General features: G+C 56.1%; 112 protein-coding genes, 1 other RNA gene and 1 pseudogene (2 of these 114 running past the window's edge). 36 read left to right on the top strand and 78 right to left on the bottom strand.

Features of this window, described 5'->3' with window-relative positions:
• The 3 genes in view from VH413_05465 to VH413_05455 are tightly spaced (at most 25 nt apart) and all read left to right on the top strand, a layout consistent with a single transcriptional unit that may run on beyond the window.
• A protein-coding gene (locus tag VH413_05465) for an allantoinase (GenBank protein ID HEX3798131.1) crosses the window boundary here: on the top strand, positions 1 to 697 show its 3' portion. Its footprint begins 653 nt before the window's first position; the window shows 697 of its 1350 coding nt (coding positions 654-1350); its start codon lies beyond the left edge, outside the window; it ends in the stop codon at positions 695 to 697.
• Positions 698 to 722: 25 nt separating this feature from the next.
• Positions 723 to 1460, top strand: a complete 738-nt coding sequence (gene allE / locus VH413_05460; GenBank protein HEX3798130.1) for a (S)-ureidoglycine aminohydrolase — start codon at positions 723 to 725, stop codon at positions 1458 to 1460.
• A gap of 6 nt (positions 1461 to 1466) precedes the next feature.
• Complete coding sequence (locus VH413_05455; protein ID HEX3798129.1) at positions 1467 to 2714, top strand: M20 family metallo-hydrolase; 1248 nt, start codon at positions 1467 to 1469, stop codon at positions 2712 to 2714.
• A gap of 7 nt (positions 2715 to 2721) precedes the next feature.
• Here the strand turns inward: VH413_05455 and VH413_05450 are convergent, their stop codons facing one another.
• Entirely contained in the window at positions 2722 to 3789 is a 1068-nt protein-coding gene (locus tag VH413_05450; protein HEX3798128.1) for a hypothetical protein, read from the bottom strand.
• 408 nt (positions 3790 to 4197) lie between these two features.
• On the opposite strand from VH413_05450, the gene rpoD reads away from it, so the two are divergent.
• Positions 4198 to 6045: an RNA polymerase sigma factor RpoD gene (gene rpoD, locus VH413_05445; GenBank protein HEX3798127.1), complete on the top strand. Its 1848-nt coding sequence runs from the start codon at positions 4198 to 4200 to the stop codon at positions 6043 to 6045.
• Positions 6046 to 6136: 91 nt separating this feature from the next.
• Here the strand turns inward: rpoD and speY are convergent, their stop codons facing one another.
• Positions 6137 to 7306, bottom strand: a complete 1170-nt coding sequence (gene speY, locus VH413_05440; protein ID HEX3798126.1) for a deoxyhypusine synthase — start codon at positions 7304 to 7306, stop codon at positions 6137 to 6139.
• A 146-nt stretch (positions 7307 to 7452) separates the two neighbouring features.
• Here speY and VH413_05435 point away from each other — a divergent pair, with 146 nt between their 5' ends.
• Together VH413_05435 and VH413_05430 are read left to right on the top strand one after the other, a co-directional pair.
• Complete coding sequence (locus tag VH413_05435; GenBank protein HEX3798125.1) at positions 7453 to 7869, top strand: hypothetical protein; 417 nt, start codon at positions 7453 to 7455, stop codon at positions 7867 to 7869.
• A gap of 44 nt (positions 7870 to 7913) precedes the next feature.
• Positions 7914 to 8477, top strand: a complete 564-nt coding sequence (locus VH413_05430) for a zeta toxin family protein (GenBank protein HEX3798124.1) — start codon at positions 7914 to 7916, stop codon at positions 8475 to 8477.
• Positions 8478 to 8649: 172 nt separating this feature from the next.
• Here VH413_05430 and VH413_05425 read toward each other — a convergent pair whose 3' ends face one another.
• From VH413_05425 to VH413_05410, 4 genes are read right to left on the bottom strand one after another with little or no spacing between them, the layout of a single operon-like run.
• Complete coding sequence (locus VH413_05425) at positions 8650 to 9348, bottom strand: hypothetical protein (protein ID HEX3798123.1); 699 nt, start codon at positions 9346 to 9348, stop codon at positions 8650 to 8652.
• 60 nt (positions 9349 to 9408) lie between these two features.
• On the bottom strand, positions 9409 to 12942 hold the full coding sequence (locus VH413_05420) for a FecR domain-containing protein (GenBank protein HEX3798122.1): 3534 nt from the start codon (positions 12940 to 12942) through the stop codon (positions 9409 to 9411).
• A gap of 50 nt (positions 12943 to 12992) precedes the next feature.
• The gene (locus VH413_05415) at positions 12993 to 13328 is read right to left on the bottom strand and encodes a Rieske 2Fe-2S domain-containing protein (GenBank protein ID HEX3798121.1); all 336 of its coding nucleotides are present in this window, start codon (positions 13326 to 13328) and stop codon (positions 12993 to 12995) included.
• 3 nt (positions 13329 to 13331) lie between these two features.
• Positions 13332 to 13817, bottom strand: a complete 486-nt coding sequence (locus VH413_05410) for a YajQ family cyclic di-GMP-binding protein (protein ID HEX3798120.1) — start codon at positions 13815 to 13817, stop codon at positions 13332 to 13334.
• A gap of 103 nt (positions 13818 to 13920) precedes the next feature.
• Between VH413_05410 and VH413_05405 the strand changes: the two genes are divergently transcribed.
• Positions 13921 to 14709: a PHB depolymerase family esterase gene (locus VH413_05405; GenBank protein ID HEX3798119.1), complete on the top strand. Its 789-nt coding sequence runs from the start codon at positions 13921 to 13923 to the stop codon at positions 14707 to 14709.
• A 657-nt stretch (positions 14710 to 15366) separates the two neighbouring features.
• On the opposite strand, the gene trpS is transcribed toward VH413_05405, so the two are convergent.
• From trpS to argH, 6 genes are all read right to left on the bottom strand, one after another.
• Entirely contained in the window at positions 15367 to 16347 is a 981-nt protein-coding gene (gene trpS / locus VH413_05400; protein ID HEX3798118.1) for a tryptophan--tRNA ligase, read from the bottom strand.
• 87 nt (positions 16348 to 16434) lie between these two features.
• Positions 16435 to 16734: a hypothetical protein gene (locus VH413_05395; GenBank protein ID HEX3798117.1), complete on the bottom strand. Its 300-nt coding sequence runs from the start codon at positions 16732 to 16734 to the stop codon at positions 16435 to 16437.
• 183 nt (positions 16735 to 16917) lie between these two features.
• Positions 16918 to 18216 (bottom strand): diaminopimelate decarboxylase, encoded by a 1299-nt coding sequence (lysA, locus tag VH413_05390; protein ID HEX3798116.1) that lies wholly within the window; start codon positions 18214 to 18216, stop codon positions 16918 to 16920.
• A 113-nt stretch (positions 18217 to 18329) separates the two neighbouring features.
• On the bottom strand, positions 18330 to 19340 hold the full coding sequence (locus tag VH413_05385; protein HEX3798115.1) for a hypothetical protein: 1011 nt from the start codon (positions 19338 to 19340) through the stop codon (positions 18330 to 18332).
• A 62-nt stretch (positions 19341 to 19402) separates the two neighbouring features.
• The gene (locus tag VH413_05380) at positions 19403 to 20416 is read right to left on the bottom strand and encodes a phytoene/squalene synthase family protein (GenBank protein ID HEX3798114.1); all 1014 of its coding nucleotides are present in this window, start codon (positions 20414 to 20416) and stop codon (positions 19403 to 19405) included.
• 11 nt (positions 20417 to 20427) lie between these two features.
• Positions 20428 to 21828: an argininosuccinate lyase gene (argH, locus tag VH413_05375; GenBank protein ID HEX3798113.1), complete on the bottom strand. Its 1401-nt coding sequence runs from the start codon at positions 21826 to 21828 to the stop codon at positions 20428 to 20430.
• A 234-nt stretch (positions 21829 to 22062) separates the two neighbouring features.
• Here argH and VH413_05370 point away from each other — a divergent pair, with 234 nt between their 5' ends.
• The 7 genes from VH413_05370 (at position 22063) to VH413_05340 (ending at position 30167) form a co-directional block, all read left to right on the top strand.
• The gene (locus VH413_05370) at positions 22063 to 23694 is read left to right on the top strand and encodes a PQQ-dependent sugar dehydrogenase (protein HEX3798112.1); all 1632 of its coding nucleotides are present in this window, start codon (positions 22063 to 22065) and stop codon (positions 23692 to 23694) included.
• Between the two features lie 243 nt (positions 23695 to 23937).
• Complete coding sequence (locus VH413_05365) at positions 23938 to 25389, top strand: FAD-linked oxidase C-terminal domain-containing protein (protein ID HEX3798111.1); 1452 nt, start codon at positions 23938 to 23940, stop codon at positions 25387 to 25389.
• A 6-nt stretch (positions 25390 to 25395) separates the two neighbouring features.
• On the top strand, positions 25396 to 26325 hold the full coding sequence (locus VH413_05360) for an FAD-binding oxidoreductase (protein ID HEX3798110.1): 930 nt from the start codon (positions 25396 to 25398) through the stop codon (positions 26323 to 26325).
• Positions 26322 to 27572: a heterodisulfide reductase-related iron-sulfur binding cluster gene (locus VH413_05355; GenBank protein ID HEX3798109.1), complete on the top strand. Its 1251-nt coding sequence runs from the start codon at positions 26322 to 26324 to the stop codon at positions 27570 to 27572. Before VH413_05360 ends, VH413_05355 begins: the two co-directional genes overlap by 4 nt.
• A gap of 83 nt (positions 27573 to 27655) precedes the next feature.
• Positions 27656 to 28147 carry a response regulator gene (locus VH413_05350; protein HEX3798108.1) on the top strand — a complete coding sequence of 164 codons (492 nt, stop codon included), beginning with the start codon at positions 27656 to 27658 and terminating at the stop codon, positions 28145 to 28147.
• 129 nt (positions 28148 to 28276) lie between these two features.
• Complete coding sequence (locus VH413_05345; GenBank protein ID HEX3798107.1) at positions 28277 to 28957, top strand: response regulator transcription factor; 681 nt, start codon at positions 28277 to 28279, stop codon at positions 28955 to 28957.
• Between the two features lie 31 nt (positions 28958 to 28988).
• Entirely contained in the window at positions 28989 to 30167 is a 1179-nt protein-coding gene (locus VH413_05340) for an ATP-binding protein (protein HEX3798106.1), read from the top strand.
• 4 nt (positions 30168 to 30171) lie between these two features.
• On the opposite strand, the gene VH413_05335 is transcribed toward VH413_05340, so the two are convergent.
• The 8 genes from VH413_05335 to VH413_05300 all read right to left on the bottom strand — a co-directional run bounded on the left by VH413_05335 (position 30172) and on the right by VH413_05300 (position 38333).
• Positions 30172 to 31017: a PEP-CTERM sorting domain-containing protein gene (locus tag VH413_05335; GenBank protein ID HEX3798105.1), complete on the bottom strand. Its 846-nt coding sequence runs from the start codon at positions 31015 to 31017 to the stop codon at positions 30172 to 30174.
• Positions 31018 to 31195: 178 nt separating this feature from the next.
• Positions 31196 to 32620 carry a proteasome accessory factor PafA2 family protein gene (locus VH413_05330; protein HEX3798104.1) on the bottom strand — a complete coding sequence of 475 codons (1425 nt, stop codon included), beginning with the start codon at positions 32618 to 32620 and terminating at the stop codon, positions 31196 to 31198.
• A 53-nt stretch (positions 32621 to 32673) separates the two neighbouring features.
• Positions 32674 to 33414: a 20S proteasome subunit A/B gene (locus tag VH413_05325; protein HEX3798103.1), complete on the bottom strand. Its 741-nt coding sequence runs from the start codon at positions 33412 to 33414 to the stop codon at positions 32674 to 32676.
• A 39-nt stretch (positions 33415 to 33453) separates the two neighbouring features.
• Positions 33454 to 34236 carry a proteasome subunit alpha gene (locus tag VH413_05320; protein HEX3798102.1) on the bottom strand — a complete coding sequence of 261 codons (783 nt, stop codon included), beginning with the start codon at positions 34234 to 34236 and terminating at the stop codon, positions 33454 to 33456.
• Entirely contained in the window at positions 34233 to 34406 is a 174-nt protein-coding gene (locus tag VH413_05315) for a ubiquitin-like protein UBact (GenBank protein HEX3798101.1), read from the bottom strand. Before VH413_05315 ends, VH413_05320 begins: the two co-directional genes overlap by 4 nt.
• A gap of 28 nt (positions 34407 to 34434) precedes the next feature.
• Positions 34435 to 35949 (bottom strand): proteasome accessory factor PafA2 family protein, encoded by a 1515-nt coding sequence (locus VH413_05310; GenBank protein ID HEX3798100.1) that lies wholly within the window; start codon positions 35947 to 35949, stop codon positions 34435 to 34437.
• Positions 35950 to 36480: 531 nt separating this feature from the next.
• Positions 36481 to 37038, bottom strand: a complete 558-nt coding sequence (locus tag VH413_05305) for a DUF3341 domain-containing protein (protein HEX3798099.1) — start codon at positions 37036 to 37038, stop codon at positions 36481 to 36483.
• A gap of 26 nt (positions 37039 to 37064) precedes the next feature.
• On the bottom strand, positions 37065 to 38333 hold the full coding sequence (locus tag VH413_05300; protein ID HEX3798098.1) for a PRC-barrel domain-containing protein: 1269 nt from the start codon (positions 38331 to 38333) through the stop codon (positions 37065 to 37067).
• 409 nt (positions 38334 to 38742) lie between these two features.
• Between VH413_05300 and VH413_05295 the strand changes: the two genes are divergently transcribed.
• The 6 genes from VH413_05295 to VH413_05270 all read left to right on the top strand — a co-directional run bounded on the left by VH413_05295 (position 38743) and on the right by VH413_05270 (position 42194).
• Positions 38743 to 38868, top strand: a complete 126-nt coding sequence (locus VH413_05295; GenBank protein HEX3798097.1) for a hypothetical protein — start codon at positions 38743 to 38745, stop codon at positions 38866 to 38868.
• Positions 38869 to 38887: 19 nt separating this feature from the next.
• Positions 38888 to 39088 (top strand): DUF3185 family protein, encoded by a 201-nt coding sequence (locus VH413_05290; GenBank protein HEX3798096.1) that lies wholly within the window; start codon positions 38888 to 38890, stop codon positions 39086 to 39088.
• 17 nt (positions 39089 to 39105) lie between these two features.
• Positions 39106 to 39252, top strand: coding sequence for a lmo0937 family membrane protein (locus VH413_05285; protein HEX3798095.1), 147 nt, complete (start codon positions 39106 to 39108; stop codon positions 39250 to 39252).
• Positions 39253 to 39295: 43 nt separating this feature from the next.
• On the top strand, positions 39296 to 39577 hold the full coding sequence (locus VH413_05280) for a DUF883 domain-containing protein (protein ID HEX3798094.1): 282 nt from the start codon (positions 39296 to 39298) through the stop codon (positions 39575 to 39577).
• Positions 39578 to 39658: 81 nt separating this feature from the next.
• Positions 39659 to 40240, top strand: a complete 582-nt coding sequence (locus VH413_05275) for a hypothetical protein (GenBank protein HEX3798093.1) — start codon at positions 39659 to 39661, stop codon at positions 40238 to 40240.
• A gap of 199 nt (positions 40241 to 40439) precedes the next feature.
• On the top strand, positions 40440 to 42194 hold the full coding sequence (locus VH413_05270) for an HDOD domain-containing protein (protein ID HEX3798092.1): 1755 nt from the start codon (positions 40440 to 40442) through the stop codon (positions 42192 to 42194).
• Between the two features lie 56 nt (positions 42195 to 42250).
• Here the strand turns inward: VH413_05270 and VH413_05265 are convergent, their stop codons facing one another.
• The 3 genes from VH413_05265 to VH413_05255 form a co-directional block, all read right to left on the bottom strand.
• Positions 42251 to 43486, bottom strand: coding sequence for a multidrug effflux MFS transporter (locus VH413_05265; protein ID HEX3798091.1), 1236 nt, complete (start codon positions 43484 to 43486; stop codon positions 42251 to 42253).
• Positions 43487 to 43776: 290 nt separating this feature from the next.
• Positions 43777 to 44736, bottom strand: coding sequence for an SDR family NAD(P)-dependent oxidoreductase (locus tag VH413_05260; GenBank protein HEX3798090.1), 960 nt, complete (start codon positions 44734 to 44736; stop codon positions 43777 to 43779).
• A gap of 123 nt (positions 44737 to 44859) precedes the next feature.
• Complete coding sequence (locus VH413_05255) at positions 44860 to 44985, bottom strand: hypothetical protein (GenBank protein HEX3798089.1); 126 nt, start codon at positions 44983 to 44985, stop codon at positions 44860 to 44862.
• Positions 44986 to 45005: 20 nt separating this feature from the next.
• On the opposite strand from VH413_05255, the gene VH413_05250 reads away from it, so the two are divergent.
• Complete coding sequence (locus VH413_05250) at positions 45006 to 45695, top strand: hypothetical protein (protein ID HEX3798088.1); 690 nt, start codon at positions 45006 to 45008, stop codon at positions 45693 to 45695.
• Positions 45696 to 45925: 230 nt separating this feature from the next.
• Positions 45926 to 46813, top strand: a complete 888-nt coding sequence (locus tag VH413_05245) for a phosphoribosylaminoimidazolesuccinocarboxamide synthase (GenBank protein ID HEX3798087.1) — start codon at positions 45926 to 45928, stop codon at positions 46811 to 46813.
• A gap of 109 nt (positions 46814 to 46922) precedes the next feature.
• Here the strand turns inward: VH413_05245 and tnpA are convergent, their stop codons facing one another.
• The 10 genes from tnpA to VH413_05195 form a co-directional block, all read right to left on the bottom strand.
• Positions 46923 to 47366, bottom strand: coding sequence for an IS200/IS605 family transposase (gene tnpA, locus VH413_05240; GenBank protein ID HEX3798086.1), 444 nt, complete (start codon positions 47364 to 47366; stop codon positions 46923 to 46925).
• A gap of 303 nt (positions 47367 to 47669) precedes the next feature.
• Positions 47670 to 48611, bottom strand: coding sequence for a flagellar hook-associated protein FlgL (flgL, locus tag VH413_05235; protein HEX3798085.1), 942 nt, complete (start codon positions 48609 to 48611; stop codon positions 47670 to 47672).
• A gap of 20 nt (positions 48612 to 48631) precedes the next feature.
• Positions 48632 to 50038, bottom strand: a complete 1407-nt coding sequence (flgK, locus tag VH413_05230) for a flagellar hook-associated protein FlgK (protein HEX3798084.1) — start codon at positions 50036 to 50038, stop codon at positions 48632 to 48634.
• A 7-nt stretch (positions 50039 to 50045) separates the two neighbouring features.
• Positions 50046 to 50543, bottom strand: a complete 498-nt coding sequence (gene flgN, locus VH413_05225; GenBank protein HEX3798083.1) for a flagellar export chaperone FlgN — start codon at positions 50541 to 50543, stop codon at positions 50046 to 50048.
• Between the two features lie 3 nt (positions 50544 to 50546).
• Positions 50547 to 50918 (bottom strand): rod-binding protein, encoded by a 372-nt coding sequence (locus VH413_05220; protein HEX3798082.1) that lies wholly within the window; start codon positions 50916 to 50918, stop codon positions 50547 to 50549.
• A 3-nt stretch (positions 50919 to 50921) separates the two neighbouring features.
• Positions 50922 to 52046: a flagellar basal body P-ring protein FlgI gene (locus VH413_05215; GenBank protein HEX3798081.1), complete on the bottom strand. Its 1125-nt coding sequence runs from the start codon at positions 52044 to 52046 to the stop codon at positions 50922 to 50924.
• Positions 52046 to 52666 carry a flagellar basal body L-ring protein FlgH gene (locus tag VH413_05210; GenBank protein HEX3798080.1) on the bottom strand — a complete coding sequence of 207 codons (621 nt, stop codon included), beginning with the start codon at positions 52664 to 52666 and terminating at the stop codon, positions 52046 to 52048. The genes VH413_05215 and VH413_05210 overlap by 1 nt, the downstream gene beginning before the upstream one ends.
• Before the next feature lie 4 nt (positions 52667 to 52670).
• Positions 52671 to 53627, bottom strand: a complete 957-nt coding sequence (flgA, locus tag VH413_05205; GenBank protein ID HEX3798079.1) for a flagellar basal body P-ring formation chaperone FlgA — start codon at positions 53625 to 53627, stop codon at positions 52671 to 52673.
• Entirely contained in the window at positions 53627 to 54409 is a 783-nt protein-coding gene (gene flgG / locus VH413_05200) for a flagellar basal-body rod protein FlgG (protein HEX3798078.1), read from the bottom strand. The genes flgA and flgG overlap by 1 nt, the downstream gene beginning before the upstream one ends.
• 3 nt (positions 54410 to 54412) lie before the next feature.
• Positions 54413 to 55144: a flagellar hook basal-body protein gene (locus VH413_05195; protein ID HEX3798077.1), complete on the bottom strand. Its 732-nt coding sequence runs from the start codon at positions 55142 to 55144 to the stop codon at positions 54413 to 54415.
• A 237-nt stretch (positions 55145 to 55381) separates the two neighbouring features.
• Between VH413_05195 and VH413_05190 the strand changes: the two genes are divergently transcribed.
• Positions 55382 to 57091, top strand: a complete 1710-nt coding sequence (locus tag VH413_05190; GenBank protein ID HEX3798076.1) for a sigma-70 family RNA polymerase sigma factor — start codon at positions 55382 to 55384, stop codon at positions 57089 to 57091.
• Between the two features lie 154 nt (positions 57092 to 57245).
• Complete coding sequence (locus VH413_05185; protein ID HEX3798075.1) at positions 57246 to 57878, top strand: SMI1/KNR4 family protein; 633 nt, start codon at positions 57246 to 57248, stop codon at positions 57876 to 57878.
• Between the two features lie 95 nt (positions 57879 to 57973).
• Here VH413_05185 and VH413_05180 read toward each other — a convergent pair whose 3' ends face one another.
• The 27 genes from VH413_05180 to flgB all read right to left on the bottom strand — a co-directional run bounded on the left by VH413_05180 (position 57974) and on the right by flgB (position 79838).
• A complete protein-coding gene (locus VH413_05180; protein HEX3798074.1) occupies positions 57974 to 58225 on the bottom strand; it encodes a hypothetical protein in 252 nt (83 codons plus the stop codon).
• A 13-nt stretch (positions 58226 to 58238) separates the two neighbouring features.
• Positions 58239 to 58967: a flagellar motor protein MotB gene (locus VH413_05175; GenBank protein HEX3798073.1), complete on the bottom strand. Its 729-nt coding sequence runs from the start codon at positions 58965 to 58967 to the stop codon at positions 58239 to 58241.
• Between the two features lie 28 nt (positions 58968 to 58995).
• Positions 58996 to 59865 (bottom strand): flagellar motor stator protein MotA, encoded by an 870-nt coding sequence (gene motA / locus VH413_05170; protein HEX3798072.1) that lies wholly within the window; start codon positions 59863 to 59865, stop codon positions 58996 to 58998.
• A gap of 3 nt (positions 59866 to 59868) precedes the next feature.
• Positions 59869 to 60693, bottom strand: coding sequence for a FliA/WhiG family RNA polymerase sigma factor (locus tag VH413_05165; protein HEX3798071.1), 825 nt, complete (start codon positions 60691 to 60693; stop codon positions 59869 to 59871).
• Positions 60690 to 60935, bottom strand: a complete 246-nt coding sequence (locus VH413_05160) for a hypothetical protein (GenBank protein ID HEX3798070.1) — start codon at positions 60933 to 60935, stop codon at positions 60690 to 60692. Before VH413_05160 ends, VH413_05165 begins: the two co-directional genes overlap by 4 nt.
• Positions 60936 to 61015: 80 nt before the next feature.
• On the bottom strand, positions 61016 to 62206 hold the full coding sequence (locus VH413_05155; protein ID HEX3798069.1) for a hypothetical protein: 1191 nt from the start codon (positions 62204 to 62206) through the stop codon (positions 61016 to 61018).
• A gap of 8 nt (positions 62207 to 62214) precedes the next feature.
• Entirely contained in the window at positions 62215 to 64323 is a 2109-nt protein-coding gene (gene flhA / locus VH413_05150; GenBank protein HEX3798068.1) for a flagellar biosynthesis protein FlhA, read from the bottom strand.
• A gap of 17 nt (positions 64324 to 64340) precedes the next feature.
• The gene (locus VH413_05145; GenBank protein ID HEX3798067.1) at positions 64341 to 65423 is read right to left on the bottom strand and encodes an EscU/YscU/HrcU family type III secretion system export apparatus switch protein; all 1083 of its coding nucleotides are present in this window, start codon (positions 65421 to 65423) and stop codon (positions 64341 to 64343) included.
• 15 nt (positions 65424 to 65438) lie between these two features.
• Positions 65439 to 66200, bottom strand: a complete 762-nt coding sequence (fliR, locus tag VH413_05140) for a flagellar biosynthetic protein FliR (GenBank protein ID HEX3798066.1) — start codon at positions 66198 to 66200, stop codon at positions 65439 to 65441.
• 121 nt (positions 66201 to 66321) lie between these two features.
• Positions 66322 to 66591: a flagellar biosynthetic protein FliQ gene (locus VH413_05135; GenBank protein ID HEX3798065.1), complete on the bottom strand. Its 270-nt coding sequence runs from the start codon at positions 66589 to 66591 to the stop codon at positions 66322 to 66324.
• A gap of 26 nt (positions 66592 to 66617) precedes the next feature.
• Positions 66618 to 67613, bottom strand: a complete 996-nt coding sequence (gene fliP / locus VH413_05130) for a flagellar type III secretion system pore protein FliP (protein ID HEX3798064.1) — start codon at positions 67611 to 67613, stop codon at positions 66618 to 66620.
• Positions 67614 to 67617: 4 nt separating this feature from the next.
• Positions 67618 to 68097: a flagellar biosynthetic protein FliO gene (locus tag VH413_05125; GenBank protein ID HEX3798063.1), complete on the bottom strand. Its 480-nt coding sequence runs from the start codon at positions 68095 to 68097 to the stop codon at positions 67618 to 67620.
• A gap of 17 nt (positions 68098 to 68114) precedes the next feature.
• Positions 68115 to 68375, bottom strand: a complete 261-nt coding sequence (gene fliN, locus VH413_05120; GenBank protein ID HEX3798062.1) for a flagellar motor switch protein FliN — start codon at positions 68373 to 68375, stop codon at positions 68115 to 68117.
• 6 nt (positions 68376 to 68381) lie between these two features.
• Positions 68382 to 69395, bottom strand: coding sequence for a flagellar motor switch protein FliM (locus tag VH413_05115; GenBank protein HEX3798061.1), 1014 nt, complete (start codon positions 69393 to 69395; stop codon positions 68382 to 68384).
• 4 nt (positions 69396 to 69399) lie between these two features.
• Positions 69400 to 69972 (bottom strand): flagellar basal body-associated FliL family protein, encoded by a 573-nt coding sequence (locus tag VH413_05110; protein ID HEX3798060.1) that lies wholly within the window; start codon positions 69970 to 69972, stop codon positions 69400 to 69402.
• Positions 69973 to 69990: 18 nt separating this feature from the next.
• Positions 69991 to 70839 carry a flagellar hook-basal body complex protein gene (locus VH413_05105; GenBank protein HEX3798059.1) on the bottom strand — a complete coding sequence of 283 codons (849 nt, stop codon included), beginning with the start codon at positions 70837 to 70839 and terminating at the stop codon, positions 69991 to 69993.
• A 32-nt stretch (positions 70840 to 70871) separates the two neighbouring features.
• Complete coding sequence (locus tag VH413_05100; GenBank protein HEX3798058.1) at positions 70872 to 71267, bottom strand: flagellar hook capping FlgD N-terminal domain-containing protein; 396 nt, start codon at positions 71265 to 71267, stop codon at positions 70872 to 70874.
• A gap of 2 nt (positions 71268 to 71269) precedes the next feature.
• Entirely contained in the window at positions 71270 to 72847 is a 1578-nt protein-coding gene (locus tag VH413_05095; protein HEX3798057.1) for a hypothetical protein, read from the bottom strand.
• Positions 72848 to 73444 carry a hypothetical protein gene (locus tag VH413_05090; GenBank protein ID HEX3798056.1) on the bottom strand — a complete coding sequence of 199 codons (597 nt, stop codon included), beginning with the start codon at positions 73442 to 73444 and terminating at the stop codon, positions 72848 to 72850. It lies immediately after the preceding gene.
• Positions 73441 to 73911, bottom strand: a complete 471-nt coding sequence (gene fliJ, locus VH413_05085; GenBank protein HEX3798055.1) for a flagellar export protein FliJ — start codon at positions 73909 to 73911, stop codon at positions 73441 to 73443. The genes VH413_05090 and fliJ overlap by 4 nt, the downstream gene beginning before the upstream one ends.
• A 6-nt stretch (positions 73912 to 73917) precedes the next feature.
• Positions 73918 to 75291, bottom strand: a complete 1374-nt coding sequence (gene fliI, locus VH413_05080; GenBank protein HEX3798054.1) for a flagellar protein export ATPase FliI — start codon at positions 75289 to 75291, stop codon at positions 73918 to 73920.
• Entirely contained in the window at positions 75288 to 75875 is a 588-nt protein-coding gene (locus VH413_05075; protein HEX3798053.1) for a FliH/SctL family protein, read from the bottom strand. Before VH413_05075 ends, fliI begins: the two co-directional genes overlap by 4 nt.
• Positions 75859 to 76899, bottom strand: a complete 1041-nt coding sequence (gene fliG / locus VH413_05070; GenBank protein HEX3798052.1) for a flagellar motor switch protein FliG — start codon at positions 76897 to 76899, stop codon at positions 75859 to 75861. The genes VH413_05075 and fliG overlap by 17 nt, the downstream gene beginning before the upstream one ends.
• A gap of 26 nt (positions 76900 to 76925) precedes the next feature.
• Positions 76926 to 78545 carry a flagellar basal-body MS-ring/collar protein FliF gene (gene fliF / locus VH413_05065; protein ID HEX3798051.1) on the bottom strand — a complete coding sequence of 540 codons (1620 nt, stop codon included), beginning with the start codon at positions 78543 to 78545 and terminating at the stop codon, positions 76926 to 76928.
• Positions 78546 to 78562: 17 nt separating this feature from the next.
• Positions 78563 to 79006: a flagellar hook-basal body complex protein FliE gene (gene fliE / locus VH413_05060; GenBank protein ID HEX3798050.1), complete on the bottom strand. Its 444-nt coding sequence runs from the start codon at positions 79004 to 79006 to the stop codon at positions 78563 to 78565.
• A 12-nt stretch (positions 79007 to 79018) separates the two neighbouring features.
• Positions 79019 to 79450 carry a flagellar basal body rod protein FlgC gene (gene flgC, locus VH413_05055; GenBank protein HEX3798049.1) on the bottom strand — a complete coding sequence of 144 codons (432 nt, stop codon included), beginning with the start codon at positions 79448 to 79450 and terminating at the stop codon, positions 79019 to 79021.
• 7 nt (positions 79451 to 79457) lie between these two features.
• Positions 79458 to 79838, bottom strand: coding sequence for a flagellar basal body rod protein FlgB (gene flgB, locus VH413_05050; GenBank protein ID HEX3798048.1), 381 nt, complete (start codon positions 79836 to 79838; stop codon positions 79458 to 79460).
• 724 nt (positions 79839 to 80562) lie between these two features.
• Here flgB and VH413_05045 point away from each other — a divergent pair.
• A pseudogene (locus tag VH413_05045) lies at positions 80563 to 80652 on the top strand (site-specific DNA-methyltransferase).
• Positions 80653 to 81518: 866 nt separating this feature from the next.
• Here the strand turns inward: VH413_05045 and VH413_05040 are convergent.
• The 4 genes from VH413_05040 to VH413_05025 all read right to left on the bottom strand — a co-directional run bounded on the left by VH413_05040 (position 81519) and on the right by VH413_05025 (position 85537).
• Entirely contained in the window at positions 81519 to 82484 is a 966-nt protein-coding gene (locus VH413_05040; protein ID HEX3798047.1) for a ParB N-terminal domain-containing protein, read from the bottom strand.
• Between the two features lie 5 nt (positions 82485 to 82489).
• Entirely contained in the window at positions 82490 to 83281 is a 792-nt protein-coding gene (locus VH413_05035) for a Dam family site-specific DNA-(adenine-N6)-methyltransferase (protein HEX3798046.1), read from the bottom strand.
• 308 nt (positions 83282 to 83589) lie between these two features.
• Positions 83590 to 84888 carry an ATP-dependent Clp protease ATP-binding subunit ClpX gene (gene clpX, locus VH413_05030; protein HEX3798045.1) on the bottom strand — a complete coding sequence of 433 codons (1299 nt, stop codon included), beginning with the start codon at positions 84886 to 84888 and terminating at the stop codon, positions 83590 to 83592.
• 1 nt (position 84889) lies between these two features.
• Complete coding sequence (locus VH413_05025; GenBank protein HEX3798044.1) at positions 84890 to 85537, bottom strand: ATP-dependent Clp protease proteolytic subunit; 648 nt, start codon at positions 85535 to 85537, stop codon at positions 84890 to 84892.
• 170 nt (positions 85538 to 85707) lie between these two features.
• On the opposite strand from VH413_05025, the gene VH413_05020 reads away from it, so the two are divergent.
• From VH413_05020 to VH413_05005, 4 genes are all read left to right on the top strand, one after another.
• Positions 85708 to 86172: an NUDIX domain-containing protein gene (locus tag VH413_05020; GenBank protein ID HEX3798043.1), complete on the top strand. Its 465-nt coding sequence runs from the start codon at positions 85708 to 85710 to the stop codon at positions 86170 to 86172.
• Positions 86173 to 86211: 39 nt separating this feature from the next.
• Complete coding sequence (locus tag VH413_05015; protein ID HEX3798042.1) at positions 86212 to 87471, top strand: MFS transporter; 1260 nt, start codon at positions 86212 to 86214, stop codon at positions 87469 to 87471.
• 1370 nt (positions 87472 to 88841) lie between these two features.
• Positions 88842 to 89906: a hypothetical protein gene (locus tag VH413_05010; GenBank protein HEX3798041.1), complete on the top strand. Its 1065-nt coding sequence runs from the start codon at positions 88842 to 88844 to the stop codon at positions 89904 to 89906.
• A gap of 228 nt (positions 89907 to 90134) precedes the next feature.
• The gene (locus VH413_05005) at positions 90135 to 90410 is read left to right on the top strand and encodes a hypothetical protein (protein ID HEX3798040.1); all 276 of its coding nucleotides are present in this window, start codon (positions 90135 to 90137) and stop codon (positions 90408 to 90410) included.
• A 112-nt stretch (positions 90411 to 90522) separates the two neighbouring features.
• Here the strand turns inward: VH413_05005 and VH413_05000 are convergent, their stop codons facing one another.
• The 6 genes from VH413_05000 to VH413_04975 form a co-directional block, all read right to left on the bottom strand.
• Entirely contained in the window at positions 90523 to 91059 is a 537-nt protein-coding gene (locus tag VH413_05000; GenBank protein HEX3798039.1) for a hypothetical protein, read from the bottom strand.
• Positions 91049 to 91855 (bottom strand): hypothetical protein, encoded by an 807-nt coding sequence (locus tag VH413_04995; GenBank protein ID HEX3798038.1) that lies wholly within the window; start codon positions 91853 to 91855, stop codon positions 91049 to 91051. The genes VH413_05000 and VH413_04995 overlap by 11 nt, the downstream gene beginning before the upstream one ends.
• A gap of 205 nt (positions 91856 to 92060) precedes the next feature.
• Positions 92061 to 92309 carry a hypothetical protein gene (locus VH413_04990; protein HEX3798037.1) on the bottom strand — a complete coding sequence of 83 codons (249 nt, stop codon included), beginning with the start codon at positions 92307 to 92309 and terminating at the stop codon, positions 92061 to 92063.
• Positions 92310 to 92389: 80 nt separating this feature from the next.
• Positions 92390 to 93304 (bottom strand): SCO family protein, encoded by a 915-nt coding sequence (locus tag VH413_04985; GenBank protein ID HEX3798036.1) that lies wholly within the window; start codon positions 93302 to 93304, stop codon positions 92390 to 92392.
• 216 nt (positions 93305 to 93520) lie between these two features.
• Positions 93521 to 94012 carry a DUF1844 domain-containing protein gene (locus tag VH413_04980; GenBank protein HEX3798035.1) on the bottom strand — a complete coding sequence of 164 codons (492 nt, stop codon included), beginning with the start codon at positions 94010 to 94012 and terminating at the stop codon, positions 93521 to 93523.
• The gene (locus VH413_04975; protein ID HEX3798034.1) at positions 94009 to 94680 is read right to left on the bottom strand and encodes an LON peptidase substrate-binding domain-containing protein; all 672 of its coding nucleotides are present in this window, start codon (positions 94678 to 94680) and stop codon (positions 94009 to 94011) included. The genes VH413_04980 and VH413_04975 overlap by 4 nt, the downstream gene beginning before the upstream one ends.
• Before the next feature lie 288 nt (positions 94681 to 94968).
• Between VH413_04975 and VH413_04970 the strand changes: the two genes are divergently transcribed.
• Genes VH413_04970 through VH413_04960 form a run of 3 tightly spaced genes read left to right on the top strand, consistent with a single transcriptional unit; the run spans position 94969 to position 97223 of the window.
• Positions 94969 to 95763: a hypothetical protein gene (locus tag VH413_04970; protein ID HEX3798033.1), complete on the top strand. Its 795-nt coding sequence runs from the start codon at positions 94969 to 94971 to the stop codon at positions 95761 to 95763.
• Positions 95763 to 96821: a GTP 3',8-cyclase MoaA gene (moaA, locus tag VH413_04965; GenBank protein ID HEX3798032.1), complete on the top strand. Its 1059-nt coding sequence runs from the start codon at positions 95763 to 95765 to the stop codon at positions 96819 to 96821. The genes VH413_04970 and moaA overlap by 1 nt, the downstream gene beginning before the upstream one ends.
• Positions 96822 to 96872: 51 nt before the next feature.
• On the top strand, positions 96873 to 97223 hold the full coding sequence (locus tag VH413_04960; protein HEX3798031.1) for an FmdB family zinc ribbon protein: 351 nt from the start codon (positions 96873 to 96875) through the stop codon (positions 97221 to 97223).
• Between the two features lie 61 nt (positions 97224 to 97284).
• Here the strand turns inward: VH413_04960 and VH413_04955 are convergent, their stop codons facing one another.
• Positions 97285 to 98418, bottom strand: coding sequence for a glycosyltransferase (locus VH413_04955; protein HEX3798030.1), 1134 nt, complete (start codon positions 98416 to 98418; stop codon positions 97285 to 97287).
• 221 nt (positions 98419 to 98639) lie between these two features.
• Between VH413_04955 and VH413_04950 the strand changes: the two genes are divergently transcribed.
• The 3 genes from VH413_04950 (at position 98640) to VH413_04940 (ending at position 102386) form a co-directional block, all read left to right on the top strand.
• Entirely contained in the window at positions 98640 to 99695 is a 1056-nt protein-coding gene (locus tag VH413_04950) for a Gfo/Idh/MocA family oxidoreductase (GenBank protein HEX3798029.1), read from the top strand.
• A 319-nt stretch (positions 99696 to 100014) separates the two neighbouring features.
• Positions 100015 to 100367: a transfer-messenger RNA gene (gene ssrA, locus VH413_04945) on the top strand.
• Between the two features lie 219 nt (positions 100368 to 100586).
• Positions 100587 to 102386, top strand: a complete 1800-nt coding sequence (locus VH413_04940; GenBank protein ID HEX3798028.1) for a thiamine pyrophosphate-requiring protein — start codon at positions 100587 to 100589, stop codon at positions 102384 to 102386.
• 56 nt (positions 102387 to 102442) lie between these two features.
• Here VH413_04940 and VH413_04935 read toward each other — a convergent pair whose 3' ends face one another.
• On the bottom strand, positions 102443 to 102664 hold the full coding sequence (locus tag VH413_04935) for a hypothetical protein (protein ID HEX3798027.1): 222 nt from the start codon (positions 102662 to 102664) through the stop codon (positions 102443 to 102445).
• 335 nt (positions 102665 to 102999) lie between these two features.
• On the opposite strand from VH413_04935, the gene VH413_04930 reads away from it, so the two are divergent.
• Positions 103000 to 103647, top strand: a complete 648-nt coding sequence (locus tag VH413_04930) for a DUF6655 family protein (GenBank protein HEX3798026.1) — start codon at positions 103000 to 103002, stop codon at positions 103645 to 103647.
• Here VH413_04930 and treY read toward each other — a convergent pair.
• From treY to VH413_04900, 6 genes are all read right to left on the bottom strand, one after another.
• The gene (gene treY, locus VH413_04925; GenBank protein ID HEX3798025.1) at positions 103640 to 106246 is read right to left on the bottom strand and encodes a malto-oligosyltrehalose synthase; all 2607 of its coding nucleotides are present in this window, start codon (positions 106244 to 106246) and stop codon (positions 103640 to 103642) included. The two genes, VH413_04930 and treY, sit on opposite strands and share 8 nt — an antisense overlap.
• A complete protein-coding gene (treZ, locus tag VH413_04920) occupies positions 106243 to 108096 on the bottom strand; it encodes a malto-oligosyltrehalose trehalohydrolase (protein HEX3798024.1) in 1854 nt (617 codons plus the stop codon). Before treZ ends, treY begins: the two co-directional genes overlap by 4 nt.
• The gene (gene glgX / locus VH413_04915; GenBank protein ID HEX3798023.1) at positions 108077 to 110311 is read right to left on the bottom strand and encodes a glycogen debranching protein GlgX; all 2235 of its coding nucleotides are present in this window, start codon (positions 110309 to 110311) and stop codon (positions 108077 to 108079) included. The genes treZ and glgX overlap by 20 nt, the downstream gene beginning before the upstream one ends.
• On the bottom strand, positions 110289 to 111572 hold the full coding sequence (locus tag VH413_04910) for a trehalase family glycosidase (GenBank protein HEX3798022.1): 1284 nt from the start codon (positions 111570 to 111572) through the stop codon (positions 110289 to 110291). Before VH413_04910 ends, glgX begins: the two co-directional genes overlap by 23 nt.
• Before the next feature lie 252 nt (positions 111573 to 111824).
• A complete protein-coding gene (locus tag VH413_04905) occupies positions 111825 to 112940 on the bottom strand; it encodes a Gfo/Idh/MocA family oxidoreductase (protein HEX3798021.1) in 1116 nt (371 codons plus the stop codon).
• A 166-nt stretch (positions 112941 to 113106) separates the two neighbouring features.
• Positions 113107 to 114183 carry the 3' end of a choice-of-anchor tandem repeat GloVer-containing protein gene (locus VH413_04900; protein HEX3798020.1) on the bottom strand. The gene runs 2184 nt beyond the window's last position, so the window shows 1077 of its 3261 coding nt (coding positions 2185-3261); the start codon falls outside the window, past its right edge — the gene reads right to left on this strand; it ends in the stop codon at positions 113107 to 113109.

Raw genomic sequence — 114183 nt, 5'->3', positions numbered from 1 at the left:
GCTTGAAGCGATCCGCCGCGCGATTGCGATTGCGGGTGAAACCGGTTGCGCGCTGCACATCGTCCATGTAAGCAGCGGCAAAGGCGTCGCGCTGGTGGCCAAGGCGCGCGCGATGGGCGCGGACGTGACGTGTGAAACCTGCCCGCATTATCTGGTGCTCACGGAAGATGACGTGCTCAAGCTCGGCGCGGTGGCGAAATGCGCGCCGCCGTTGCGGATGGCCACCGTTCAACGCACCCTGTGGCATCACGTCGCCACCGAACACGTCACGACCATCGGCTCCGATCATTCGCCCGCGCCGCCGGACATGAAACGCGACGCGAACTTTTTCAAAGTGTGGGGCGGAATTTCCGGCGCGCAGCACACGCTGCCGCTGTTGATCACGGAAGGCCACGTGCAGCGGGAGATCGCGTTGCCGCTGCTGGCGAGGATGCTTTCGTTCAATGTCGCGCAACGCTTCAATCTGCCGGAACGCAAAGGCGCGATTAAAATCGGCGGCGATGCCGACCTCGCGCTCGTGGATTTGGCGGCGGAATTTACCGTGGAACAAAAAGATTTATTTTATCGCCATAAGCAGAGTCCTTACGTGGGCCGCAAGCTGCGCGGCAAGGTGGCGCAGACGTTCGTGCGCGGTCGCACGGTATTTAAAGATGGAAAAATCACGGCAAAGGCTTTAGGAGAATTGGTCAGACCGTGAAATCGCAACCCAATGGAGAACGCAAATGACTGAATTGTTTGGTGCAACGCGCAATGTGGTGAAAGACCGTTATGCCCTGCTCACACCGAGCGGCTTCGTGCCGAGCATGCTGCCGGGCTGGGAAAATGTGACCTGCAACGTGCTTATCTCGCCGGCGATGGGCGCGCGCTTTTGCCAGTTTCTCATTACCCTGGGCAAAGAGGGTCAGGGCCGGGGCAACACGGGCGACACCGAATATTTTGTCTATGTCATCGAAGGCAACGCGAGCGTGACGTTTAACTCCAAACGCAATCGCCTCGAAGCGGGCAGTTTCGTTTACGTGCCGCCCGGCAAGGATATTCACTTTCACGGCTCTGACGCAAAGCTGCTGATCTTTCAAAAAATTTATGTGCCGCTCGCGGGCTCAGCCGTGCCGGACACGATCATCGGCCACCAGCGCGAAGTAAAAGGCCAGCCATTTCTCGGCAATGAAGACGCGCGCCTTCAGGTGTTGCTTTACGACGATCCCAGGTTCGATATGGCCGTGAATATTTTTACGTATCAACCGGGAGCGACGCTGCCATTCGTCGAGACGCACGTGATGGAGCACGGCCTCCTGATGCTTTCCGGCCAGGGCGTTTATCGCCTTGGCTGCGATTATCATCCGGTGCAAACGAACGACGTGATCTGGATGGCGCCCTACTGTCCGCAATGGTTTGTCGCAATGGGTAAAACTCCCGCGAGCTATATTTATTACAAAGACGTGAATCGCGATCCGATGTGAGTTGCGATGAGTTCCTCTTTGAAAATTGACGGCGCGCGGTTGCAGAAACAGATTGATGATCTGGCGGCGATTTCCGCCGCGCCCGCGCCGGTCGTGACGCGCGTGCTTTTTTCCGAAGCCGATTTGCGCGCGCGCGAATTCGTCAAAAATTTGTGCCGCGAAGCGCAACTCGCCATTCGCGAAGATGCGGTCGGAAATATTTTTGCGCGCTGGAATGGCGCTGACCCTTCACTCGCGCCGGTCGCCACCGGTTCGCACATTGACGCCATCCCAAACGCCGGACGCTATGATGGAGTCGTCGGCGTGCTCGGCGCAATCGAAGCGATTCGCGCGCTGCAAGCCGCGGGCATCCAACCGAAACGCGGCATCGAATTAATCGTGTTCACCGCGGAAGAGCCGACACGATTTGGCATCGGTTGTCTCGGCAGCCGCATGCTCGCGGGCGCGATGTCGCTGGAAAAAGCCGCATCGTTGCGCGATCCGGATGGAAAAACTTTGGAGGAATTGCGCGGCGCGGCGGGATTTGGCGGCAAGGATTTGCGCACCGTGCGACTCGCGCCAAAAACGTACGCGGGCTTTGTCGAGTTGCACATCGAGCAGGGGCCTTTGCTCGAGCAGGAAAATTTGCCCATCGGCGTCGTGGAAAAAATCGCCGCGCCGAGCACGCTTCGCGCGCAACTGACCGGAGTCGGCGGGCACGCGGGCGCGATGCTCATGCCGATCCGCCACGACGCCTTGCTCGCCGCCGCCGAGATCGCGCTGGACGTGGAACAGGCGGCGTTGACGAGCGGCAGCCCGGACACGGTCGGCACAACGGGAGTGTTGCGCATCGAACCCGGCGCAGTGAATAGCGTGCCGTGCCGCGCGTGGATGGAAATAGATTTTCGCGATACCCAACTCGCCACGCGCGACGCCGCCCTGGCGCGCATCGAAAAAAATGCGGCGCAGATTTGTGCGCGACGCGGCGTCACTCTTGCGCTGGAACGATTGAACGTGGACGCCCCTGCCATTTGCGATGCGCAACTGGTCGCAACCGTCGCCGCCGCTGGCGCGCAACTTGGCTTGCCCGTCAAAAAAATGATCAGCCGCGCGTATCACGATTCGCTATTCATGGCGCAGATTTGCCCGACCACGATGATCTTCATCCCCTGCCGCGGCGGTGTGAGCCATCGTCCGGACGAATATTCCTCGCCGGAACAAATTGAGCGCGGAGTGCAGGTGCTGGCCTTGACCCTCGCTGAATTGGTGAAATAACGCGGCCTTACGGATAGATCAATCGCACGCGATAAAAGATTTGGCCAGTGTTTGTGCTGAAGTTATCCAGATATTGATAATCGCCGCTCGTCATCGTGAAATAGAAAAGCGGCGTCCAGGTCGCGAGGTCGCTAGAAATATCAATCGCGTAATTCCCATTCGTCTGCCCGGCCAAATCCAACACCACCCCGCCGCTCGTCATACTAATACTCTTGAACTGGGGCGGCGTGGGCAGCACTGGATTTGAAAACTGTGCCGTCGCAATTCCCAAATCCATATTTGTCGTGCGAGTCTGGCAGCTATAGAAACTCACGCCGTGATAACCACCCGCGCTGGCCGGATTTTTGTCGCCCTTGAGACTGGCCACGAAATCCGTGATGTCCGCCGCCACTTCAGTGCCCAGAAGCGAAGCCGATTGCCCGATGGGAATGATCGGTTTGATCGCCTGCCGATTGGTGCCGGTCAATCCATTTTGCCAGGTGGTCCACACGGTATCCATGTCCGCCACCATTTGCGGTGGCGTATCGCCGTAATACTGCCAATAATCCTGGGGCATCGCGGCATCGCAATAACGTCCGAACACCGTTGCGGGAAAATTCGGATGCTGCGCAACATTCACCACGTCATAGATCGGCGCGAAAGCGAGGAACGTATTGGGATAGCGCGCGCGAATACCGGCGCAATATTGCTGCGCGGCGGTGGATTGGCCGGACGCGTCATATTCGCTTTCGGCATCCATGATAAAACCGTCCGCGCCTTGGTCGAGACTCGAAAGCGCGGCATTGATTTCGCCCGGCACATTTGTCCCGCCATAAATGTAAGCCCAGCCGAAAATTTTCAAACCCGCCGCATGGGCTTGCGCGATTAGGGTGGCGTTGAATTGCGACCAGCTATTAGTGTCAGCGCCGTCGGCGCATTTGACCGTGATCCATTGCATGCCCAGGCCGGCTTCATAATTGACAAGCTCCTGCGTCGAGGAAATACCCAATCGTGCCTCTGCTCGGCCCAGTTGGTAGATCCAATCGCCCTTGCCAAGGTTCATGGGATTGACGCCATGATCCAGTGTCTGCGCCAAAACCTTAAAACCGGTGAAAGCAACCGCAATTAACAGGGCGGCCCGCAGAAAACGCGGTTCAAAAGCGTTGAAAAAATGGCGCCCCGATAGATTCATGCTGGGCGGTGACTGTGGCGAAGGTTTGGGGCAATTTCAAAAGGGTATTCGCCAAATGCAAGCCGCTTGCGCAACTTTTGAATAATTAACGGGTTCCGATTGTCTTATACTCATTCGGGAATTGGAAGGGTGCGCCCGTGGTGTCTCTTGCCGAAATGCGCTTGTGCGCTTGGCGCAAAGACTTACGTTTCGCTTGGGAAAAGCCACCGCGCCCGTTAATTTTTAATACCTTGTGTTTGACTACTTGGCCTTCACCTGAGACAATGGGGGGCTGTTGTTGTCTCTCATTGAGAAATCACACGACACACAATTATGGTTAAATCGAAAGCAAAGAAAGTCGCACACAAACCCGCTCCGGCCCGCCATCTTATAAAAGGCAAGCGCACCGCCGCCCGTAACTCCCATTCTTCTCCTGCCGATTCAAAAGCTGATCGCAGCAAAGCCAGCGCGAATGGCGCGGCCCACCAAAATGGCGCTGCCGCCGCTCCCGCCGGTGAAGCTCCCGCGCTCGATGCCGGCTCGATCAAGACCAAGTCCGGCGTTGATCTTACGGAAAAAGTCCGCGAGTTGCTGATGCTCGCCAAGGAACAAGGCCATCTCACTTACGACGATATCAACGATGCCTTGCCCGAAAGCATCGTCACGCCCGAAGACCTTGACCAGATTTACACCAAGCTCGCCAATCTCGAAGTCGAAATCGTTGACCAGGCCGAAGTGGACCGCGTCAAGGCGCCCGAAGCCGAAGAGGAAGAGGAAAAAGGCCGTCTCGATATTCTCGACGACCCCGTCCGCATGTATCTCCGCCAGATGGGCAAGGTTCCCTTGCTCACCCGCGAGCAGGAAGTCGCCATTTGCAAACGCATCGAGGAAGCCGAGAACGAGCAGAAGCGCATTATTTACAGCTTCGGTTTTGCGGCGAAGGAACACATCGCGCTCGCCGAAAAATTGATTTCCGAACCGCCCAAGGAGCGTTTTGACCGCGTGATCGTGGACAAAAAAGTTGAGAGCCGCGACCGCCATCTCAAGGCTTTGCGCCAACTCGTCAAGAAAGTCCGCGACCTCGACCAAAATGTGGACGAGAAATACGCCCACTGGCAGGAACCCGCCAAGGTCGCGACGAAGGACAAGCTGTTCAGCGAATTCAAGAAGCTCGACAAAAAATTGCAGGACAGTTTCCCGAAATTTTTCTACAAACAAAAAGTCATCGAGGAAATGATCCTCGTGACCCAGAATATCCACGACAAGATTCAGGCGAGCCTGCGCACGATTGCCGACATGGAAAAGGCGCGCAAATCCGACCAGCAGCAGGCGATCATCAAGTCCGAGAAGCAGAAGATCAAGGCGCTCGAGGAATTTGCCCGCATGCCTTACGCGGAATATCTCAAGGCTTACGAGCAGCTTAACCTTTACGCCGCCAAGGCGCATCAGGCGAAGACCGAAATGGCCGAGGCCAACCTGCGCCTCGTCATTTCCATCGGCAAAAAATACACCAACCGCGGCCTCGCGTTCCTCGACATCATCCAGGAAGGCAACATGGGCCTGATGAAAGGCGTCGAGAAATTCGAGTATCGCCGAGGCTATAAATTTTCCACCTACGCGACGTGGTGGATTCGCCAGGCCATCACCCGCGCCATCGCCGATCAGGCCCGCACGATTCGTATTCCGGTGCACATGATCGAAATCATCGGCAAGCTCATGCGCGCGCAGAAGCAGTTGCTCCAGGAATTCGGCCGCGAAGCCACGCCGGAAGAAATCGCCGACGAAATGCAGCTCTCCGTCGAGCGCGTCAAAGCCATTCTCAAGATGGCGCAGCAGCCCATCTCCATGCAGGCCACCGTCGGTGACAGTGACGACGCCTGCTTCGGCGATTTCATCGAAGACAAAGCCGCGGAAAATCCTTCCGAGATGACCAGTTACAGTTTGTTGAAAGACAAATTGAGCGATGTCCTCGGCACTTTGACCGAACGCGAACGCCGCATCGTCGAACTCCGCTTCGGCCTCGTGGACGGTTACGCGCGCACGCTTGAAGAAGTGGGCAAGCAATACAAAGTGACCCGCGAACGCATCCGCCAGATCGAAGCGAAGGCCTTGCGCAAGCTGCGCCACCCGACGCGCGTCCGCCATCTCAAAGGCTTCCTCGAAGTCGCCGAAGCCGCGTAAGCGATCCAAACCTCTTCAAACCCGCCGCGAAAGCCGGCGGGTTTTTTATTTTGCGAACTGCCGTGCCACCGGCGTCCGCATCACACCTTCCCTAAGCCTTCTTCAATCCCACGCTGCTGCTCCGTTTTGCCACTTTGCGGCTCGTGTGGATTTTCGTCACCGTCCCGATCTTCAAATACAAACTCTTCACGCGGTCATAAGTTTTCTCGCGCGTGTCGAAGAGGCGCTTGAGCTTGCGCGGTTTCACGCGGCTCAGGCAATACGCCGTCAGCAGCGGCAGCGAAATCGTCGAGTCCACGTACGCCACCACGCAGTCCGGCAGACTGTCCGGATCCACCTTGCCCCAACTCACCGCCTCGGCAGGCGTCGCGCCGCTTAAGCCGCCGGTGTCCGGCCGCGCGTCGGTGCATTGCAGAAAATAATCGTGCCCCTTTTCCTGGATGCCCATGACCTCCTGGATTTGCGGCTCGGTCTGCAACATGAAATTCTTCGGCGATCCGCCGCCCAAAATAAATACCGACGACTTGTGCCCGCTGGATTTCGCCTCGTACACAATCGCCGCGGTCTGGTTCACGTCGCGATTCACATCGAGCAACAACTTGGAATCGCGCATCGCCATCGCCGCGATGTTCATGCCGATGGAACTGTCCCCCGGGCTGCTCGTGAAAATCGGGATGCCGCATTCATACGCCGTCGCGAGCACGGAGCTGTCCTTCAAGCCCAATTTCTTCGCGCGCTCATAAACATATTTGCCGAGCAGATGGTGAAACTCGTCCGTGCCCATCGTGCGTTGAAATTCCGCGCCGCGAATCACTTCGCGCACGAAAGCGTCCGTGTCGAGCAGCACATTGTAATCGAACAAAATATCGTAGATGCGAATCACGCCGTCGCGATGCAAATCCACGTCATTCAAAAACGGCGAGCCCGCGTAAAGCCTCATGTCGAGCCCGTAATGCAGATCGTGATACAGGTTCGCGCCCGTCGAGACGATCCAATCCACGAACCCCGCCTTCATCAGCGGAATCAGGCACGATTTTCCGAGCCCCGCCGGCGTGAGCGCGCCCGTCAGGCTCATGCCGATATAACCGTCATTCGGCAGCATTTTGTCCACGAGCAACCGCGCCGCTTCGCGGAGCCGCCCGCCGTTGTAAGCGAGAAACGCTTGGTCCATCAGGTCGGCGGCGGAGATGTCCTTGCCCACGCCGAACGGGTTGAGACGCGGATACGCGGCGAACTTGCGAGAAATGGTCTTTTTACTCATGCGCGCAGTGTTACGAAAAATTCCAGAAAGGCAAATCGTTTTCGCACGCCACGAGAGCCCCAATTAATTTTTCAAATAGGATGTTCAACTGCGCCCTCATTAACCATCCCATTGACAACGAGGTAGCATTTTGCTACCTTTTAGTCATGAGTCAACCGGTCAAGGTATCTGACAATCTTGTTCTCGACGCCCGCCTGACTGCGGAGGTCGAGGAACGCTCCATTGCCGGTCAAATCGAATTCTGGGCGAAGCTCGGCCAGGCCATCGAGCCGTTGCTGCGGGGCGACGAAGTGCTGGCCTTGCGCAAAGCCGGCTCCGCCAAGCCCCTGTCCGCCTGCCTCAAATCTGTGGACTCCGCCGAAGGACGCCAGCGCGTGGCGGACTATCTCAAGTCTCGTCCCTATCCACACTACGAAGCCGCGCCCGGCTCACCCGGCCTGCTGATACGCACGGGCGCTGACGGCAAACGAACCACCGGCCGGTTCGTTAATCGTGAATTTCAAACCGTCAAATCCCCTGGTAAAAGTCCCGCCAAACCCCGGCCCGCCTCGGTCGTCAAGTGAAACATCCGCCAGCCCCACTCCCCGGGCCGTTCGATTTCCTGGAAATGGACGCCCGCCCAGTGATTGTGGCCCTGGCAGGTCCGAACGGCGCCGGCAAAACGACCTTTTACGAATCCCATTTGCGGCCGAGCGGCTTGCGTTTTTTGAATGCCGATGTTTTCGCCCATGAGATTGAAATGGATCCTTATCGCGCGGCGCAGTTGGTGGCCAATCTGCGGAATGAATTGGCGGCGCAAAAACAAAGTTTCATTTTCGAAACCGTTTTTTCCGATCCCATCGGAGATAAGCTCACCTTCCTGAAAGAGGCGAGCCAGGCGGGCTTCACTGTGGCGCTATGTTTCATTGGCATCTCCAGCCCTGGACGATCGGATGAACGAGTTGCCATGCGGGTTTCCCAAGGCGGACATGACGTCCCCAATGAAAAACTGCTCCCGCGTTTTTTCCGATCGCTGGCGAATCTCAAGCGCGCCATCCGAGAACTTCCGCATGTCCTTATTTTCGACAACGATGATTTGCAGATGCCCTTCCGCCTGGTGGCGATCTTTCGGAACGGCCGGCAGGTAACGCTGAACCAACCGGTTCCCGCGTGGCTGAAAGAAATCATCTGAATTTTTTTATCGTGCGCATCCTCTCACCACCGCGCGGTTTGGTTGAATCGGTGATGGATTGAAAACATCCGAAAAATTTCGCTTAAATTTTCCCGGCGCACCTTCAAAATTCAAAGTGCCTGATCTCTCTATGTGGCCTCTGCTTTCGGGAAGCCCGTGTAGCGCGCGAAAATTATTTTGCGAACACATTCACCGCGTCTGGTTCGCCAAACGCCCCCTTCTCACCGAACGCCACGAAGCGCACTTTCAACCCGTGCAATCCATCCATGCGCATCGTTCCGCCGTTCTGCCCGCTGAGTTGCGACACGCGCGCGATGTTTTCGTCCAGCTTCGCCTTGGGATGAATCGTCCCGACCAGCCGCCCGCCGTCCATGTGGCGCAACCCGTTTGGCACGCGAAAAAGCACCCAGTTCCATTGATGATTCATGATCGAAAGCGGGAGCGTCCCTGCGTCCACCGCGATCGGCTCCGGCAACGTGCCGGTCAAAAAATTGAAATAACGCGGCTGCCCCTTCGCGTCCACGAACGCCTCATCGCCGTAAACCTGCATCAACACGTCAATGTAATGCTGGCTCGCCCAAAGTGGGTATTCCGAATCCGCATTGTTAAATTTCACGCCTTTGACTTCCACGCCCGTGTGCCCGCCAATCGTCACCGGCTCCGTCACCTGGTCGCCGCCGCTCAAGGTCTTAAGGCACGGCAGCCAGTTTGTATTCGGCGCGGTGAACGCCCCGTCCAGGCTGACAAAATGCACCCGCTTCGCCGCGTTGATCGCCGGTGGCAAGACTTCCGGATTCAACGACTGTGCCACGAGCGAAAATCCAGAAATCAAACTCAATGCCAACAGGACAGAGAAAATAAATTTTTTCATAACGGTAAAAATATATGGGGCTCGCGAGTACGCTCGCCCTCCCAAAATATGGCATTGCAATCAAAACACAAAATTCAATCGCGCCTCGAAGACGCGTTTGCGCGGCAATTCCTGGTAAACTGTTAGCGGGCTCAGATGATAATTCTGCCCGGTCACATTGAGCAGCGCGAGCGTCAGTTCCACCCGGCGATCCAGGAAGCGATAACCCGCGTAAAAATTTTGCTGGAAGAATTCGTCGCCCGGTTCAACCGGGGTGAAACCAAAATTTTCCTGCTCATACCATTGCGTCTCCGACTTCGCAAAAAATCCCGAGCGGCTGTTGTAAAGGAGATACCCGGTGAGGTTGTGGAGATGCGATTTGGTTGTCTGGTCGTTGGCCAGGACAGCGGCGGGAACATTCCCCAGGAAATCGCGCTCGTCCGCCTGGGTCAGTTTGTAACTCAAGCCCACTACGAAATTATCACTGATCAACTGGTTCAGATTCAATCCGAGCGAATATTCCTTGTAGTCAAAATATTGCGGCGTGTTCAGCGGAACCACCGGCGGGGCGCCGTCGGCCAGCGCGAAAAGTCCCTGCTGGCCTTGAATCGTCGTGCCCAATCGCTGCGCCTGGATGCCCGCGTAGGTGCGCGTGCCCAATTTCAAATCCAGCGCCGTCCCGATCACCTCATAAGTCGGCGCGGTCACCGACCCGACCAGCGATTCCGAAATCAAACTGCGAAACGCCTGCGGAAATCCCGCGAGTTGCGTCGGCTCAAGCCGGTAACTTTCGTCGAGGCTCACGCCGCCGAGCGAGCGCGAATAAATCCCGCGGAACGTCGCCTCGTCGCACGGGCTCCAGACCAGCGCCGCTTTTGGCCCCAGTTGCTGGCGGAACGCTTCGCCATTTGCCACCGGCGGCGAACGATAATTATTCGGATACGACACCTGATCGTACGCCGCGCCGCCCGTCAGCCAAAGATGTTCAATCGGCTCAACTGTCAGATACGCGTAACCCGTGTAGCGATTGAAGCTGTTGTTCTCCGCGTCCTGTGAGGCCGTGCCATTGGGATTGAACAACGGCGCGAGTCCCGGCGACGCATTTCCCAAAAGATCGCTGCTGTGAAAATTTCCCGTCTGATAACGGCCGCCCGCTGAAATCGAAACTCGGTCCCACTCCATGATCTGATTCAACTCCGCGGAATAAATCTCGAAGTTATTTTGATAATCCACATTCAGCGGCACGGTCGTAAACGGCACGCTGGGGTCAAAGACGCCACCCGTCTGGAATCCCAACAGTTGCGGCGTCGCCGAATCGGTAAAGTGCTGTTGGTCCACCAGCCGCCCAACCAATCCCAGCGTGTGAATTCCCGGCGCCCATTCATGATGCCACGCGCCCACGACTATCGGCTCCTGTTGCTCGTCGAAACGGAAATTCGGCCGCGCGTCGTTCTGGTCGTAATACTGAAAATTATCGCCCGAATGATAATTCTGGTATTGCACCAGCAGCAGCGCGGTATCGGCGTCCGTCACTTGCTGTTTGACGGTCGCGTTGATCTCCACGTCGTCGAGTTTGTTGTTGATGCGAAAACCGCTGTTGTGATGGTAATCCAAATCCAGCGAGTAAGCGGTTTTGTCTTCCACGCCGTAGAGCGAGGCAAGCTGATGATACATTCCATCCGTGCGATAGTCCGAGGTGTTCGCGAAGTGCGGACCGTCGGCTTCAAATAATTTCGAATATTCCTGTTGCGAAACACCCTGCGAAAGCCGCCCGCCGCCCAGCGGCGCGAGAATGTTCGCCAGCAGCAATTCGTTAAAATAAACCGTCTCGTAGCGCAGGTTGAATTGCGTCGGATCGCGCAAGTCGTTGTAGGCGTCGGAGAGAAACAGATGCGCGGAATCGTTCGCGTAATCGCTGGTCACCGCCTTCGAGGCTTCGCGCACGCTGACATCCGTCATGCCGAGGTCGCGATACATCGTCGCGAGATTCGCGCTGCCGACCGCGCGATCCTGGTCGAGCAACAGGCGCGACCGAAACAGGCTGCGATTGTCATTGAGCTTCTGCGAAGTCTGAAGATCGCTGACGGCTTCGTTCACGCGATTTTCCTGCTGATGCAACAGCGCGAGGTAAAGCCACGAGGTCGGGTCGCGCGGGTCGAGATTGCGCGCCAGTTTCAATTCATTTTGCGCGCGCGAATCGTTGCCGACATCCGTGAATGCCTTGCCGAGATAACTGCGCAACAAACTGCGCGTCGGCTCGCTCGAAGCCGCCACCACCAAATCCCGCAAGCCCGCCTGCTCGTGCCCTTCGTGAATCAAACACAGCCCGCGCCCCAGCCACGCATTGCCCAGGCCGCCGTCCGCGGCAATCGCGCGGTCGAACCACGTCAACGCCTCGCGAATATCATTGTTCGCGCTCAATAAAAATCCGCGCAACGCCAGCGCCTGCGCATTGCGCGGCGAAAGTTGCAACGCTTTATTCAATGCGGCGTGCGCGTCGGCGATGTGCCCGAAACTGAATTCCAATTCCGCCACGCGTTCCCAGGCGAAACCAAAATTCGGCGCATTCGTGGTCGCCATGCGCGCCGCGATAAGCGCCGGTTTCAAATCATTGCGCGATTGCCGCACGTACGATTCCGCCACCCACTCCGAGGCCGTCGTCGGCGTACCCACGGTTTTTCCGGTCGCAAATTTCGTCACCGCAATCATCTGTTGCAACGCCGTCAGTTGCGGTGAAGGCTGCGCGTCGCGCAATAGTGCTTCCGTTTTTTCAACTTGCCCCACGCTCAACAAAAGCGCCGCGCGATAAATGCGAACCGCCTGTGAACCCGGTTCGCCTTCCCACGGACACACCGCCAGCGCCTGCACCAAATCACCCGCGCGATACGCCGCCAGCGATTCGCCGAGCGATTGCTTCTCGCCGTCGGTGAACGGCAACTCATCCGCATCCACCACGCCGGGATAATAGAGACACCATTGAATGATGTTCGCGGCTTCAAGCATCGCGGTTTTCACCGGCGGTTTGCCGGGATCCACGATGCCTTGCTCGCCCGAATTCATTTCGACCTGGCCGAGCGTGTTGCTCAAGCTCACCTGTCCATCAATCAACGTCACCACCGTGCGGCCATCTTCCGCGACGGCCAGATTGAATTCCGTGCCGCGAATGGCTCCCGAAGTCAGCGGCGTGCGAAATTCCTGTTCCGGCGGTTTTTCGCGGCTGAGGAAATAAGCGGAGCCGGAATGAAGATCGAGCAGCGATTGTTTGCCGGGCTCCAGCGGCGGACGGATTTGCAGCGTAGTCAATTCGTTCACGCGCAGCACTGTGAGATCGGACAGGCGAACCGTCGCGCGGCTGCGGGCGCCGGTGCGCACGCGATCACCGACGTGCAAGGTGGAATTGGTATGCGCCGCCTGCCATCCACCGCTTCCGCCGACCACCATCACTTGCACCGTGCCCTCGGCGGTGAGCAATTCGGATTCGCCTTTTCCCGGCGCGGCGGGGGATTGGGCAAAAAGCATCCCGCCGAAAATAAACGGCACGAACGCAAAGAAAATTTTTCGGCTAATATTCAAACCGGGCGTGAGGGACGTGTTACTCTGCGTTTTGTCTAACAAAACGATGCTTCAGTTACAAGCCAATCGTTCCCGCCGCTGCCATTTAAAAATCACGGCACGAACCAAATTTCGCCCGCGATTTCTTCGATCTTCAGCGTCTTGAGACTTTGGCCTTCGCAGGGGCCGCGAATGCATAGGCCCGTCAGCGGCTCATACATCGCATTGTGCGTCTGGCACATGAAATAATCGCCTTCACGGTTAAAGATACGTCCCGTATCGAAATCCAGATGCAAGGGCAGATGCCGGCATAGATTCTCGTAGGCCACGAGCTTGCCTTGATACCGCGCGACAAATCCTTCCGTCGGCCGTCCGGCGCGGGTGAACGGAAATTTCACCGTCTGGCCTTCGCCGATTTCGGCGGCGCGCGCGATTTTTATTTTTGCCACGGGTTAATCGCGAAAATTTTGGAACTGCAACGCCACCGGAAATTCGTGCGCGCGCACGGCGGCGATCACCGATTGCAAATCATCGCGGCTTTTGCCGGTGACACGAACCTCGCTGCCTTGGATCTGCGTGGTCACTTTGAGTTTGCTGTCGCGAATGAAACCGGTGATCTCCTTGGCGACGGTGGTTTCGATGCCGTTCTTGATCTTGATCACTTGCCGCGCATGGCCGAGCGGAGAAATATCCGGGTCGCATTTCTCCACGTTCTTGAGGCTGATGTTGCGCTTGGCGAGCTTGCCGATGACCATCTCGACGAGGGTGCGCACGCGAAATTCATTGTCCGCGCTGAGTTTGATCTCATTTTTTTCCAGCAGGATTTCGGCTTTCACATTTTTGAAATCGAAACGGTTCGCCAATTCCTTGTTCGCCTGGTTGACGGCGTTTTCCAATTCCATGGAATTGACTTCGGACACAATATCGAATGATGGCATCCCGGAATTAAACCCGCGCCGGAATTTGGGACAAGGCAAAAACGCTGGGCCACGCCGTGAAACTTGAGCGTGCAATCTCCCCAGCTCGCGCTATAAACAAAACATGAACCGATTTTTTCATTTTCTGCTTGCCGCCAGCGCGGGCGCTCTTACATCGTGCCTCTCTATGAACGCCGCCGAACCTTCCGCGCCGCCCATCGAAAATATTACGCCGCACATTTTCACCGCCAACTTGCGCGCCGATTATTTGCTGTTCCTGCCGAAAGGCTACGACGCCAATGCCCGCAAACGCTGGCCGCTGATCCTGTTTCTCCACGGTTCCGGCGAACGCGGCACGAATCTCTGGCGCACGACCGTTCACGGCCCCACCAAATACATCGAGAAACATCCCGACTTTCCGTTCATCCTCGTGACGCCCCAGGCTTCCGAAGGCACCAAGTGGTCGGACGATACGCTCCTCGCCATCCTCGATAACGTCACCGCCAACAATGCGGTGGACACCAATCGCATTTACCTCACCGGCTTGAGCACTGGCGGCTACGGCGCGTGGAGTTTGGCGACGACCTATCCCGAACGCTTCGCCGCCGTCGCGCCCATTTGCGGTGGCGAGGGCAATATCGGCATCGTGTTATCCTTGATGGACAAAACCAAGGGACCGGCCTTGCGGCATTTGCCGGTGTGGGCATTTCATGGCGGCAAAGATAACGTGGTGGATCCCGCCGAATCCCAGCGCATGGTGAATCTTTTCAAAAAATTCGGCAACGATGTGAAGCTGACCATCTATCCCGAAGCAATGCACAATTCGTGGACCGTCACCTACGACAATCCCGAACTCTACGAATGGTTTCTCCAGCATCAACGCGGCATGTCCGTGCCGGAACATAAGCCTTAATGGAAATTTCCTGAACGCACCTCGACACCGTTCCAGCCGGCAGGGTTGATATTTGTTCCCCGGGGGGCATACTCCCTCGCATGTCCGCTCCCCGAAACAAAGACGGACAGTCGCTTCCGTTTGGACGATTGGCCGCATGTTAAGAGTTGTGTCGAGATGCGCACAAATTTCCGAAACGCGTGGCCAATTCTCCGCCCGAGTTGCTTTATTGAAATAGATATCGGGAGATGACTCGATTATAGATTCATTGACTCACAATGGAGGATACCCGGGGTTGCCTCGTTGAAAAAGTCGTTGAAAAAGGATGGCGGGGAATGACTCGAATAAAGGTTCGTTGACTCACGATTGAGCTTACCCGGGGTCGTAAAAAAATGAACTTACCCAAGGCAGCAAAGAAAGTTGAGGTTACCCAGGAGTAAAGAAAATTAAGATTTCCCAGGCAGTAAAGAAAATTTCCCTCGACAACTAAATATTCCATTATTATAAACCGCCTAGGCATGTGTGCGGCTTCACATGCCTAGGCGTGTTTTTTTTATCTACACTGAGCAAAGAAGGATTTTAATTTTGAGCAGTTCAACTATCGGGCGTATTGGCCAAATGACTTTGACCAAAAGCCATCGTGAAGTGTCTCTTTGAAATAATTCTTCAGACCGTTGATCAATCCAATCCGCACGCCAATTTAGCACGGCGCAAAACTGTCTGCGCCAGCGCACGAGCGCGCGTGGCTCCTTCCGTAAGCACACTATTCACGTAATCAAGGTTCGCGGCGTATTCCGCGCGTTTGGCGCGCGCGGCGGCGAAATAGTTCCAATAATTTTCAAACAACGCCTTCTTCAAGTCGCCGTAACCGAGGCCACCCGCGCGCAAACGATCTTCAAAATCCTGCGCCGTGGCGGCGGGTGCGACGAGTTTCAACAACTGAATCGCCAGGTTTTTATCCGCATCCGGTTTTGGTTCGGCGGGTGTGCGGCTGTCCATCACCAGGCCCATGATTTTTTTGCGGATGACTTTTTCATCGCCGAAAATCTCGATCGTGTTCCCGTAACTCTTGCTCATTTTCTGGCCATCCGTGCCAAGCACAACAGCGACCTCTTCCCGGATTTGCGCTTCGGGCATGACAAACGTCTGGCCGTAGGTTTCGTTGAATTTCGTCGCCATGTCGCGGGTCATTTCCACGTGCTGCTTCTGGTCGCGGCCGACCGGAACGATATTGGACTCATAAATCAGGATGTCCGCGGCCATCAACACGGGATAGGCAAAGATGCCGTGCTTGACGAGATCCATGTCGTCCTGCGCGAGCCGCGCCTTCTTTTCCTTATAACTATGCGCGCGCTGGAGCAGTCCCATCGGCGTGAGCGTGGTAAGCATCCACGCCAGTTCCGTGACTTCCGGTACATCCGATTGCTTGAAGAACACGCATTTTTTTGGATCCAGTCCGCACGCGAGAAAATCCAGCGCCACGTCCAGCGAATTTTTACGGCGTTGCTCGGCATCAACCAGCGAAGTCATGGAATGATAATTGGCGATGAAATAATACGCCTCGCCCTTATCCTGCAACTCGACCGCGGGCCGCATCATGCCGAAATAATTTCCCAGATGCAGCGTGCCCGACGGTTGTATGCCTGATAAAATTCGCATTTGGCGCAAGGTAACAGGCGCACGCACGACATTCAACCATTACGATTCGGCAAGGGGTTCAGGAAGTCTTATCCCCTCCTTGAAAACTTACTTCGGGAAGCTCCTGCGGATTTTGCGCTTGAAATGAAAATGAAGGCTAATCGGCGCTAATGCGATCATCAATAACCAGAATCCAAATGGCAATTTAACGAAATTCAAACCAACGATCAAAAGCAGCAAGCCAACTACAAACCAATCCAACTTTTCACGCCTGAATTTAAAAACCCGATCCCATACCTGCCTGCCTTCGAGACGTTTTTGCTTGAGTAATAGACGAACCAGCGGAGCAGCGATTATTATAACCAAAGGAATAGCCACAACGAAAATCGTTTTATAATAATCAACCATAAATTGATTCAATATATTAATCCTGGAATATAGCAAACTTATCCTTTCGTCGAAAAGCCTCGCGGAGGCGAGGAAGCCGAAGGGCTTCAGTTTCAGCTACACGACACGCGAGAGCACAAATAAACTTTCTTAGTCACGGCTCGCGTGGACGCTCCCTCCTTAGAGGGCGTTGGCTAAGCGATTTTACTTCTGCCACGGCGCGAGCTTTTCACGCGCCCAGATTTCCTCGACGGGCTGGCGTTCGCGCACCACCGCGGATTTGGTTCCGTTCACCAGCACCTCGGTCGCAAGCGAGCGGGTATTGTAGTTCGAAGCCATCACGAAGCCGTAAGCGCCCGCGCTGAGGAGCGCGAGATAATCGCCTTCGCCCATTTTCGGCAGCGGACGATTTTGCGCGAAGAAATCGCCGGACTCGCAGATCGGGCCCACGACGTCCGAATTGATCAGTTTCCCACCACGGCGCGTCAACGGCACGATCTCGTGATACGCCTCGTAAAACGCTGGGCGGATAAGATCATTCATCGCGGCGTCCACAATGAGAAAATTTTTCTCGCCAGTCTGTTTCACGTACTCAACCCGCGTGACGAGGATGCCCGCATTGCCGGAAATGAACCGGCCCGGCTCGAGCAGGATGCGCAGTCCAAGCGGCTTGAGCAGCGGCAGCAAACGCTCGGCGTAAATTTCCGGCGTAAGAATATTTTTTGCCTGCGAGGATTTCCACCATTCCGGCGTGCCGCTCTCCAGCGCGGGATTATAAACAATGCCCAATCCGCCGCCGATGCTGAGAAATTCCAGGCCGTAACGATCGCGCAAACGCGTGACCAGCGGCAACACTTTGCGCACGGCTTCCTCAAACGGCTGCACCGAGGTCAGTTGCGAGCCGATGTGCATTTGCAGGCCGCGCAGGCGCAGGTTTTTCAACTTCGAAGCGCGCGCATAGACCGCCTCAATTTTCTCGAAAGCGATGCCGAATTTATTTTCATAAGTGCCTGTGGTGATCTTGGCGTGGGTATGGGCATCCACGTTCGGGTTCACGCGCACGGACACCGGCGCGACTTTCTTGAGGCGCGCGGCGATGCGATTGATGCGCGCAAGTTCAGGCTCGCTCTCGGCGTTGAAAGAATAAACTCCCTGGCGCAAGGCGAATTCAATTTCAGCTTCGGTCTTGCCCACGCCTGCGAAAACGCATTTTTTGGGGTCGCCGCCCGCGGCCATCGCCCGGCGCAATTCGCCTTCGCTCACGATATCAAATCCGCCGCCCAGGTCCGCCAGCGTGCGCAGGACGGCCTGGTTGGAATTCGATTTCATGGCGAAGCAAATGAGATGGTCAATCGGCGCGAGGGCGCGGTCGAGCTTTTGGAAATGCTCGGCCAGCGTGCGCTGCGAATAGACGAAGAGCGGCGTGCCGTATTTGCGCACCAGCGATTCGACGGCCACGCCTTCACAACACAGTTTGTTTCCCGAATATCGAAAATAATGCATCTGATGATCTAAAATTTAGGGTTCAACTCATTCAACAAAATGTCCTCGGGCAAAGCCGGGACACATAAAAAAACCGCCGGGTCAAACAACCCGGCGGTGGAAAACGTCCGGGATCAGGGCTCGGCAATGATCTTCGCCCGTTGTTCGTGATACTCGGTGGGCGTGATCTGGTCCGACTTGTAAAGTCTCAGCAATTCCGCGAGCCGTTGCTCTTTGGAACCGGCGGTAGGAATGACCGGCGGCGTCGAGGGAGCGGGAACCGGCATATAACCGGGCGGCACAGATGCGACCGGTTGAGTTGCGCTGCTGGCCACGCCGGCTTCGCGTTTTTCTTCAGCGGCTTGCCTGGCGGCTTTGGTTTCCTGGATTTGTTGCGCTGCGGCAGCTTCAGCGGCCACATGCTGGGCATTGATTTCCTCGCGCAACTTCATGCGGGCTTCGCGGTCGGTAGCTGGCTTGCTTTGCGCAGAATTATCGGTCGTAACTGCGGCAGGAGCAGGAGACATGGGAGCGTTGGTGGAAGTTTCTCCTAAGATCGTTGAACGGGCGCCCGTGGGGGCGCTGACGGGCGGAACAGTTCCCTTATACCATTGATAATTTAACGAATTTGTGCCGCCGGTTTGCGCGTTGCCTCCGGTAGCGGTGGCTTGTTCCAAGGCGGCACGCACCCGGGCCTGGTCTTCAGGAGACAAACCATGATGGCGCATCGGTGTCGGCGAAGGCATGGGCGAGGCAGCCGCGGGAGCCATTTCAGCGGGCGGCGGCACGACTGCTGGCGCAGGAGCGGGCGCGACTGGAGCGGGAGAACTTGGCGACGCAATAGTGCTGCCGGTGGTGGTGGCTTGTTCCAAGGCGGCGCGCACGCGGGCTTCCTGCTCGGCGCTCAATCCCTGATTCGATATCGGCGCGGGAGAAGCGGCGGGTGGCATTGCCGCCGGTGCGGGAGCGGGCATGGCTGCCGCGGGTGCCGAAGCACTCGTATCCGTATTCATTTCGGCCATTTTTTGGCGCAAAGCTTCGCGCGCCTTGGCCTGAATGTCCGAATCACTACTCTGAGCTTTCAGCGAACCGGCGCCTACAACGCCTGCCACACAAATCGCCCCCAACAACTTCTGGATGTGCATGAGTTGGTTTTTACTCCAAATTTTTTTGAGACGCAACTGCTTTCGTCGGTTCCACGTTACGTTTATCGGCCAACATGAGGCCTGGGAAATAATCCCCGCCACGCGAACGGCAGCGGATACAGCACGACCGACCAGAACATGACGCCGTACACCGCCGAACGCGGAACTTTGAGACGCTGGGTGGCATCCAGGGGATTCGCCGTGCGCAAGGTCGCCAATGTTTTGACCCCGATCAAGATCAACCACGCGCAGCCCAGCCGCACGCGCATGCCCGAAAACGGCAACGCATTCGTGTATTCCCAACCGGAGGCAAGGTTCGCCTCGGCCATATCAAGATAGCGATTGTAGAGCGGACGCAATTTGCCTTCGCTCGCCGGAAGCAGCAAGTCGGCCGGCGTGAGACCACAGTCTGCCAACTCGTTCACGGGCAAATAACATCGGCCCTGGCGCAAGTCCGCCGGCATGTCGCGCAATATATTTACCAGTTGCAAACCCTTGCCGAAACGAACCGCGTCCGACAGCAATTTGGCCTCGTCCATTTTCGCGCCCGGAAAAAGATGCGTGCGGCAGATGTGCGTCCAGAACTCACCCACGCATCCCGCCACGCGATAGGTGTAGTCATCCAGTTCCTGCGCATTTTGCAGGGCAGTGATGGCGCTCGCGGATGCGCCCGCGAATCGCCGCAGGTCCAGCGCCTGGCCGCTGGTGATAACCTCAAGCACAGTGCGAATGCGTTTTTGATCCTCAATGGTGAAGCTAGCCAAAACCGTCAAGGCTTCTTCGCAACGCTCTAATAAAATACGTTCCGCCGGCAAATTTTGACATTGCGCAAGTTCGCCGAAGTCCAGCGGCCTTTTGTGTTCGCCAAGAATTCGCCCACGTAACAATTCCAATGCCGCCAGCCGTTGCTCGGGCGAAACGATCTCCGTGTCGGCAATGGTATCGGTCGCGCGCGCCAGCAAATAGGCCAAACCGATCTGCGCGCGCACCGGCTTCGGCAGGATGCTCAGCGTGAGATAAACGGAGCGCGACGTCGCTTTGAGCAAGTCGGTCAAAAGCTCCGGCTGCGGATTCATGCAATCGAAAACTACGCCAGCGCCTTGCGCCAGCGCACCAGTTGTTTCGCAACTTCTTTGGTGCCGGGCGCGCCAGTCAGGTTGCGTTGCGCCATTGCTTTCTTGAGATCGAAGACATCAAGCGCCTTGGCGGTGAAAGCGGCATCCACAGTTTGCAATTCAGCCAGGGTCAGTTGATTCAACGGTTTGCCCGCGCGCTCCGCCAGCGCCACGACCGCGCCGACGACATGATGCGCCTGCCGGAACGCCATGCCTTCGCGCACGAGATGATCGGCAAGGTCGGTCGCGAGCAACGCCGGATCGCCCGCCGCGGCTGCGCAACTTTTGGCATCCACGGTCGTGTGCCGCAGCATCGCCGCCATGAGCCGCACTGAGGCGCGCACGGTATCCACGCTATCAAACAAACGCTCCTTGTCTTCCTGCAAGTCGCGATTGTAGGTCATCGGCAAGCCTTTCAAGAGCGTGAGCAGCGACATCAAATTTCCCACCACCCGGGCCGACTTGCCGCGCGTGAGTTCGGCGATGTCGGGATTTTTTTTCTGCGGCATCAATGACGAACCGGTAGTGTAGGCATCGGCGATTTTAACAAAATGAAACTCGCTCGTGGCCCAGAGGATCACGTCCTCGGCGAGCCGCGAGAGATGCACCGCGACGAGCGCCGCGACCGCGCAAAATTCCACCGCAAAATCCCGGTCGCTCACGGCATCCATCGAGTTTTGTGTGACGACCGCGCGGCCCTTGGCATCCACGAAGCCCAGCAGTTTCGCGACCATTTCGCGATCCAGCGGCAAGGTGGAACCGGCTATCGCGCCGCTGCCGAGCGGGCAAACATTGACGCGCTGAAAACAATCGGTGAGCCGCCCGTGGTCGCGCTCGATCATCTCGACGTAGGCGAGCAAATGATGGGCAAACGAAACGGGTTGGGCGCGCTGAAGATGGGTGTAGCCCGGAATGATGACGCTGGCATTTTTCTCGGCGAGTTCAGCCAGCGCGCGTTGTAATTCGCGCAGTTCTTCGCCGAACCCAACGATCTCATGCCGCAGCCACAGGCGGATGTCGAGGGCGATCTGATCATTGCGCGAACGGCCGGTGTGCAGTTTCGCCCCGGCGGGCACACGGCGGGTCAACTCGGCCTCGATGTTCATGTGAACGTCTTCGAGTTCGGGTTTCCAGGTGAATTTTCCGTCGGCGATTTCCTGGCCGATGGTTTCAAGGCCGGTGACGATGGCCTGGCGCTCGGCTTTGGTAAGCACGCCGATTTTTTGGAGCATCGTCGCGTGCGCGATGGAGCCAAGCAGGTCGTGTTGCCACAACCGCCAATCAAACGACACCGACTCAGTGAAGCGCGCCACGTCTTCGCCGGGGCCGCTGGCGAACCGCCCGCTTCGGGAAACAGGAGAAGTTTTTTTCATTTTTACCGTCCGCATGTTGCGATGGCTTGCCGTCAAAGTCACGCTTGAAACCTATCACAGTTCTCATCCCCGCGATTTTCCCGGGAGTGCGCGCATGCCGGCATGATTTACCCTTCACTGTGCCCGAATCCGGCATCCTCATAATTGGGGACACGGGTTTTTCGCTTTGCCATTGCTCCGCGTTTGGATTTGGGCAAACTCTCGCCGAGACGACGCACCCACTTTGATTTAACCATGAGACGCCTATTGATTGTCGCCGCCCTGTTGCTGGGAGAATTGACCGCCTCACGCGCGATGGCCGATTCCACCGCGCCGGTTTCGCCCGAGCAACTCAAACGCGGCAGCGCGCTTTACGCTCGTTATTGCGCGATGTGTCATCAGGCCGCTGGCCAGGGTGCGCCGCCGACTTTTCCGCCGCTCGCCGGGTCCGACTTTCTCGCCGCCGACAAGGATCGCAGCGCGCGCATCCTCATCACCGGCCTCACCGGCGCGATCAAGGTCAGCAACCAGATATATAATGGCGCGATGCCGCCCGCCCCTTACAACGATGACCAGCTCGCCGACGTGCTGACGTTCGTCCACAATAGTTTCGGCAATACCAACGGCCCCATCCTCGCTGCGCGCATCAAGGAAATCCGCGCCCAGGTCTCAACCACGAATGTCATCGCCGACCCGAATCCATTTCCCGCGCTGCCGCCCGCGCCCGCCGGTTTCACTTTGCGCGAAGTCGTGAAGCTGCCGAATTACCCGACGCGCATGGCCAGTGATGGCACCGGAAAATGTCTCTATATTCTCTGCCAGAATGCCGATGTCTGGCGCGTGGATTTGCCGGGCGGCGCGATTCGCCGCGTGCTCAATGGCGAGGATTTTGCCGAGCCCGATGCCGGCGACTTGATGACCGACGGCATGATGTTGGATTCGCAGAACCGGCTTTACATCGTGGCGAATTCGCGCCGCGTAACGACGCCTTACATCACGAACGTCGTCACAATTTATCGCACCACGACCGTTCGCGATGGCGATCCCGCCGAACCGCGCGCGTGGTTCAGGACGGCCTATCCCTTCGGCATCAGTTCGTTCAATCACGGTGTCGGGAACATGGGCATCGGCCCCGATGGCAAGTTGTATGTCAGCAGCGGCTCGCGCACGGACGGCAACGAAGCGGGCAGCGAAACGAATTATTACAGCGGCGGCGAAGTGCCGTTGACGGCGTGTTTTTGGCGGCTCGATCCCAAGGCTGAGAAACCTGAGATCGAAATTTTCGCGCGCGGCGTCCGCAATCCCTATGGCTTCACCTGGAATGAGAAAGGCGAAATGTTCGCGACGGACAACGGCCCCGATGCCAACGCGCCCGAGGAACTCAATCTCATCGAGCGCGGCAAGCACTATGGTTTTCCCTATCAATTTTCGAATTGGGCGCATCCGCCATACGCGTATTCGCCGAAGACACCTCCGGGGTTGGAGTTGACCATCCCCATCGCCAATCGCGGACCAGACGCTGGCGGCTCCGAAGGCAAACCCTTATATTCCTTCGACGCGCATTCCTCGCCGGGCGGCATCGTGTGTCTCGGCAACGATTTTCCGGCGGAATATCGCGGCACTTTTTTAATCACGCGCTACGGCAACTTGCTCGAACGTCCGAAAGACGTGGGCTTTGATCTGTTGAACGTGCGCCTCGAAAAAAATGCGAGCGGCATTTACGAATCGCACACGAAAGAATTCCTGACCCCACTTGCCCGCCCCGTGGACATCCATCAATGCGGCCCCGGCAAAATCTACATCTGCGAATACACCCGCGTCCTCAACAACTCCAGCCAAACCGCCATGCTCCCCGGACGGTTGTTGGAGTTGTCCGTGAACCACTGATTTTCTTTTTTTGACGCAGAGGCGCAGAGAAAAACAAAGATTAAAAGCCAGGGATGAACCACGGTTCAAACACTGATTAGAAAAAGTTCCCTTTCTGTGTTCCATCCGGCCAAATTCCTTTCCCCGCTCTGCGCCTCTGCGCCTCTGCATCAAAACGAAACATAGTAAAACCCATCGCCCACCCACCAATCAGTCGCGCTCATTTTTCTCGCAGAAAGTTTCCTCTGTCTCTAAAATTTTTTCATGGAAAGCCAGCCTGCGATTTTAACCGTGCCGGTGATTGATGCGCTGCGCGCGATTGTTGGCCGCGAAAATATCGTCCACGGCGAACAGGAATTGCTCGTGTACGAGTGCGATGCCTACACGCTGGAAAAACAGTTGCCCAACGTCGTCGTCCTGCCGCGCACGACCGCTGAAGTCGCCGCTGTCGTCAAACTGTGCGCTGAACATCATTTGCCGATCATCCCGCGCGGTGCGGGCACGAGCTTGAGCGGAACCGTGCTGGCCGTGACCGGCGGCGTGATGATTGCCCTCACGCGGATGAATCGCGTGCTCGACGTGGATTATCGCAACCGCCGCGCGCTGGTGGAAGCGGGCTGCGTCAATGCGTGGGTCACCAACGCGGTCAAAGGCGGCGGATTATATTATGCGCCGGATCCTTCGAGCCAATCGGCCTGCACCATCGGCGGCAATGTCGCGACCAATTCCGGCGGCCCGCACACGCTCAAGTATGGCGTGACGACCAATCACGTTCTCGGTTTTGAAATGGTGATGCCCGACGGCGAAATTCTCTGGCTCGGCGCGCGGCCCGATGGTGGCGAAGACGTGGCCGGATACGATTTGCGCGGCGTGGTGGTCGGCTGCGAAGGCATGTTCGGCATCGTCACGCGCGTGCTGCTGCAACTCATTCGCGCGCCGCAAATGTTCAAGACCTTGCTCGGCGTTTTTGAAAATGTGGATGATGCCAGCCGCACCGTGACCGGCATCATCGCCGCCGGCATGGTTCCCGGCGCGATGGAAATGATGGACCAACTCATCACGCAAGCCGTGGAGGCGGCGTATAAATTTGGTTTTCCACTGGATGCGGGCGCGGTGTTGATCATCGAGTTGGACGGGCTTGCGGCGGGTTTGGACCAGCAGGCGGACCGCGTGATCGAAATCTGCAAACGCAATCGCGCACGCGAAGTTCGCCTGGCGAAGACCGAGCAGGAACGCCTCGATCTTTGGAAATGCCGCAAGCGCGCGTTCGGCGCCATTGGCCGGCTCAGCCCGAATTTTCTCACGCAGGACGGCGTGGTTCCGCGCTCCAAACTTCCCGAGATGATGCGCTTCATCCGCGCGTGCAGCGAGAAACACGGCTTGCGCATCCCGAATGTTTTTCACGCGGGCGACGGCAATATCCATCCGCTGATTCTTTACGATGAACGCGAGCCCGCGCAGGTGCAAAGCGCACTGGCGGCGGGGCACGACATTTTGGAAAAGTGCATTGAGTTCGGCGGCAGCGCGACGGGTGAACATGGCATCGGCGTCGAGAAAATTGATTTCATGGCGAAACAGTTCACGGTCGCCGATCTCGATGCCATGCGCATGCTGCGCCGCGTTTTCGATCCCGAGATACGTTGCAATCCCCACAAAATGTTTCCCGGCAGCAAGCGTTGTGCGGACTTCGCGCCGCGCAAACAAATCGCCGCCTGATTTCCGATGATGCTCCAACCCGCCACTCTTGCCGAATTGACGCAACGGCTTGCCGCCGCCGCGCCGCCGGAAAAAATCGAGCGCGTGGATCTCGCCTCGCTGAATCGCGTGGTGGAATACACGCCGGAAGATATGGTCGTCACCGCCGAGGCGGGCATCACACTCGCGGCGTTGCAAGCTGAACTCGCGCGCCACGGCCAATGGCTGCCGCTCGATGTGCCGCATCCTGAACGCGCCACGCTCGCCGAAATCATTGATGCCAATCTCAGCGGCCCGCATCGGTTTGGTTTCGGCACGATTCGCGACCACATCATTGGCATGGCTTGTGTGCTGGCCGATGGCACGGTCATTCATTCCGGCGGCAAGGTTGTGAAAAATGTCGCGGGCTACGATCTGATGAAACTCTTTATCGGCGCGCAGGGAAGTTTGGGCGTGGTGGTGGAAGCGACTTTCCGTTTGAGGCCATTGCCGGAAGTGGAAAAATTCGTGTCGGCAACGTGCGCCTCCCTTGAGCAAGCTGATAAATTAATTGAAGCGGTGATCAGTTCGCCGGTGACGCCAGTGGTTTTGGATTTGCACGGGTCTTCAACGAATGCGCTGACAATAACCGTTGGCTTCGCTGGCACGCGCGAAGAAGTGGAATGGCAAGTGGCGCGCGCGACTGAACTTGGCTTCAACCAATCCGGTTCGCTCGAATATGAGGCGGCATTTTGGAACGGCACTTCAACCGCGCAAAAAATTTCGGTGCTGCCGTCGAAGATGATCGAAGCCGTGCGCAAATTAAATGGCGCGCCATTTGTCGCGCGCGCGGGCAACGGCGTGACTTATCATCGCGGCCCGGCCACGCCTTCAGTAGAACAGTTGCCGCTCGATTTGATGCGGCGCTTGAAAGATGCCTACGACCCGCGCCATATTCTTCCCGCTTTGCCGCTATGAATACCGACGCTCCCGAACGCTTTCTCGACTACAACAAATCGCTGGCGTGTATCCATTGCGGACTGTGCCTGTCGTCGTGCCCGACGTATCTCGAAACCGGCAACGAAAATGATTCGCCGCGCGGGCGCATTTATCTGATGCGCGCCATCCAGGACGGGCGCCTTCCGCTCGGCGATACCGCCGTCCGCCATCTCGACCTGTGTCTCGGTTGCCGCGCCTGTGAAGCCGTTTGCCCCAGCGGCGTCCAATACGGCGACTTGCTTGAACACACGCGCGATCATATCGAGAAACATCACCGCCGTTCGCCGTGGCAAACCTTTCTCCGACGCATCGCGATTGAAAAAGTTTTTCCATTTCCCTCCCGCATGAAACTGGCGCTGCTGCCGGTGAAAATCATTCGCGCGCTAGGACTCGAAAAACTTTTGCCGAAATTCGCGCGTGAAACGATGGCGTTGGTCCCGGAGCATCCGAGCGCGACGCCGCTGCCGGAAGTTTCTCCCGCGACCGCGCCGCCAAAGGGCCGCACCGGTTTCATCAGCGGTTGCGTCATGAGCGTTTTGTTTGGCGATACCAACGCCGCAAGTGTGCGCCTGCTCAATCGTGCGGGCTACGAGGTCGTGACCCCGCGTGGGCAGGGCTGTTGCGGCGCGTTGTATGCGCACAGCGGGCAGTTGGAAATGGCCCGTGATTGCGCACGGCATAACATCGAAGTGTTTGAACGCGCAAATTTGGAGACCATCGTCATCAACGCCGCCGGTTGCGGCTCCACGCTCAAGGAATACGGCCAGCTTCTGCGTGACGATCCGAAATGGGCCGAACGCGCAAAACAATTCAGCGCGCGCGTCCGCGACCTGACTGAAGTGCTCGCCGCCGCGCAGGTAAACAGCCCGCCGTCGAGTGAATCATCGGCAGCTAAAGTGACTTATCACGACGCCTGTCATCTGGCGCATCCGCAGCACATCATCAAGCCGCCGCGGGAATTAATCCGCGCCCTCGTCGGCAAAAACTTTGTCGAGTTGCCCGAGTCCGATGTCTGTTGCGGCAGTGCGGGCAGTTATAATTTGACTGAACCGGAAATGGCCGCACGCCTGCAACGGCGCAAGATCGAAAACATCCTCAAGACCGGCGCGCAAATCGTGGTGACGACCAATCCCGGTTGCCTGCTGCAAATTCGCGCCGGGCTGCGCGCGGCGGGTGCGCCGGTTGAGGCGCTGCACATCGCCGATTTTCTCGACCGCAACCGTTGACGTAACCTTTCATCGCTTTGCGCCGTCTTACACGCTTGTAGGGAAACGACTGGCAACGGGCCGCTTGCGGTTGACAAGCTTCAATGCGAGTATTGCCAGTCTTGGATCGCAATCACATGGATCATCTGCCGATACTTTTAGCCGAGGATAACGAGGACGATGCCTTTCTTTTGGAGCGGGCGCTTCGCAAGGCGGGGATGCCGAATCCATTGCGGGTCGTGCCCGATGGCGAACAGGCCATCGCTTATCTCAAGGGCGAAGGCCGCTATGCCGATCGCGCCGCGCATCCATTTCCCGCGCTGGTATTGCTCGATATCAAAATGCCGCGCATGAACGGCCTCGAAACTTTATCGGTCATCCGCAATGACCCTGTCCTCCGCCGGCTCGTCGTGATTTTCCTCACGTCTTCCAATCAGGAGCAGGACATCAACGATGCCTTTGACCTGCGGGCCAATTCCTACCTAGTCAAACCGCGTAGCGCGGAAGGCATGGTGTCCGTGCTGGCCAAATTCAAGGCCTACTGGCTCGGATTGAATCAGTTTCCCAGTTTCGCTGCCGACATGGCAACTGCTTGAGGTCACGCAGATGTGGCTGATTGACAGCCTCTTCCTGTTTTTAAATACCCGCGTCACCGAACCGTAACTTCGTTGTCACCTGACCGACCTTGTAGTATCCTGTGGCACGTGATACTCAGAGCGAGAGTGATGCCTAAAATCTTAGTAGTGGATGACGAGCCGGATGCGATTGAACTGATCAAGTTCAACTTGAAATCGGCGGGTTACGATGTCGCCACCGCCGCCGACGGCGATGAAGCCCTTAAAAAAGCCCGCGCCCTCCTGCCCGACCTCATCGTTCTCGATGTCATGCTCCCCGAAGTGGACGGGCTCGAAGTCTGCAAAATTTTGCGGCGTGACGCACGCGTCTCCGCCATTCCCATCATCATGCTCACCGCCAAGGCGGCGGAGATTGACCGCGTGCTGGGGTTGGAATTGGGTGCGGATGATTACGTCACCAAGCCATTCAGCCCGCGCGAACTCGTCCTGCGCGTGAAACGCCTGTTGCGCACCGGCCCGGCCGCGGGCGGCAAAGAGGACGAAATTGTTTTGAAGGAATTGGCCCTCGACATTCCCCGCCATCAAGCCAGTGTGAAAGGCCGCGCGGTGGACCTCACGGCGACTGAATTTAAACTGCTTACCATCCTCGCCCAGCGTCGCGGCCGCGTGCAATCCCGCGAGCAGCTCCTTCAGGACGTTTGGGAATACGATAATCTGATTGATACGCGCACTGTGGACACGCACATGCGCCGACTCCGCGAAAAACTTGGGCCCGCCGCGAAGTATCTGGATACCGTGCGCGGCGTGGGCTATCGCTTTATCGAAGAGTGACGCGCTAACCCGCCGGCGCTCCATCCTCGCCATGGCCTACTTGCTGATCGTCATTTTAGTCGTGGGCATGGTCGCCTTGCATCGCTGGTGGCAGGGGCGCTACGACCGTTTGCAGGCAGACCAGGCGCGCGAAAAAAAATCCCTCGAAAATCTTCAGCAACGCCATTTCGAGGAAGCCGCGCAAACCGAAGCCGAGCAGCAGGCGTTGTTCAACAGCATGGCCGAGGGCGTGCTCATTCTCGACAAGGACGGCCGGGTGCAACTCGTCAATCGTTCGCTTCAGGATTTTTTCGGGCTCAAGTCCGAGGTGCGCGGGCAAACCATCATGGAAACTTTCCGCTTGCAGGAATTGGCGGAAATCACCCGCCGACTGGCGCAGGAACCCATCGTGCAGGGACAGGAACTGCAACTGCCCGGCGTCAACGGGCGCTGGCTGGAAGTGAACGCCGCCGCCGTGTTTGACCGGGGAAATGTGCAGCACGGTTCCATTTTGGTGTTTCACGATTTGACGCGCATCAAGCAACTCGAAAGCACGCGCCAGGAATTCGTGGCCAACGTCAGCCATGAATTGCGCACGCCGCTTTCGCTCATCAAGGGCTTCGTGGAGACGTTGCTCGATGGCGCGAAAGATGATCCCGATCTGGCCACGCGTTTTCTCCGCACGATTGAAAAACACACCGACCGCCTCACCTATTTGATCGAGGATTTGCTCACCATTTCACGGCTCGAAAGCGGCCAGATCGTGATGAACCTGCATCAGGTGGATTTGCGGGAAGAGGTGGACCACGTCATCGAGGATTTGCAGGCACGCGCGGCGAGCAAAAAAGTAACACTCATAAATAAGCTGCCCGCCGAACTTCCCGCGCGCGCGGATACTGACCGTCTGCAACAGGTGTTGTTCAACCTCGTCGAAAACGCCATCAAATATGGCCGCTCGGATGGCAACGTGACCGTCGGCGGACAAGTTAACGGCTCAAATATCGTTGAACTTTGGGTTACGGACGACGGCCCGGGCATTCCCACTGAGTCGCGTGAGAGGATCTTTGAACGATTCTATCGCGTGGATCGCGCCCGCTCGCGGGACACGGGCGGCACCGGTCTTGGGTTGGCCATTGTGAAACACATCGTGCAGGCGCACGGCGGTGAAGTGTGGGTCAAAAGCGAACTCGGGCAGGGTGCCACATTTTTTTTCACCCTGCCCGTCGCGTAATTTTTTACTTCTGCGCGAACTTGCGGCGGAAGCCGAAGAGGCCGGCCAAACCCAAACCCGTCAAAGCAAGTATCGTCGGTTCCGGCGTGGAGAAAGCCACGTTGTCATAACGCCAGTTGCCGGAAGAATTGTTATAGGCGGTGCCGGAACCGTTCAAATCATCCGCGCCGGTCGAGGCATTCACGATGCGCACTCCGAAACTCGCGTCATTATTCGCCGCGGTGATTCCACCGAAGTCCACCGTGATGCCGTCCACAAACCCATTCGCGTTCATGGTAATATAACTTCCCATGACGGTGTTCGCGCTTGAGGTGTTGTTCTTGATCGTCGCGCCGCTGTCCAGGGAAATGATGGTGGCATTGTTCCAGGTCATGCCATCCGTCGTGTAAAGCACCGTGAGGTTCGCTTCGGCGGCGGAAGTGGTTTCGAGATCGAACGTCAATTGGATATTGCTGAAACCGACGGTGCTGACATCGAATTCTGCGCCTTGCGTGCCGATGGGCGCCAGCGAGGACCAGCCGTTGGCCTTGCCGGTAGCGACTGGGCCGCCGCGCACGCGCCATTCATTTCCGGCGCCGGTCGAACTGCCGGTCGAGGCGATCACGTCAGGAATAGCCATGCTGGAAGTCGGCGTGCCGTAGGTATTATCCATGCCGAGCGAAACCGCCGCCGGCGTGCCCGCCGAGTTATTGACCGCCGCAGCCGGATTGAGCACCATCGTAGTCCCCGCCGTGATATTTTCAAAGGTCCAATCGGCGATGGTGGTTTGGGCGTAGGTGGACGCCGTGGCGAGCAATGTGCCGCAAGCTACCGTTGGCAGCAGGGCCTTCTTGATAATGTTTTTATTCATAGTTTCTTCCTGAGATGCGCCGAAATGCTGCGGCGCGATTGTTACAGTTGTGTGTGGGTTAAGTTACGAAATGGTGAATTTCGTGTGGCCGCTCAAATGGGAACTTCGCGGACGGAAGGGTTTTTCCGGAAATTTATTCCCAGAACCAACTCAAAAACTCGAGGCTTTCGGAGGCGCTTTACTTCTTCTTCCCCGCGCCGCCCGCTTTCATCGCGGCGTGAAATTCTGCCTGCCATGATTTTAATTCCGGTGGCGATGGATCAAACGGGTTCAGCAGATTTAGCGAATTGATTCCTTCCACGCCGACGATTTCCCAATCAATCGAATACGGCGGCGCGAATTCCTTGAGCAGTTGCATCACGCGCGAGCGGGCCAGCGCGCGGGTGTTCGCGGGCGGTTCCATTACGGAGGTCTCGATGGTTTTGGCGGAGAGTTCCCACGCGGGCGGCGGCTGGCACATCGCCAGGCCCAGGCTTCGCGCCGGGTCAATATGATGGAATTCCAGGTCCTGCGCCTTGAGCCACGGGTCGTCCCACTCAAGCTTTTCCTGTTCCATGAATTTGCGCAGCAGCCACAGTTTCGTGATCCAATCCACCTTGCCGATCAACGCCTGCGGCTCGGTCTTCAGCGCCTTCAACGTCGAACCCCACACGTCGAGCAGGATGTCCGTCTCAGTATCGCGGCCATGAAATTCCGAAAATGCCGCGCTGAAAAATTTCTCGAGCAGGTCCACCGCATCCACGCTGCGCCCGTCCGCCAGCCGCACTTCCCACGGGCCTTCGGTCTGGTGCGACAACGCGCGAAAAGTTTTCACCGCGTCGGCCAAAACCAGCTTCGGCAGATGATTGATCTCCAGCAGATCGAGCATCAGCGAGGTCGTGCCGACTTTCAGCAGCAGCGTCGCGGGCAAAACATTAGTGTCGCCATGAAGCAAATGCAGGCGGCGATATTTGCGCGGGTCACCCAGGGGTTCGTCGCGCGTGTTGATGATCGAGCGATTGAACTGCACCCATTCGTAAAGGTCGTTGTTGATGTAATCCGCGCGCTGGCTCATCTGGAAACCGCCATCGGTTCCCGGACGGCTGACTTCGCCGCGCCACTCGGCCGCGAGCGTGGTCCCGACACGGCCCGCGCCGGTGAAGAGCAGCCGCAAGGTTAAAAACGTCAACAGCGACAGGACGTTGGTTTCGGTGAGCGGCGCGGACCGGCGCACGAGATAATTTTCGTGGCAGCCAAATGTCGCGCCGGTGTAGTGATCAATATTATTGCGGATGAAACTGACCTCGCCCGCGAGACCGAGCGCCTTCACCGCGCGCATGGCCAGCGCGTCACCGGCGCGATCGTATTTTAAAATGTCGAGCAGCGAAACGCATTCGGGCGTGCAGTATTCGAGATGGCCCATGTCAATATAGACGCGCCCGCCATTGAAGAGAAATCCGCCATTGCCGGGCGGCTCGTCCCAATCGCGATGATGCACATCAATGAGCCCGTATTCCTCCCGTCCAAAAATCCAATCGCGCACGCGTTCGACCGCGATGAACGAACCCGCCGGCGTATTCGTCAGGCAGCCGTATTCGGTTTCCAATCCAACAATGCGATTCATAAAAACTCTTCACTTCCCACCGCACCGCCGGAACCGAACGCGCGTTGTCGCGCTTACAATCCCAACTGTGCCAGCGTCAAACTTTCATACTGCGCGCGCTGCGATGTGTGCCGCGCAAGCCAGCCAATTTCCACCACGCGCTCGCGCGTCGCGTCGCGCCAGCCGGCTTGCCGCTCGGCTTCCTTCGGGATGGCGTCGCCAAAATTTTTATTTTCCTTGAGGCACCACCACGCTTGCAGCAACAAATCCGCCGCCGCCTTGCGATCGGTTTTTTCGCCGATCATTTTCGCGAGCCACGCCTTCGCTTCCGCTTCCGGCTCGGCTTGGCTGGCTGCGACGATGACTCCACCGTTTTGAAATTGAAACGCCCCGTCAAAATGCAGGCGCAACAACAAATCCTTCGCCGGTTCCGAACCCACTTCCGCGAGCAACAGTTCGACCAAAAATGGCGCGGTAAAAATCTGTTCGAAATTCGTCTTTAACTGCGGGCTCAAACCAAAACTCACGAGCCGCCGCAAGCTCACGTCTTCAGGCGCGCGCGTAAAGGCCTCCGTGTGTGCCGCGTCAATCGCCGCCTGCCGGATTTTTTCGATGTCCGCCGGATGCCCGAGCCCCGCGAGCGCATGGCGATCGAATAATTCAAACACCTTCGATTGCCCGCCGCCCACGCCCAGCAATAAAATTCCATCCGCCAGGCTGGCCGCCAGCGCGGGCGAGCCGCCTTTCAACTGCTCGCGCACATACTCGCGGCGATTGCCCACTGCTTCCAGCCAACGATAGGGTTCTTCAGTCATGCGCTGCTTCTGCTTTCCATTTTACGTTCGCTGCCATGTTCATGGACGCTTTAAAATTTCTGCCTGCTGCGCGTCAGTCACAGCTTCCACGCCGGTGCTGCGCAGAACGCGAATGGTCGCGTAGGTTTGCGTCGCCGGGTTCACGCCGCCGGTGGCTGAATCGAACTCCGACGCCGTCATCAGCAACCGCAACGCGAATTTCACCGCCTCGGCCAATTTCATTTGCGAAGGTTTCGGTGAACCGTATTGCTCCTGAAAACTCATGATGCTGCGGATCGTTCCCGAGCCCGAACCGGAGGCGACATGGTCCGCCGCCTGGAATTGCGCGCCCAGCGGATCGTAAAAATAAATCTGCGGCTTGGCCGGCGAAACCGATTGATCAAGGCTCGCGAACAACGGCACGACCACCCCCACGCCTTGCATGGTCATCGGCAAATTTTCACGCAACAAACGCGCGAGAGCGCGCACCTTTGCCGGCAGGCTCAACGATTGTAATTGGCTGCGGCGATAATATTCAAACGAAGTCTGCAACACGCGCGCCATCTCGAACGCCGTCGCCGGCACCCCCGCAATCGCCAGCAATGAATTCGCGTCAATCTCGATGACCTTATCCACGCGGTCGGTGACGATAATGTTCCCAGCCGTCGCGCGGCGGTCGCCCGCCATCAAAACTCCTTCGGCAAAATGAAAAGCGAAAACCGTCGTCGCCTGCGTCTGCACGGGCGCGCCATTATGGGCGGCGGTTTCTCCGCGCCATGGCGCGAGCTTTTGGGCGGCGAGCAGGGACAAAAAATCCCCGGCCATCGGCGTCTCGCTGCTCATTGGCCCGTGCGTTGGCGATAGCGCTTGGCCTGGTCAGGATCCACTTTGCGCATCCGCTTGAGCAACTCGTCCGTGTTGGGTTTATCCACTTTCGGCGCGCTGGGGCCATCGCCACCACCGCTGGGGCCACCCGGGCCTACGGGCCGTGTTTTTTGTGCTTGGTCTGGCATAAATTTAATTTTCAGATGAATATCGCATTCATTTCAGCATTCGCAAATCCTCCGGCGAATGCGCCTCGTCAATGGCTTTACCATAACGCAAAATTTCTTCGGGCGCGAACAAATCCAGCAAAGAAATTTTTACCCGCTCGCCGTCCGCTTGCAACGTAATATGGTCCCACTGCGCCGACGCCACCGCCGCCGGAAATTTTTGGATGCACTTGCCGCGAACCAGCGCGCGCGTTGTCATCGGTGGTTCACGCATCGCCCGCCGCACCGCCACCTCATCGGGCACGCCCAGCATCGCGCCACTTTGCTCGAGGCCAAAATACAAACCTTCCGCCAAATCCAGCCGGTGATATTCCAAATCCAAACTTTGCAACCACGGATCGTCTTCGGCGATGTTCTGCGATTCCTGAAACTCCCGCACCAGCGCCATTTTCGCCACCCAATCGAGGCGATTGCGGCAAAGCATCACGTCGCGCGCCAAATCGTTGAGCACCGCTTCCCATTCCGCGACGAGCGCAAGCTTGCACGGCGTGGACAAATCGCAAACCGATTTCACCACCGCCAGATATTCGCGCTGGATTTCGAGCGCCGTCGTTTTGCGCCCGCCTAACGATTTCACCTCCCAGCGAAATTTTGGATCGCGGGAAATGGCGCGCAACGCCACCAACGGCTCCGCTAATTTCGGCCACGAACGCTGCGGATCGCGCGCCAGCGCTTCCAGCACCAACGCCGTCGTGCCGACTTTCAAGCGCGTCGAAAACGGCGACATATTGGCATCGCCGATGATGACGTGGAACCGGCGATAGAGCCGCGGGTTCGCGTGCGGTTCGTCGCGCGTGTTGACGATGGGCCGCCGCTGCATCGTGTCCACGCTTTGCAATTCGCTGAAAAAATCACTGCGCTGCGAGATCTGAAATTGCGGCGAAACAAAACGATCTTCCTCCTCAATCGCAAATTTCCCCGCGCCCGCAAAAATCTGCCGCGTGACTAAAAACGCCTGGATGCCTTGCGCCAACTGTCCCCAAGGCAGCGAACGCGGCAGCAAATAATTTTCGTGGCAACCGTAGCTGTGCCCGCGAAAGTCCGTGTTGTTTTTATAGAGCCGGACGGCGCTGCCAAGTCGCGCGGTGAGCTGTTGCGCGCACGCCATGAGAATCCGCTCACCGGCGCGGTCCTGCGCGAGCAATTCATCGAGCGTGCTGCACTCCGGCGTGCAGTATTCGGGATGCGCATGGTCGTTATAGAAACGCGCGCCGTTGCCGAGGACAAAATCGCTTTTGATTTCGACGTAGGAAAGTTCGCGCTGCGAATCTTCGGCGTAATAATTTGCCTCGTCCGTGTCCTGCCGCAATTCCTGGACGTGAAACCCGCGCATGTCGGCGTGCGGATCTTCGCTGCCATAGTCCCACCGCATCAACACGCCCGGCTCGGCCATGCTGCGCACCAGCGCAATGGATTCGGCCACCACATCGAGATCGTCGTTGCCATCGCGGGCGATTCCAATTTCCGTTTCGATGCCGAATTGAATGAGGGGTGGCGGCAGCATGGATTCAACTTTCGGCAAGACCCGCATGTGACACACTGCGAAACATACGCGAGCAACCTGCTACACCTTCCCCGCAAACGCAACGAAGAAATCGTAAGCCAAGTTTGAACCGCGGAGACGCGGAGGCGCGGAGGACGGAAATGAGAATATAAGCCACGGATGGAACACGGATCTAAACACTGATTTGCTTTGTAGAAAACATGGAGTTCTCAATTCGCCCAAGGATGAAACTGAAGTGGGTTTTGGGGAGCGCACGCGTCCCGCGTGCAGTGTTTGGCGTCTCGCCGAACACATTTCCCATCTCCATTTTGATGTCATCATGATTTCTACAAAGCAACACTGATTCGGAACAAAGAAGTAATTGCAAAAAAAGCCGATTGCTTTTGTAAAACAAATTCACTTTGGTCTTTCTCCCAGTGGCCGTCCGCAAGGACCTCCGCGCCTCCGCGCCTCCGCGGTTTAACTTGGTTTCCCAAAAACAAAAAACTCCCGCGCTGTTTCCAGTCGCGGGAGTTTTGCTGATAAGAATTCTTACGCGCCGACCACGTGATCCGTCTTCGCCGCTTTTTTCGGCGGGGTGGATTCGCCGGTCGTGCAAATGTCCTGGGCTCCGGCGTTCTGGAAGATTTTTTCCGCCGCCTTGATCTCGTCCGAATTCTCCGTATGGACCGAGAGCAGAATATTGCCGGCTTTCACTTTGCCTTCATAACGCTTGGCTTCGAGTTCGGGAATGCCCAAACCGATCAAGCCGCCGGCAATGCCGCCGACCGTCGCGCCGACTGCCGCGCCGCTCAAAGCCGCCATGATGGGACCCGCCGCGATGAACGGCCCGACGCCCGGGATCGCCAGCATGCCGATGCCCGCGAGCCAGCCCAGCGCGCCGCCGACCACGCCGCCCGTGCCCGCGCCAGTCGCGATGCCTTCAGGAGCCTTGGTATTCTTTTCGTGCGCGAAATCGCGGGTGGTTTCCTTGTCGGGAAACAGGACGGAGATATCGTTGTTGGAGAAGCCCGAGCTTTGCAGGCGGTTGACGATGAGGTCAGCCTGGCTGCGGGTCGTTGCGATGCAGAATACAGATTTCGTTGACATATAACTTTCCTTTTTTTGGTTGTGGTTTATTTGACTGAACTTGTGGGAGAGGGATTGGAGACTTCCAATTGGTTGTCCACGTTCGCGGGCGAAGCCGCCTTCGCTGCGATGTCGCCGATTTGATGTTTCTCATCCTCGCTGTTGACGGGGCCTCTCAAAGTCACGTGTCCATCGCGCGTGATCACTTTTACGTTGCGCGCATCGGCGGAAAGGCCGTGCGTGCCGATGATCCGTTTGCGGATGTCTCGCGTAAGCTTCACATCCGCTGGCGAAGTGCCTTGGCTTAATGGCGTCAACGCCCCGGCGTCGCGGTCGCGGACATTCTGCGCGGTATTGTCAGCCGCGGTTTCAAAATACGGCTCGACATGATAGGCGTGATAAACTGCCTCGACCTGTTGCGGATCGCTGACCTGCCATTGATCCGGTTTGAAATGCGGCGCGGTGGAAAATATTTGCCGCGTCGTGTCGAGGGTCAAAGTATCGGGATAAATGCCGGGATGAAACGATTGCGGCGGGACGGCGCTCAATGAATCGCCGAGACCTAAAAATCCACCGGAAGCCACGATGACTTCCAAGACGCGTCCCGCCGGCAAATCCACCACCAGGTTTTCGAGCTTGCCGAGTTTTTCGTTTTGCGGGTTGCGCGTAGTCGCATCCAGCAATTTGCTCGCGCGCTGGACATCGCCCATTCGGGCGGGCATGGCATAAATCGCAGGTGGCGCAGCGACGACTTGATCGGAATCGGTCGCCCCGGTCGCGTGTTCGGTTTTGTCCACATGATTGGCTGGAGTAATATATGAGCCATTGGCTTCAGCATTGAAGTAAGGCCGCTCACTATAATAGCGATAAACTTCCGCGACATTCGCCTCGTGAACATTCGATTCCCACTCGGACATCTTGAATCGCGGAGCGGCGGCGAATTGGGCGTGATCGAGATTGAGTTGGAAGCCTTTTCCGGCTGGATTTCGGGAAAACTCCTGCGGCGGCACGGCGATTAATTGCTCATCAATTCCCAGCACGCCGCCCGTGGCGACAATTACCTCCACAATGCGCCCGTTTTGCAGATCAATCGCCAAGTCTTTAATCTTGCCGAGTTTTTGGTTATTCGCATCCCGGACTTCGGTGCCGATGACCTTGTTTACTTTTTCGAGAGTGCCAAGATGATAATGAAGATTTTGCGCTGACAGATTCTCGCGAGGTGTTTCATCGGTGGCAATTGGCTGGGCGGTGACAGAAAAAGTTCCCCCGGCAATCGCGATTACGAAACCAACCACACTGATTTTTTTTATCATCATATTCAAATTGGATTCCCGCATGCGGACAATCGTTCACTTGTATTAGCTGTTGGAGTGCCAGTGTGCCGCTTAGCAGTAGCAATCTGACTTGCAACATCTTGCGAACACCTGATTGATCAGCGTCCATTGCAATTTGTCCCAACCGCAAATCATTAAGGCGCAATTCGCGAGCGTTTTGATGAATTTTACTCCCCTTTTAGCTTTGAATTTGAGGATTCACTTTGTCGCAAAATGCGAATCCCGTTTCTACCACTCCGCAAATTGCGCCTCTTTCAAAAATTATCCAAACCCTAAACTATTGACAATCAAGGCTCTTTTACTTTTTTCGACCCGGCACATCTAAAGCTTATGGGTAATCAGCAAACAAAATAATGAGCCTTAAACAATTAACTAACCTACTAATATGATCATGCCATTTTTAGCTATCGCTCCGATGTTCGCCGCTATCGGTTATTCGCTCGTTTATCTCCTTGCCGGCGGTGGACTCGGCGGAGCCATCCTTATTTTCATCGTTGCCAAAATGTTTGGCAAATAACCATCAACCCCCAGCTATTATGACTAGACCCATCGGCATCGCGCTGCTTGTGCTCGGAATTATTTTGCTCGCCTTTGGCATTAATGCCTCGAATTCGGTCGGCTCGGATTTCTCGCGCTTCTTCACCGGTTCACCCACGGATAAATCCATTTGGATGCTTCTCGGTGGCGTGGCTAGCTTGATAGTCGGAGGAGCTTTGTCACTTAAACCGGCCCGTTGAGCCAACCCATAGGGACTATGTTAGAAACCATAGCCATTATCCTGATCATCCTTTGGCTGCTCGGCCTGGTATCGTCTTATACGATGGGTGGCTTTATTCATATCCTCCTGGTAGTTGCCATCGTGATTATTTTAGTCCGCCTGATACAAGGACGGAGACCTTAAGCCATATTCTAAAACTGCTTTAACCTCAAAAAACAAAAATACTATGAACGAAATAAATCGCATTGGAGATAACCTCACTGACGACACTCGCGCGCTTATTGACGCGGCCGCCCAGGCAGCCGAAGAAAAAGTCGAGCAAACCCACGACCAAGTAGTGTCGGTCCTTGAGTCCGCCCGGAAAACTTATGACACGATGCAAAAACAGGCGATTCAAAGCGCCAAAGCCGCCGACAAATTAGTTCGGGAAAACCCCTATCGCGCCGCCGGCATCGCCTTTGGCGTAGGCGCACTGGTTGGTTTCTTGCTCAGCCGCCGGGGAGAATAATTTGAACATCATGGCGTGGCGTCCGGGCGATTGTTTACTCAAATTCTATCCGTCCGCCGCGCCAGTTGTTTATTTAGCTTCGTGAAATTTTCCCTTTTGATTCTCGTCCTCGCGCCGCTCGCCGGCGGTTTCCTCACCGGCTGCCAGTCAACCCCGGACCGTCCACCGCTTCAAACCAACGCTTCCGACTTCACTCGCAATAACGCTTACAGTCTGCTGCACCAGTTATTCGGCGACGAAAAAGACATCAGCAAACTCCGCTTCATCAAAGCCGAAAATAAAGATTTGAAAAACCTGCTCAACCGCGTCGCCGCCGCAGCCCGCGCGGGCGAAAAACAACTGGACGAGTTTGCCCGCGAAGATCCCAGTCTGCGGCTCAAGGATTATCTGCTGCCTCCCGGCGAAGTCAAAACCCGTGACGCCATCAGCAAAGATAAGGAACACGAGCTGTTGCATCAATCGCACGATCGCCTGGAGTTCACTCTGTTGTTGACCCAGGTGGAAGCGCTTAACTATGCGTCTCACCTCGCAAAAGTTGCCGCTGAAAACGATTCCAATAGCGAGCGCTCCCACTATCTCATGACCCTCAGCAATGAGATGACTGGCTTGCACGAAGAAGTCGTAACCCGTTTAAGTTTGAACTTCTCCGCGATAATTCATTGATCTTCGCCTGCGCGGGAGAGGGGTGCATTTCTGGAGAATAACCGCGACCAAACATAGCTGCACATTTTCCTCAAGTTCAAGCCGCCCGTGCCGATAGCACCCTTGGAATGTGCCGCGTTTGTGGCCGGGTGTCCCGGGTTTTTGGGAGAATTACCGGGCCGGTTGTGTCTCGCGGGTGGACGGTCGTGGTTTGCCGGTTATGCACAAAAAACGGATTCTGTTGGCGGATGCCGATTCGCAGGCGCCGGGTCAATTCCAGGCCGCGCTGGGTGAGGCATGGGAAGTCATTTCTGTCGCCAACGGCAATGAGGCGCTCTCCGAAATGGAGAAGCACTCGTGTGATGTCGTCGTCGCCGATCTCGACCTGGGTGAGATGGACGGCGCGGAGTTGTTGAATCGCATCCAGTCCGCTTATCCCAAGACGATCCGTTTTATCCTCGCGCTCGAAGCCGACCGCGAACGCATGGTCAAGCAAGTCCTCGGCACGCATCAATTTATCGGCAAACCGCTCGAAAGCACCATCGTCAGAAATTCCATCGAGGGCGCGCTCGCGCTGGAAGAATGGGTTCCCAAGACGAGCATCCGCGAATTGGTCGGGCGCATCCGCACGCTGCCGACCATTCCCTCGCTGTATCTCGAAGTGCAGGCAGTGTTGCGCTCGCCGGACGCCAGCACCGAACAGGTCGGCGCGCTCATCGCCAAAGACATGGCGATGACCACCAAACTTCTGCAAGTGCTCAACTCGGCGTGTTTCGGATTGTCCCGCAAGATCACGAGCCCGACCGAGGCGGTCGGCATTCTCGGTTTTGAAACGGTCAGTTCGATGGTGATGGCGATCAAGCTGCTGAGCCAATATGACAAGGTGAAGCCCGTCTATTTCTCGATTGACCGTTTGTGGCGTCACAGCACGGAAGTCGCGCGCACCGCGAAGCAAATCGCTTTGTGGTCCACGGACAATCCCGCCCTTGCGGAAATGGCTTTCACCGCCGGCCTGATGCATGACATCGGCAAGGTTGTGCTGGCCGCGAATTTCGACGAGCAATATCGCGGCGCGCAATCGCTGGCGCGCAAGCAGGAACTCGCGTTGCCGGAAGTCGAAAAAGAAATTTTCGGCGCGTCGCACGGAGAAATCGGCGCGTATCTGCTGGGCCTTTGGGGCATGCCGCTGGACTTGCTCGAAGTCGCCGCGCTGCACCACAACCCCAGCCGCAGCGCGAATAAAAATTTCACCGCTCTCACTGCCGTTCACGTGGCCAATGCCCTTGAGCGCGAACTCACGCCGGACGCCGAAGGTTTTGTCGTTTCCAAACTGAACGAGGAATATTTGGCGGAAGTCGGCGTGCTGGATTTCATCCCGGATTGGCGCGCGGCCGTGGCGAAGCGCGATTTCAGCCGCCCCGACGCCGCCTCGCGTCCCAAGCCCATCGCCGCAAAAGCCACAACCAGGCTGCCAGTGGTCGAAAAGAATGGTTCGCCCGCCGGAGAACAGTCCGTCGAAAGCGCCAAAGGATTTTTCGCCAATGAATGGGTTTATGGCGCTGCCGGTGCCATCGCGGTGCTGGCCGTCCTTGGATGGCTCTCGTTTAAATTATTCACCAGTCCGTCCGAAATCGTTTCCGCCCGGTCCACTCCTGCCCCGGTTGTCCCGAGCACGGCGGCATCGCCGGTTGCAGTTCCAAAACCAGCCTCTACACCTGCGCCACTCATCGTAAAAGGGCCGGAAGCTCCGGCTCCCGCGCCTGCGCTCGCACCGGTTGTTGCCAAGGCTCCGGCCGATCCGCTGGACGTAAAGTTGCAGGGGATTTTTTATTCGGTGAACCATCCTTCTGCGATCATCAACGGCCAGCGCGTCGAACCGAATCAACGCCTCGGCCAGCTCCTAATCCTGGACATCACTTCTTCGACGGTGACGATCAAATATCAAAACCGCGTTCGCACTCTTGTCTTGGAGTAATCCGGTTTTCCCTCTCCGCATCTCCGCATCTCCGCGGTTAAATAAAGGTTGCCCCGTCAGTGCGCAATCGGCGTAGCGCCTTCTTCTTCCATGAAGCGCAAACGCGGGATGCTGCGGTTGCCGATCACCAGGATCGCAAAGCCGATCCATGAGGTTGCCGCAAGAATGATCGTCACCGGCAGCATGTCGTGGGAATCAAAAATGCCGATGCTCGCCGAAGCCAGCCCGGACACGCCGATTTGCAGGAAGCCAAGCATGGCTGAAGCGCTGCCGATGTTGCGCGTGAACGGCGCGAGGGCGAGGGCGGCGGCATTGGGATACGCAAGTCCGAGGCAGGAGAGCGCGATGAACAGCAACACCAGCGTGGACGGCAAACCGAACCAGCCGAAATGTGTCCCGACCAAAAAGAGCAGCGCCGCCGGGCATTCCACGAGCAACGCTCCTCGAAAGATTTGCACGCTGGTGAATTTGCGCAGCAGCAGCACATTCACTTGATTGCTGCCGATGAATCCAACACTTAAGCCGGCGAAAATGCCGCCGAACATTCCCGGACTCACCTTGAAAACTTCCATGAAAATAATGGGCGAGCCGGCGACATAAACCAGCAGGCCGGAAAATGCGAACGCGCCTGAAAGCGCATAAGTGGTGAACTGCGGTTCGCGCAGGACGTCGAGAAAGTTGCGGATGATCGGCACAAATTTGAGCGAAACGCTCGTGTCCGGTTTATGGCCGTCAGGCAGCAGCCAGAAAACAGCGGCCATGTTCAGGCATACCACGACGCTGAGAATGATAAACACCCATTGCCAGCCAAGATGCGTGGAAAGAAATCCGCCGACCGTAGGCGCAAGCAGCGGTGAAACACCAATGATCAGGATGAGCAGCGAAATAATTTTGGCGGTTTCGCGCACGGGAAAAAAGTCGCGCACCATCGCCATCGAGGCGACTTGTGCCGCGCATCCGCCCAGCGCCTGCACAAAACGCATCGTCACGAGCCACGCAACCGACCGCGAGAAAATGCAGAGGATCGAGGCGACGATGAACAGCACGAGACCCGCATACAAGGGAGGCTTGCGTCCAAAGCGATCCAGCAATGGACCGTAGAAAAATTGCCCGACGGCCAGCCCGGCGAAATAACTCGCGATGGAAAGCGAAATCCGCGCCGTGTTTGTGTCCAGCGCCGCCGCGATTTGCGGAAACGCGGGCAGATACATATCTATGGCGAACGGGCTGATGGTGGACAGCGCGCCCAGGATAAGGATGATTAAGGTCCGGTTGTGTGTGGGATGCGACATTCGGCGAAAGGTTAAGGCGAAGGGCAACTAGGCGCGCGCTGAAGAAAAAGTTTCTCCCGGGCGCGGCACGGTCAATCTATTCGCGTTTAACATGCGGACAATGTGTATTGCCTTTGCGCGGGGTCAAGTGGCAAATGTGATTTTACTTTACGTTGGTGCGCTTGGACTGTTCTAAAAGCAGAATAGCTGAAATCGGCTGAAGGTTTAAGGGAAGCGAGGCGCAGTTTTCCCGGGAAGCACGCACGTCCCTCACGTGTGTTGATCGGAGTCCCCACCAATCCATAGGGCGACTATGCTCCCCGCGCATTTTTGCGGAACCACTCGACGAACAACGGAATGCCCTCTTCAATTTTCACGCGCGGTGCGTAGCCCAATTTTGTGCGTGATTTCGAGATGTCCGCGTAGGTAATCGGCACGTCGCCCGCCTGCGCGGGCAAACGCTCGATGATCGCTTTTTTGCCGATGGCGGACTCGAGTAATTCGATCAACCGCTGCAATGTCACCGTTTGGGATTCGCCCAGGTTAAAGATTTCATAGCCGAATTTACGTTCGGTGCAGGCGATGACGCCGTCCACGATGTCCGTTACATAAGTATAATCGCGCGCGGTTGAGCCATCGCCGAAAACGGGAATGGGTTTGCCGTCGGAGATGAGCTTTGCGAATTTGTGGATGGCGAGGTCGGGACGCTGGCGCGGGCCGTACACGGTGAAAAAGCGAAGCATCGCGACGTCCATGCCGTAGATGTGATGATACACATGGCCGAGCGATTCGCAGGCGAGCTTGGTGGCGGCGTAGGGCGAGATGGCGGAAAACACAGGATCATTTTCCGCGAACGGAACCTTGGCGTTCACGCCATACACGGACGATGAGGACGCCAAAACCACTTTCTTCACGCCATTGCGCCGCGCGGCTTCCAATAGATGAATCGTGCCGCCCACGTTGACTTGTTGGAACAGTTCCGGTTCCTCAAGGCTCGGACGCACACCGGCGCGCGCGGCGAGATGGATGACCTGGTCGAATCGCACTTGCGCGAATAAATTTCGCAATGCTGGGGCATCGCACAAATCCGCCTTGATGAAAGTGAACGGTTTGCCCAGCGCTTTCAATTCCGCGAGATTTTGTTCCTTGATGGCCGGGTGGTAAAAAGTATTGAGATCGTCAATCGTCCAAACCGCGTGGCCCGCGAGCAAAAGGCGCTCGCACACGTGCGACCCGATAAACCCCGCGCCGCCGGTAACCAAAAAGTTCATGCCGCTATCATTCCCTGCAACGGTCAAAGTTCAAGAGACAAAGTTGGTCCTTGCGGACGGCCACTGGGAGAAAGAAATTTTAGCCACAGATGGAACACTGATTAAGGGGGAAAAATTCTGCGTTCAATCCGTGTTCCATCTGTGGCTAAGAATTATTTCTTCCTCCGCGGTTAAAAATGGGCCTTTACCAAGTTCATTTTTTTCTTCATCTTCACGTTCAAATGTCCATTCCAGACGGCGTTTTTTCATTTGCGCAGTATTGGAAAAAGGTGCTCAAGAGTTCCACTGAAGCACGCGAAATCCTGACGTGGCTTATCGCGCTGCTGGCGGGCGTTGTCGGGTGGGTCGAGCAGTGGGCGCATGCGCCGGCGTTTTTGCCGTGGCTGTCTTATCTTATTTCCGCAGTGTTGATTCTATGGGGGATTTTCTGGCCGCCATTCAAGGTTCACGAGGAGCAGCGCCGCGCTTATGAAGCCGCCCGCACCAAGCTGATGGCGGAACACGCGTGCGAAACCATCGGCTTCTACCGCGAGTTGGAGGAAGTTGCCTCATCGGTCAAAACGAAGCGCAAGGAAGTCAAAAATCTGCTCGCCGATTATCTTTTGCAGATCGAGGCGCGCATCAAGGAAATCAACGCCCTGGCGAGCGTCGCTTACATCGAGTCGCTCGAAGACCCGGAGTATCATGCGATTTGCGCGCCGGATGAATTGGCGCGGCGCGTGCGGACGATGCTGGATAAAAAATCGCTGGAACTGATCGCGCGGATTGCCGAATGCCTGGCGGAAAATATCGGCGAAGATCAGGCGAAACTTTTCAAAAGCATCTCGGGCATTGCGCTGACGCCGCCGGACCATACGGGTGAATTGAGGGCGGTGTATGCGAATCGCCAGCGGCTTTACGTGGATTATTTAAACCACTGGGCGAAAAACCTGATCGAGGTCATCAAGGGGTTGGAATAATTTTTTGATGATAGTCGGTGTGAGGGGCGTTTATGGTGGCCGTCTAAGCGGTGATAACTGTTCATGAAGCGGAACCACCTCTCCCCGGCCCTCTCCCCCGCGAGCGGCGGAGAGGGAGAAGAATTAAAATTTGTGAGCGTTGGTTTGTTTTCGTGCAGCCGTCATTCGATTGTCTCCCATCCGCACTTTGAACTTTAAACCTCGCGAGGGCCGCGCCATATTCTCCGCGCTTGAACGAAACATTGCTTCAACTCGATTTGCCGGGCGTCAAAAAATTGAAGAGCGGCAAGGTCCGCGAAGTTTTTGATCTGGGCGACCGCCTGCTGTTTGTCGCGAGTGATCGCATCTCGGCGTTCGATTGCATCATGCCCAACGGCATCCCGCGCAAGGGTGAGGTGCTCACGCAAATTTCCTATTTCTGGTTCGCGCAAACCGCCACGTTTCAACCGAATCATTTACTTTCGGCGGCTGATGATCCATTGCCCGCCGCATTGCGACCTTACGCGGCGCAACTCGCGCGGCGCTGCATGATCGTGAAGAAAGCGCAACCGCTCGCCATCGAGTGTGTCGTGCGCGGCTATCTCGCGGGCTCAGGTTGGAAGGAATATCGCGAGCGGCAAACGGTGTGCGGCATCAGGCTCCCCGCGGGCTTGCAGGAATGCAGTGAATTGCCGGAGCCGATTTTCACGCCCGCGACCAAGGCGGAAACCGGCCACGACGAAAATATTTCGTTCGATGAAGCAGTGAAAATCGTGGGCGGGGACGTCGCCGAACGCGTGCGCGCGGCGAGCTTAAAACTTTATAAACACGCCCGCGCCTACGCGCGCGAACGCGGCATCATCATCGCGGACACCAAATTTGAATTCGGCATTTACGACGGTGAATTGCTTTTGATTGATGAAGTGTTGACGCCGGATTCCTCGCGCTTCTGGCCGGCGGACCGATATCAACCGGGCCGCAACCAGCCGAGTTTTGATAAACAATTCGTGCGGGATTATTTGGAGACGCTGGATTGGAATAAAACCCCGCCCGCGCCCGCGCTGCCGCCGGACGTGGTTGCCAAGACGCAGGCGAAATATTTCGACGCGTACGCGCGATTGACGGGGAAGAATTTGTAAGCGGAGGCGGCGCGGCCCAAGCCCCGCAGGGACGGCAGATATTAGCCCAGCCATTTATGGCTGGGTTTCTTATGTGGCCTTAATCAAGTCCCGCAAGGGACGAAAGAAACTACCCCTTCTCAATAACGGGCTCGTGTTTCGCAAGGAAAAGCTCCACCTCTTCTTGAAATGTTTTCGTCCGGTGATGCTCTTGCTGGGTTTGAATGTAACGCACCGTATCGTCAATGCCAGAAACGCCAATACTAAAAGCACCAAAGCCTTCCTGCCATGCGAAATCCTGTGAACGAAGTTCCGGGAAGACTTCGCGAAGCCATTTTGAGGAATTACCCTTCAATAATTGGACCGCCTTGGAAATCGAAACCGCAGGAGGAATGTTTATGAGCAAATGAACGTGATCCGGCATTCCGCCGATGGCAAAAGTGTTCATATCGTTTTCTCGTGCGATACCACTCAGGTAAGGCCAGAGGCGATGGCGAATAGCGGGCGTAAGATAGGGTCGCCGGAAATTGGTCGAGAAGACAACGTGCATCAGGCACGAGGTAAATGAGTGCATTAGGTTCGGTGATTTGTATTGGTCGGATTAATTTTTAATTGAGAGATGGTTTGGAAGCGAGGGGATTTGTGATGGGTATTCGACGGCGGTTGCCCTCGGTAACATTTCTTTCGTCCCTAACGGGACTTGATTAAGGCCACATAAAACCCAGCCATAAATGGCTGGGCTAATATCTGTCGTCCCTACGGGACTGTGACGGAGCGACAGTTCCACACTGCAAAAGTTAGAAGTACTCGGATGTGCGTTTTGTGCCGGAATTTTTTGCGCGGAGAGAAATTAGTTATGCGAAAGAATTTTCCAGCGTCAATGCAAGTAATCCAGCAGCGAGAGGCTCAATATCTTTGAACCGCTTTCCAGGGCGGCTTGATACGCGGTCTGGGTTTGGTCCAGTTGCGTGATCACGGTGGCGAGGTCGGCGGTGGTGGCGTTGGAGACTTCGGTGGTGATGTTCAGGCTTTGCGCGGAGGCGATATTCGTGGCGTTGGAGAGCGTGGATTGCAGGACGCCGTTGGCACTGATCTGGCTGACGATATTGTCGTTGTCCTTGGTAAGAGCGGGAGCATCGTTGGCGGTGATGGCGGCGGTGTTGCCGGACGCGAGGTCCTGCTGCAACGAAATCATGTGCGCAAAAATATCCACGCCGGAAGCGCTGTCCTGAAACAATCCGGGTGTGCCGCTGCCGGTCGTGTTCGAACCGGGAACCTCGGCGGAAATCGTGACACCGGGCGCGATCTCGGCCTTCGCCACTGAACTGTTTCCATTCGCGGTGACGGAGGTGACGACGTTGCTTGAATTTTGCGTCACCGTATAAGGCGGCTGGGTCGAGGCAGTGCCACCGAAAAGATAATTGCCGTTGGCATCCTGCGAATTGCCAAGCTGCGCCGCTTCCTGAACAAGATTATTCACTTCCTGCGCGTAGGCATTCAACTGGTCCGGCGACGCCGTGCCGCTGGTCGCGAGCGTGGCGATCTCATCCACGCGATCGCTGATCGTCTTCAAATTGCTCATCGCGGTGTAGGAAAGATTCGCGGTGGTCTGCAACTTGGAAACATTCGCTTGATATTGCGTGCTCGCGCTTGACTGCGTCTGAAGATTCAAGACGTTCGTCATCACTTCGGGATTATCTTCCGGCTGCGTGACGGACAGGCCGGTAGAGGCCTCCTGTTGCAAGGTATTTTGACGCTGCTGCAACTGGTTGATCTCGCTGAGAAAGTTGGTCGAAAAGGATGTGCTCGAGATGCGCATAAAATCAGGGGGTCAAATCGCTATACCGTCTTCATGGAGATCACGGTTTCCAGCATTTCGTTAAGCGTCGTGATCAACTCGGCCGAAGCCTGGTAGGCTTTCTGGAACTGCACGAGGTTGGTCATTTCCTCGTCGGTGGAAACGCCGCTGACCGAGGCCCGCTGGTTCTGCAACATGGAAGTCACGGCGGCATTGTTCGTGACTTGATCATTGACCGAGGAAATGGCGTTGCCGAGCGCGCCGACGGTTTCTGTATAGTTGTCGCTGAACGTCTGGCCGTTCAAGCCGCTGATATTCTGGTTGGCCAACTGCGCGAGCGAAAGCGCGATGGTGTTGTCACCCGCCGTGCCATCGCCGCTGTATTGCAAGGTTGCAGGATTGGCGACGAGCGAGCTATTGACTGAAATCGTCGCCGCTGTGGTTCCGCTGAAGAAACTTTGTCCGGTCGCGCCTTTGCTGCTGAAACCCGGTTCGTAAACCGCATTGACCGAGGTGGATAATTGGCCCGCGAGATTGTCCAGCGAACTTTGCAATGAGGCTAAAGCGCCATCGCGCGCGGTGATATTGCCGCCGATGCTGCCGCCGGTGACGGGGATGGTTCCGCTGCCACCGGATGAGCCCAAGAGCAGTTGACCGTTTCCCGGATCCACGGTGGTGAGTTGGTTCGTGACGTTGCCGCCCTCGACAAGACCCACGCTGCGGATGCTGATATTCAACGCGCCGTTCGACTGCATGGAGGTGTCCACGTTCACCTTGCTCGCGAGGTCTTCCAGTTTTTGCTGGCGCAGATCCACGAGATCATTCGCCGTGGTGCCTGAAGCGGTGGCGACGATGATTTGCTGATTTAAAGTCGCGATGTCCGACAAGTCCTGATTGGCGCCCGCGACGTCGGAGGTGATGGAGGAATTGATATTCGAATCCACCGAGGAAAGGCCGGAAGAAATGGAATTGAACTGCTGCGTGACCGCTTGCGCGGCGGCGACCAGGGTGTCCTGCGCGGCGGCATCGCCGGGTGAAGTGGCGACTCCTTGAAAGGCGCTGAACAAATTCGAGATCGCGGCGGTCAGGCCGTTGTCGCTCGAAGGAAGGTTGCTGGTGGACGACGCGCTGAGTTGTTCGTTGAGATACGTCTCGGCATCCTGCAACGCGGTTTGCTGCGAGGTAAGCGAACTGGAAACGCTGCCTTCGGATTGGATCTGGTTGTCGAGCAGGGCATCGCGCGCTTCGGTGATAGAAATGGCTTCGACGCCCGTGCCCTCGTTGCCGACCGGCGTTTGCAAGTCGGGCGAAGTCTGGACGTTCAACTGCTGGCGGGCGTACGCGGGATTATTGACGTTGGCCAGATTCTGGCCCGCCACCGCGGTTGCCTCCTGCTGCACCGAGAGCGAGCGTGAAGCAAGATTTAATGACCCAAATAATCCAAGCATAAAAACTTCAACCCACGGCTTCCAAAAGCGGACGCGCGCTCATGCCGCGCACATTCATGCTGCCCTGGTCGTTGTAAACCCGCATTTCCTGAGCGGGAAAAAGTGTGTTGATCAAATTCTGCATCAGTTCCATCGAACGGCTGAGCAGCAGATGATTCTGGCGGGCGCGCTGGCGCACGCGGACGAGCAGGGAATTATTTTCCTCCACCAGCGCGGTCACGAGCGGCTGATAATCGGAAGGCATCAACGGAATGACATCGGCAAAAGCGGAATCGTTTGACGCCTCGAAGCTCTGCGCGACGTGGACAAGGCATTGCTCGCGGCGGGCGCGGGCGTGCTGGATGGCGAGGCCCTGGGCCTTGATGAGGCCGATGGATTGGAACACTTCATCGGCGGCGCGCGCAATGACCTGTTGCTGCTGGCGGTCGAGGAGGGCGAGCATTTCGCCGTATTCGCCCAATTCTTCGCGAAGGGCGTGGATCAAAGTTACGATACGTTCAATCATGGACTAATTCTGGGTTGTGGGCGTTGCCGCCGGGGTGGGCGCAGCCGCGCCGGACGCCGTTTTAGGCAATACCTGATGGACTAATTGTGCTTGCAAACTTTTCGCGAGGCCGAAGGCGCCGGACTGGCTGATGCTGTCGGCCATTTGATTATTGATCATGTCGTTGTAGATGCCGGCGCTGTTGGAATTATCGCTGCCGGAGGACTGGATGACCGTCTTGCGGGCTTCGCCCAAAATCTGCCGGAGCAATACCGCTTCAAATTGGCGGCAGGCTTCCTTCACTTTTTCCTGCTGCGGAATATGCGTGTTCGCCGCCATCTGCTCGAACGGCAGCACGGAGGCCTTGACCTGGTTTTGGATGGAAGGAATATCCATAAATTACCGGATGACCAATTCCGCCTGTAATGCGCCAGCTTCTTTCATGGCTTCAAACAAAGCCATCATGTCGCGGGGCGTGACGCCCAATGAATTCAAAGCGGAGGCCACCCGATCCACGGTGGGCATGTCGGGGAACACGGTCATCGTGCCTTTTTCTTCTTTAACTTTGGTATCGGTCGAAGGCGTGACAGTGGACGGGCCGGGATTGACGCCGCCAGTGGGGGTGACGTTCAAGGTCGAGGCGACGCTGATGGTCAGATTGCCGTGGGAGATGGCACAACTGGCGATGCGGATGCGCGAGGTGGCGACGATGGTTCCAGTGCGTTCGTTGATGACGACGCGGGCGGGAATATCGGGAGTGACTTCAACGGATTCGACGAGCGAGATAAAACTGATCGGCGAGGTTTCAAATTCTTCGGGCATGTGAACGCGCACGGTGGTCGAGTCGAGCGCGAGGGCGGTGTTCGTCCATTTTTCATTCAAGGCTACCGCGAGCCGCGCGGCTGAGGTAAAATCGGGCTCGCGGAGAATCAATTCGATATTGTGATCGTTCACAATGGTCGCGGGGATTTCACGTTCCACCAAAGCGCCATCCGCGATCTGGCCGACGGTGGGATGATTCTTTTGCACGGAAGCGCCGCCGCCGCCGCCTTCACCGGCTGCGATGCCGCCAATCGAAAGCGCGCCCTGGGCGACCGCGTAAACTTTGCCATCCGCGCCGACGAGCGGGGTTTGCAAAAGCACGCCGCCCTGCAAACTTTTCGCGTCACCCATCGAGGCGACGTTCACATCAAGGCGCGTGCCGGCTTTTTTGAAGGCGGGGATGTCAGCGGTGACCATGACGATGGCGACGTTCTTTGAGGAGAGTGTGCTGGCGGGAACGGTGAGGCCGAAGCGTTGCAAGACATTCGCGACCGTCTGGAGCGTCTGAACGGGATTTTTATCACCGTCGCCGGCGAGGCCGACGACCAAGCCGTAACCGGTCAACTGGTTGTCACGCACGCCGGAAATCATCGCGATATCCTTCACGCGCGCACCCTCCGCGAAAACGGCTGGCACGCTGGCAAGAGCAAGGGCGACAACGAGGCAGTTGAAAAGAAAGCGGCGAATCATGTGAACAGTCATCACAGCGGATTGATTTTCTCCCAGACGCGGGTGAACCAGCCTTTGCGCTGCGAATCGGTGATGGTCCCCTTGGAGATGAATTGGATCGAGGCATCGGCGATGTTATAGCTCAAGAGCGTGTTGTTGGAGGTCACGTCGTCGGGGCGGACCGTGCCGCGCAGGACGGCGTCTTGTTTCTCGCCGGAGAAGGCGGTGTGCAGGTTGCCTTCGATGATCATGTTGCCGTTGGGCAGGACGTCCACGACGCGCACGGCCATCTGCGCGGTGATGGTTTCGTTATTGTTGATCGAACCGCCGCCGTTAAATTCTGAATCCGAGGTGTAAGCCATCGTCGGCAGTGTGCCTTTCTTCGTGAGCAGGCCGCTGACCGAAGGCGCGTAGAACAAACTCGCGAGCGCGGCGTTGACCGAAGTCTTCTTCGCGGTCGTGGTGTTGTTCTGGCGGGTGGCGCCGTTATTTTCCTGGATGATGATCGTGATGATGTCGCCGATGGAGTGGGCTTTTTTATCGCCGACCATCGAGTAGTCCGCCTTGAAACCGGCGTGCGCGCCGTCTTTCCAAAGGGAATCCGCCGAGGCATTGCCGAGGGGCATGGCGGCCAGGCCGAGAGCCAAAGCCAAAGAATTAGAGGTTAATAAGAACCGTTTGTTCATTCTGCACCTTTCCATAGAGTTCACGTTTAGTGATGGGATTACGCACCCGCACGGTTTGTCCCAATGCGCCGTCTTCGAGCGTCTCCACCTTGAGCGAAATGCTCAGGCTGCCTTCCTGAAAAAGAGCTTCCACGATGTGGCCGCGCTGGATCAGCGGGCGGACGCGCACGCAGCGGTTGAAAACCGGAGTGCCGGCGGGGACGTTTTCAGAAATCTCGAGCGTGTCGTCTGTGGTGGGATAATGTTGAAAAATATCGCGCTGCAACAGGACGTCGCGGCGTTCCATGGAGATGTCGGCGTCCTTGACGAGTTGGCCGCGGGTGAGGGTGGAACGGGCCAGCGGAATATCGTGCCAGACGGAGGCTTGCACGGCGATCTGCCAGGAGCCGACGGAATGGCGGCCATCCCACAATTCGCAGGTGAGGACGAAGTTGGGGCAAACTCCGCCGGCCGGGAGTTCGGACACCTTGAGGGTCAGCGGGCCGTCGGGGACTTGCACCGGCGTCCAGGGACGCGTGAGGTGCAGCTCCAAGTCGCCGCGGGTTTTGACGAACTCCTTCTGCAACGTGGCAGTCAGGAGATCAATCAGGTCGGAATCTACGAATTGGTGGGTTCGGCGGGAGACGCGGACCTGCGCGGCGCCGGACCAGTTAGTCGTAAGTAACTCAGAAGTAGTTTGCTTCTGCACCAACTCTATAATCTGGTTGCGGGAAAGAGAAACCGTCTGGCCAGAGTTAGGCGACTCGGCCAGACGGAGATGTGGGAGGACCACAGATGAGGTGGGGTTAACAACAATCTGATCTAGGAAAATTCCAGAACCATCCACCTGTGCGGCACCTGCCAGCTGCCATGTGTTCGTTTGTTCCGCGCGCGCGGTTTGCGCGAGGGCGAGCACGAGGCAATAAAAAATTGTTTTAAGCGTTTTCATCAACGGCGCAAGTTATTGCTCTGTTGCATCATTTCGTCGGCGGCCTGCACCGCTTTCGAATTCACTTCGTAAGCGCGCTGCGCCACGATCATGTTCACCATTTCCTCGACGACCTTGACGTTGGACATTTCCACGTAGCCCTGCTGGAGGCTGCCGAAACCGTTTTCGTTCGGGTTGCCGGTTTCCGCGGCGCCGGAGGCGGGCGTCTCGAGGTAAAGATTGCGGCCGATGCTTTCGAGGCCCGCCGGATTGGCGAAGCGCACCAGCGTGACTTGAAAATTCTGCGTGCCGTTCGCGCCGGTCGTGGTGACCTGGCCGTTGGTGGAAATATTCACCGTGGTCGTGCCGGTCGGGATCGGCTGAAAACCATTTTGCACCGGCAAACCATCGCTGTTGGTGATACGGCCGTCGGACGCGGTCTTGAGCGAGCCGTCGCGGGTGTAGGCGAGTGTGCCGTCAGGCATCGTCACCTGGAAAAAGCCATCGCCCTGGATCGCCACGTCGAGACGTTCGCCGGTCTGGGTCAATTCGCCTTCGGTGAAGACGCGAGAAGTCGCGACCGCGCGAGCGCCGTGACCGACCGAGAGGCCGGTGGGTAATTGCGCGCCATTGCCCTGCTCCGCGCCGGCGGTGCGGACGTTGTCGTAAAGCAAATCCTGGAATTCGATCTTGCTCTTCTTGAAGCCGGTCGTATTCACGTTGGCCAGGTTGTTGGAGATCACGTCCAGGTTGAGCTGTTGCGATTCCATGCCGGTGGCTGCTGAATAGAGAGCGCGTATCATGGCTTAGGTCGGGTTGCCGAGTTCGCTGATGACTTTGCCGAGGCGGTCATCCTGGATTTGAATGACGTGCTGGTTCGCTTCAAAGGTGCGCATGGCCGTCATCATGTTCGCCATTTCATGGACGACGGAAGTATTGGAGGTTTCCAAATAACCCTGGCGCATCGTGCCGGTGCCGGTCGTGCCATGGACCTTGGGATCATCAGCAACGAAATACGCGCCGCTGACTTGCTTGAGCAATTCAGGATGATCGAAATCGGTGAGCTTCAATTTGCCGTGCGGATCAACGCCCTGGCTTAGATTGCCGCCTTCAGAAATGGAAAGCGGCTCGTGATTCTTCGGGTCGAGTTGGATCGGGCCGCCTTCGCCGAGGACGGTGTAACCTTCCTTGGTGACGAGCTGGCCTTTGGAACTGACTTGAAATTCGCCGTCGCGCGTGAGCGCTTTCGTGCCGTTGGGCAATTGCACTTCGAAGAAGCTTTTGCCTTCGATGCCGACATCGTTTTTGTTGCCGGTGTATTGCATGACGCCGGGCTCGAAACTCGTGGTCGTGCTGGCCTTGGGGAGCGAGAAATATTGGGGTGAGCCGGAGGTGGGCATCAAACCAGCCTGAACGGCTTCAAGCGAAAGCCCTTGCTTCCGGTAACCCGGCACCGAACTCGATGCGAGGTTCTCCGAGATCACGTCCTGCCAACGGCTGTTGGCGTTCAGTGCGGCTGCGGCTTGGTATAAACTCACGTTCATTGCAAATGCTGTTGAGCAATGCGTGTGCCAGTGGGGTAAATGCGCTGATTCTAAAGGGTTTCGGAGTTTTTCACGGGTTGTAAGAGGCAAAAACTACCTCGTTTGCCGGGCGAAAACTGCCGGTTCTTGTGGACGGCCACCAGGGAAAGAAACTACGGACTGAAATTTCGGTTCAAAGTATCAGCAGCCTTTTCTTGTCGGATTTTTAGTCCGGCGGCTAATATAGAATGAGTGAATCATCAGACCGACGGACAATTATTGCGAATTTATGCGGAACACAACAGCGAATCGGCTTTCGCTGAATTGGTGCAGCGCCAGTTAGATTTCGTTTATTCCGCGGCGTTGCGCATGGTTTGTGACCCGCATCTGGCCGAGGATGTAACTCAAAGCGTATTTGTCGCGTTGGCGAACAATGCGGCAGGTCTGACTGAACGCACAAACCTTTGTGGCTGGCTGCATCAAACTGCGCAGAACATCGCCGCCCAAACCGTGCGCACGATTGAGCGTCGGCGTGCTCGTGAACAGAAGGCCGCTACCATGAATCCATTGCTTTCGTCCGAATCCGACATTTCATGGGAACAAATCGCTCCGCACCTTGACGCCGCCATCGGCGATTTAGGCAAGCCAGATCGGGACGTTTTGTTTCTCCGCTATTTCAAGAACTACGACCTGCGCACTTTAGGCACGGCTTTTGGCATCAGCGATGATGCCGCCCAAAAGCGTGTGAGCCGGGCCGTCGAGCGGTTGCGCGAGCGCCTCGCCAAACGCGGCGTCGCTGCCGGGGCCGGTGGACTCGTTATCTTTATTTCTGCCAATGCGGTACAGGCCGCACCTGCAGGCCTGGCCACTACCGTTACTGCCGCCGCCATCGCTGGAACTGCCATTTCCACTTCCACCATCATTGCCGCAACCAAAGCCATAGCCATGACCACCATTCAAAAAACTCTAATCACCACTGCGTTCGTTGCCACCGTCGGCGCGGGAATTTTTGAGGCGCATCAAATTTCCCAATTACGCGAACAAAACCAGACGCTCCAGCAACAGCAGCAGCCGATGGCCGAGCAATTAACAAATCTACAGTCCGAGAATGAACGGCTTTCAAATCTCGTCGCCGAGGCCAAAGACCAGAAATCGCTCTCGCAGGCGCAATTCAACGAACTTTTGAAACTTCGAGGTAAAATCGGGCAGGCACAAACTGCCGTGCAAGAGACGGCCAAATTAAGAACCGCTCTCCAGGAAAGCACTGCATCGTCAAAATTTACGAGCGACGCACTGGCACAAGGAACAGCCATGATTGAACAGATCAAGAAGAAGAACGAACTCGCCAAACTCGCGCGCATGAAAGACAAACTTAACCTGACTGACAGCCAGCAGCAGGCCATCAGCGACCTCATAACGAAAAACAGCGAAGCCAGAGCCCGGCAGTCGTTGATTGATATGTCGGGCAAACGGACGCCGGAACAACTTAAAGCGGCAATGATCGCTTCACTACAAACTTTTGGCAATGAAGAGGCTGAAGTCAAGGCGTTGCTCACTCCCGAGCAACTAGCAGCCTATCCAGACTACCAACAGTCCGAAACCATGGTTGCCGCGAACAACAGAGCCAATTTAGAGGCGACGATGATGACATCTGATCTGAATCTTTCCCCAGAACAGCAGGACAAAGTCAATAAGGCGCTGTATCAATTCGGTCTGGACCACACGGCGAATCAGTTGGCGAGTTCCCTGGTGGCGCAGAAACCTGGCAATGTTGCAGACGCCATGAATTCACTGGTGGAAGTGCAGCAGCAGGAGCTGGCCGACAAATTGAAAGTGCTTGGCAGGATTCTCACGCCGGATCAATTGCAAAGCTACCGGCAAAGCCAGCTCGAGAAAATTGATTCCATGGCCAGCGCGGCAAAAGTTTTTCTTCCACAAATGACTAATGGGGCTGCGCAATAATTCTGCTTACGACCAAAAGCAAACCACAAACAATATGAAAATCCCCACCACCTTGCCGCGTGAAACACGGATTAACACAGAAGCGGGATTTCTAATCTGGAAAATCACCCGCTAGTTATGGATCGTTGGCCGTCGTTGACATATTCTACATTTTATGACCTCGCAAGCCCTCGAAGAGTTTACCAAGTCGCCTTCACCCGGATTTCGGTGTTTCGCCGCCGGCGATAAGGCTGGCCCGAGATTTCTTGCCAGCATACGCCACATTCTTAACGCCTCGGCGTCACCCGCAGCCATCGCCCAGATACGCAAGATGCTAGGCAGCCACGCGGATCAGGTGGCGACATTCTATCAGTGCCACGACGGTTTTGTGCTTTACCGCGATACGAAGTCAGAGGCTGCTGGCATTGAGCTTTTGCCAGTCGCACAGTGGGAGGAAGCGACGGAAGAAATGCGAGATGGGTTTAACTATTTAGTCAACGACCCGGAGAACGACCCCGACCATATTGTGACGGGCATCTCCATCGCCACGGTGCCTCGCTCCGGCAATTATTTCGTCATGCCGGTGCACGGTCCAAATGCGGGCAAGATTTTCTACGCTGACCACGACGGATGGTATGAGTCCGCATTTGCGGATAACTTCGATAGCTTTCTTGCCCGAGTCACGCGTGAGCCCGTCAAGTTGCTGGCGAAGGACGTGGGGTGTTACACGCGCTACTCGGATGGGATGACCAAGGCGCAATGGATTCCCGAAGAATATTTTTTTGATATTTCCAAAGCTCAGTTATGACCGCCTCGGAGCCGGCGGCGCGGCAGGCGTACGCAAAAAATCTCGAAGCGGTTGTCCGCTTCGAGACTAATAACAATAGTGCGACCGACCTAAATCTAATAAACGCAGTTCAAGTCCACGACCTGGCCGCAGCCGCATTGGACGCGGATGCCGGAGACGATGTCGCCGGTGCGTTGCAGGGTGACGGTGGGTTTGCCGCAGGCATTCGCGGCGGAGGTTGGCGCGGGGATTTCGATTTTTGCCGGCGCACTCGGCGCGGCGGATGCGGGCTTCATATTCAACGAAGTAAATCCCGAGGGGCGTTGCGAACCGACGGCGGACACGAGGGGCACAAAAGTATCAGGCATAGTGGAGCGGTGATTAAAGTTTGGCTGACTTGAGATTCAACATGACGGAAACGCGGCGGTTGATTTCGGCGCCGGATTCAGTATTCGGCATCGGCTGGGTGGCGCCAAAACCCGCGACCTTGCGGATCTGCTCGCCTTGCACCCCATGGTCAATGAGACTGCGGCGCACGGCGTTCGCGCGGTCGGTGGAAATTTCCCAATCGCCGTAATCTTCACGGATGGGCGCGTTGCCGGATTCAGTGTGGCCTTCCAGTTCGATTCCGAAATTATGATAGCGCGCGATCTCCCAAGCCAGCGTGGAGAAAATCCATTCGCCGTAGGGTGTGAACTTGGTGGATTGCGGCTCGAAGATGGGTTTGTGCGAGCGGTCGAAAACATTGATCAACAGGCCGTCCGGGGTCATGTCGAGTTTGACGGCGCTTTCGTCTTTTTCATCCACCTGGCTTTGCAGGGACTTGATCAAATCCTGGTTGATGCGGCGGAGCATGGTGAGTTCGACGGCGGAGGCGGAATCGAAATTTCCCGAACTGCTGCGGACGGCTTGCGTCTCTTTGCTGGGGATGATGCCGACGGAATCCTTGGTCACGGACGAGAACGGATTGCGGAAGGCGCGCTCGACGGCTTCCTTGATACGCTGGTCCTGCGACGTCAGCCACAGCACCATGAAGAGCGCCATCATCGCGGTAACGAAATCCGCGTAGGCCACTTTCCATGCGCCACCGTGATGACCTTTTTTGCTCATTTAAAATTGGTTGCCGAACGCTGCGAAATTATTTCGCGGGCGCTTGCGTGAGAGTCTTCAGCATTGCTTCGAGACCGTCCGCCGTGGGTTTCACTTCACTGCTCAAACCGCGGCGCGCCACTTCGACCGCCATGATGGGCGACATGCCGTTGGCGAAGCCGATCACGGATGCCGCGATGCAGCGGATGTAAGTGATCTCGGCGACCCCGACGAATTCCATGTTCACCGCGAGCGGGTTCATGAAGCCGTAGGAGATGAAAATTCCCAGGAAGGTTCCGACGAGCGCGGCGGCGACTTTTTCACCGATCTGCTCGATGGGACCGGCGATGGAGGCCATCGTGATCACGATGCCCAGCACGGCGGCGACGATGCCGAATCCGGGCATGGCGTCCGCGGCCTTGGTCAACACGCCGATGGGTTTTTCGTGTTCCTCTTCCATCGCGTGCATCTCGATTTCCAAAAGCATCTTGAGCTGGTCGGGCTTGATCTTGCCGTCAATGATGGGGCGAAGGCCGTTGCAAAGAAAATCCATGGCGTGATGGTTTTTTTGGAAGGCGGGATACTTGCTGAAAATGCTGCTGGCTTCGGGATTCATCACGTGTTCTTCGAGCGCGACCATGCCGCTGCGGCGACCGAGCATGAACAACTCATAGAGCGCCTTGAACATGTCTTCGTAGGCGGACTTGTTGTAAGGCGAACCCTTGAGCGCGCCGAGCAACTGCTTGAAAAGATTGATGAGCACGGCCTTGGGGGACATCAACACCAGCGCGCCGAGCGCGGCGCCGCCGATGACCACGAACTCGGACAAGTGCAGCAGCGCGAGGGGATGGCCGCCGGCCATGATGAAGCCGCCGATGACCGAGCCCAATACGATTAATGCGCCAACGATTACGATCATGGATCAGCAGTGGTTAAAGGTCTCGGGGTCCTGTTTCTTCAACAGGGCCTTGATGGCGAGGATGGCCTGCGAATGGATCTGGCAGATGCGCGATTCCGTCACGCCGAATGCCTCGGCGATTTCGCGCAAACGCAAATCTTCAAAATAATAAAGCGCGAGCACTTTGCGCTGCATCTCGGGCAACTGTTTCAAGCGTTCCTCGATGAGGCTGGACATTTCGCGGCGGGCGGTTCCTTCCCAGGGTTCGGTCTGGGAATCGTCCGCGATGAAATCATAACTGCCGCTGCCGTTTTCGCTGTCGCCATTAGTGGCGGAATCGAGGCAGACGTAGGACGCGGGGCGGATTTCCTCGACCAGTTCCTCGTATTCGTCGAGCGAGAGATTAAGGGCTTTGGCCATTTCCATGTCAGTGGGGACATTGCCGTTGCGCTGGGAAAGTTCCTGCATGACGGACTCGACCTTCTTGGCCTTTTCGTGCACCGAGCGCGGAACCCAATCGAGGCGGCGCAATTCATCAAACACGGCGCCACGGATGCGGACGCGCGCGTAATGCTCGAAGGAAGAACCGCTCTTGAGATCGAAACGGCGGACGGCGTTGAGCAAGCCAACGAGGCCGGCGCTGTAAAGGTCATCGCTATTCACGTGCGAGGGGAGCGTCATGGCAAGGCGGCCGACGACGGCTTTGACCAGCGGGAGGTATTGCTCGACGATTTTGTTTTCGATGGCGCTGCCGTGGCCGGACTTCGAGTAGCGGCGCCAAAGCTCGCGTTGATTGGAGCGGGTTTCGTCGGAAACGGGCGCGTTTAATTCAAGGGTAGTGGAACTCATGATTTACCAGGTTTGGAAATTAAAGGGGCGGTGGGAGCTTCGGGGCGGTTTTGCGCTTCGTGCATGGCGTCTTCGAGGTTTTTGCGCCAGGCACTGCCCCACCAACGCATCAGAAGGCTGGTCAGGTAGGCGGCCAGGGAACCGTGCCACAAACAGGCGGGCCAGGAGCATTCCGAGGCCCAGCTTAAAAGCAGGCCGGCGCAGAATCCCAACAGACCGCCGATTAACAACAATGACTTCATAATTCGTTCAAATCTGAACCCCTGCTAAGCAGGAGCGTTGCCAGCCTTCCGATTGGCCCGTAGGCATTTCGGGAAAACCCCTATTTGCGGGGAAATTGGCGTGAAAATATCATTTCCGGCGAAGCTTCGCAGAAGTCTCCCGGAATATTTTGCCCAGTACTGAAACAGCGCACGGAGTAATTTGTGCCCAATACCAGGTTCCAAAGCTTGCCCCAGCGGGTCTCCTCGTCCAAGTGGGTGACTATCAAGTCCTCAATGGGCATGTGCGCGAATGCGCGCGTTTGCGCGAGTAAAATGGAGAGATCGTAGGCGCCGTTGAGGACGAGGTGAATTTTCGGCGAGCCGAATTGCTTGAGGTAGCCGGCGAGTTCTTTCACGGCGATGGGCTTGCGCCAGTCCACGCCGGGCACGTCAATGAAGCCGAGGTCTTCGGTGAAATCGCGGCTGCCGGTTTCCCAGAGACGTTCGCTGGGTGCGCCGAGGATATCGCAATAGACACTTAAGGATTCGGCAGTGTTGGCGACCGCGCTGTCGAGACGCCATACGCGGGCGGTGCGGCTTTCCATCAGCACGGTTTGGGTGAGCCATTTGCAAAGCAAGGTGGTCTTGCCCGAACCGGCGGGGCCGATCAAAACGTGCAGGGACTTGTCCTTGATGGGCGCGGCGGGACGCCAAAATTTTGCGAGCACGGCTTGGGCAAGGGAAATTTCTTCGGCGAGCGTGCGCGGCGGATTTTCGCCGTGGCGGGCGTGCAGTTGATCGAGCACGCGCTGGGTGTGGAGGGGTGACAGGCCGCTTTTTTGAAGCATCGCGCCGACACGCCATTTGCCGGTGGGCAAGGCTTCTTCGGCTTCGTCTGCTTGAGCTTCTTCGGAGGCGGAACGGCGACTCCGCCCTACGAGACTCTGCCCTACGATATTGTAATCGGGTGCGGAAGCTTCCGGGGTTGGGGACAGTAAATCGGCGGCGGATTGGATGGGGGTTTCGAGGTCGAGTTTGCCGGGGCGGTTGACGACTTGTTGTTTGATTTCGTCGAGTTGCTGGCGGAAAGCGGCGAGGGTTTCAGAAACCGGATCCATCTCGGCGGCGGTGGCAGCGGACGACTGCGGAAGATGCGCGAGCACTTCGATCATCGGCTTTTGCCACAGGCGCGCGAGGCCGTTGGCGGGCAGGCGGCGGACGTTGAGCACGACGGCTTCGGGGCCGAGTTTTTCGCGGATTTGCCCGACGGCTTCTTCAGCGGAGGCGGCGATGAAAGGAATCGGTTGCATGGATCAAATTATTCGAGTGAGTTGATGATGCCGGCGTTTTGGATCTGCACGCGCGAGGGAACTTCGGCATACGAAAGCACGGTGAGGTCGGCAAAGGTGGTCTCGAAAAACCGGCGGAACGCGAGGCGGATTTGCGGCGCACACATGATGATGGGCGGCTGGCCAGCGGTGAGAAGCTGCTGGATGCGTTGCGAAAGCGTGTCCACGACATGACGGGCAAGTTTGGGCTCCATCATGAGACTGATTTCCGTGGGAGTCTGGCGGACGCCTTGTGCGATCTGTTGTTCGAGGCGCGGGTCGAGCGTGATGGCTTGCAGGCTGCCGGTATCGGTCTGGTACGGCTTTACGATCTGCGATCCCAACGCGCGGCGGGCGTGCTCGGAAAGCTCGTCCGGGTTTTTCGTGACGCTGGCGTAATCACTGACTTTTTCCAGGATGCCCGCGAGGTTGCGGATGGAAATGCCCTCGGCCAAAAGATTCTGAAGGATGCGCTGGACCTGGCCGACATTGAGTTGCGCGGGGATCAATTCGGTCACGACGGTCGGGTGCGTGAGCTTCAAATTATCCAACAACACTTGCACGTCCTGGCGGCTGAGGATTTCGTGGCAATTGCGCTTCACGGTTTCGGAGAGATGCGTGACGAGCACAGACGAAGCATCCACGACGGTGTAACCGCTGATCTCGGCGTTCTTCCGTTCGACATCGGTGATCCACGTCGCGGGCAATTTGAAAACGGGTTCGACGGTCGGCACGCCTTTGAGCACGGTCTTGCTGTTGGAGGCATTCATCGCGAGCCAATGGCCGGGCATCAATTCGCCCTGGGCAATCGGGTTGCCCTTGAGCAGGAAACGATATTGGTTCGCTTCCAGTTGGAGATTATCGCGCAAACGAATCGGCGGAACAATGACACCCATTTCCTGGGCGAAGGTTTTGCGCACGCCTGTCACGCGTTCAAGCATGTCGCCTCCTTTGCGGGCATCGGCCAAGCCGACGAGACTGTAGCCGAGTTCGATCTGGAGCGCGTCCATACTGAGGAGCGTTTCCAGTTTGTCGCCGGTGGCGCCGGCCGCGGTTTTGGCCGCAGCCGGCGTTTCCCCGTTGTTCTCCTGGGCGGTGCCATTCTTAGTGGCTAAAGGCTGATCGTGTTCGCTGCCCTTCAAGTTGTAGGCCAAAAATCCGGTGATGGACGCGAGCGTGAAAAACGGAATCATCGGCAATCCCGGAATCAAGCCGAATGCCACGAGCATGATGGTGAGAATTCCCAATACGCGCGGATAAGCCAGCAACTGCTTGGTCAATTCCTTGCCGAGATCTTCCTTCGCGGCGGCGCGCGTCACGAGAATACCCGCGGCGGTGGAAGTGATGAGCGCGGGGATTTGCGAAACGAGACCGTCGCCGATGCTCAGCAGGGTGTAGCGTTGCAAGGCTTCGGTCACGGGCATGCCGCGTTGCAGGATGCCGATGGCGAAACCGCCGAGGACGTTGATCAAAGTGATGAGGATGGCGGCAATGGCATCGCCCCGGACGAATTTACTCGCACCGTCCATCGCGCCGTAGAAATCCGCCTCCTGCTCGACCTTGCGGCGGCGCGTGCGAGCCTCGGTTTCATTGATGATTCCGGCGTTCAACTCAGCATCAATGGCCATCTGTTTGCCGGGCATGGCGTCCAAGGTGAAGCGCGCCGCGACTTCCGCGATACGGCCCGCGCCCTTGGTGATGACGATGAAATTGATGAGGACGAGGATCAGGAAGATGACGAGGCCGACGACGTAATTGCCGCGCACGACGAAATTACCGAAGGCTTCAATGATATGCCCGGCGTAACCATCAAGCAAAATCAAACGCGTGGTGGCGATGTTCAGCGAGAGACGAAAGAGCGTGATGAACAGCAGCAACGTCGGGAAACCGGTGAATTCAGCGGGTTCCTTGACGTAAAGGATTGAAAGCAGAATGAGCAATGCGAGCGCGATGCTGACAGCCAAAAAACCATCGAGGAAAAATGGCGGAATCGGCATGATCATCAGGACGACGGTCATGAAGAGTCCCACAACGAGCAGGACGTCACCGTTCTTGAAGATCTGAACGAGAGTTGACTTTTTTGCTTTTGCCTGTGCCATTTGCTTCGCTTAATCAGTTAAGAATTTTGTTCACGGTAGTAACGATAGGCGTTGACGCGATACACCCACGCCAGCACTTCGGCCACCGCGGAATAGAGCTGAGCAGGAATCTCGCCACCCACCCGGCCATACTTAAACATCAGCCGCGCAAGGGGAATATTCTGGACGACCGGCACTTGATGGGCTTCGGCAATCTCGCGGATTTTCTGGGCATTCATGCGGATGCCCTTGGCGACAATCGTCGGCGCTTTCATGGTTTTGCGGTCGTAACGGAGGGCCACGGCGATATGCGTCGGATTCACCAGAACAACATCTGCTTTAGGCACTTCCGCGAGCATCTTGCGCTTGGACATGGCGCGGCGCTTGCGTTTTTGGGCCATTTTGACCTGAGGATTGCCGTCGGAATTTTTCATCTCTTCCTTGACCTCTTCCTTGGTCATCATCAGGTCTTTACCGGCTTGCCAATACTGGTAGCCATAATCGGCGGAAGCCAAAACCACGAGCGCCATGCCGACGCGGGTAACGATTTTGAAGGCAGAATCTGCCATGAACGCGGCAATTTTTACCAAGTCAACCGAAGAGTGGAAAATCGGGTCGCCGACGACGTCCTTGATCACGCCGTAAGTCAGTCCGCCGATGATAGATAACTTCATAATGCTGATGCCCGTCGGCACCACCGCTTTCATGGAGAAAGTGCGTTTAAAGCCCTCGACCGGATTGAGTCGCGCCCAGTTGATGTCCAAGGCCTCCGGCGACGTGCGGAAACGCGTCTGAATACCGCCCGCAAGCAGTCCGGCGAGCACCGTGGCCGAGAGGACCGGCCAGACGCAATGGAGGAGTACCATCGCGGCGTTGGCAGAGTAGCCTTGCATGGCATTGAGCGTGAGTGGAGTGTCGTGGAGATGGCTGAAGACGGAGACTTGCGTTTGCGCCATCAAACGCCAGGTTTCGGGGCCGCAAAACTTCAGGGCGGTCATCGCTGCGAGCAGGACGAACACCGTTTGGATTTCTGCGCTCTTGGCAAACTGGCCGCGGTTGTAAGCCTGCTCCAGTTTTTTTGGTGTTGCATGTTCTGTTTTATCGCCCGTGTCTTCGGCCATCGCGTCCTCCTTCCTTTAACCTGAGCTAAGCATCTGGGCCACGCTGAGGATGTCCTCGGGGAGCCGATGCAGGTAGTTGATGATGTGCTGCGACATGAGTTGCAGCGTGAGACCGAAGACGCTCAGACCCGCCAACGTGCGGATGCTGATGCTTTCCTGGAAAACATTCATTTGCGGCACGGCGCGGCCCAGCACGGAGAAAACCAGCGACACCACGAACGAAACCGCCATGACCGGCGCGGCCAGTTGCAGGGCAATGACGAAAGTCTGGCTGGTGCGGCTAATAAAATCCGTAGCCAAAAGCTGGCTGATATGCGCGCCGCCGATGGGCAGGTAATTGTAGCTTTTTTCCAGCGCCACGAGCATCCAGTGGTGCAGGTCGAGGCTCAGGAAAATCATGGCCGCGAGGTAATACAAAACATTTCCGGGCGCGGTGACCTGGGCGCTGGTCATGGGATCCAGGCTGGGGGGAAGCTGCAAACCGATTTCCTGGCTGATCATCGCGCCGGCCATGTCGAGCGCGAAAAAAATCATCCGGCTCGAAAACCCGAAAAGCAAACCGATGCCGACTTCGGTGGCCATCAAGCCGATTACGCCGAGAAAATCCTGTGTGTTTATGACCGCCGGGGCGATCACGGGCGTAACCAGCGCGGCCAGCAACGCGCCGAGTGCGAGGCGCAGTTGTACCGGGAAATTGTTGGCGGAGAAAATGGGAAACACCGCGAGCATGGCGCTGACGCGGAGAAACACCATTAACCAGTTGACGAGTTCGAGCATGTTATTAATCGCCGGACTTCAAGGCACAATTCTTCGGCAGCGGCGGTCTATAACTGCCGTGCAAGTAGGCAAAAACGGCGGTTTTAGGCCGCCGCGATAGCTACGAAGGGGTGAGAAGCGATTAGTGTGCCATCTGCGGCATCTTTTGGATGACTGCGGTGGTGAACTCGATCAACTGGCGGAGCATCCAGGGCATCAGCACGACGAGCAGGCTGACGATGCCGAGGGCTTTGGGGACGAAGGTGAGGGTTTGTTCCTGAATGGAAGTGACGGATTGGAACAGGCTGATCGCGAGGCCGATGGTGAGCGCGGTCATCAGGATCGGCGAGGCGAGCGTGACGGCTTGCATCATCAGGTTCTTCAACATTTCAGCGGCGAATTCAGGATTCATATTATTTCAAAATCAAGCAGGTTTAATCAGGTGCCAAAACTTTGCACGATGGAGCTGACAATCAGATGCCAGCCGTCCACCAGGACGAACAAAAGTATTTTTAACGGCAGGGAAATCGTCATGGGCGGCATCATCATCATGCCCATGCTCATCAGCACCGTCGCAACAACGAGGTCAATGAGAATGAACGGAATAAAGACAAGGAAACCCATTTGAAAAGCGGTGCGCAGTTCGCTGATGATGAAGCTCGGGATCACGATCTTCAGCGGCAGTTCGTTTGCGGGCGTCGGGCCGATCTTTGCCAGCGCGACAAATAATTCCACGTCCTTGGGACGCGTCTGCTTGAGCATGAAATTGCGGATGGGAACCGTGGCGCGTTCCATGGCGACTTCACTGGAGATTTCCTTGGCGCGATACGGCGTGAGAGCGTCGCGGTCAATCTTTTCCCACACGGGCGACATGATGAAGAACGTGAGGAACAGCGAGAGGCCGATGATGATCTGGTTCGACGGCGTGCCTTGCAGGGAAAGCGCGGAACGCACGAACGAAAGCACGATCACGATCCGCGTGAAGCAGGTCATCAGCAAAATGATCGAGGGCGCGAGCGTGAGCAGCGTCATGATCGCGAGGACTTTGATCGCGCCGTCCACGTCGTTGGTCGCGCCGACTCCGCCGAGGCCGATATTCAAATTAATGCCGCTGGGCGCGGCGGCCTGCGCGTGCGCGTGAGTGGTTCCGAAAGCGACGAAAATAATCAGCGCGAGCAGCCAGCTAAAAATGCGCGTGCGATTTTTCTTCGCAGGAGTTGGGGTGGTGGCAGTGGAAGAACTATCGGACGCCGCTTCGGTTTCGCCGACCGTTTGATTGCGGGAAAGAAATGGGGTGAGGTTGCGCTCACTGTGGATGACCCAGGATTGATCCACGACGAGGCTGCCTTTGACCGCGACTTCACGGACGCGAAGCGGCGGGAGTTGCGTGGGCTTCAATCGCGAAGACTCGGAATGGTTGAATGACGGCTTCATTTACTTACTTGCGATTGAGGACTTGTTGAAAGGCTTCGGCGAAATTTATTTTGGGCGCGGGCGCGGCGGCTTCGGCTTCATCCGCCTCGGGCAAATGGCTTACGAGCGTCACACCAGCGGGCGAGGACGCGAGCAACATGCGCTGTTGCTGGTAACCGACGACGTAAAGCGACTGGCGCTGGCCGAGCGATTTCACTTCGAGCAAATTCAATTTTGCGCCGCCGTTCCTTTGGGTGGAGAGACGCTGCCAGTTGCGGAACATCCAGACGCCGCCGAGGAAAACCGCGATGACCAGCAACAACGCACCCGCCACGCGCACGAGCGAAGCGCCGGCATCCGGCAAATTCGCGCCGGTGGTGGTGGTCGTGGCGGCAGCGGTGGCGATGGCATTCGTCGCGCCGATGATGGAATTGGTGCTCACGAAATCAGCGGCGTGGGAAACCACGGCGGTGAAACCGAGCGCCGCGACGGCGGCACATTTCAATTTGGAAAACGACTTGATCACTGGCCGGCTCCGAAGATTTCGAGGATTTTGATGCCGTAGGAATCGTCCACCACCACGACTTCACCGCGGGCGATGCGTTTCTGGTTGGCGAAAATATCCACGGGGGCCTGGGCCGATTTGTCGAGCTTGACGACTGAGCCGATGTTAAGCTGGAGCACGTCGCGCATTGGCACCTGGCAGGAGCCGAGTTCGACGGTGAGTTTGACCTTCACGTCGAGCAGCATTTCAAAATTCACAGGAGATTTGGTGGCGTCCATAAAAAATTATTTGATGACTTCAGTCAGTTCGACCGCCCATTGATTGGCAATGGTTCCGGGACGGCCGAGAAAACGGGCGATGGATTCGAGGCGCACGATGACTTGTTGCGCGCACTCGGCGGTGATGGGCAGCACGTCGCCGACTTTGAGCGAGATGATTTCACCGGCGGTCATTTCCAATCCCTGCCATTCGGCGGTGACGGGAATGCTGACATCGTTGAAGAGCACATTCCATTTCGGCGCCGCCGCGGCGGGAGTTTGCGGCGCGGGCGTGACGGCGGTTTCAGTGCTCTGACTGACGTGGCGGATCAGCGGCTCGACCGTCGAGTAGGGAAATCCAAGTTGAATCAAGCCGGTGCATTCGCCGAGCTTGGCTTCCAACGAGAGCACGAGCATGTTCGTGTCCGGCGAAGCGGTCTGGATGAATGCGCCGTTGTTTTCATAACCAAGAACGACGGGCTTGAGCGCCTTGAACGAAGTCCAATGCGAGCACCATTCGTCAATGATCAACTGGACATTCTGTTCGAGCAGCGCGCGTTCGATCTCGCTCATGTCGCCGACGATTTCCTGGGGCGCACCGGAGCCGCCCATGAGGCGGTCCACCATGCTCGCGGCGAGTTGCGGCTGGATCTCGATGATCGCCACGCCGCGCAAGGGTTCCATCTTGAACATCGTGAGATGCGAGGGATTCGCCCAGCTAGCCACCAGTTGGGGATAAGCGATGGTTTTCAGCGCGAGCATCTTCAGCGAAAATTCGAGGCGCAAATGCATCGAAAGGCGTGAGGCGAGACTGGCGAGAAAATCTTCCTGATGCGAACGCAGCTTGCGCGTTTCGCGCGGTGTCAGCAGCATCGGATTGCGGAAGTCATAAGGCTGGATGGAGTCTTGAATGGCGGCGGCAGCTTGTTCCGCGGCGAGCCGGGCGGCGTGCTCGGCTTCATCGCGGGCGACCTTGGCCAGCAACTGATCCATGTCAGTGGGAAGCTGGGCGGGGTTGGAATTTTCGCTGCCGGGATTCATGAACTTATTGGATCGCCATTTCGGTGATGTAAATTTCCTGGATCACCGGACCGCCGAGGGCGTTGTTCAAAACGGTCATCAGTTCGGAACGGATGACGTTGCGCTCGCCGGGTTTTTCGAGGTCGGAGATGGTCTTGCTGCTGAGCGTACCGGTGGCGAGGTCCATGAGCTGGTCCTTGTTGTCGTCAATTTTGTTTTTGAAGTCCGGGGTGTTGCCGACCAGCGTGACGCTGGTCATCAGGTAACGGGTGCCGAGCGTGCCGGAAACATTCACGAGCATCTTGCTCAGGGCGACGTTGACCTTGCCCTTGCTGTTGCCGGATTTTTCACCGCCTTCTTTGCTTCCGCCTTCCGAGGAGGAGCTTTCCTTTTCAGGAGCGGCGGCAGTGGCTTCGGCTTTGGGCGCGCCGCCGGCGGCGTTCTGAAGCTTGGGCAGGAGCACAAACTTCGTGGTGGTGAACGCGAGCGCCGGCATGGCCACGACCGCGACAATGAGCGGGAGCCAGGCCTTGATTCCGCCGGCTGCGGCAGGTGCGGCGGCGGCGCCTTCTTCTTTGTTTGCTTCCGGGTTGGCCATAAATCGCGGCGGTTAGGATTAGCTCTGTTTGAGGTTGACGACGGTCTGCAACACTTCGTTGCTGGTCGTGATGATCTTGGAGTTGGCTTCAAAGGCGCGTTGGGCGCTGATGAGATTGGCCATCTCACCGGAGAGATCCACGTTGGAAAGTTCGATCGCGCTGCCCTGGACGTTGCCGAGGCCGGCGGTACCCGGTGCGCCGAGGGCGCTGGGACCGGCTTCAGCGATGTTGGTGTAAAGATTGTTGCCGACATTCACGAGCTTCTGCGGATCGGCGTAATTTTGGAGCAACACCTGGCCGCGCACGAAGGTCGTGCCGTCCTGCTGGACAACCGTGACCTTGCCGGTGGAATCTATCGAGTACGAAACCATGGGCGAGGTGCTGGGCGAACCGGTGATGTCAATCTTGATATTGCCGACCGTGGACAAAGTGCCGTCGGTATAACCCTGCACGTTCTCGCCGTTTTCGGTGACGAGGTTGCCGTTGAGGTCGGTGGTGAACGTACCGTCGCGGGTGGCGTAAGTGTTGCCGGTGGTCTGGTCTTTCACGGTGAAGAAACCGTTGCCGCCGTTGCCGGTGATGGCCAAATTGCTGGCGATGCCCGTGCTGCTGGTCGCGCCCGCGGCCCAGTTATTGGTGATGCCGGAGATGCCCACGCCGGTGCCAACCTGGATGGCGTTGCTTCCGCTGCTGGTGGAGGTGCCGCCGCTCGGAGCCATGAGCTGGTTGCTGAAAGCGTCTTCGAAATCAACCGTCGAGGCCTTGTAGCCGGTGGTGTTGAGGTTCGCGATGTTGTTGCCGATGACGTCCATCTGGGTCTGGAAACTATCGAGACCACTGACGCCGGAGGTTAAGGAACTAAGCATATTTTATTGGGTGTTGAGGTTAAAAATTTAAATTACGGAGTGGTGGTCGTGGTCGCGGGTAAAATGGAACTGAGTTGCGTGAGGTCGTAACCCTGGCCGTTGACGAGGATCTGCGGATCGCCGGAGTTGTATTGAACGCCGGTGACGACCCCCGTGGAACTTTGCGAATTGTTCGTGGAACTGACCACGCTGACGGTGCGGCCGATGAGCGAGTTGGCTTGCAACCCCTGGACGTCGGTGGACATCGTTTGCGTTTGTTGCAGCGCGCTAAACTGCGCGAGCTGCGCGGCGAAAGCGGTATCGCTCTGCGGATTGAGCGGGTCCTGCGACGTCATCTGCGTGACGAGCAATTTCAAAAAGTCGGCCTGGTTCAAGGTCTGGCTGCCGGTCGCCGGGGTGCTGCTGTTGGAGGAGATGGAGGTTGACATAATCAGGCCCAGGATTCCCAGCCTTGCCGGGAAATGGTTTTGGTTTTAGTGGTTTTTGTGGAAATGGTTTTCACCGGCGCGGCGGTCGTGAAGTCTTGAGCGACTTCGCGGGCCTGGCGCTGGGAGTTTTGCGACGGCTGCTGGAACGAGGAGTTCCCAGCGGTCTCGGGCAAGGGACTAAAAGTATTGCGCACGACGGCTTTGTTTTCGAGCGGAAGCAACTGGACGTTTTGTTTGGCCAGCGATTCCTGCAAGTCGTTCCAATGTTGATCAAGACCCGCGCCGCTGCCGCGTTCGACGCGCAACGAGGCTTGAATCTGGCCGTCGTGATGAGTGAGTTGAAGAAAAAGTTCGGTGTGGGCATCCACCTTGAGGGAAACCGCAAGGTTGTTCGCGCCGGACTGACGGATCATTACCACTTCCTGATTGACGAGGCGTGAGACGCGTTCGACTTGGGCGGCGGTATCGGTGGCAGTGGTGGTGGAGACATTCCCCTGCTCCATCGAGAAAACGGCGGGTTTACCAGCCCAATCGAAGTTCAAAGTGGATTCAAAGCCATCCTTTTTGGCGGAAGCATCGGAATCGGCTGCGGCTACGGGCTTTGCGGCGGAAGTGGTAACAACGCCACTGGTCGAGGACGCACTCGGCAATTTTTGCACCGTGCGCCCGGCAGTTTCGTTCTTTTCAGCCACAAATTTCATTCGTTGCCTGTTTAAAGCAGCGGCTGTGCCATCGGGCGGCGCAGTCGAAAGGAGGCTATCTGTAGCGGTATCGGTTACCTTGGATGCTACAGCTTGTGGTGAAGGGGTATTGGGGTCGGTAGTTTTAGCCGTTTCCAACTTGGCTTGGGCTAAAATATCTGCCGGGGGTAAATGGGCGTTATCCAAGACGGGCTTCATTCCCTTGGGAATCTTCATCGAACCCTGGTTGGAATCGGCCTTTTTATCTCCGACTGAACCCGTTGCCGGGGAGTCGGTTGCCGTGGTCAAACCGGATGCTTCTCCATCGTCAATTCCCACCGCCGCCAAAGCGGGATCACCGCCCGCGCCGGTTTTCAAATTCGTGCCCGGCTTGAGCGACCACGAACGCAACTCGTTTGGCTTGATCGCGGTCTGCGTAAGCATCGCCATAAGCGTGCTTGCGAGAATGGGATCGAGATTGGCATCGGTCTTGGCGGATTCGTCTGCGTCTGAAGTGGAATCAGCAGCATCGGCCGCATCAGAATCCGGAGTTGCCTCCAGCATTGCCGCCGCAGCCGCGAAGGACGCGTCGGCATTCGTTTCGGCATCCGGCGATTCGTCGTGGGGAACGATGGTGTTCGTCTGGGACTGGCGGGCGGTGCTGGCGGTTTGCGCGCGCGACGTTTTGGCGGGGGCGTTTTGTGCCGGGCTCGCCGGGGCGGTGGTTTTATTTTGTTCGTGCGCGGTGTGGTGTTTCGCGCGCTGATGAGCGGCCTGGGACATCAGGCGGGAAAAATCATGGGTGTGTTCCTGCGGCGTTGCGGGCAACGACGCAGAAAAATCCACACCTTCCGACGCGACCGGTTCTCCGGCAGCGGCAAGACGGGTTGGAGTCATCATTTATTTTGGGGTCGGATTATGCGAGGCAAGACGCAGGCGTTCGGAAAGTGCGGCGGCACGTTTGGCGGCCGTGGGGCCCTTCTTCGAAATCGCTTCGAGGATGCCGGCGGTGTCGCCGTCCTTCATGAACACCATGATCTTCACGATGGCGACGTCGTCCATCTCGGTCAAAATATTCGCCGCGCCGTCCGGGCTCATCGTGGAATAAACCTTGGAAAGTTTTTTGAGATTCACTGTTTCCTCGTCCTTGATGCGAATGACGCTTAGATCAAAATTGCTTTGCATCTGCTTCACGGATTCCGTGACGAGATTTAATTCGGAGCGTTCCGCTTGAAGACGTATCGAAAGGTCATTCAAGTCCTGCTCTTTTTTCTCAAGCGATTTTTTTTCGGCTTTGATTTCGGCCATGAGCTGATCGGCCTCGGGATTGGTGAATTCCCACGACGGACCGTGCTGGACAACTTGCAGCGGGGCTTGTTTGTCGTCGGCCACTTCGCGCGCGCGGGCGGGGGTTTTCCAAAAGGCGACGGTTGCGCCGAGATAAATCACGGAGCTGAGCAGAACAATCATCCAGGGTTTCGTTAGTAATGTTTTCATGAGGTCACTTCCGTTGGGTTCCAGTTGAGCATGGAATTGCCGCGGCGTCCGGCGAGGTCATCGAGAAGCTTCTGCTCGTCGAGCAAAACCTCGCGCTGGTGGCGGCTTTTTTGTTTATCGAAATATTTATCCACAATCTCGCGCTGCTGGCGCGCGCCGAGCATGGCTTGAAGCGCGGCATTCACGCGGCGTTCGGCGAGGCCAAGCTGGGCCTGGCATTCGTCGCGGCGTTTTCCCAAGGCGCGATGATATTCGGTGGCCTGCGCGGCTTCGCTGGCGGTGCAACCGGCGGTGAGTTTCGCGCGCAAGGCTTCGGCGCAGGCGGTGAGTTCAAGCTGCACGGCATTGAGCTTGTCCAGCATCTGCTGGCGGGCGAGCAACGCCTGTGCATATTGCTCCATCGCCGTTTGTTCCTGGCGCTGGCGCAAGGTCCGCACGGCTTCCAGAGTGAAATGAAAGGCTTTCATCGCTGATTATTTTCTCGCGGGCGCGGCGTTTTTTTGCGGCATGGGCAGCGACATGGTTTGCTGAAGCATGGACCAGGTTTGTTGCGTGGAAAATCCGGCGTCCACGGCCTGCCGTAAAAATGCTTTCAACGGCTCGTGCAAATGAATGCTCAAATCAATCGCCGGATTCGTGCCCGCCGGATACGCGCCGATATTGATCAAGTCTTGGTTCTTGCGGTAAATGGCCATCACTTCGCGGGCGCGCGAGGCGACTTGCTGCTGATCGGCGTTGGTGAGGTCGCGCGTCAAACGGCTCACGCTTTCGAGAACGTCAATCGCGGGATAATGATTTTGCGTGGCGAGTTCGCGCGTCAGGACGATGTGGCCGTCCAGGATGGAACGCACGGCATCGGCGATGGGATCATTCATGTCGTCGGCCTCAACGAGCACGGTGAACAAACCGGTGATGGAACCCTGTTCGCCCGAGCCGGCGCGTTCGAGGAGTTGCGGGAGCAGCGAAAAAACCGAGGGCGTATAACCGCGCGTGGCGGGTGGTTCGCCGACCGCGAGGCCGATCTCGCGTTGCGCCATCGCAAAGCGCGTGACGGAATCCATCATCAGCAAAACATTTTTCCCGGCATCACGAAAATGCTCGGCAATGGCCATCGCGACGAACGCGCCTTTCAAACGGGCAATCGCCGGCTGGTTAGAAGTAGCGACGACGATCACGGATTTGCGGCGGCCTTCCTCGTCCAAATCTTTTTCGAGGAACTCGCGCACTTCACGACCACGTTCGCCGATCAGCGCGATCACATTGACGTCCGCTTCGGCCTGGCTCGCGATCATGCCGAGCAAGGTGGACTTGCCGACGCCGGAACCGGCGAAGATGCCGAGACGCTGGCCGCGGCCGCAAGGCGTGAAGGCGTCAATCGCCTTGATGCCCGTACGAAAAGTGTCATGGATGCGCTGGCGCTTGAGCGGATGCGGCGGCGGCGTGTGAAGATTGATGGCGTTGTTCGCCTCGATCGGGCCTTTGTCATCGAGCGGATTGCCGACGGCATCAATGACGCGGCCCATGAGGGCATCGCCAACGGGGACTTGCAACGACGTGCCGAGCGCGATGACTTCGCTGCCGGGATGGATGCCGTGGGTTTCGCCGAGCGGCATGAGGAGGACGTGGTGATTGCGAAAGCCGACGACTTCGGCGAGCGTGTGGCCATCGTGGCGCGCGGACTCGATGCGGCAGATCTCACCGACGGCGGCGAGCGGGCCTTCGGACTCGATGACGAGGCCGATGAGTTGGACGACGCGGCCGTGATTGCGCACGACTTGAGTCTGCTGCGCGCGGCGCAACAGCCCTTGCAGGCGGTTCGTGGAACAAGGCTCGGGATTGGGCATCATGTGGTGAGATTACGTTTGAGCAAATCGAACTTGGTTTCGCGGCGGGCATCCACGATGCCGAAACGCGTTTGCACGAGGCAGCCGCCGCGCGTCACTTCGGCTGAACCGAGGAAACGGCATTCATTGGAGGCTTCGGTGTTGAGCACTGGCGAACCGGCTTTCTGAAGCAGATCGAGATCGGCGGGATGCAGGCGCACGGTGAGTTGCTCGGTGCCTTCGACTTGAAGGAGGGCATCGCGCACGGCGGCTTCGACCATCGGCACGGAGATGGGGAGATCGCCGACGAGCTTTTGGGCGACTTCCAACGCGATCGAGACGAGCATGGTTTCGGTTTCGCGAACGACTTGCGGGACGGCTTGTTTGAGCGAATTGACCAGGCCTTGCATCAACTCGTGCATGTCGGCGCGCTGCTTGAATAATTGTTCGCTCAAGGCTTTTTCGCCCTCGATGCGGCCGAGATCGTAGCTCGCCTTCCATTGATCCTGCAAAGCGGGATCGGGCGGGGTGTAGACCGTCAACGGCGCGTGAAGGCGGGCATCACGCAACGGTGCGGGCAGCGGAATATTTTCAGACCATGACTTCATCACGTGAGGAGCTGGTGGCGTTGCTGAGATCTATTTCGCCCTCGGTTTCAAGCTGGCGAACACTTTCGATGATGCGCATCTGCGCAGCCTCGATGTCTTTTTTCTTGAGCGGGCCGAGGAAGCTGATTTCTTCGTTGACGGTTTCGGCGGCGCGCTTGGAGATGGAGGCGAGGAGCGCGGCGCGGAGTTTCGGGTTGGCGGTCTTGAGGGCCACGGCGAGGTCGCGCATGTCCACTTCGCGCATGACTTTCTGGAGCGAAGCGCCGTCGAGGAGCGACAGGTCGTCGAAGGTGAACATCTTCTGGCGGATGGCCTGGCCGAGTTCGGGGTTGCGCTTTTCCAATTCGAGCAGCATGGATTGGCTGATGTTCTTATCAATCGAGTTGAGCACTTCGGCGGCGAGCTTGAGGCCGCCGGTTTGATTGAGGGCGCGCGTGGATTTGGCGCCGGCGCGGGTGTTGAGGACTTCCACGATGCGTTCGACCACTTCGACGGGCGTCGGCCCGAGAGTGGCGAGGCGTTCAACGACGAGGTCGCGCAAGTCGGGGCGCAGGAGCAAGAGCAGTTGCGAACTTTTTTCGGCGGAAAGATAGCTGACGATGAGCGCGATGGTTTGCGGCTGCTCGTGCTTGAGTAGGTTGAAAAGCTGGCGGCAATCCATGTCAATGATCTGCTGCATGTGGACGACCGGAACCGGCGCGGGGGCGACGCGGCCGATGATGTCCGACGCGCGGAACATGCCGACGGATTTTTCGAGCGCGGTCTTGGTGTAAGTGACGCCGCCGAGGATGGCGGTGCTGGCTTGCACGGCGACTTCGGTGAACTCGCGCAAAATTTCGCGCTGCAAGTCCTGGCTGATGACGGTCAGCTTGGACATCTCAAGCGAGATGGTTTCGAGTTCATGCTCATCGAAATTTTTGAGCATCTGCGCGGCGCTCTCGGGGCCGAGGATGATGAGCAGCGCGGCGAGCTTCTGCATCTTCGTCATCTTGGCGAAGTCGAGGATGGGGATTTCCGTTTCCATGATGGGTCTTGTGGCAGGAGCGGTGATTAATTATTGGGTTTGGTGCGGGTCAGCCAGCCGCGGACGGCCTGGGTCATGTTATTCGGGTTCTCGCGAATCAACTGGTTCAACACTTCGACGGTGACGACGCCGGGACGTCCGTGGCCATTGCCATTGCCGTTGCCATGTCCGTTACCATTGCCATTGCCGATGGGGACGCCGATGGGGATTTCCTCAACCTTGGTGTTCTTGAGCGCGCGCCAGAACATGAAGATGAAGACGACGGCGAGGCCGGGATACACGAGCTTCTGCGCGGTATCGGTCCAGAACTGGCGTTTCTCCTGCTGGTCAAATTTCTGCGTCATCTCGACTTCCTGCTGGTCGTTGAAAGGCATTTCTTCGAGCGTGATTTCGTCTTTGCGGACGGGATCGTTTTCCTGGATGCCGAGGGCGCTCTGAACGATGTGCTTGATGCGCTGCAATTCCTCGGGTGTGCGGGGAACGGCTTTGCGGTCCGCGCCTTTGCCTTCAAAATGCTGGGCGATGAAGACGGCGGTCGAGATGCGTTTGATGCCACCAGCGGCTTCGAGAATGTTACTCGTGCTCTTGTTGATCTCGTAGCTGTTGTTGACGGTCTTTTTGCGGGCGCGGGTGCTGTTCGTGGGAACGGCGGCGACGGGGGCGTTCGTGCCATTGCTGTTGTCCGCGGGGGCCGCGCCGTTGGCCGAAGCGCCGGGTGCGCCGCCGGCGGGAGTGGCGTTGGCGGATTCGGTGTCGTCATCGGTGGTCTGGCTGCTGCGGACGACCTGGCCATCGGGGTCAAATTTTTCTTCGGTGCGGGTGATGGTATCCCAGTTGATGTCGGCGGAGACGCGCACGACGGCCTGGCCGGGGCCGAGGACTTTCTCGAGCATGCCTTCGGCTTTCTTGGTGAGATATTGCTCGAAGTTGCGGCGGGCGGTGAGTTGATTGTTGGAGAGGCCGGCGATGGAATCGGGTTCCTGATTTTCGGAGAGGACGTTGCCCTGGTTGTCCACGACGGAAACATTGTTGGCTTGCAAACCTTCGACACTGTTGGCGACGAGGAAGCGAATGGAATTCACGGCGGAGGTGGGCAACTGGTTATTGCCTTTGACGCGCACGAAGACGGAGGCGGTGGGCTTGCGCAAGCTGTCGGAGAGCAAACGATTTTCCGGCATGACGATCATCACGCGAGCGGATTCGACTTCGTCCAACTGACTGATGGTGCGGGCGAGTTCGCCTTGCACGGCGCGGGTGTAATTGGCGCGCTGCACGAAATCGGAGATGCCGAAGTTGGCCTTGTCAAAAATCTCGAAGCCGACGCCTTCACCGCGGGGAATGCCTTTGCCGGCCATCTGCATGCGGACTTGATAGACTTTGTCCGAGGGCACGAGGATGGCGCCGCCACCGCGGCTGATTTTGTAGGGGACCTTGGCTTCGTCGAGGGCGGCGATGACCTTGGAGGCTTCGCCTTCGTCGAGTTTGCCGTAGAGGAGGGAGTAATCCACGCGGCTGGAAAAGTAAGCCACGCCCGCAAGGCCGAGCACCACGAGGGCGGTGGTCATGACCATGCTGATGCGCTGGTTGACGCCGAGTTGTTTCCAGATGCCGAGCAGTTGCTGGCCGAGTTGTGTAAGGTTTTTCATTTCAAAATCGTGTTAAATCAAATCTGCATGCGCATGAGTTCCTGGTAGGAATCCAAAAGTTTGTTGCGCACTTCGACCATCATCTGGAAGGAGACATTCGCTTCTTCCATCGAGATCATCGTTTGATGCAGGGAAACATTTTTGCCAGCCATTAGGCCGCTGATGGCATCGCCGGCGGCGGTCTGCTGGGTGTTGACTTCATTGACGAAGTTGCCGAGCAGGTTGGAAAAGGAGCCACCGGTTTCAGTATTGCCGATTCCCGCGGCGGCGTTCGCGGCGGAGCCGGCGGAACCACCCGCGCCGATGGCTTGCGCGGCGCTATCGGGATTAAGCTTTTGGAGTTCGGAAAGCGGAATGGATTTCGCAGTGATGTCCGCGAGCGCACCCTGCGCGCCCTGCAAGGGCGAGGCGCCGCCGAGTCCGCTGCCGGACATCATCTTTAATGCTGCGAGTGGGTCCATGGAAATGAGTTATTATTGGCCTTTGCCGATGGAAAGGTCTTGCATGGCCATGCTGTGCGCGTTTTTGGCGACGGCCAAATTCGCTTCGTAGGCGCGCGAACTGGCGATCATGTCCACCATTTCCTCGGGAACACTGATGTTCGGCATGGCAACCATGCCGCGGGCATCGGCCTCCGGATGGCCGGGATTGTAAACGAGCAAGGGTGGGCGTTTATCGGTCGAAATGGTGGCGATCTGGACGCTTTGGGCGGCGCTGGCGGGGTCGTCGGGATTGGCTTGTTTCAACATGGCGGCGAAGGAAACCTGGTGGCGCTGGTAAGGCTTGCCGTCGAGGCCCTTGGTGGTATTGACGTTGGCGATGTTCTCGGAGACGACATCCATGCGGATGCGTTCGGCGTTGAGGGCGGCCGCGGTGCTGTCTATGCCGGAGAGAAGGTTAATCATAGGTCAATTAGCTTTTGCCGGTGATGGCCATGCGCATATTCATCAGGGAATTGCTGATGAGGCGGGTTTCAAGCGAGTGCTCGACCATGTTTTGGTTGAGCTTCAACATTTCATCTTCGAGCTGAACGGTGTTGCCATCGCCCCGGCCAGCGTTGGCGGTGGTGTCCACAGCGAGAGCGGGCTGGAGATTGGCGATTTGCTGAGGGTTCTGACTGGCGACGGCCTGGGCGAGTTGGGACTCGAACGCGGGGGAAACGTCCATGCGCTTGTAATTGGGCGTCTCGATGTTGGCGAGATTGCTGGCGATGGCATCCTGACGCAGGACGGTGACGTCCAGCATCTTTTTAGCTGCCGTATAGTTCGCGTTTCCAAATAAAGCATCAATCATAACGATAATTCGTTCCGGGTTTTAGCACCCGCGATGCCATCGGTGGAAATTGCGTATTTTGGGGGGTTTTGAGGAGGAGGCGACGGGGAAAGGGCAAATGTTGCCCCCTAAGGGAGTTTGCAGGTAGGTAAAAATGGCCCGGTTAAAGGCAGAAAAGTTTTCAGTTTCAAGTTTTCAGACTGAAAAGATGGCGCAGTGGTGGCGCGAGCGGATGTTTTATCCGGACAGGGGAGCTATCGGAAACCGATGCGAGAAACTTTAGACCCGCGAAATCCCCCTTTCCCGGGGAGCGCGCGCGCCCTCGCGTGTAGTGGTTGGCGCCCCGCCGACCACATCTTTTCCCTGCTCTTTGATTCCACACGCACGTCCCCGGATGCAACCGGCGAGGGCGCCAGTTGCGACACGCGAGGGCGTGTGTGCTCCCCGGGACAAGATCGGCAATCGTACCCCACGGACATGTGGACGCCAATTCAAGAACCGTGATGAGATACGCGCGTGGGCTTCGCGGGGAAATAAATGTGCTTGATCTATTTTTGCTGCTGATGGATCGATCCGTTCTGTGCCAAAGCAGAAAAAAATTTCGAAGTATCCGGAGGCGGCGCCTGAACAAATCAATCCGCTGGACGGGGTGGTGCTGGAGGCGGCGTCCCCTGCTCCGCTGCATTTGGCTTATGAAAATGCGGAGGCGGGTATCTGGCTTTATAACGATAATTGCCTGACGGTGATGGATGCGATCGCGGCGAAGTATCCCGAGGGGCGGTTCGATATGATTTTTGCGGACCCGCCGTATTTTCTATCGAATGGGGGCATCAGCAAGTCGGTAAGCATTGCAGACCTAAAACCATTTGATAAAATCAATCTTGGCGAGGAAACAGCCCCGACCAATCTCTTTTCATGGTGTGCAAAATCGGTATTGTATTGTTCGGACACCGGTGAGCAAATACCACCAAAAGGCCTGTGTCTCCCCAACCCTTCGGACACTTTAAATCGGCAGTTTGGCAATAAGCCAATAGCTGATTTTTTTCTTCTGCAGAAAAGTGGTTACATCTCGAATCGAAGATATTGTCCTTGTGCCTTAAGACGGTACAACAAACGGCTTCCATCTCTGTTTCTGCCGCTATGCGACTTAGAGCTATTTGCGTAGCGGCCACAACGAGAAGGATAACTTTTGGCCCTCCTGTAAGAAGTTCTTCAAAAAGTTTCCAAGAATCACAAGCCTGACTACCCGTACCGGCGAAATCGTCAATAAGCACTACGGTATCCTCGGGTCCAAGTTTCGCAGAAACTAATTCACTTCGGTGAAGAAAAAGGTTGTTATATCTTCTATGAGTCATGTAGGTCGCCATGCGGAAGCTATGTAGCATCGAATCTCCGCTTTCGCCGGCACTCCCCGAAAATGGAACGAATGCCCATTTACCCTGCCTTCTTTCCTTTGATATGCTCCAACCAGGAAAATTGTTAAGTCTCTGACGGAAACAATCGGCAATATGTCCCGCATTAATAAACAGTATTGCATCAAGAGTCCGCGCGGCTAAGTCAACGTCTCTGGATTTGAATTGTTTCAGCCATATTTCGATAAGGCCACCGTTCACAGGATTACGATAACCGGCAAACTGAGTCGACCAGCGGTGATAACGGTTAGCGTCGATTGGTGTGCCTCGATCCTGCGGTCTTTGCATATCATCTGCGTTTGTTGGCTTTTTGAAGCTTCTCTTCCAATATCTTGATGAGTTGTTTTATAGAATTCCACAATTCCTCTTCACCGTAGTATTTTTCCGTATCTAAATCGTTAATGATTTCCTCGATTGCATTTAACTTCTTCACAATGGCCTTCGCGTCTGCTCGTACATTGGCTTCGTCAATTTCTAAATATTCCAATGGTGTTTCTCGTTCTTCTGCGAATTTTTTAAGCCGTCCCGAAAACACTTTTTCGGCACGTATACGCCTTGCATTGGTAATGTGTTGCTTAATCAATCGAAAATCTGTGACCGCCTTAAGGGTCCTGGGCTCTACTAGATATTTATCCAACATCTGCTTAATGAATTTTTTTTGAGAGAACCATTCAAACTTGACAACATCGCGATCGTGAATCACTGAGTACAACTCGATAAAAAAGTCCGCCTTCATCCTTTTTGAAGGATCAGGATCCAGCATCATATCCTGAAACTCATTGTCATAAGAAATGAGCTTTTTGCAACGACTGACCACAGCCTCGTCCAATCCAGTCAATTCCGCGAGCCGAGCATCATTGCGATCATTGATCTCACTCATCAACAGTTCAACCTTAAGTGCAGTCGGCATTAATTCCCAGTCTTCACGAAGCTTGTGAATCTGAAACATTGTGACGATGTTCTGGACCAAGCTTGGTTCTTCGACTTGATTAACTGGAACCTTCGATAGACCGATCTTTTGCGCACACACCCAACGCCTTTGACCATCAAGAATTACATAATGTTTTTTTCTCAAGTCCCAATAAACAGTAAGTGGCACTAAGATACCAACCCTATTAATAGAATCCTGCAAAATACCTAGCGGCTGCTTATCGAATAGAATTCGAGGGTTGTGCGGGTTTGGTTGCAGTTCATTGGTCGAAACCGATTTTACTCCTATGACTTTTGCAACAATAGATTGATGGTCCTTTTTCATAGTCTTCAGTAATTTGTAATTATCAATTCTCGACTTTTTCGTCTATTGCTAGCAAAACCCGCAATTTGTCTTTGAACGGCAATCTCGCGCGCATGAAAACCCACAGCTAGTTCTCGCGCCTCATTGCTGACCCCATAACTCACTAAAAATGGGACGCCCAGCCGATCTAGCCGCACAAGATGACGACGCAACAAGATTAGCTGAGTGGGACCAAAAGTAAAATGAGAATATGAATTGAATACCTGGCGGGCTTGAATGCAGTATGGTGGATCAAGATAAACAAAATCGCCTTGTTTTATTTTGTCCAACGTAGTTTCAAAAGAAACTGAGAAGAGAGTTGTTCGAGCCAGCGCCGTTGCGCATTCACGCAGAGATTCTTCATTTAAAGCATTCGCGCCAGAATAGCCGCCATACGGCACATTGAACCTCCCGCTTTTATTAGCCCGATATAGCCCATTAAAGCAAAATCTGTTCAGATAAATGAAACGCGCTGCTCGTCTGGAAGTAGAGAGTCGATTAGAGTTCTGGCCTCGAACTTGATAATATTCTGTTTCGTTACCATCATAGCAAGAAAGCCGTTTTATAACTTTATCGACATTTGTTTTTAACTCCTTATAGGTATTTATCAGATCCTCATTAATATCGCTGACAAGGGCTTTTTTCGGTTTTAGAGCGAAAAATAGGCACGCAGAACCAGCGAATGGTTCTACGTATCGTTCAAACGCATTAGGGACATACTCAAGCAGCATTGGAATAACTTTTCGTTTGCTACCCGCCCACCTTAAGAAGGATTTCATGGTACGTCTTATTTACATCCACCAAATTTTTTTAACCGCGGAAACTCAATAGCCACATCGCGCCAGGCCAACTTGTCAGCTTGTAGATCAGTCTTGCATCTGTCGCGATGAAAACAGAATGCTTGAATCCAGACATAGTTTTCTTGCTCCGTAAGCTTTGCAATCTGTGTTGGCATCGTTTTCATATGGTCAGATGATCATATCGATACGATCACGTCAATGCTTTCCCTTTGGTTTAAAAGGGATGGCGCGTGCGCCCTACCTGGGAACCGGATTCGGCGGTCATAGACCGCCGCTACAGAAGGCAATTATGCGGCGGCCTGGTCGGGTTTGCGGCGGATGATGGCTTTGCTTTCGCCGCGGACGACGTTGCCGGTGATGGTGACGGTGAGGATGTCGTCGGCATTGGGGACGTCATACATGACGTCGAGCATGATTTTTTCGAGGAGGCCGCGGAGGGCGCGGGCGCCGGTGCCTTTTTTGAGGGCGAGGCCGGCGAGTTCGCGGAGGGCATCGGGGGAAAATTCGAGTTCGACGCCTTCCATGGCGAGGAGTTTGGCGAATTGCTTGACGAGGGCGTTTTTGGGGTCGGTAAGGATGGAGACGAGCTGGTCTTCGCTGAGTTCGGACAGGGCGGTCATCATGGGAAGGCGGCCAATGAATTCCGGGATGAAGCCGAAGCCCAGAAGATCTTCTGGCTCAATGTATTCGAGGATTTGAAGGCGGTCCACGGAGGCGGCTTGATGGCCTTTCTCGACGGCGCTGAAGCCCATGACGTGTTTGCCAAGGCGGCGCTGGATGATTTTCTCCAGGCCGACGAAGGCGCCGCCGCAGATGAAGAGGATATTGCTGGTATCTACTCGGATGTAGTCCTGCTGCGGGTGCTTTCGGCCGCCTTGTGGGGGAACATTGCAGACGGTTCCTTCCAAAATTTTGAGGAGGGCTTGTTGGACGCCTTCGCCCGAGACGTCGCGGGTGATGGAGACGTTTTCGGTCTTGCGGGCGATTTTGTCTATCTCGTCAATGTAGACGATGCCGCGCTGGGCGCGTTTGACGTCGTAGTCGGCGTTTTGCAGGAGGCGCAAAATAATGTTCTCGACGTCTTCACCGACGTAGCCGGCTTCGGTAAGGGTGGTGGCATCCGCAATGGCGAAGGGGACGTCCAAAATTTGCGCGAGGGTGCGGGCGAGAAGGGTCTTGCCGGAGCCAGTGGGGCCGACCATGAGGATGTTGCTTTTCTCAATCTCGACATCGGCGTGGCGGTCGAGCGGGAAGGTCTCGTCGGTCTCGGGTTCTGCGCCGGGCGGCGGCGGTTCCTGAAGGATGCGCTTGTAATGGTTATGGACGGCGACGGCTAAAGTTTTTTTCGCGTGGTCCTGGCCGACGCATTGAATGTCGAGGAGGCGTTTGATCTCGGCGGGCTTGGGGATGTTGAGCTTGATCTTGGGCTTCTTGGCGGGCGTGGCGAGTTCCTTGTCGAGGACGCTTTTGCAGAGGATGACGCAGTTATCGCAAATATAAACGCCGGGGCCCGCGATGAGCTTGCGCACTTCGGCGTGCGATTTGCCACAGAAGCTGCACAAGGTGATGTTCGTGGGCCGCGCCATGTTAGCTGCCTTTGCGATCGTTCAAGAGCGAGGTCGTCTGCTCGGCGAGGCCGGGAATTTCTTTCCGCGACTGCACGACTTCGTCCACGAGGCCGTAAGCCTTGGCTTCTTCGGAGGACATGAAATTATCGCGGTCGCAATCGCGCTCGACTTGCTCGATGGATTTGCCGGTGTGGCGGGAGATGATGCCGTTCAAGCGCTGCTTGAGTTTGAGCATGTACTTGACGCGGATTTCGACATCGCTCGCGGGGCCTTCCGCGCCGCCGAGAACTTGATGGATCATGATGTTCGCATTGGGCAGGGCGAAGCGTTTGCCTTTCGTGCCGCCGCAAAGCAACACCGCGCCCATACTTGCCGCCTGGCCGATGCAATAGGTATTCACATCGCAAGTGAGAAATTGCATGGTGTCGTAAATCGCCAGGCCCGCCGTGACGCTGCCGCCGGGAGAATTGATGTAAAGGTGGATGTCCTTTTTGGGATCGCTCATCTGGAGAAACAGCAACTGCGCAATGGTGATGTTCGCGACCATGTCATCCACCGCAGTGCCGAGGAACACGATGCGGTCCACCATGAGGCGGGAATAAATATCGTAGGAACGCTCGCCGCGCCCGGTTTGCTCCACCACATAAGGAACGAGAAAATTTGTCATAATCGAGTAAAAGCGCTGATTAATTCCAGCAGCGCAACCTAACGGACGTATTCGCACGCGTCAAGCCATAGGAGAAAGCGCCAGTCACCCTCGCCCCGCAGCAATGGCAACTCCACACTGCGCCGCCGAATTGACGCCCCCGCAAATTCCCTCCACACTGCGGCGGTTCTATGGCGCACATCCACGAAAAAATTGACTTCACCGTCGCGATCTTTGTCGTTCGCGATGCCAAAATTCTTTTGATCCACCATCGCAAACTCGGCAAATGGCTTCCACTCGGCGGCCACATCGAACTCGACGAAGACCCCGAGATCGCCGCCCTCCGCGAGGCCAAAGAAGAAAGCGGCCTCGACGTCGAACTCCTCGGCGAACGCCCGCCCACCACCGAGCCCGGCACCCGCGCCCTCATCGCCCCGCGCTTCCTCGACATCCATCGCATCAGCGACACCCACGAACACATCGGCATGATTTATTGGGCGCGCCCCATCGGCGGCGACGTCGCCCTCGCCGAAGCCGAACACCACGACATCCGCTGGTGCACCGCCGCCGATCTGGACACTCTCCACCCCTCCATGACCAACGCCGTAAAATGGTATTGCCGCCAAGCCATCCAGGAAATTTCCGCCGCCAACTAACCTTTTCCTCCCACAATCGCGCGCAATCCCCCAACAATCATGCGCACCCCCACCGGAAACCTCCCCACCGCTACGATCGCCCGCCAAAAACTCCGCCTCGGCTTCTTCACCGTCGAAGCCCTCAACTCCCTCGCCGCCTCCTACTACTTCAACTACATCTTCTTCTACCTCACCGAACACTTCGGCTTCGGCAACCGCGACAACCTCCTCATCAGCGCACTCTACGGCCTCATCTACATGCTCGTCGCCTGGCAAGCCGGCCCCTTCGGCCAGCGCCGCGGATACTTCTTCACCCTCCGCCTCGGCTTTTGGGGCATGGCCATCCTCATGATCATCGGCGGCCTCGCGCCCCTCGCCTTCGGCTACTCGCACCTGACCCGCGCCCTCCAATGGTTCATCGTCGCCCTCTGGACCCTCGCCGTCTGCCTCACCTGGCCCACCCTTCAAGCCCTCTTCAGCGAAAAAAGTGCGCGCGGCCAAGCCGGCCGAACCGCCGGCATCTATAACGTCGTTTGGGCCGGCGCCGCCGCCATCGCCTACCTCACCAGCGGCGCCCTCCTCGATACCTTCGGCGGCGAAATCCTCTTCTGGCTCTCCGCCGCGCTCAACCTCGCCCAACTCGCCCTCCTCCCGCCCCTACAAAAACTCAGCGCCACCGTCCCCTCCACCGACGACCTCCCCGCCGCGCCCGATGCCACCGCCACCCTCACCCCGCGCCCCATCGCCCGCTCCCGCAAATTCCTCCACCTCGCCTGGCTGGCCAACCCCTTCGCCTACGTTGGCATCTACGGCGTCATCCCCATCATCCCCAAACTCGCCCAACACTTCGACCTCACCCCCACCATGGCCAGCCTCATTTGTTCCGTGTGGTTTTGGTCGCGGCTTGGGGCGTTCCTCTGGTTCTGGCTCTGGCCCGGCTGGCACTACCGCCTCGGCTGGCTACTTGGCGCCTTCATCGGCCTCATCGCCAGCTTCATCGCCATACTCCTAAGCACCCAAGTCTGGATGCTCGCCGTCGCGCAAATCATCTTCGGCCTCGCCGTCGGACTCATCTACTACTCATCCCTCTTCTACTCCATGGACGGCGGCGAATCCAAAGGCAAAAAAGGTGGATTCCACGAAGCCGCCATCGGCCTCGGCATCTTCATCGGCCCCACCACCGGCGTCGCCACCCACCATTTCCTCCGCCAACCCAACTCCGAAACCTGGGGCATCAGCGCCCTCCTCATCCTCGGCCTCATCCTATTCCTAGCCATCCATTTCTACCACGAAACCAAAAGCAAAGTAAAACCACTATAGAAACTAGAACAGTCCCTAAACTAAAATGGTAAGGCTGACCTGCCGGTCAGCCGTCCCCATTCCCGCCTGGTAAAAAAGAAAACTCAATCCCTCCACCACCGCCCCCACCAACCAACCGCCAAAAAAACGGGAGGGAGAGCGTACCCGCGAGCCCCAATTTTTCCCCACACCCCACGACAAAAACACCGCCATCCAAGATCACCCACAAAACCCGCCACCTTCCAGACCTCTCCCCATCCCGCAACCCGGAGGGTTGCTGGACCGTAGCCGGGGATAACATCCCCGGAAAACACCGCAACAAAATATCCGTCCCGGCAGGGACGGTGGACGCAACTTCGCCACTCCGCCATCCGAAAAAGGCGTCTATAAAATCACATCACCATTAAAACAAAACCGCTCCTCCGCCGAAGTCCCGCAGGGACGACAGACCTTAGCCCAGCAATTTATTGCTGGGTTGAAACGCCCTTCAAACCAAGTCCCGACCGGGACGAAAGAAAACTCAACCTATCCACCACCGCCCCCACCAACCAACCGCCAAAAAATGGGAGGGAGAGCGTACCCGCGAGCCCCAATTTCCCCACACCCCACGATAAAAATACCGCCATCCAAAATAACTCACAAAACTCGCCATATTCCCCTCCGAGAACCTCGAAGCAGGTTCTGAAACAAAGCCCAGGGTTGGTTCGTCCCCGAACCTACCCTGGGAACAATCAAGAAAACACAACCTGCAACTTCAAAGAAGTTGCTCATTCAACCTCCGTCCCAAGCCGCCTCCGAAGGGCCATCAGCCCGCCATGTTTATAACCTCGACCCCTCTATAAACAATCTATGCGCGAGCGCGACTCACCCCGTGAGTCGCATCTCCGACATACACCCAATTCCGCCATACCCCCTCCAAACACACATGCGCAAAATCGTGTTCCTTCACATCCTCGAAGTCAGAAAAATGCCGCTGCCCTAAAGATGAACATTTTTAGCCTGCAAATATTCCAAAAATAAATTTCTATCGCAAAAAAACCAATGTTCTCCTCCAACTTGCGGTACCCACCGGGCACAGAACGCGTGCCAATTTGTGCTCATAGGGTCGGACACTGGAAGCGCATTTGTGCAAACAAAATATTCTTCAATCAACCCGCCTTTTCTCGTTCGTTTTCGATATAACTTGAGTAAAACTGATCTTTTCCCGCCCCGATATTGCAGATGTAGTTCTCTGTTAAGTCTCCCAAAATTGCTGCTTGCGGGAATCTCTATTCGCTGCTTCACTTCGTTGTCAAGGAACTTGACCTTACTGAGTCAAAATAGTGATCGGATTAGGGGTTGGATCGCCGATAATTTGCTCTTTCAGACATGGCAAGCAATCTGGAAATAAAATGAGAAGAAAACTGTCGTTACTTTTTAGCTGCCTTTTCTTTACAACATGCATGGCTTTGCAAGCGCAATTCATCATGTATGTGGGCGAATTTTCAGGAAACAGTGCGGTTTCAAAGATCACATCGAGTGGGGGCGTCAGCACCCTTGCCAGTGGATTCGACTTTCCACAAGGTTTAGCCGTTGATGCAACCGGAAATGTTTACGTGACTTCTTTCGGCATAAACAAGATCACTCCGGATGGACAGGTTAGCTTGGTAGCCAATGGCACCAATTTTTATTACTTTAGTGGAACAAATCGATACTATGAATCATTGAACGCTTTGGCCTTCGATCCACATGGAAACCTTTACGCCGCAGGGGATAATGGTTCGGTCTATATTATAACGCCAGCTGGGATGGTGAGCACATTCGTTACTGGTTTTAGTGAGCTTACGGCTTTGGCTTTCGACAGCAGCGGAAATCTTTTTGTGGCAGATTATGATTCTGAATCAATTTCAAAAATCACTCCTGATCGTGTGATAAGCGATTTCGCCGATTTTGTCCTTAACCCGCAGGCATTGGCGTTTGACCCTGGCGGAAACCTCTATTCCACAGATGTGGCGGGATACATCTACAAGATCACGCCTGCTGGGGTGCTGAGCACCTTTGCTACAGTTCCTGGCAATACGGAAGGGATTGCTTCGGACAGCAGCGGTAATCTCTATGTGTCGGTATACTCTGAATTTGGCCTAACCAGAGTCTATCAGGTTTCCCCTGCGGGAGTCGTGAGTGTTTTTGCGACTGGTGGATATGGAGAAGCCTCTGACATTGCAATATACATGCTCCGGCCGCCGATTAACCTTGATAGCATTAAATTGTCTGGCGCTAATGTGACAATCAACGGAATTAATGGAATTTCAGGTGAAACTAATTATGTGCTTGCTAGCACGAATCTCGCACTATCCTTCAGCCGATGGACACCCGTTTCAACCAATGTTTTGAGCGCCAGCGGGAATTTCACTATTACTGTCACCAACACCATAAGCCCCGGCATCCGGCAACAATTTTACATTCTCCGGCATTAAACTAACAATTAATATACAACTGTCACAGGAGTGTAAGGTCTCGATAATTCCTTATTCGATCTGCACAGACATCCCAAGGCGAAACGCACTTAAGCGTGGAGCCATCTGGACGGCGAAGAACGAGCGGGAGCGGTTTGTCGCACTGATGAAAACTCGTCAGCGATTTCAGCCCAAAAAGCTATTCAGGTTCAAATTGTGAAAAACATGAAATTTCCCAAGGAGAGCTAAATGGAATGGATTGGCCTATCATTAAACCTTGTGGGCATTGGTTCGGCTGCCGTCGCGCCCTTCGCGGTTGTACTTCGGCATAACAAAGTTGCCACTGTAGCAGCTTTGACTGCGCTTGGATATACCACCTTGACCATCGTCGGACTTATTCAGGAATGGTATGGAAATTATTGGGATTTGGGTTCCGACCTTTTACTTTTCGGATTTTTGGCTGCATTAACCACGCTCTCCGGGGCTGGAAGTCTGGTAGCAATCAAAAATAGAAAATCAAATTAGCACACTAACCGTATTTCCACCCTCATTCCCCGCTGAAAACTGAAAACTTGAAACTGAAAACTTCCCCCATCCCGCACTTCATAAATATAATTCTTTAAAAAAACCTCACCCTTCACCCCCCCACCCGCGCCATCTCATCGGGAACCCGCAAACTCACCCTCTCCTCCATATCACTCCGACGCCAACAACCAAACAACAACCATAAATAAATCAACGCCGCCACCCATTGAGTCGTCGCAATAAAAAGATAAACCGTGTGCAACGTCAGAAAACCATCATAATCACCAATCGTATGCGACGGAATTTTAAGCTGATGATCTATAAATCGGTGCACAATGAATAGCCACGAGTGCGTCAGCGCCATCACTCCCCACATGCCCGCGAGACACATTCGCCGAACGCGCGTTTGCTGATTCCATTCCGCGGTTACATTCCACAAAAAAAATAGAATCACCGCGACCCCGATTAGATTGAGCCAATTCGTTACCTGCTGCGTGATGAACCCCGCCAGCCGGATACTGCCCAGCACCTTGGTTGCTGTTGGAATGACAATCAGCGCATAAAAGGTAAACCCGCCCATCCACATCGCCAGCAGAAGCACGGTGGCATAACGTCTCAGTAGAATTCCTTTATCTGAATTAAAATTCACAAGTAAGATGCGCAGACACATCGAAGCGGTCTGATTGCCGGTTAAGTCCAACCGGTATTCCCACGCCTAATTCAACACTCTTCGCCACTCGCCAAAGCACCCCCGGCGTGAGATACAATTCATTTTCCGTCCCATGATTATTCCACTGATTATTGGTCCAGTTAAATTCCAGCGATGCCGCGCCATGCGGAAAAAGCGTAAAAAATCCCGCACCAAAATCCAATTCATGGGCCGCGGGTTCGGCGTCGTCCGAATCGGCAGGACGTTTCACGCGTTGCACAAAGCCGGTGCCGATCTCCGTAAAAAGCTGGCTGTGATTAAGCTCGGGAAAATCTCTCGCCAGAATGACCGCCGGCTCATACTCCACAAAGCCCTCGCTTAAATCCTTATTCACATCGCCCACTGGAATCTCGACCGAAAAGCGCGGCGCGATGTGAAATAGCGAATCTCCGATATTCATAAAACTATACTGCGTGCCAATTTCAACATCGCCGATACCCCGCGCGATCACGCCGTGTTCAATTCGCTGCTGCATGAAAGAATTCCATTCCGCCTCCACCTGCCAGCTATCCGTCAATCCATACTCCAGCGAAAGCGGAACCGACCAGGCATCGCCGCTCGAACGATTTTGATACACCGTCGAAACCTCTGCTTCCAGCTCCCCCTTTTCCTGGGGATAAACCACATCCGTTTTGAAAAGCTCCTCGATCGGCCGTTTGTCTCGATTGGTGGAAGCAATGTCATCGTCATCCGCCGCGCAAGCGAGCCCGCCCGAAAGCGCCAACGCGCAAGCCATCAAAAGCCATCGCCGGTTTTTGATATGAAGACATCCAGATTTAGTCATTGGCCGCACGTTACCGCCCCATCCGCACCGGAGCAATATGGAAGCCCAACATTACAAAAAATTAACCAATTCAACGCTTCACTTCCATTTCAAACAGTTGAAGCTTCATACAAATTACCGCCCCATTCCACATCAACGGCAAAACTCCACCCATCCCTCAAAGCACAAACTCCACCATACACTTACCCCGCAACCGTCTTTCCTCCGCCTCCGGCTGCGAATTCCACATCGGCAAACACGATTCACACCAGCGCAGCATTTCGTCCATGCTCACCGGCGTCCGTTTCGACTCGAAACCCATCGGATCCGGCAACTCGAGAATATTCTCCAGCGTGATCACCGCTTTTTTCCGCCGCTTATTTGCTGGCGATGGCGAGGATTTGTTTGTGGATTTTTTTCGCGCCATAATATTTGCAAAGTGCTTCTTCGAACTGAAAACTTGAAACTGAAAACTTCCCCATTCCGCACTCCGCACTCCGCACTGCCCTACTTCCCCACCATCGCCGCCGCCACGATCTCCGCCATCAACTGATCACTCGTCCATTTATTTTCCGGCAGAATTTGGTGAATACGACCCCGCGCATCCACCACCACCGTGCGAAGATTATGCGTGATGCCCCCGCTCTCGTCGTGCCCGAAATATTCCCCCACCTGATCGCCGATCGCCGTGATCTCCGTCAAATCCCCCGTCAGAAAACTCCAATGCGCCGGCTGATATTGATACAACATCGCGTAATCATGCAGATCCGCCGGCGTGTCATACTCCGTGTCGAACGAGATCGAAAACAAATGCCAATTCGTCGGCCCGCCCGACATCGCCAATAACTTCTTTTCCGTCTCCTGAAAATTCCGCGACATCAGCGGGCAAAACGTCGGATACGGACACCGTGTGAAAAAAAATGTGAACGCGAACGCCTGCCCCAAAAATTGTTTCGTCGAAATCGCCTGGCCCAATTCATTCGTGAAATGATATTCCGGCAACATATCCCCAATCGCCAGCTTATCCACGTCCCGCACCACGCGAAACGAAAGCCGCGAAGGCTGCTCCGCACCCGGCGGCGGCGCGGCGCCCGTCTTCGTCACATGCTCGATCCACGCCACATTCCCCGCCACGACCAATTGAAAACCGATCGCATCCCCCGCCTGCAACCCGCGCAACTCATTCGTGTCCCGCACGTCGAACGGCATCGTCATCGCCGGCATATAATTCGTCACCGCCTGATGCTGCACCATCACCGACTTGCCATCCGCCGCCAGCGATTTCACCACCCCCTTCACCTCATACACCTGCCGGTTCGTATCCCCTGGAAGCCCCGTCCCCGCCGAAACCCCCTGCCCCCACGCGCTCGCCGCCACCATCACAAAAAATGCCACCGCAAAAAAAAGTCGTCGTTGAAACATGCCCCCAACTTCGCCCCAAACCCCCAACTTTGGCAAGTCTCCTCCGAACGAAAACTTATTTAGCCGCGGGGGGCGCGAAGACGCGGAGGAAGACAAGGAATTTTATTCACCGATGAAACACAGATAGGAAAATTCTTTGCCGCATTTAATCCGTAGCTTCTTCTCTCAGTCGCCGTCCGCAAGGACCTCCGTGCCTCGGCGTCTCCGCGGTTAAAATCAGTATTTCTTACTGAACCGCTTGCGGGATTCTTCGGCAGCGGGTTCGGGTGTTACAGCCGGAGAAGGAGCGGGCTCGGTGGTCGAAGGTTTTGGCGCGGCTTCCGCGGCCGGCGCGGGCGCTGAAGCTGAGGCGCCGGGTTGGGCGGAAGGTTGTTCGTGGGCGTGAACTTGCGGTTCTTCACCCGCGCCTTCGACGGCTTCCACGAAGGTCATGTGGAGGGCGCTGAGAGCTTGTTTCATCAGGCCGTCTTCCTGTTTGGAAAGGTTGCCTTTGGTCTTGGCTTCGAGCATTTCCAACTGGTCTATGAACATCTTCGCGGCGTCGAGGTCTTTGACGAATTCGCCGCTCTCGGGATGGGCGACTTTGCCCATGAGCATCATGGCCATGTTGGTTTGCTGGATGACCATGTTCGCGAACATGGCCGCCAAAATTTGTTCACGCGTCGGTTCGCCTTCCTGGCCCGGAGTATGAATGGTTGGTTCGTTCATCGCTTCTTATCTTTCCTCTCACGCGAGATTTCCGCCATCAAAAAATGGATCAGCCGTTTGAGGCGCGATTCCAAATGCACCGTCTCCAAAATGGCTTGCCGTTCTACCGGTCCGGCGAGCACAGCGCACGAAACAAGATCCGCAACTTGTTCGGGATCGGTGAGCTTATCCAAATATTTTAAAACATCCTTCGCGGAAAAATCCGCGGCGGAGGTCGCCGCCTTCGATTTGCTCGTGAACGGTGGTGGAAAACCCAGGCCAAGCGTCACGCGTTCTTCCAAAAGTTCACGCACCTTGGCGAGCAAAGCATCCACGATGACGTCATTGCACGGCGGCGATTCAAGCACGCGGATGCGTTGGACGCGATAGGGTTTGTAGCGCACCGTCTCGGCGAGTTCAACGCGCGCGATGCCTTGCAACACGAGATGCGAAGTGCCGTCGTCGTGGCCGACCGAGACGCGGATCAGACCAAGTCCCGCAACCGGCGAAGGCGTCTCACGCGTGCGGCCGGGCTTTTGCATCGCGACGGAAAAAACGCGGTCGGTGTCGAGCGAATCGGCGAGCATTTTGCGATCACGCGGCTCAAAAATGTAGAGAGGTAAAAGCGCCTGGGGAAAGAGAGTGGCGTTCGGACGCGTCATCACAGGAACTTCACTCGGCAACTTCATGAATAGAATTTAGGCCAGAACGTCATTATTGCAAGGCATAGATGTGCGCGCATCCGGACACTGTGCTCGAAGCAAAGCGGCTGGGATTTTTTGAAGAGATAAAGATATGGCTGGCGAGACACCGGCCATCGCACGCGAGACGCGTGCGGTCCCAAAGATGGAACCAAACCCTGTCCGAGGGTGGTTCACCCGGCTTAGCTTCGTCAACCCGCCGAACGGCAAGAGATCGGAATGCGCCCGATAAGTAAGCTTGCTTAATTGGCATCTTGAAAGCATGTTAGCATTTGTATGAAGACAAAAGTCGCCATCGTGGTTTTGATAATAATCGTGGTTGGCCTGGGCATTGGTTTGATCTCGGTCAAGAACGAGGCGGAGAAAGAACATCAGAAGGATGTGGACACGATTATTTACCATTCCAACCAGTGGAGTGACGCCAGCACCAAGCTGAATGACGAGAAAGAAAAGACCGCGAATCTTGAAAAGGATATTTCCGCGCGCAAAGACGACATCGCAAAACTTTCCAACGACCTCACGCAGACCTCCACGACTTTGACGAAGACCGAGGCCGAACTCAAGGCGCAGCAGGAAGAAACCGCCAAGCGCGACGCGCGCATCACCGAACTCGAAGGCCAGAAAGACGCGCTCGACAAACAAGCCACCGATTTGAAGGGTTCGATCAGCAATCTCGAATCACAAATCGCCGATACGCAAAAGAAATTGGACGCATCCGAGGGCGACAAGGCATTTCTCACGAAAGAACTCAATCGTTTGATGGCGGAGAAAGCCGAGTTGGAAAAACAATTCAACGATCTCGCCGTCCTGCGCACGCAAGTGAAGAAACTCAAGGACGAATTGTCGCTGGCCAAACGCCTGGACTGGATTCGCCGCGGCATCTTTTCCAACGCCGATGAAAAAGGCGCGGAACGCCTGATGCAGAAGAATCCGCCGCGTGTGCCGGTAACGAACGCGCCGCCGGAAAAAACGCCTGACCTGAATGTGGAAGTAAATTCCGATGGCAGCGTGAAAGTGCTCTCGCCTATCACCAATACGCCCGGCACGCTGTTGCCGCCGACCAATCATTGATGACGCGGCGGAATTTGCTCGTTGACGCTCACGGACGGATTCTGCGCGACTTGCGGGTAAGTCTCACCGACCGGTGCAATTTCCGTTGTCTCTATTGCCTGCCCGAGACGGAAGCGGCGCAGAATTTTTATCGCGGACGCTGGGCTTCGCTGCCGCATTCCAATCCCATCGCGCGCGAATGGCAGCCCAAGTCGAAGTTCCTGACGTTTGAAGAAATCGAGCGCGTCGTGCGCATTGCCGTTGGACTTGGCATTGAAAAAATCCGGCTCACCGGTGGCGAACCGCTCTTGCGTCCGGACATTGAAAAATTGGTCGCGCGCATCGCGGCTATCCCCGGCTTGAAAGACCTGGCACTGACGACGAATGGTTTTTTGTTTGCGGAAAAAGCGCGCGCGTTGCGCGAGGCGGGCTTGCGGCGCATCAGCTTCAGTTTGGATTCACTCGACCGCGCGAACTTTCAAAAAATCACCGGGCGCGATGCACTCGCCGAAGTTTTGGCAGCCATTCATCTGGCGAAAGAACTCGGCATGAAGCCGGTCAAGGTGAATGCGGTGATCATTCGTGGCATCAATGATCACGAAATCGAAGCGCTGGCGGATTTCGCCCGCGAGAATGATTTGCCGATGCGGTTCATCGAGTTCATGCCGCTCGATTCGGCGCGCGCGTGGCTGAAGGAACTCGTCATGCCGGGACGCGAAATTTTGGAGCGGTTGCAAGCGCGTTTCGAGTTGCGTCCCGCGCCCGCGCGCGATGCGGCGGAGACGGCGCGCCGCTGGCAATTCGCCGATGGGCGCGGTGAGATCGGGCTCATCTCGCCGGTGAGCGAGCCGTTTTGCGGACATTGCAATCGCGTTCGCTTAACAGCCGACGGCCAGGTGCGGACGTGTCTTTTCAGTGTGACGGAACACGATTTGCGCACGCGCCTGCGCGAAGGGGATTCGGACGAGGCGATCGGAGAATTTTTGCGCGGCGTAGTGTGGCAGAAGGAAGAGCGGCATCACATCGGCGAGCCGGAATTTGTCGCGCCGGAGCGAAGTATGAGTTGTATCGGCGGTTGAATTTGAATCGCGCACCTTGACGCGTGCGCGCAGCATTTATAAAAAGTAATCATGCCAACTTACGAATATGTTTGTCAGAAGTGCGGGCACGAATTTGAGATCGTGCGCTCGATGATGGCGCCCGCCTTGACCACGTGCCCGAAGGATTTATGCGGGTTGAAAAAATGGGGCAAGGGCAAGGTGAAGAAATCCATCGGCGCGGGCGCGGGATTGATTTTCAAGGGCAGCGGTTTTTACATCACCGATTATCGCAGTGAGAATTACAAGGCCGGCGCGAAGAAAGACACCGCGCCCGCCGCCAGCAGTGGTGATAGCAAACCCGCCGCGTCCGAAAGCAAAGCAGCCACTCCCGCTCCGGCAAAAACGGAAAGCAAACCCGCGAAGTCAAAGAAAGCCGATTAATCTTCCGAAGGCGAACATTGGGAGGGCGAACGTACTCGTGAGCCCATTTAATCACCAACGCTCAATGAGCCGCCAGCCGCCCGTCGCGCAGTAAGCGGTATTTTTGCCCGCGCCAGGTGATGTGATTGCCGAGGAACGCTCCCGCCCACAAACCGCATTGCAACAGGTCCTTGATCGGGGCCAGCCACCAGAACCGCCATTGGCCGACGACTGCGCCCAACCGGCGTTGGAGCGTTTGAACCATGACGATGCGCAGGGAAATGCATCCCGCGAAGGTCAGCAAGGAAAGCGGCGTGGGTTGCGTGGCCATCCAGAGCAGCGGCCAGAGCGTGGCGTTACTCAGGATGCTGAAGGCGTAGGGCAGCGGTCGCGAGACGCGGATGGTCCGCGCCCAGCGTAATTGATGCCGCCAGGTGTCGCCCCAGCTCAATGGTTCGGACAGACAATCCACGACCACTGGGCAAAGGACGATGCGCCTGCCGCCGATGCGCACGATGCGATTGCCGAGTTGAAAATCATCCGCGAGATGGTCCGCCAGCGCTTCAAATCCACCGATTTCCTGCAAATGCGCGCGCCGGGTGATCATCACTGCGCCAAGGGCAAAATCGAGCGGGGCCAAATCCTTGCTTTGCAAAACCTGGCTCCAAAAATCCGCGTTGATGGCGATGGCCTTCCAACGCATCGCGAGCGTCGCGGGATTGGCGAGGCGATAGAAACAATTCACCAGGCCGACTTCGGGATCCGTCAGCGGCGCCACGGCATTTTTGAGAAAGTCTTTGGGCGCGAGGACATCGGCATCGCTGACCACGATGATTTCGTTTTCGGCCAGGCGGCGAAGCTGGATGAGCGAGGAGACTTTGGCGTTGAACCCGAGAGTTTCGTGACAGATGACGAGCTTGGCGTGCGCCTCCGGATGCTCGCCGACCAGTCGGCGGACTACATCGCACACAGGATCATCCGGAGACGCCACGCCAAATAGCAACTGCATCTTGCCGGGATAAGCCTGGGTGAACCAGCTGCGAAGGCATTCTTCAGTATGATCATCCACCCCCTTGAGCGGTTTAAGCAGCGTCAAATCAGGCGCGAAGGGGTGCGCACCAATCCGTTGATGCAGGGGATAGCGGGAGCCAATCCATTGCCAAAGCGTCAGCAACAGGCTCAACACCGCCAAACTGGAGAGCAGTATTATTAACACTGGCAGGGTTATTAGCGAAAACAGCCTTTTGTATCAAGTCCCATTTTAGAGGTTTATCCTAAGTGGTTTACAGCGAACATGCAAATTTTGGGGTTATTTTTTATTAAAACCGGCTTTGGGGCAGAATGCCATTGACCTGCGGCGGTAAAATTAGTTAAAAAATTCTGCAACCCCAGCTTCATCAAGGGCTCATTACATTAAAGTTCTACCCCGGATAATTTATGGCTGAGAGACTTCGGTGCGCGGTGATCGGAACTGGCGGAATCGGCTTGGACCACCTGAATTGGCTCTCCCAATGCCCGCGAGCCACGGTCGTCGCGGTGGCGGAAATCCATCCCGGCCGCGCCAGGGAAGCCACCGAGCGTTTCAAAATCGCCCGCAGCTATACCGACTATCGCGAGCTGCTCGAACAGGCGGACATTGATGCCGTCACCATCGCCCTGCCCAATTATCTTCACGCGCCTGTCGCCATCGAAGCCCTCAAGGCCCGCAAACATGTCTTCCTCGAAAAGCCCATGGCCACCAGCGCCAAAGAGGCATCCAGGATCATTGACACCGCCATGAAAATGAAGCGCACCCTCATGGTCGGTCAGAATTTGCGCTTCCACCGCGCCTCCCAAATGGCCAAGCTCCTCATCCAACGCGGCGACCTCGGCGACATCTATCACGCGCGCGCATTTTGGCTGCGGCGCAGCGGCATCCCGCGCATCGGCTCGTGGTTCACGCAGAAAAAATATTCCGGCGGCGGTTGCGGCTTCGATATCGGCGTCCACATCCTCGACATTACCTTCCATCTCCTGGGCGACTTCGAAGCCGCCAGCGTCTTCGGCCAAACCCACTCCAAATTCGGCCCGCGCGGCCTCGGCGAATTCAACTGGGGCAAAAGCGAAATTGATCCCGGCAAACCCTGCGACGTCGAAGACAGCGCCACCGCCATCATCAAAATGAAAAGCGGCCGCACCATCAATTTCGAAGTCAGTTGGGCCGGCCATCAACCCCAGGACGGACGCGAGCACGGCGTGGACCTCCTCGGCACCCAGGGCGGCCTTTCCCTCTTCCCCGCCAAACTCTATCGCAACGGCGCCAGCGGCTACGAAACCATCCAACTCGCCGGCCTCAAAATCCCTCTGCCCGAAGACCGATTCCAACACTTCGTCAACTGCGTCCTCGATAATAAAAAACCCCTCGTCACCCTCGAAGAATCCCTCAAGGTCCAGCAAGTCCTCGACGCCATCTACGCCTCCTCCGCCAGCGGTCGCGAAGTCCGCTTCGCCTGATTTCCCAGCCACGATCCCGCGCATTACCTCGACGCTCCTACAGAATTCCAACCGGCTTGGAGATCCGGAAAAAAGGAGTCAGAGATGAACATTGGCGCCTAAACCATAAATTCCCCATCCCCAAGAACCTCCGCGCCCTCCGTGCCTCCGCGGTAAAAAATTACCGTCCCCCAGTGACCCTCCGCAAGAGCCCAATTCTTGCTGAAAACTGAAAACTTGAAACTTCCCTATTTCCCATTCCACACTCCACACTCCGCACTCCGCACTGGAGTCCCCTTGACCCGCCGCCCCATCCCGGCGATAATAAGAACAGTCGTTTGGGGGCGTACTGGTTTCGACCAGGAGAATACGCCAGAGGCGGCATGCCGAGGATGGTTCGTTGGCCTCGTAAAAAATCGAACCAAAAAATAAAAGCTAATCAAGAACTAGCTCTCGCGGCCTAAGTGCCACGACGTTCGCCACTGGACACCTGCTACGGTGGACGAACGCTACAGCAGGTTAGATCCAGCGCGGAGACCGCGCGCGCGGGGTCGAAATAATTCCATGCGGACTAGGCCGTGCGACTCGAGTCAGAGCGTTATCGCAAGGATGAAAACTCTCTTCTGACTAAGCATGTAGTCGCGGCTGGCAGATTAGTCTGGGACGCGGGTTCAACTCCCGCCGCCTCCACCACTTAATTTATCACTCCCGAATCAGTTTGTTCCGCAATGTCGCAACAGAGGCTTGGCTATCCACTTGGCCGCCACTCACGTGCCTTCGCTATGGAAGCGGCCACAATCGCAATTCGCCATTCATGAAGGCAATTTGCGCCGATTGGTTTGCGCGCCCAGCGAGTTATTGCCATAAACACGGTCAAGGCCTTGGCAAATCATTTGCTGCCTGTTAGCCACCATGAGCGATACGTGCAGCGATTTTTTGATTGAGCGGTTGCATCAATGGGGGATTCGCCGAATTTTCGGTTATCCCGGAGACGGCATCAACGGAATCATGGGCGCCCTGCAACGCGCGGAGAAAAGTTCCCACCCGATGGAATTCATTCAGGCGCGCCATGAAGAGATGGCTGCCTTTATGGCGTGCGGTCACGCCAAATTTACGCGCGAGGTCGGCGTCTGCCTCGCAACTTCCGGGCCGGGTGCGATCCACCTTCTCAACGGCTTGTACGATGCCAAAATGGATCATACGCCCGTGCTGGCCATCGTCGGCCAATCCTCGCGCCAGGCGTTGGGCGGAAGCTACCAGCAGGAAGTGGATTTGACGTCGCTGTTCAAGGATGTCGCGGGAGAATATATGCAGCAAGCCTCGCATCCGGCGCAAATCCGCCATTTGGTGGATCGAGCGGTGCGCATCGCCAAGGCGGAACGGACAGTCACGTGCCTGATTATTCCCAACGATCTTCAAGAGGAAAAAGCCATCAGGGAACCGGCGCATTTGCATCACACGATTCATTCCGGCATCGGCCACGCCAAGTCCCGCGTCATCCCCGCCGATGATGAATTACGCCGGGCGGCCGGCATTTTAAATGAAGGCCAGCGCGTTGCCATTTTGGTGGGCGCCGGCGCCCTGGACGCGGGCGGGCAAGTGATAGAAGCCGCCAATTTGCTGGGCGCGGGGGTGGCGAAGGCATTGCTGGGCCGCGCAGTTTTGCCGGATGCGTTGCCCTTCGTGACGGGCGCGATCGGTCTGCTCGGCACTAAACCCAGTTGGAACCTGATGAATGATTGCGACACGCTTTTGATGATCGGCACCAGTTTTCCTTACTCGGAATTTCTCCCGTCGGAAGGGCAGGCGCGCTGTGTGCAGATTGACATTGATCCGCGGATGTTGAGCCTGCGTTACCCCGCCGATGTCTGTTTGGCGGGAGATGCCGTGGAAAGTTTGAACGCGCTGATTCCTCTATTGAAACAAAAGTCAGACCAAACCTGGCGGGAAAAAATTGAAAAAGATGTCGCGGAATGGTGGAAAGTTCTCGAGGCGCGAGCCATGAATGCCGCCAAACCGCTCAATCCGCAACGGGTGTTTTGGGAATTGTCCCCGCATCTGCCGGACCGTTGCATTCTCACCGCCGATTCCGGTTCAGCGGCAAATTGGTTTGCCCGCGATCTTAAGCTCCGCACCGGCATGATGGCATCGCTTTCAGGAAATTTGGCCACGATGGGGCCGGGCGTACCCTACGCGATTGCCGCGAAGTTCGCCTTCCCTGATCGGGTGGCGATCGCTTTTGTCGGTGACGGCGCCATGCAGATGAATGGCAGCAGTGAACTGGTCACCGTCGCAAAATATTGGAAGCAATGGCGTGATCCGCGGCTCATCGTGCTCGTCCTGAACAATCGCGATTTGAACTTGGTCACTTGGGAGCAACGCATTTTAAGTGGCGACCCAAAATATATCGCCTCTCAGGAACTGCCTGATTTTCCTTACGCCACCCACGCCGAATCGCTCGGACTCAAGGGCATCCGGCTCAACCAGCCGGAATCGGTGGAAGCCGCCTGGAAAGAAGCACTGGCCTCCGACCGTCCGGTGGTGATTGACGCGCATACCGATCCCGAAGTGCCGCCGCTGCCGCCCCACATCACCTGGGCGCAGGCGCGAAATTTTATGGGCTCAATCTTGAAAGGCGACATTCATTCGCGGCGCATGATCTGGCAATCAGTCAAAGACATGGCCGAGAGCGTCCTGCCACATAAGAATTAAGGCGTAGAGTGGCGATGTTGAAAACGGTTTCAACCTTCAATCTAAAAAAGCGATGGTTACTTTGCCGCAGTCCCCGTTTTGGATCGAAAAGCGATCAAGCCGAAGCCAGCGAAAATCAGGAGCAAACCGGGAATGGCCATCATGATTCCCAAATAGGGAATGATGATCGTAAAAAGGAGCAGTGTGCCGATGACAATCAGAACCACCCCCGTGGCCTTTCCGGCGGTTTGAGCGCCCGGATTTTTGACGGATTGTTTTTGTTCAATGGAAGTATTCATAAATTTGGAGATAGGTGTTTCAACAGCTATGACCCGCATTTTTTAGACCAACCCTTCCTTGAGCCGATTAAAAGCAGATGGCTTTTAACCCGGCTGACCGGAACGTCGCTTCAGCGTTTTTTACGGGGAAACTGGATTCAGGCGATTGCAGTGTGCAACACTCGATTGCATATTGCGATTCGAACGCCCTCCCGTCGCCGCAAGTTGCCTTCCAATCCGCCTTTTCCCGCTGGCATATTCTTAGCTAGTAGCCTTCGTCGGAATTTTACGTGATCTGTTTTTTCCAAATCAAATTTAAAAATAATCGCCGCATGTCTGGGAGCAAAATTTTCTGCATGGGTTCCGCCTGGGCCGGAACAAAACATCTTCTTCGTTTTCCATTTTATCTGTCTCTTTTTGGGCTATGCGGTTGTTACACCGCCAAAATTTCTGAACCACCGCGCACCGCCATTGAGCAACTGCTCCTCAGCCACGCCTCGGATGAAGCGATGATGGATGTGGACCTCAAATGGGCCAGTGGCCGGAAAGTTTTCATCGAGGAAAAATATTTTGACAGCGTGGACAAGCTCTATGCCATCAGCCTTATCCGCCAGCATTTTTCCGACGCCGGCGCCCTGCTCATGGCCACCAATAACCAGGCAGACGTGATTGTGGAAATCCGCAGCGGCGGCCTCGGCATGAATACTTCCGAAACGCTGATCGGCATCCCCACGCTCACCATTCCCGTTCCGCTTTCTGGGCCGCTGCAAACTCCCGAGATCGCTTTTTACAAAAGTCAGAAGGCGGATTCGATCGGCAAATTCGCTTTGTTCGCCTACCTCCGCGAAACCGGCGCGCACGTCCAATCTTTGGATGCCACATCCGGTTACGGCCACTTCCATTTGTATAAAGTCTTTGGCGTGGCTTGGCGTCACACGGACGTTCCCCAACTTAAAAAAGGCGTGGACAAGGAAAAAGATCCCTGGCTGATAAAATCTAAATGACCGCTTCCGTCGTCAAAACCGCGAAGGGCAATTCGCCAAACACCTGCGCCATCGCGGCGGTTCTATCGCCGAATCGTCTGCCGGTAAATAAATCAACCAACGCTGTTTCTCCCAGCCCCGCAAAATTTACCTTGGTCGAATCCCAACCCTCGCCGATTGGCGGCCATCCTACTTTTTTGGTTAATCGCGGCGCGAACACCACGGCGCATTCACCTTCCGCACGGCGAACAAACCCAATGCAATTCTCCGCAAACTTTCCCTCAAAAGTCAGCGGCACATAATCACCGCTTTCAAACAATCGCGGATGTTTTCGGCGAAATCTTAAAACTGTTCGCGTTAAAAATAATTTGATCGCGCCGCTGCGCCAATTCGTGAGCAGTTCCGCCGGCGGGTGCGTGCCCAGCGATTTCAAAAATTGCTGCCGCGCTTCAAAATCCACCGGCCTTCGGTTGTCCGGATCCGTCAGCGCAAATTGCCAACCCTCGTTGCCTTGATAGATGTCTGGCACACCCGGCGAGGTCAACTTGAGAAGCGTTTGCGCCAGTGAATTCATTGCGCCAAGTTCCGCGATCTGATTCGCCAGCGGCGCAAACTTCGCGGTGAATTCCGGCGATGGTTCATTAATGACGCGGCTTACGAAATCGCTCATCGCCTTTTCCCAGGCCTCATTTTGTTCATCCCAGCGCGTATGGATTTTTGCTTCCCGCAATGCCTTCAACAGGTGTCCTTGCAAGCGCTCGACATAACTCGAACGCGTTTGCTGGTCTAATGTTTCCAACGGCCAGCTCGCCAATAAAACCTGGTAAAATAAATATTCCTCATTCCGATCCGGAGCCGCCTTTCCATTTACATCCGCTTTGAAAACTTCATTCGCTTTGCCGGCCGTCTGTAAAAACGTCTTCCATTCATCAGCGATTTCCGACAGCCCCGCCACCCGTGCCCGGGCATCTTCGCTCAGTTTGGTGTCATGCGTTGAGGTCGTCAGCATGCAGTGTGGGCTGCATTGAAATCGCCTGGAGTTCGCTGCGTGAAACGCAGTTGGCTCCCAGCCGAATCGCCCGGGATTCGCGCCAACTTCATTCAACGCGATCAGCCGGTTAAACACAAAAAAAGTCGTGTCCTCAAAACTTTTCGCCATGATCGGCCCGGAAAATTGCTGAAATCGCTGCCGAAATAATTCTGCCGTTTCATTCGGTGATGTTTCACCTTCCGCGAGCAAAATCTTTCGTAAGAAATCCAGCGCCTTCCCAGTCACATTCGGCGAATTTTTCCGCGCCAGAGCTAACGCAGTTTCCACCACCGCCCGATCGGCGGGGCTCACCATCGTTCGCGGTGTCATGTAAGTTCGATACACTGGAAAAACAGCCAGCACAGCTTCCACCGCTGCCCGCAACTCCTTCCCCTCCATATTTCCTCCCGCACACTCCTCCAAAAGCGCAGCCAATATCCCGACCTCCTTGCTCAAAGCCAGCCCCATCACCTGCCGCTTGCTCCGCACGATCACATCCTCAAGCGTCGTTTTATCTCCAGCAAAATCTTCGTAGATTTGGGAAAGATTTTTCTCGGACGCGCCCTCCACCAGCACGCCCGTTACGGCGGCGCCAAATTCATATCCTGTCGTGCCCGCCACCGGCCAGTCTTTCGGCAATTCCTCGTCGCCCATCAATATTTTTTCCACTACGACATAAAATTCATCACCGCCAATTTTTTTGAGGAACTGCTGCAACCTTTCCAGATAAGCCGCTGGGTCCGCCAACCCATCAATGTGATCAAGCCGCAAGCCGGTCACTTGTCCCGCTTTCACAAACTCTCCGAGCAAGTGATGAACCGCCTCGAACACTTCTGACAAACCGACGTTGATCCCGATCAAACCATCTATCTCGAAAAACCGGCGATAGTTCGCCCGCCGCGTTCCCGTCCGCCAATATTCCAACTGATACACTTGCTCCGCCAAAAGTCCGCGCATCCAATCCCGGCTCTCGGAATTTTTGACGCCCGCGTTGAAGGCCGCAACCGCCGCGTTTCGATTGGGTTCTATGCCGGCTTGCAAAGCGTCCCACGCCCGTTGCTCGCTGGCCGGCGTCAGCGGCAAAATTATTTCCCGATATTTGATTCCCAGGCGGCCATTTTCATAGGTCAATTCAAACAATCCCCTCTCCAAAACTTTTTCCAATTCATCCTCCAGAATCGGCAGCAATATCCGCCCCTCCAACGCCTCCCAATCCACATCAAAAAATTTCGCGTAACGCGAATCCAGGCCGTGCTCCAAAACATCCCGCCACCAGTAGTTCAACCCCGGCACCGCGCCCATGTGGTTCGGCACAAAATCCAGCATCAACCCCATGCCGCGCTTTCGCAATTCGTTGCTTAACTCAAGCCACCCCGCGCTTCCGCCCAGCACGGGATTGATCTGATTGTAGTCGCAGACATCGTATCCGTGATTGCTTTCCGGCGGCGCGGTGAAAATCGGCGACGCATACAAATCAGTGATTCCCAGTTCATCCAGGTAGTTCACGAGTTTTCGCGCGTCCTCAAAGGTGAATCCTCGATTGAACTGGAAGCGATAAGTTGATCCCGGTATGCGCATGGACGTTTTCACAATTCCCGCTCCAACAAAATCGTCGCCGGCCCGGTAAACTTGCTCGCGTTCGCCGCTATATCAAAAATGTTTTCGCCTTGCCCGTCGAAACGCCGCTCCCCGCTGGACAACTTTAATCGCCAGCCTTTCTCAATCGTGGCTTCAGCGCCTTCGCCAAAATGCGCGATCAGTAACCGCGATGGCCCCGGTTTCAATCCATACTTCAAAAAAACACAATCGCTCTCCGTCCAGACTTTCCAGTTGCTCCGCTCACGTTCGTGTAAAACTGGATCTGCTTTCCGCAGGCGCAAACATTCGCGATAAAGAGCGAGCACCCTTTGATGAGGCTGAGTTTCCAATTCGCGCCAATTCAATTTGCTTTGTTGAAACGCGGACGGGTCTTCGGGATCGGGCATCCGCGCGATCATCTCTGCTGGCCATTGCGATCCGAAATTCTGAAATTCGCGCAGCCGTCCTTTGCTCACGCCCGCGCCGAATTCTCCGCCATGATCGGAGAAAAATACAAACGGTGTTTCCGCCGCCCATTCCTGTCCCATGAATAACATGGGCGTGAACGGCAGCAGCAGAAAAAACATGGAGGCCGCCCGGTAAGCCCGCGCGTCAACTAAATGATTCAACCGCTCGCCCATCGGCCGGTTGCCAGTCTGGTCATGATTGCTTAAACAATAAACAAATTGTTGCGGCAGCCGATCAATAGCATCTGTGCCGCGCGGTTTTTTCCACTGGCGAAATTCCTGCCCGCGAAACAGCCACCCATGTTCAATCGTATCTTTCAATTCGTCCAGGCTTCCGGCATAGCTGGCGAAATGCCCGATGGGTTCCGGCTTCAATTTCATTTTCATCACATGATGAAAGTCATCGGCCCACGCGGCATCCAATCCCAGTCCTTCTTCGCCAACAGGCCGCAGCAGCCGTGCCTCATTTCGATCATCTTCGGCAATGACAAAGCCCCCGCGCCGACGCACCGCCGCCGCAATCTCGGTCAGGATATGCGTGGGCGAATCGTCCTGAATCGCGTGGGTGGCGTCGAGCCGCAGCCCGTCCACGTGAAATTCCTCCAACCAATATTCCGCGTTTTGAATAAAAAATTCGCGCACGGCTTCAGAGTTTTCGCCATCAAAATTCAGCGAGCCGCCCCAGGCATTGCTATTTTTTTTGTGAAAATATTGCGGGCTGGTCCTCTCCAAAATATTCGGCTCGCCGCAGACGTGGTTGTAAACCACGTCCAGGATGACGGCCAATCCCAGCCCATGCGCCGCCTCCACCAATCGCCGCAGATCATCCGGCGTCCCGTAACTGTGTGCGGGCGCGAAGGGCAGCACCACGTCATACCCCCAATTTCTTTCTCCCGGAAATTCACCGACCGGCATCAGTTCAATCGCGTTCACGCCCAGGTCACGCACCTGTTTCAACCGGTCAATGGCCGAAACAAACGTCCCTTCGCTCGTAAAGGTCCCCAGGTGCAACTCGTAAATAATCAAGTCCGCCAAACTCGGTCGCTGCCAGTTTTCATCGTTCCAAAAAAAACTTTCACCTTCGATTACTTGCGATGGTCCCTTAACTCCGCGAGGTTGAAAACGCGACGCCACATCCGGCAAAATAGTTTTTCCCTCCAATTCAAATTCGTAGAGATCCCCGGCTTTGCCTTGCGCATCCAATATTTCAAACCAGCCCGCCCCATTTTTCCGCATCGGCAAACGCCGTTGCCTTCCGTTCAAAAGCACGTTTACCGCTGAGGTTTGCGGACTCCACAACCGGTACAGAACTCCGTCACAGCTGACCTGCAGGCCGTGTCGCCACGCGGGATTCACCGGACGCGGCGGCAAGTCTCTACTGCTTTTGCTGCTCATTGGCCGGCGCGTCCTTTGCTTCGCCATCCATGCTTTGTAACAGACGATCCATGATCGTCGAGCGTTCCAGCGCAGCCGGCGGACGCAGGCGCAGCACCATCATCGAACGGCCTTCGAGAATGATCTGCCCCTTCGGCGGAGTCCGATCGCGAACAAAACCTTTTTCATCGGCAGTGTCCAAAACAAATTCCCATTCGGTCTCCACTCCCGCCGGAAGCACGAACGGAACCGGCTCATGATGCGCATTAAAGCACAGCAGGTAAAAATCATCCTCAATGATCTTGCCATTGATGCCCATAAGATAGCCGCTGAGGAAAATACCGAGACAGCGGTTGTGATCCACATTCCACTCGTCATCGCGCATTTTTCGCCCGGTTGGGTTCAGCCATTTGACGTCGTGCATGTTCGTGCCGCGCACCGGCTGTCCGCGAAAGAAATCCAACCGCCGAAAGGCCGCATGCCGTTTCCGAAATGCAGCCAGTTCAGCGGCGAATTGAGTGAGCCGGTCGGCATGTTCGCCATGTTCCCAATTCAACCAACTGATCTCGTTATCCTGACAGTAGGCGTTGTTGTTGCCTTGCTGGCTGCGGCCATACTCGTCGCCCCCCGCCAGCATCGGCACGCCTTGGGAAAGAAACAATGTCGCCAGAAAATTTCGCTGCTGGCGGCGCCGCAACTTGTTTATTTCCTCATCTTCCGTCGGCCCTTCCACGCCACAATTCCAACTCAAATTATTTTTTTCGCCGTCGCGATTTTCCTCACCGTTGGCCTCGTTATGAGTTTCCTGGTAACTGACCAGGTCCGCCAGCGTATAGCCATCGTGCGACGTCACGAAATTGATGCTCGCGGATGGCGTGCGCCCGGTGGCCTCATAAAGATCCGCGCTGCCGCTGAAACGGTTCGCAAAATCGCTCAAACACCCGCTGTCGCCCTTCCAATAATGCCGGATCGTGTCGCGATATTTTCCGTTCCACTCAGACCACAGGATGGGGAATTTACCAACTTGGTAGCCGTCCTCGCCGAGGTCCCACGGCTCCGCGATCAATTTGACTTGCGAGATGAGCGGGTCCTGATGGATCACGTCAAAAAACGAGGAAAGATGATTCACCGCCTGCAATTCGCGCGCGAGGGCTGCCGCCAAATCAAAACGAAAACCGTCCACGTGCATCTCCGTGATCCAATACCGCAGGCTGTCCATCACCATCTGCAAAACATTGGGCTGATACACCGCGAGCGTGTTTCCCGTGCCGGTGTAATCCATGTTGTAACGGGGATCTTCAGACAGCCGGTAATAACTCAAGTTATCAATGCCGCGGAAGGAAAGCATCGGCCCCATGCGATTTCCCTCGGAAGTGTGATTGTAAACCACGTCGAGGATCACTTCCAAACCGGCGGCGTGCAGGTTCTTCACCATTGTTTTGAATTCCCGCACTTGCTCACCGAGAAAACCTTCGCTCGAAAATCGGCTGTCCGGCGCAAAGAAGCCGATGGAATTGTAACCCCAGTAATCCGAGAGCCCTTTATCAATCAAATGTTTTGAATCCATGCGGTGATGCACGGGCAATAACTCAATGGCCGTCACTCCGAGTTTTTTGAAATACGCAATCGCCGGCTCGCTGCCGATGCCCAGATACGTCCCGCGAATTTTTTCCGGAAGCGCCGGCCAGAGTTTGGAGAACCCTTTGACATGAGTTTCATAAATAATCGTTTCGCCCATGGGGGTGTTGGGAAGCGCATCATTTTCCCAATCGAACCGCGGGTCAGTGACCACCGATTTGGGCATGCACGCCGCGTTGTTAAAATCGTTTTTGGAAAGATCGGCGGACGGGTCGCCCAGGCGATAGGGAAACATCTCTTCGCCCCAGCGAACGTCGCCGGTAATCGCTTTCGCATACGGATCCAAAAGTAATTTGGAGGGATTGAATCGCAGACCCTTCTCCGGTTCGTAAGGCCCGTGAACGCGATAGCCGTAACATTGCCCGGGCTTCAAACCCGGCACGAAAACGTGCCAGATCTGGTTCGTGCAATGAAAAATTTTGATCGAGCGCTTTTCCTCCTTGCCGTCCGGAGTGTCGAAAAGGCAAAGATCCACGCCCGCCGCGTTGGCGGAAAACAACGCAAAATTTACCCCATCGTTCATCCACGTGGCCCCCAGCGGGTACGGTTTTCCCACGAGCAAATCGGTTTCGATCTTATCCATTTTTGGTGGTTGCATAAAAGCTTTCCCGCTGCGGCCAAAGCCGGCCGGTCAGGACGAAATTCACGAGCCGCGCGAAGATAGAGTTGGTCCAGCCGAAGCCGGCCTGGTCGGGATAACGGTCCGGCGTCGCGCGCGAACCGTCCACGACATTGTATTTTTCGAAGTTCACTTTGTTCTCCAAAAAAATCCGGTTCACCAGGTCCACCCATTTCCGCGCGATGCGCAATGCCTCGTCATGAAATCCGTATTTTTCCAAGGCACTGATCACGATCCATTGCAGCGGCGCCCAGCCGTTGGGCCATTCCCATTGTTTGGAAAAGTCCTTCGTTTCGCCGCGCGATTGTTCGGTGGTCACGATGCCGTGGTTCATCTCAAAAAACGGCAGGTGCGTGGCCACGATGCGCGCGGCCTGCTCCGGTGTGGCAAGCCGTGACCACATCGGAAAAAAGCCCGCCACGGTGCGCACATTACTGCGGCGGCCACGGCGATAATCGAAGTCATAAAAATACCCCGCGTCGTTGTCCCACAAAACTTCGAACATGTTTTTCCGGCGCTCTTCCCGTTTGGCCTGCCATTTTTTTTCGGCTTCTCCATCGCCCAGCAGCTTCGCAAAAAGTGCGAAGTCGGTCTCGTATTGGAATAACAGGCTATTCAAATCCACCGGAATAAAATCCAGGCAGCGGTCTTCAAAACGATGCGTCATGTCCCAGCCGGATTCGGCTTCCGCCGCCGAATGCCAAATATTGAGATCGTAGTATCGGGATAATCCGCGATAGACCTCGCGATCGTCCGGAAATTTTTTTCCGCGCCAGACCTGTTCGTATTCCACTTCCGCGACTCGCGACGCCGTCTTCAGCCAGCCGAAAAGTTCGGTTTGCGTGAGCCCCTGGCGGGCCTTGGCGTCATACGCCTTGCGGATCATCGAACTCAGAAACGGCGGCTGCGAACGGCTCAGATGGTAGTAGCGGTTCGCATTCGGGATGCGCCCGAAGCGGCTCATGAGGAAAAGAATATTCTCCGTTATTTCGATCACCAAACCGTCGTTGCGGGTTTCCTCCAATCCCAGCATGATAAAATAGCTGTCCCAATAATACAGCTCCTTGAACATGTCATGATTCGCGCAGATGTATCGGAATGGCAATCCGATCAGCGTCCCCACGTCGGCGGTTTGCAATCGCGTAATTCTCGGCCAGTAATCCTGAATGTAATCCAGGCACGCCTGATAAGGATTTTCCAGGGTTGGCGCAGGATTATCTGTTTCAATATTTTTTTCCATTACTCGTTCATCTGTTCCCAAGCCATCGCGTCAGGCATGCGCGCCGCCGATGGCTATTTGTCGCACGAATAAAAATGGCCTGGAAAACCGGGCCGGAAGAATTTTAGCTGGTTACGTACCAACAAATTGAATGCAGAAACGCGCGCGTCGCCACGTAAATGGAATTGATTCCGCCCGGGAAAGCGCGCCAGTTTTTCGCAATTTGCCGTTCGATTGGCGAATTGCGATTTATTTTCCGTCAAGCCAAAGCGATCATCGGCTCGGTGATTGCGCGTGAATTTTAGGACGGCGCCGCGCCGGCGGCCGATAAATTTCCTGGCGCAAATCGGGCCGATGCGGGGCGCGAAGTTCCCTGGTCCGCACCGGCAGCCCATTGCGCGCGGACTCGTAAAGCGACCGGATGATATGCACATCCAAAAGCCCTTCGATGCCCGACGGCTCGGGCTCGCGTTTTTTCAAGATACAGTTCGAGAAGTAAATCAGTTCCGCCGCGAACTGATCGCGCAGGGCGTATTTTCTCCTGATCGTGCGACCACCGGAAATAAGTTCCATCTCGATCGAATCCGAATATTCAAACGCGTGGTTCAATCGCAAAACTCCCTTCGTTCCCACCACCGTGAACACCGCCGAATCCGACGCGCCAAAACTGGTCGTGAAACTCGCCAGTCGGTCCTTCGGAAAACGCAAAATCGCACTCGTCATTTCATCAACCTCCTTGAAACGCGGATCGCCATTGCGCGCGGAAAAAGCAAAGACCTCCGCCGGTTCACTGCGGAACAAATAGCGCGCGGCATTGATGCAATAAATCCCAATATCATAGAGCGAACCGCCGCTCAGGTGATCGTCCAGCCGGACATTTCCCGGCTTCACTTGCTGCGTGAACAGCGCTTGAAAAATTCGCAGTTCGCCGATCTTTCCCGAGTGCAGCAAATGGATCGCCTCAAGATTCGCCCGTTCAAAATGCAGGCGATACGCCGTCATCAGCCTCACCTTATTTTCCGCGCAAGCCTTGAGGATGTCCTCGCATTCCGCCTCGGTCTTGGCGAGCGGCTTCTCGGACAGCACATGGATTCCCGCTTCGGCGGCGTGGACGGCGTATTCCCGATGCAACTCATTCGGCAGGCAAATATAAACCGCATCCACCTCGCCGCTGCGCATCAAAGCCCGATAATCTCCATAATCGCACAACCGTCCGACCTGATATTGGCGTCCGATTCGCTTCAGCTTTACCGGGTCATCCGAAACCAGCGCGGTCAACTCGGAGTTTCCCCTGGAATTCGCAAACGCCGGCAAAACCGCGCTCTGCGCAATATCTCCCAATCCGACGACCGCATAACGAACTCGTTTTCCCGACGCTTTGGCTTTCATTTATTTTATAGGTTGAATGATTTTCTAAAATTGATTCGCTGACCTATCAGCAAAACAAATGCCACGCGGGATTTCTGGAATTCTGGTCTGTACAGGATACATCCGAGCCATGTTCTTAAAAGAGGTAGAATGGCTGAGAACCGACTGACAAGTTAAAGGAAACGACTCAAGGAAGAACTCGGACGCGATAAAAGCGCCGCGAATTTGTCCCCGCTCCCGAATCGGAAAATTCGGTGGCGCTATTGCTGAGAATTTGATTCGTGGCGATCGGAGACCAAATTTTTCCCGGCCCAAGATTGGTCGCCATCTGCAATTCAAAGCGAAGGCCAGTGGTTCCCGTCAAATCAAGGTGGAATGAATTTTGTGATGCACTCAAAAACTTCAGTTTTGGCTGCTGCACCTTTACTACCGTCGCGGTTGTGCTGGCGGATTTTGTAATGCCTCGCAAAGTGATTTGAGCGGAAATAGTCACCAATGTATCCGCGGTGACACTGCCGGCGGTGAAATTGCCACTGACGATTTCTGGCAGGCTGCTGAACCATGAAGGAGACAGATTCCCATTCGTGCTGCCATCATTGAAATAAGCAGTCGTCGCGAAAGCAGCCGAAGAATTCTCATTCACGAACGCCGGGCCGCTAATCACGAGATCAGTGAATTGCGGTGGTACGCTGAAGCCCGGGGCCGACAATGTCCCGCCGCCGGTCGGCACTCCGCCACTTGGCCCGTTCGTGGTCGAAAAGAGATGGAAAATTTCCTGGCTGTCTTCTGCCTGTGGCGAATCGCCATTATACAAACCATCTTCGTACACCGTCGCAAAATAGTTATCCTGTCCGCTGCCCCTGGTGGTCAGCGTGATCTGCATCGAGCCTCCGGCGGGAATAGGCGGGAAGGCTGTCTGGCCGGCATCTTCATTGCCCGAAAGAGATGATTGGTCATATAAGTCCACATATCCTGCCCGCGATTCGCTCATGGTAGGATTTGAGATGGTGATGGTATTTATGAAGGTGTAGAAACCGTCATAAAAATTATTTACATTGCGCGTGATCTGAAGCAAATGCCCATAAATAAATTCCTGTTGGGGGGTTGGCGGTAAGACCTCGATCGTCACAAAATCGCCGGCGGAGCTATAATTATAAGTATCGCCTGGAGTGAAACCCGCCAATAGGGTTTTTTCTCCCGGTGTCAACACGGTCCCCAACGGAGGGGCATAGGCAAACGATCCCGAGACGTCAGCCGTCGCATT

The sequence above is a fragment of the Verrucomicrobiia bacterium genome, assembly GCA_036268055.1.
In the GTDB taxonomy this organism is placed as follows: Bacteria; Verrucomicrobiota; Verrucomicrobiia; order Limisphaerales; family Pedosphaeraceae; genus DATAUW01.
This window is presented reverse-complemented; position numbering and strand designations above follow the sequence as displayed.

Excerpts from the sequence above, each read along its gene's own strand:
- VH413_04930 (HEX3798026.1), top strand. The coding sequence starts at position 103,000 with ATGGGTTCCGCCTGGGCCGGAACAAAACATCTTCTTCGTTTTCCATTT.
- VH413_05090 (HEX3798056.1), bottom strand. The coding sequence starts at position 73,444 with ATGAAAACATTACTAACGAAACCCTGGATGATTGTTCTGCTCAGCTCC.
- VH413_04985 (HEX3798036.1), bottom strand. The coding sequence starts at position 93,304 with ATGTTTCAACGACGACTTTTTTTTGCGGTGGCATTTTTTGTGATGGTG.
- VH413_05405 (HEX3798119.1), top strand. The coding sequence starts at position 13,921 with ATGAACCGATTTTTTCATTTTCTGCTTGCCGCCAGCGCGGGCGCTCTT.
- fliJ (HEX3798055.1), bottom strand. The coding sequence starts at position 73,911 with ATGAAAGCCTTTCATTTCACTCTGGAAGCCGTGCGGACCTTGCGCCAG.
- VH413_05260 (HEX3798090.1), bottom strand. The coding sequence starts at position 44,736 with ATGAACTTTTTGGTTACCGGCGGCGCGGGGTTTATCGGGTCGCACGTG.
- argH (HEX3798113.1), bottom strand. The coding sequence starts at position 21,828 with ATGAAAAAAACTTCTCCTGTTTCCCGAAGCGGGCGGTTCGCCAGCGGC.
- lysA (HEX3798116.1), bottom strand. The coding sequence starts at position 18,216 with ATGCATTATTTTCGATATTCGGGAAACAAACTGTGTTGTGAAGGCGTG.
- flhA (HEX3798068.1), bottom strand. The coding sequence starts at position 64,323 with ATGGCACAGGCAAAAGCAAAAAAGTCAACTCTCGTTCAGATCTTCAAG.
- fliF (HEX3798051.1), bottom strand. The coding sequence starts at position 78,545 with ATGAAAAACCTTACACAACTCGGCCAGCAACTGCTCGGCATCTGGAAA.
- VH413_04980 (HEX3798035.1), bottom strand. The coding sequence starts at position 94,012 with ATGAACGAACCAACCATTCATACTCCGGGCCAGGAAGGCGAACCGACG.
- VH413_05270 (HEX3798092.1), top strand. The coding sequence starts at position 40,440 with ATGCACAAAAAACGGATTCTGTTGGCGGATGCCGATTCGCAGGCGCCG.
- VH413_05220 (HEX3798082.1), bottom strand. The coding sequence starts at position 50,918 with ATGGATATTCCTTCCATCCAAAACCAGGTCAAGGCCTCCGTGCTGCCG.
- VH413_05340 (HEX3798106.1), top strand. The coding sequence starts at position 28,989 with ATGGCCTACTTGCTGATCGTCATTTTAGTCGTGGGCATGGTCGCCTTG.
- VH413_05305 (HEX3798099.1), bottom strand. The coding sequence starts at position 37,038 with ATGTCAACGAAATCTGTATTCTGCATCGCAACGACCCGCAGCCAGGCT.
- VH413_05350 (HEX3798108.1), top strand. The coding sequence starts at position 27,656 with ATGCGAGTATTGCCAGTCTTGGATCGCAATCACATGGATCATCTGCCG.
- VH413_05115 (HEX3798061.1), bottom strand. The coding sequence starts at position 69,395 with ATGAATCCCGGCAGCGAAAATTCCAACCCCGCCCAGCTTCCCACTGAC.
- VH413_05035 (HEX3798046.1), bottom strand. The coding sequence starts at position 83,281 with ATGAAATCCTTCTTAAGGTGGGCGGGTAGCAAACGAAAAGTTATTCCA.
- VH413_05330 (HEX3798104.1), bottom strand. The coding sequence starts at position 32,620 with ATGAATCGCATTGTTGGATTGGAAACCGAATACGGCTGCCTGACGAAT.
- VH413_05105 (HEX3798059.1), bottom strand. The coding sequence starts at position 70,839 with ATGCTTAGTTCCTTAACCTCCGGCGTCAGTGGTCTCGATAGTTTCCAG.
- VH413_04975 (HEX3798034.1), bottom strand. The coding sequence starts at position 94,680 with ATGAAGTTGCCGAGTGAAGTTCCTGTGATGACGCGTCCGAACGCCACT.
- VH413_05295 (HEX3798097.1), top strand. The coding sequence starts at position 38,743 with ATGCCATTTTTAGCTATCGCTCCGATGTTCGCCGCTATCGGTTATTCG.
- VH413_05430 (HEX3798124.1), top strand. The coding sequence starts at position 7,914 with ATGGACGCCCGCCCAGTGATTGTGGCCCTGGCAGGTCCGAACGGCGCC.
- flgB (HEX3798048.1), bottom strand. The coding sequence starts at position 79,838 with ATGATTGATGCTTTATTTGGAAACGCGAACTATACGGCAGCTAAAAAG.
- flgG (HEX3798078.1), bottom strand. The coding sequence starts at position 54,409 with ATGATACGCGCTCTCTATTCAGCAGCCACCGGCATGGAATCGCAACAG.
- VH413_05355 (HEX3798109.1), top strand. The coding sequence starts at position 26,322 with ATGAATACCGACGCTCCCGAACGCTTTCTCGACTACAACAAATCGCTG.
- VH413_05335 (HEX3798105.1), bottom strand. The coding sequence starts at position 31,017 with ATGAATAAAAACATTATCAAGAAGGCCCTGCTGCCAACGGTAGCTTGC.
- VH413_04990 (HEX3798037.1), bottom strand. The coding sequence starts at position 92,309 with ATGGCGCGAAAAAAATCCACAAACAAATCCTCGCCATCGCCAGCAAAT.
- VH413_05300 (HEX3798098.1), bottom strand. The coding sequence starts at position 38,333 with ATGATGATAAAAAAAATCAGTGTGGTTGGTTTCGTAATCGCGATTGCC.
- moaA (HEX3798032.1), top strand. The coding sequence starts at position 95,763 with ATGACGCGGCGGAATTTGCTCGTTGACGCTCACGGACGGATTCTGCGC.
- flgC (HEX3798049.1), bottom strand. The coding sequence starts at position 79,450 with ATGATTAACCTTCTCTCCGGCATAGACAGCACCGCGGCCGCCCTCAAC.
- VH413_04995 (HEX3798038.1), bottom strand. The coding sequence starts at position 91,855 with ATGGCTTGCGCGTTGGCGCTTTCGGGCGGGCTCGCTTGCGCGGCGGAT.
- VH413_05285 (HEX3798095.1), top strand. The coding sequence starts at position 39,106 with ATGTTAGAAACCATAGCCATTATCCTGATCATCCTTTGGCTGCTCGGC.
- VH413_05020 (HEX3798043.1), top strand. The coding sequence starts at position 85,708 with ATGGCGCACATCCACGAAAAAATTGACTTCACCGTCGCGATCTTTGTC.
- VH413_05145 (HEX3798067.1), bottom strand. The coding sequence starts at position 65,423 with ATGGCCGAAGACACGGGCGATAAAACAGAACATGCAACACCAAAAAAA.
- flgN (HEX3798083.1), bottom strand. The coding sequence starts at position 50,543 with ATGATTGAACGTATCGTAACTTTGATCCACGCCCTTCGCGAAGAATTG.
- fliP (HEX3798064.1), bottom strand. The coding sequence starts at position 67,613 with ATGAAGCCGTCATTCAACCATTCCGAGTCTTCGCGATTGAAGCCCACG.
- fliG (HEX3798052.1), bottom strand. The coding sequence starts at position 76,899 with ATGGAAACGGAAATCCCCATCCTCGACTTCGCCAAGATGACGAAGATG.
- VH413_05040 (HEX3798047.1), bottom strand. The coding sequence starts at position 82,484 with ATGAAAAAGGACCATCAATCTATTGTTGCAAAAGTCATAGGAGTAAAA.
- VH413_05395 (HEX3798117.1), bottom strand. The coding sequence starts at position 16,734 with ATGGTTGATTATTATAAAACGATTTTCGTTGTGGCTATTCCTTTGGTT.
- VH413_05010 (HEX3798041.1), top strand. The coding sequence starts at position 88,842 with ATGAGAAGAAAACTGTCGTTACTTTTTAGCTGCCTTTTCTTTACAACA.
- motA (HEX3798072.1), bottom strand. The coding sequence starts at position 59,865 with ATGATCGTAATCGTTGGCGCATTAATCGTATTGGGCTCGGTCATCGGC.
- VH413_04905 (HEX3798021.1), bottom strand. The coding sequence starts at position 112,940 with ATGAAAGCCAAAGCGTCGGGAAAACGAGTTCGTTATGCGGTCGTCGGA.
- trpS (HEX3798118.1), bottom strand. The coding sequence starts at position 16,347 with ATGCGAATTTTATCAGGCATACAACCGTCGGGCACGCTGCATCTGGGA.
- VH413_05370 (HEX3798112.1), top strand. The coding sequence starts at position 22,063 with ATGAGACGCCTATTGATTGTCGCCGCCCTGTTGCTGGGAGAATTGACC.
- VH413_05135 (HEX3798065.1), bottom strand. The coding sequence starts at position 66,591 with ATGAATCCTGAATTCGCCGCTGAAATGTTGAAGAACCTGATGATGCAA.
- flgA (HEX3798079.1), bottom strand. The coding sequence starts at position 53,627 with ATGAAAACGCTTAAAACAATTTTTTATTGCCTCGTGCTCGCCCTCGCG.
- speY (HEX3798126.1), bottom strand. The coding sequence starts at position 7,306 with ATGAGTAAAAAGACCATTTCTCGCAAGTTCGCCGCGTATCCGCGTCTC.
- VH413_05315 (HEX3798101.1), bottom strand. The coding sequence starts at position 34,406 with ATGCCAGACCAAGCACAAAAAACACGGCCCGTAGGCCCGGGTGGCCCC.
- fliR (HEX3798066.1), bottom strand. The coding sequence starts at position 66,200 with ATGCTCGAACTCGTCAACTGGTTAATGGTGTTTCTCCGCGTCAGCGCC.
- VH413_05265 (HEX3798091.1), bottom strand. The coding sequence starts at position 43,486 with ATGTCGCATCCCACACACAACCGGACCTTAATCATCCTTATCCTGGGC.
- VH413_05320 (HEX3798102.1), bottom strand. The coding sequence starts at position 34,236 with ATGAGCAGCGAGACGCCGATGGCCGGGGATTTTTTGTCCCTGCTCGCC.
- clpX (HEX3798045.1), bottom strand. The coding sequence starts at position 84,888 with ATGGCGCGGCCCACGAACATCACCTTGTGCAGCTTCTGTGGCAAATCG.
- VH413_05325 (HEX3798103.1), bottom strand. The coding sequence starts at position 33,414 with ATGACTGAAGAACCCTATCGTTGGCTGGAAGCAGTGGGCAATCGCCGC.
- VH413_04935 (HEX3798027.1), bottom strand. The coding sequence starts at position 102,664 with ATGAATACTTCCATTGAACAAAAACAATCCGTCAAAAATCCGGGCGCT.
- VH413_05280 (HEX3798094.1), top strand. The coding sequence starts at position 39,296 with ATGAACGAAATAAATCGCATTGGAGATAACCTCACTGACGACACTCGC.
- VH413_05175 (HEX3798073.1), bottom strand. The coding sequence starts at position 58,967 with ATGAGCAAAAAAGGTCATCACGGTGGCGCATGGAAAGTGGCCTACGCG.
- treZ (HEX3798024.1), bottom strand. The coding sequence starts at position 108,096 with ATGAGCAGCAAAAGCAGTAGAGACTTGCCGCCGCGTCCGGTGAATCCC.
- VH413_05160 (HEX3798070.1), bottom strand. The coding sequence starts at position 60,935 with ATGAAGTCATTGTTGTTAATCGGCGGTCTGTTGGGATTCTGCGCCGGC.
- VH413_05165 (HEX3798071.1), bottom strand. The coding sequence starts at position 60,693 with ATGAGTTCCACTACCCTTGAATTAAACGCGCCCGTTTCCGACGAAACC.
- VH413_05015 (HEX3798042.1), top strand. The coding sequence starts at position 86,212 with ATGCGCACCCCCACCGGAAACCTCCCCACCGCTACGATCGCCCGCCAA.
- VH413_05345 (HEX3798107.1), top strand. The coding sequence starts at position 28,277 with ATGCCTAAAATCTTAGTAGTGGATGACGAGCCGGATGCGATTGAACTG.
- VH413_05215 (HEX3798081.1), bottom strand. The coding sequence starts at position 52,046 with ATGACTGTTCACATGATTCGCCGCTTTCTTTTCAACTGCCTCGTTGTC.
- VH413_04970 (HEX3798033.1), top strand. The coding sequence starts at position 94,969 with ATGAAGACAAAAGTCGCCATCGTGGTTTTGATAATAATCGTGGTTGGC.
- VH413_05435 (HEX3798125.1), top strand. The coding sequence starts at position 7,453 with ATGAGTCAACCGGTCAAGGTATCTGACAATCTTGTTCTCGACGCCCGC.
- VH413_05185 (HEX3798075.1), top strand. The coding sequence starts at position 57,246 with ATGACCTCGCAAGCCCTCGAAGAGTTTACCAAGTCGCCTTCACCCGGA.
- VH413_05095 (HEX3798057.1), bottom strand. The coding sequence starts at position 72,847 with ATGATGACTCCAACCCGTCTTGCCGCTGCCGGAGAACCGGTCGCGTCG.
- VH413_05410 (HEX3798120.1), bottom strand. The coding sequence starts at position 13,817 with ATGCCATCATTCGATATTGTGTCCGAAGTCAATTCCATGGAATTGGAA.
- VH413_05360 (HEX3798110.1), top strand. The coding sequence starts at position 25,396 with ATGATGCTCCAACCCGCCACTCTTGCCGAATTGACGCAACGGCTTGCC.
- VH413_04950 (HEX3798029.1), top strand. The coding sequence starts at position 98,640 with ATGGCTGAGAGACTTCGGTGCGCGGTGATCGGAACTGGCGGAATCGGC.
- VH413_05100 (HEX3798058.1), bottom strand. The coding sequence starts at position 71,267 with ATGTCAACCTCCATCTCCTCCAACAGCAGCACCCCGGCGACCGGCAGC.
- glgX (HEX3798023.1), bottom strand. The coding sequence starts at position 110,311 with ATGCAACCACCAAAAATGGATAAGATCGAAACCGATTTGCTCGTGGGA.
- VH413_05290 (HEX3798096.1), top strand. The coding sequence starts at position 38,888 with ATGACTAGACCCATCGGCATCGCGCTGCTTGTGCTCGGAATTATTTTG.
- VH413_05110 (HEX3798060.1), bottom strand. The coding sequence starts at position 69,972 with ATGGCCAACCCGGAAGCAAACAAAGAAGAAGGCGCCGCCGCCGCACCT.
- VH413_05385 (HEX3798115.1), bottom strand. The coding sequence starts at position 19,340 with ATGCACATCCAGAAGTTGTTGGGGGCGATTTGTGTGGCAGGCGTTGTA.
- VH413_05075 (HEX3798053.1), bottom strand. The coding sequence starts at position 75,875 with ATGAAGTCATGGTCTGAAAATATTCCGCTGCCCGCACCGTTGCGTGAT.
- VH413_05255 (HEX3798089.1), bottom strand. The coding sequence starts at position 44,985 with ATGAAAAAACGCCGTCTGGAATGGACATTTGAACGTGAAGATGAAGAA.
- VH413_05425 (HEX3798123.1), bottom strand. The coding sequence starts at position 9,348 with ATGAAAAAATTTATTTTCTCTGTCCTGTTGGCATTGAGTTTGATTTCT.
- VH413_05180 (HEX3798074.1), bottom strand. The coding sequence starts at position 58,225 with ATGCCTGATACTTTTGTGCCCCTCGTGTCCGCCGTCGGTTCGCAACGC.
- VH413_05025 (HEX3798044.1), bottom strand. The coding sequence starts at position 85,537 with ATGACAAATTTTCTCGTTCCTTATGTGGTGGAGCAAACCGGGCGCGGC.
- rpoD (HEX3798127.1), top strand. The coding sequence starts at position 4,198 with ATGGTTAAATCGAAAGCAAAGAAAGTCGCACACAAACCCGCTCCGGCC.
- flgK (HEX3798084.1), bottom strand. The coding sequence starts at position 50,038 with ATGCTTGGATTATTTGGGTCATTAAATCTTGCTTCACGCTCGCTCTCG.
- VH413_05380 (HEX3798114.1), bottom strand. The coding sequence starts at position 20,416 with ATGAATCCGCAGCCGGAGCTTTTGACCGACTTGCTCAAAGCGACGTCG.
- VH413_04940 (HEX3798028.1), top strand. The coding sequence starts at position 100,587 with ATGAGCGATACGTGCAGCGATTTTTTGATTGAGCGGTTGCATCAATGG.
- VH413_04960 (HEX3798031.1), top strand. The coding sequence starts at position 96,873 with ATGCCAACTTACGAATATGTTTGTCAGAAGTGCGGGCACGAATTTGAG.
- VH413_05365 (HEX3798111.1), top strand. The coding sequence starts at position 23,938 with ATGGAAAGCCAGCCTGCGATTTTAACCGTGCCGGTGATTGATGCGCTG.
- flgL (HEX3798085.1), bottom strand. The coding sequence starts at position 48,611 with ATGCGCATCTCGAGCACATCCTTTTCGACCAACTTTCTCAGCGAGATC.
- allE (HEX3798130.1), top strand. The coding sequence starts at position 723 with ATGACTGAATTGTTTGGTGCAACGCGCAATGTGGTGAAAGACCGTTAT.
- VH413_05310 (HEX3798100.1), bottom strand. The coding sequence starts at position 35,949 with ATGCTGCCGCCACCCCTCATTCAATTCGGCATCGAAACGGAAATTGGA.
- VH413_04910 (HEX3798022.1), bottom strand. The coding sequence starts at position 111,572 with ATGGAAAAAAATATTGAAACAGATAATCCTGCGCCAACCCTGGAAAAT.
- fliN (HEX3798062.1), bottom strand. The coding sequence starts at position 68,375 with ATGGACGCCACCAAATCTCCTGTGAATTTTGAAATGCTGCTCGACGTG.
- tnpA (HEX3798086.1), bottom strand. The coding sequence starts at position 47,366 with ATGCACTCATTTACCTCGTGCCTGATGCACGTTGTCTTCTCGACCAAT.
- fliE (HEX3798050.1), bottom strand. The coding sequence starts at position 79,006 with ATGGACCCACTCGCAGCATTAAAGATGATGTCCGGCAGCGGACTCGGC.
- VH413_05155 (HEX3798069.1), bottom strand. The coding sequence starts at position 62,206 with ATGCAACCGATTCCTTTCATCGCCGCCTCCGCTGAAGAAGCCGTCGGG.
- fliI (HEX3798054.1), bottom strand. The coding sequence starts at position 75,291 with ATGATGCCCAATCCCGAGCCTTGTTCCACGAACCGCCTGCAAGGGCTG.
- VH413_05455 (HEX3798129.1), top strand. The coding sequence starts at position 1,467 with ATGAGTTCCTCTTTGAAAATTGACGGCGCGCGGTTGCAGAAACAGATT.
- VH413_05005 (HEX3798040.1), top strand. The coding sequence starts at position 90,135 with ATGGAATGGATTGGCCTATCATTAAACCTTGTGGGCATTGGTTCGGCT.